Here is a 90,640-nt window from a genome sequence, read left to right as displayed (position 1 = left end):
AACGCAGTTACGAGTCCGACGTGTTGAGCGTGGTCGAGCGGCTGCGTTCGCGCTTTAACGTGCAAGAGTATGGCCGTCTGGAATATGGCCCGGACGTTTATCCGCTGATGGCAATCCGCAGCCGCGACTGGCGTGCCGATCGACCGGTGGTGCTGATTACCGGCGGAGTACATGGCTATGAAACAAGCGGTGTTCACGGTGCGCTGAAGTTCGTTGAGCAGCAGGCAGCGGATTATGCCGGTCGAGTAAACCTGTTGGTCGCGCCTTGCGTCAGCCCCTGGGCTTACGAACGCATCCATCGCTGGAACGCGAACGCGATTGATCCAAACCGCTCGTTTCGTGATGACGGCCAGGCCGGGGAGTCAGCGGCGCTCATGCAACTGGTCGCTTCGACAGAGGAGCCAATACTGCTGCACATCGACCTGCACGAGACCACCGATACCGACGAAACCGAGTTCCGCCCGGCGCTTGCGGCCCGTGATGGCAAACCGTTTGAGCCGGGGAGCATTCCCGACGGCTTCTACCTGGTGGATGACACCGAGAGCCCGCACCCGGAATTCCAGCAGGCGTTGATCAAGGCGGTGGAAAAGATCACCCACATCGCGCCGGCGGATGCCAACGGCGAGATCCTCGGCTCACCGGCGGCCGCCCGGGGCGTTATTCAGTATCCGCTGGCGCAGCTTGGCCTATGCACCAGCATGACCAACGCCCGCTACAGGACCACCACCGAGGTATACCCGGACAGCGACCGAGTGACCCCCGAGCAATGCAACGCCGCGCAGGTTGCCGCGGTGTGTGCGGCGATCGACTATGCGCTGGCAGAAACCGGCTAAACTCGATGAGGAAAACCGGGACAGATCTATTTTTGCGGATAACGGCCGAGTCGGAGGTAGAGTGCGAACGTCTTGTTCAGGTCCGATTCATAAGGAATGCGCATCTCTTAATATTTCGTAACCTATTGAAAGATAAATAAAAGGTAACGGTGGTATCACGTGTATCTCTGATATTCTCGAATGGTTCACAAAACTGACACGTGACTGAGGGGGCGATGGAGTACATCGTCTCCTTCCCGTCATGCTGGTCAGCTCAGACCACCTGAACAATGGGATTTACATCAATGAAAATGAAATCACTGCTCATTTTTTTATCTCTGAGTGCCACCTCATTGGGAGCCGTTGCGGATGACACAGCCGACGCCGCTCTAGGTGGCGGTATTGGCGGAGCGATTGGGGCTGCCATCGGCAACGAGGTAGGTGGCAGAGATGGTGCTATTCTCGGCGGTGCCGTCGGTGCGGCAACCGGAACAGCCATTACCACCAAAGATCATGGAGACGACTATCGCGACCGTGATCGCCGTCGTCATGACTACGACGATCGCCGGTCTTACCGGAAGTCTGGTGGCCATTTCTGCCCACCGGGCCAGGCGAAAAAAGGCAACTGCTGAAACGCGACAAGCCTTGAATCTAGAAACCCGGGACAGATTTTATTTTTGGATCCTATACTGTACATAGGCCGAATGCTGCCAAGTGTGGCCAGTTACTGAATTCTCGTCACCCGGGAGTTGTCGATGGTGGAAAGCTGGCAGGATTTGCTGGTGTCCATACAGGACATAAGCTTGCTGGATGTCATCCCGCAGATCGCGGTTCTGGTGTGTGCCGGGATGGCCGCGTTCTATCTGCATCGTCTCATTGCCCGTCTTACCGCTGCCGATTCCCTGGGCGTGCGACACTTTACGCAACGTACCATCCAGCGCCTTGCCTTTCCCATCTCGATGCTGCTGGTGGTTTTACTGGGGCGCGCGTCACTCGCCGCGCTGAATCAGGGCCACTGGGCGCTGGATCTGGCTGTCCCGCTGCTGATCTCGTTAGCCCTGATTCGCATCCTGGTTTATATGTTGCGCAAGGGGATGCGAAGTGGCCCCTTGGTCAAGGCTTCTGAAAATGTAATCGGTATCCTCATCTGGCTGGTGGTGGGCCTGCATCTCGTGGGCCTGCTACCCGGATTGCTTGTGGCCATGGATAGCCTGGCCTTCTCCGTGGGCGACCTGCGCATATCCCTGTTGGCCGTCATCAAACTACTCCTGCTGATGGGCCTTTTGTTAGTGGTTGCCATATGGCTCTCGGGCATGATCGATCGGCGACTGTCCCGGTTGCCGTATCTAAGCCCCGGTGCGGCCGTGGGCTTTTCCAAAGTCAGCAAGCTGGTGCTGATCGCCGTTGCTGCACTGTCCGTTCTTAATCTGGTGGGTATTGATCTCACGGCGCTTGCGGTGTTCGGCGGTGCCCTGGGTGTTGGTCTTGGCTTCGGCCTGCAGCGTATTGCCAGCAATTTCATCAGTGGTTTTATTCTTGTGTTCGACCGCTCGATTCGCCCCGGTGATGTGGTCAGCGTCGGTGAGAAGTTCGGCTGGGTGGTCGCACTGCATGCCCGCTACGTGGTGGTACGCAATCGCGACGGCGTGGAGACGCTCATTCCCAATGAAAACCTGATTACCACTGAGGTGATTAACTGGTCTTATTCGGACCCCAACGTACGCCTGAAGATTCCGGTTTCGGTAAGCTACAGTGATGACGTGGAGCGTGCCATGGCCATCATGTTGGAGATCGCCCGGGAGCACCCCCGAGTGATTTCGGATCCGGAGCCGGTGTGCCGGTTAACGGAGTTCGGCGACAACGGCATTCATCTGGAAGCGCGGGTCTGGGTCGCAGACCCGCAAGCAGGTTTCGGTAGCGTAAGCTCGGACATCAACCTGGAGATCTGGCGCCGCTTCAAGCAAGAAGGCATCACCATCCCATTCCCGCAACAAGACCTTTACATCAAGGAAGCGCCAGCGAAATAGAAAACCGGGACAGATCTATTCTCGTGAGTCTTTTCACCCCAATGATTGGGAGGATCCATGCCACCGCAAGATAAGCGATATTTTGAAGACTTGGTCGAAGGACAAACATTCGACTGTGGAAGTGTCGCGGTAACAAAGGATGAGATGCTGGAATTTGCCGAGCGTTACGACCCGCAGTCGATTCACCTCAATGAGGAGGCTGCCGGCAACTCAATGTTCGGGGACCTGATTGCCAGCGGCTGGCTGACGTGTGCGCTTACGACCCGTCTTCTGGTGGAAGGGTACATGAATAAGAATGCGACCCTCGGTGGCAGAGGGATGGATGAGATTCGGTGGCACAAACCGGTCTATGCCGGTTCAACACTGTCGGTGACTGTCGAACTTGTCGAAAAGGATTCGGGCAGGAATCCGGCATTTGGCCACACCAAGGTGAAGATTGTAACCACCAACGAACAGGGTGAGACGGTCCTTACGATGTACGGACTCGGACTTGTGGAGAAGCGGAAGGCATCTTCTGAATAAGGTTCGATTTCATATAATTCCGAAGATTCCCAGGTGCGCCGGGCCACGGCGCTTTCAGCTGCAACGACCGTTCAGCTGTCCTACGTAGGCGCTGATAAAAGCCGCTTCCTGAAAGGCCTTCAAACCCGTGTCGGCAAGAGCAATGGGCAGCGGGTTGGATGCCAGGGTGGATTTGATCAATGCCGGGGGCAGCATGGTCACCGTCAATTCAATATCGGTGATCAGCTGAATGGCCGCTTCCATTTTAAAGCTGATGGCACCACCGGCAAATTTGCCTTTGGGCATCCGCTCTTTGATCGCGACACCGGTGACCCCGTACTCGGCCATTAAGGCCGCAAAGGCCGCCTGGAACCGCTTCAGATCTTCACGGCTATGGTTTTTCGGCAGTGACAGTTTGCGCACCTTGCACTCCGGCAGGTTGAACTGCCCCCTGTCCATGTTCAGTAGACACAGCACCGCATCGCTGCCAGTCAGCTCAACTCCGCAAACAACCATAGTCATTGTCCTCTATGCCCCGGCTGACGTCAGCCACAGCACTTCTTGAATTTGAGTCCGCTGCCGCAGTGGCAGACGTCGTTGCGGGAGGGCGATTTTACGGCGGTGACCGTCCCTCCTTTGTTCAGGATAGCGGTGAGCTCGTTGATGGATTCCACGGCGCCCTCGCGGGTATCAATCGAAATAGTCGCGTGCAGCTTCGCCCTGGCCACCTGTGCCTCAACCTCCTGCTTGCGCGCTTCACTGGTCACCACCAGCGTTAGCGGATACTTTCTGCTGCCACTCTTCTGGCTGGCGTTGGTCTGAAAGCCGCCGTAAGCGGTGTGGTGCTGGCGTGCGTCCTGCCGGCCCTTGAAGAAAAATTTATCTGACATGCTGACATCCTGATGGAGAGAATACCCGAGCTACCGCTGGGAGGAACCTTTTAGCACGCTTGCGGAAACGGGGATATAGGCAAATGAGAAAACCGGGACAGAATTATTGGTCGCGGGCGTAGTGGTAAGGCTACAAAATAGTTCTGTCCCGGATTTTGCGGATTTTGATCGAGGCGGATAATGCTTTCGCCAGGACCGGGGCCCTGGCGAGTCGCACTACGGGAATACAAGTCGCGCTTTAATATGTGCCGCGTTCCAGTTGCTTCCGACGGTTGATCTCTACCTCTAACCAATCAACATCCATGTCGCTGCTTTCCTGCGGTCCGGCGGCCGTAGGTGGCAGGTTATTGATATCAAAAGCTGTTTCCTGATAGGTGCCTCGCTCCAGTTGCATCCGACGATTGGCTGTCACTTCTGACCAATCATAGCGGACGGTGCTTGCGGTGCCCGATAGGCTCTGCGCTGCCCCCTCGTAGTTCAGCTGCCGTTCCCACTGATCACCGTATGAAGGAGAAACGGCCAGCAGTAGTGACAGGGATGCGGAATAAATGAACGTATGTTTCATGGTTTGCCCTCCTATGACGTACCCGATGGCTTGCATCGGGGCTATCGCAAGGCGTTAGGCATGTTATTTTTGATCAAGCCCACCACCTTCGCGGTGCATACCCTGACGAGCGACAACCAACAGTTAGAAACCCAAAGCGAGAAAAAGTTACAAGGGATTTGTAAAAAAATCAGGGCTGATTTTTGTGATCGTCACTACAAGCTATTGCGGCGCTTCTCTGCGGGTAGTGCGTTACAAAAAAACATTAGGTGTAAAACGAAAGAGTGATCTATGTTTCGCGTCTTCGTTGTCGAGACCAAAAACATGAAGGGCTGGATCTTTGGTGACCCCCTGTCAGCGCTTCTTGGCCCAGGACATATACCGTTCTAAGGGAGAAGTACATTGAATCAGAAAGGATTACTCACCGCATGGAACGACGCCAAGGGCTTTGGTTTTATTACGCCGGAGGGCGGTGGTGAACGGGTCTTTGCTCATATCAGCAGTTATGCAGGCCGGGGCCGGCCGGCTTCCAATCGCAAGGTGACGTACAGCATCACAAAGGATGCTCAGGGCCGGTTACGGGCAGGGCGATTTCAATATGCTGGCGCGGCAAAGGTTGGCGCCAGCCTTGCTCCGGGAGTCTGGGTGGCGGCTGTTGTCGTGCTGGTGTTTTTCACCCTACTGGCTGGTCTGTTCCATCAAGGTTTTCTGCCGCTCTCGATCCTGGCTACCTACGGCGGGGTGAGTCTGGTGTTGTTCGTAATGTACTGGATCGATAAGCGGGCGGCGCAGCGGGGCGCCCAACGCATCGCTGAGAACACGCTGCACCTTTTCGAGCTTTGTTGTGGCTGGCCCGGTGCGCTGATGGCTCAGCAGGTTTTTCGGCATAAGACGCGGAAGGGGAGCTATCAGTTTGTTTTCTGGCTGGCAGTGCTGGCCAATCTTGGCGCTCTGGGGTGGCTGATTGTGGCTCCGGAGGCGATGAGCTTGCGGAAGCATTTGGGCTTTGATTTGTCGAAGTCATTGCGGCCGCTTGTTTGGTAGGTGACAACTGCATGGAAACGAGGACAGATCTGTTTTCCAGTCTCATAACCGTGCGCCACCTCGGGCGCGGCTCAGATGAATGTCCAGGCCAATACCCTGGTAATCTTGTTTCCCTGCTTCATCTCTATTTCCCGACTATCAACGGCACCGAGCTTGTGAATTAACTTCTTTGCAGGCTTCACATTGTCGGCTTTTGACACCAGGCTGGTAAACCAGCGGCATTGAGTGGAATACACTTGGCTTTCTCTGATCAGCTTTTTCAGAAACAGCTGTTCACCCCCCTTACACCAAAGCTCTGCACCCAGCCCGCCAAAATTCAGGGTGGGGGAGTCGGTTTTTGCTTTCTGTTCACCGCGCTGTTCACCGCGACTGCGAGCAAGGTTATTGCGTTTAAGCTGATTACCTTTAAGTGCGTCATCGAGCGAGGCATGGAAGGGTGGGTTGCATACGCTGACGTCAAAGAACTCCCCAGTTTGGATGATCCCTTCAAAGATGTGGTGTTTATCGGGCTGCGTGCGCAGCGTGAAGCGGCCTTTGAGGGTGGGGTTGTTGGCGATAATCGTGGCTACGTTCTCAAGCGACTGGGCGTTGATGTCGCTGCCGACACACTGCCAGCCGTAAATCTGGCAGGCCAGTAGCGGGTAGATGCCGTTGGCGCCAGTGCCTATATCGAGCAGCTTGACGTTGGGCTGTTCCAGCTCAGGCCCACCAAGCCCAAGCAGGTCTGCCATGTAATGGATATAGTCGGCTCTGCCTGGGATGGGAGGGCAGAGCGCTCCGTCTGGAATATCCCAATCGACAATGTTGTAGTATCGGTTCAATAACGCAGCGTTGAGCGCTTTTACTGCCAATGGATCTGCGAAATCGATGGAAAGGTCGCCATGAGCGTTCGGTTTCACGTGGGGGGCCAGTGCTGGGTGGCTTTTTACGAGCGCTGGGAAGTCATAGCCCTGGTTGTGCAGGTTCCTCGGGTGTAGCCCTTTGCGAACCGGCTTGGTTTGGCTTCTTTTACGTCGATGGAGGGTGCTCACAGAAATAGGCCCGAGGCTGGGTGTTTGAAAGTAGAGTGGGTCTGGCTTGGTCCGTGATTATAATCTTACTGTATGTGATGCATGAAAACATGATGCGCCGTCGTATCGCCCGGAGCCGCAAATGATTAAGCCCAGTTGTTACAGCTGTCGGAAAAAGTTCGAGCCCTCGGCGCTGAGGGTTCATTACTCAAAAAACTACTGTGAGGAGTGCGGCGTTGGGCTGTTCGGTGAGGATTACTTCAGTTTCGCCAGAAAGCCCGCCCCAACCACCCGGAAGAACCTGGCTGTCCATTTTGCAGTGCTTCTCTTGGTAGGCGCTTGCTTGTTGTTATGGTTTTCGACTGGCTAATGGGCGTCCCGGTTTTCCTGCACTGCAGCCAATGCCGCAGCTGGTTATAATGGCCCACTTTTAACCGTCGCAGAGAACCCTATGCCAATCGAAAAGAACCAAGTGGTCTTGTTTCACTACAGCGTTCGTGATGAACAAGACAACGTTGTTGAAAACTCCCATGGCGGCGAGCCCAACGCCTACCTGCATGGCCACGGCGGCATTATCCGGGGCCTGGAAGAAGCCCTGGAAGGTCGCGAGGCGGGTGATACGTTCAGCCTCACCGTCGCGCCGGAAAAAGCCTACGGCCCACGCAAGGCCGACGCGGTACAGCGCGTGCCGATCAAGCATTTGATGGGTGCCAAGCGCTGGAAGCCGGGCATGATTGCCCAGGTGCAAACCGAGCAGGGCCCGCGTCATGTGGTTGTCGCCAAGGTCGGCCACAAGTTTGCCGATGTCGACACCAACCACCCGATGGCCGGTAAAACCCTGACCTTCGATATCGAAGTCATTGAAGTGCGCGATGCTGATGCGGAAGAGATAGCACACGGCCACGCCCATGGGCCGGGTGGGCATCATTGAAGGATTACCTTCATGCTTTACTTCAATCCCGGTAGCGTCCGGCCTTGGGGATTGAACCGGTCATGCTTATCAGGATCTAACGGTGCAGAACGTATGCTCAGGTGGGGGCTGCTTATCGGCTTTCCAATAAAAAAAGGCAGCCTGAGGCTGCCTTTTTTCATCACGTATTGGCTGTTACTTACAGGCCAATAACGTTTTCTGCCTGCGGGCCTTTCTGGCCCTCGGTCACGGAGAACTCAACTTCCTGGCCTTCGGCCAAAGTTTTGAAACCGCTACCCTGAATAGAGCTGTAGTGAACAAAGACGTCTGCGCCGCCTTCACGAGTGATAAAACCGAAACCTTTTGCTTCGTTGAAGAACTTAACGTTGCCGGTAATTGTAGACATAAATAGTTATCCTGAAATTAATCAATAAGGTGCCGTCAAATGATCGTTGTGATCTTTGGTCAGCGATATGCGGGAAACAAAAAAACGTGCAGGATCAAAAACAGGACTAAAGGTGTGGCAACACTAGAGGTCTTATTCGTGAAATGCTTTGCTAAATCTTTCCAACGAGAACGACGGTACGCTAATTAAGAGGCCCTGCATAGGAAAGTTTTGGATATTGGGAAAATAGCTGTGTCTCTTGTCTTCCCGACAATCGGCGCAGATTTATGTTTGGGCTGGCCTGTAACGGCAACACCATACTGCTAGTATGGCCGCCTTTCATCATGAGAATGATCAAGCCCTGTAAAATGAATGTTCCTTTCAAACTCCGGCCTTACCAGCAGGAAGCCGTCGACGCCACGCTAGACCATTTCCGAAGATCGGACGAGTCTGCCGTCATCGTGCTGCCAACCGGTGCGGGTAAAAGCCTGGTCATCGCCGAGTTGGCCCGTCTTGCCCGGCGAAAGATTCTGGTGCTGACCCACGTAAAGGAGCTGGTGGAGCAGAACCACGCCAAATACCAGAGCTATGGATTAACGGGCGGCATTTTCTCCGCCGGGCTGAAGCGCAAGGAAAACCGGCATCAGGTAACCTTTGCCAGTGTGCAGTCGGTGTCGGCGAATCTGGATCAGTTCCGGGATGAATATTCGTTGGTCATCATCGATGAGTGCCATCGGGTCAGTGGTGAGGAAACCAGCCAGTATCAACGGATCATCGAGCTGCTGCGGCAACAGAACGACTCTCTGAAAGTGCTCGGGCTAACCGCCACTCCCTATCGTCTGGCCATGGGCTGGATCTATCGCTACCACTACCGGGGCTTTGTCCGGGGTGATCTGGATAAGCCCTTTCAGCACTGCATTTATGAACTGCCGTTGAGTTACATGATCAATCGGGGGTACCTAACCCGGCCTGAATTGGTGAACGCAGCGGTGGCGCAATACGATTTCTCCGCGCTGTCTCAGGATCGCTTTGGCGAATACGCCGAGAAGGACGTCAACCAGCTGCTGAGCAAACATAAGCGTGTGACTCGCGCCATCACTGAGCAGGTGATGGAGCTGGCAACTGAGCGCAAAGGAGTGATGATCTTTGCGGCAACGGTGGACCATGCGCGGGAGATCACCGGCTATCTGCCGAAACACCAGACCGCCCTGGTGACCGGCGCGACCGAATGGAAGGATCGGGATCTGCTGATCCAGCGCTTCAAACAGCGGCAGTTGAAGTATCTGGTGAATGTTTCCGTGCTCACCACCGGCTTTGATGCGCCACACGTGGACTTAATCGCCATTCTTCGGCCGACCCAGTCGGTCAGCCTGTACCAGCAGATTGTGGGCCGCGGTCTTCGTCTGGACGAGGGCAAGCAGGACTGCCTGGTGATTGATTACGCAGGCAACAGTGTGAATCTGCATCACCCGGAGGTGGGGGAGGCGAAACCGAACCCCGACAGTGAGCCGGTGCAGGTGTTCTGCCCAGGCTGTGGGTTTGCCAATATCTTCTGGGGAAAAACCGACGATGACGGCCGTGTTATCGAGCACTACGGGCGCCGTTGTCAGGGGCTTCTGGAGCCTGCGGAAGAGGCGGAACCCGGGCCCCCTCAGCAGTGCGATTACCGTTTTCGTTTCAAGGAGTGCCCTCACTGTGGCGGCGAGAATGATATTGCGGCCCGCAATTGTCAGCAGTGTCGGAAGGCCATTATCGACCCGGATGATCAGTTGAGGGATGCGCTGAAACTCAAGGATGCCATGGTGATCCGCTGCGCCGGGATCACATTAAGTGTTGGTGAGAGCAAACTGAGGATCACTTACCACGGTGAAGATGGGGAGGAGCTCAGCGAGTCGTTTGATTTCAGCAAGCCGGCACAGCGTACCGTCTTTAACAGGCTGTTCGGGCGTCGTTTCGCCAATAGCCAGGCCCCGAAAACGTTCAGCAGAGCGGATGAGGTGGTGGAGATACAGGCCTTGTTGCCTGCGCCGGATTTTGTCATTGCCCGCAAGCAGAAGCACTATTGGCAGGTGCAGAATCGTATCTTTGATTATCAGGGGCATTACCGGAAAGCGAATGAGGTGTGAGGCGAATTGAATTGATCATTTCAGCCCCGCCGGCGAGCAGGTTGTCCGACAGATTGATCGCTAGTCTCTGAGCCCGATCGGTGTTTTTGGCCAGCGTACCCTTGAGTTCCCTTCGTTATAGCGTATTTCCCAACCGGATCCTTCCTCACTGTAGGGCACCGGCTGCAATGGGCGGCCTGCCCTGGTAGTTGCCAGAGGGTGTTGGTGTTTACATTTTGGTCATAGTGGTATATACATATGTGTACACATATAGTGTGCTCAATGATTCCGGCCCGGCTCCTGTGTGTGTCAGGCTGGTTTTCGGATCAGGAGTTTGAGCAGGATGCGAACCCTTGGTATTGCCGATTGCTGCATTGGTTTGTCATTTCGGCGGCGGAAAAATACCTAAAACCGGTGGAAGCCTGTGCTGGCGGCGAACGCTGTCGTGGCTAGGCTCCAGAAAACAAGAGCAGGTATCTCTATGAGCGACAAAGAAACTGCAACTGCAACTGCCCCGTCCGCTAACCCTTTGTCGACGGTTCGGCTGATCCTTTTCAGTGCCGTCGGTATTTTCTTCTTCTTTATTCCGGTGGAGCTGGCCGGAACGAACACCATCCCGCTGGACCATCTTGTGTCCTGGATTCGTACCAACCAGGCCGATGGCGCTGCTGTCTATGCCTTGCTGGTCATCATCGCCGGCGCGTGCTATCCGTTTGTGCGGGGCACCTGGCGGAAGGACCTGAGTCACCAAATTTTCTCGGTATTGAAGTTGGCGGGTGTCGTGGCCTCCCTGATGGCTTTTTTTGAACTTGGCCCTGCCGCGTTGTTCGAGAAGGACATGCTGCCGTTCCTGTTCAACAAGCTGGTAATTCCGGTTGGCTTGATTGTGCCGCTGGGTGCCATTTTTCTGGCCTTTCTTATCAGCTACGGCCTGCTCGAGCTGATTGGTGTGCTGTTTCAGCCCATCATGCGGCCGCTGTTCAAGACGCCCGGTAAATCGGCGATCGACGCGGTCGCCTCGTTCGTTGGCAGCTATTCCATCGGTTTGTTGATCACCAACCGGGTTTATAAAGCGGGCCAGTATTCGGCAAAAGAGGCGGCGATCATAGCCACCGGTTTCTCGACCGTATCGGCAACGTTCATGGTGATTGTGGCCAAGACATTGGGACTGATGGCGATCTGGAACCTGTTTTTCTGGTCGGCCCTGTTGATCACCTTCACCGTTACCGCGATAACCGTGCGCCTGTTTCCGCTGTCGCGCATGAATGACCAAGCGGAATCGCCAGAGCACGAGGTACTGGAGTATTCCCGTATCAAGCAGGCGCTGATTGAAGGGTTACAGGCCAATGAGCGGGCGGATTCGTTGCTGGTCAACATCCGGCGCAACTTTGTCGACGGACTTCTGATGGCAATGAGTATTCTGCCGTCGATCATGTCCGTAGGCCTGCTCGGGCTGCTGCTGGCCAAGTACACGCCGCTATTCGACTGGATGGGGTATCTGTTTTATCCCTTCACGGCGTTGGCCCAATTGCCGGATCCGCTGGCGGTGGCAAAAGCTTCGGCAACCGGATTGGCTGAGATGTTTCTGCCAGCGCTGCTGATGGCCGAAGGCGCGGTTGCCGCCAAGTTTGTTACCGGCTGTGTGGCAATCTCATCGATCCTGTTCTTCTCGGCCTCGATTCCCTGCATTCTATCCACCGAAATTCCGTTGACGATCCGTCAGATGCTGATCATTTGGTACCAGCGCGTGGCATTGACCATTCTCTTGTCGGCGCCGGTGGCCTTCTATGCCGAGCGCTTGATGGGCTGAACCTGGCCCTGACCTACCCATCATGAACGGAGGCAGCTGTCAGGCTGTCTCCGTTTTTTATTGCCTGCCGGAACCGCTTCAGGGCACTAGGTCTTCCTGGGAGAACAGGTCCCGTATTTCCGCCATCACCGCTGCCGCCACCGGCGTCAGCGCAAAATGATGCGACTGCGCCAGTACTAGATTCTGCACCGGCATCTCGTCCGAGATCGGCCGGCACACGATGCGCTCGCCGTCATAGGTTAGCTCCGAGGCGGGACGCGTGATCAGGATAGACACCCCTAGGCCGTGTGCCACCATGCCCCTGACCATCTCCAGCGAGGTGGTGCGATAAGCGATGCGTGGTTCGAGCTGGTGGTGCCAGAAGGGCGACATCAGGAATTCCCGGCTCATCGGCAGATCGATCTGGATGAAAGGCTCCTGCGCCAGCTCTGCTAGCGAGACCGATTCCTGCCGGGCCAGCGGGTGTTCCAGCGGCAGCGCGGCGTAGAAGCGGCACTTCCGCAGCAACTGGGTTCGCGGCTGGTCACCCATGCCCAGGTCATAGGTGATAGCCAGCTCGACCTGGCCGGTGTCGAGCATGCGGCCGACCGCTCCGAGATCCCCTTCGCGTAGTTGCACCTCTACTTTGGGCATGCGCTCCCGCAGGCGTCGGATCAGGCGCGGCACGTAGAAGGGGCCGAGGGTGGTGAAGTAGCCCAGGGTGAGCTGGCCGCGTAGCTGATTTCCGGCGTCCTGGGGTTCGCCGAACATCTCCGCCTGGGACAGCAGCGTCCGGGCTTCCTCGAGCTTGCCGCGCCCGAACGGCGTGATCGCGAGTCCCCGCGGCGGGTTGCGGATGAAGAGTTCGGCGCCGAGTTCCGATTCCAGGTTGCGGACAATCAAGGAAATCGCAGGCTGCGAGAGGTGTAGTGCGCGAGCGGCGGCGGAGGTGCTGCCACATTCGGCTACCGCGACAAATACCTTGAGCTGGTGGATAGTTATCATTACTAGAAAATTCTATAGTGAGTATATGTAACTAGTATTTTACGCAATATATGGTGGCTGGCAAACTCGTTGTTGAGGTTAAAAAATGAACAAGAGAGTCTCAGCCCATGGAACAAAATAAGAAACGCCTTCCTCTCGAAGGTATTAAGGTCGTCGACCTGACCAGAGTCCTGTCCGGCCCCTTCTGCACAGCGTTGTTGTCGGATCTAGGCGCCGAGATCATTAAGATCGAGCCGCCGGCGGGCGACGAATACCGTCATGTTGGCCCCTTCAAGGCGGGGGAAAGTGCACTCTTTACGCTGGTCAATCGCAACAAAAAGGGTGCCGTGGCGGATCTCAAAAATGAAGTCGACCTGTCCCGGGTGCTGGAGATGGCCCGTGATGCCGATGTGTTCGTCGAAAACTTCAAGCCGGGTGTTGCCGATCGTCTCGGTGTTGGTTACGACGCTGTTCGCGCGATCAACCCCGATATTGTCTATGCCAGTATCTCCGGGTTCGGCCAGACCGGCGAGAGCAGTCAGTTGCCGGCGTATGACCTGGTGGTGCAGGCAATGTCCGGGATGATGGGGATCACCGGCGAGCCCGGTGGCGAGCCAACCATGGTGGGCGAGTCCATTGCCGACCTGGTGGCAGGTCTTTATGGTTCCTGGGCCATTCTTGCCGCACTGTTCGATCGTCACCGTACCGGTCAGGGCGTGTATCTGGATATCGCCATGCTGGATTGCCTGTTCTCGATGATGCCAACGCCGGTGGCGCAGTGGATGTTTAGTGGTAAGGCACCGGGACGTGTCGGCAATCGTCATCCGCTGTCAACGCCGTTCGGTTCCTTCACTGCACCGGATGGCCGGGTGATTATCGCCATCTTGAACAACCGTCAGTTCGGCGCCCTCTGCGATGCCATGGGGCGTCCCGAAATCGCCGCGGACCCCCGTTTCCGCTCCGATGAGGAGCGAACTCGTCACGAGCCGGAACTGCGTGATCTGATCGAATCCTGGCTGGCGGATCATACCGTCGAGTCCGCCATCAAGGCCCTGTCCGATGCCCGGATACCGGCGTCGCCGGTGCTGGAAATGGGCGATGCGCTGATCCGCGCCAGAACCGGTGAGCGCCAGTTACTGCTGACCCAATGTCATCCGCGTCTGGGCGATATTCCGATGATGGTGCAACCCGTGCGCGCCAGTGCCTGGGCGACGTCGGCGCCGAAGATCGCGCCGCAGCTCGGAGAGCACAACGACGAACTGTTCGGTTAGTCCTGTATATCGGCCCCGGTTGCGGGGGCACTCACTTCATGACACCAAGAACGAAATACCCGGTTCCGACCGGTGGAAACCCGTGCGCGCTGAGCGTCGGGGCGTCGCCTCCGGTTGCGTCGAATCGGGACTGAAAGGAGAGAATACGATGAATATCACCATCACCGAAGACGATCGCGGGCTATCCGACGCCCTCAATCGATTTTGTCAGGACGTTATTGCGCCAAAAGCCGCAGACATCGACGAAGGCAGCCTGTCTGCGACCTGTCACCGCCAGGCGCTGTCCGATATCGGCATCATGGGCATGAACCTGCCGGGAGCCTATAGCGGTACTGGAGCCTCGGCCGTTGCTCTTTATCTGGCCGTGGAAAACCTGGCTGGCGCTTGTGGTTCGACGGCATCGATGGTCACCGCCCATTTTCTCGCTACCGACTCCATTCTGCTTGGCGGTACCGAAGAGCAAAAACAGGCCTGGTTGCCGGATGCGGCCTCCGGCCGAACGCTTGGCGCCTTTGCGCTGACCGAGCCTTCTGCCGGCTCCAATCCGGCAGCGATGCGTACCTTCGCCGAGAAGACGGCCGCCGGCTACCGCCTGCGGGGCGTCAAACACTTCATCTCCAATGCCGCCGAGGCGGATTTCCTGATCGTGTATGCCAAGACCGACAAGAGTGCCGGTCATCGCGGCATCAGCGCCTTTATTGTCGATCGCCACTCGGCGGGCGTCACGGTGGCGTCGCCGGAGCGCACCATGGGCCTGAAGGGAGGGCACGTTTTCGAAGTGGCGCTGGATTGCGAAGTACCGGCCGAAAACCTGCTGGGCGGTGTCGAGGGCACCGGTTTCCGTACTGCGATGCAGGTGCTCGACAACGGTCGGGTCGAAATTGCCGCCAGTTGCACTGGTATTGCCCGTGCCGCCTACGAGGCCGCGTTGTTCTGGGCCAATACCCGCGAGGTTAACAATCACCCGATTGGCGAGTTTCAGGGTCTGCAGTGGATGATCGCCGATATGGCCACTGACCTGGAAGCGGCGCGCATGTTTGGCCTCAAAGCGGCGACCAAGCGCGAGGCGGGCGAGCGTTTCTCAGTCGAGTCTGCCATGGCGAAGCTTTATGCCTCCGAAGCGGCCGGTCGTATTACGGACAAGGCACTGCAGATTCATGGGGGCTATGGCTACACCCGCGAAATGCCGCTGGAGCGCTATGTTCGTGACGTGCGCATCATGCGCATCTACGAAGGCTCCTCGGAAGTGCAGCGCAATATCATCGCCCGCACCGCCCTTAACGGCTGAACGCGGAAAGCCGAGGTTGGCAATGAAGGAGGGGAGGTGGAGAACCTGGAGTTAATCAAAGCGTGAAACCTGCAGCGGATTGATCGCTCCGGCCGCCGGCCGGAGGCGTCTATGGGGATTCCGCAGGCTACCGACAATAATCATAATACTGGAGATAAAACGATGCATAACGCTGAAGTGATACCCAAAAGTAGCAATACCGGCGCCTTAAAGGCGCTGACCGGCAGCCTGATCGGCCTGTCGATATTCTTCATTCCCTTTGCTGTCGACGGCGACCAATCGAAGATTCCGCTGGTCAGCATCATTGACGCGATCAAAGGCTTCCTCGGTGGCGGTCTTGAGTACATCACCCTGGGGGTTACGCTGCTGTTATCGGTGACCTGGATTGCATCCAGATTCTCGGCGAACAAGGCACTGAAAGACTATCACCGCAAGGACAACACCGTTGTCGGATTCCTGTTCCTGCTCGGGGCGGTGTTCGCGGCGCTGCTGGTATTCAAGGTCGGGCCCGATTGGTTCCTGCACAAGGATGTCGGAGGTCTGGCGCTCTATCTGGGCGGCAGCGTCTTTCTCACCGTGACCGTGGCCGGCTTCTTCGTGTTGTTTCTTACCGAGTTCGGCTTCCTCGAATTTGTCGGTACCCTGATGGAGCCGTTGATGCGCCCTCTGTATCGGTTGCCGGGCCGGTCGGCGGTTGATGCGGTGGCGTCGTTTGTGGCGGCCCCGGCAGTCGGTATATTCATCACCAACAAGCTGTATAAGAGCGGTAACTATACCCAACGCGAAGCGGCGTCCATCGCCACCAACTTCAGCATCTGCAGTCTGGGCTTTTTCGCGCTGCTGGCATCGATTGGCGGCATAATGGAATACCTGCCGCACATGATCATCTCCTCTTTTATTATCAATTTTCTGTTGGCCGCGGTCGTCACCCGTATTCCTCCGCTGAACAACAAGCCGGATACCTTCTTCGACGGCCGTCCGGTGCAGAATATTGAAGAGGATCGGCCGCAGGCGGGCAACATAGTGATGCGTGCCTGTCATGCCGCATCCCAGCGTGCCTCCCAGACCGGGGGTGATGTCTTCCAGAAATATCTTTGGGAGTCGACCACCTTTGCCCAGAAGATCGTTGCCTACATCCTGTCGATTGCGACCGTCTCGCTGATCATCGGCACCTATACGCCAGTGTTCGATTACCTGGGTGTCGCTATCGAGCCACTGATCAGTCTGCTCAACCTGCCCGATGCCGATAAGATCGCGCCGACGGTGCTGATCTCGATCGCTGAAGTCGCCCTGCCGGCCATCATGATTTCCGGCGGTGAGGTCGCACCAATCAGCGTATTCTTCGTCTGCACGCTGTCGACCGTCCAGATCATCTTCTTCACCGAAAGCGCCAACGCGATGCTGGAATCGGATATTCCGCTGTCAGTGAAAGACCTGGTCGTCATCTTCCTGATTCGCACAGTACTGGCGATCCCACTGGTGGCCGCGGCGGCTCACCTGATCTTCTGATTAACGACCGGCAGCGTTGGCTGTTACCGGGCCACACTGCCATTCGCGGTACCGTTCCTGCGTTGGATCTTTGATCGCAGGAGCGGTGCCTTGGCGTATGGTGCCGTTCCGGAGCTGATGTCGCCCCGACTAACGGTATATACATATGTGCGCGGTGATCGGATTCAGGGCCCCTTGAGAGCACGCTCCAATAAACAATCAGATATGTGTTCTTTTTGCATGGCTTATCGACTGTGCAGCAAAGTCAGGGTCCCCCCCCGCCTGAAAAAAAATACGCCAAAAGCTATTGCTTTCTGAAAATGTTGTGATATACATTGGTATATACAAATGAGTCGGATAGAAAAGGTGGATGCAGTGTTCAAGACCTGTGACCGAATCTGGATCAACGCGAACCTTGCGACCTTCGACAGCCACGTCGAACAGCCTTACGGCGCTTTGTCGAATCAGGCGATTGGCGTGCGTGACGGCCGGATCGTCGCGATTGCGCCGATGGAACGCTTTGCTTCGGACGTCGTTTCCGCGGACGTGATCGATGCCTGTGGCAACTGGATGACGCCGGGTCTGGTCGACGCCCACAGCCACCTGGTGTTCGCCGGAAGTCGGGCGCGCGAGTTCGAGCAGCGCCTGGAAGGTGCGAGCTATGAAGAAATTGCCCGCAACGGCGGCGGCATTATTTCCACCGTCCGAGCCACCCGCGCTGCGAGCGTCGAGGAGCTGGTCGAGTTATCCGAGCCGCGCCTGCAGGCGCTGATGAAGGAGGGGGTCACCTCGGTCGAGATCAAATCCGGGTACGGTCTCAGCCTCGAGGACGAGCTGAAGATGCTGCGCGCCGCGCGCATCCTCGGCGAACGCAATCCGGTGCGGGTGTCCACATCGCTGCTGGCGGCTCACGCGCTACCTCCGGAGTTCGCGGACGACGCCGACGGTTACATCGACCTGATTTGCAACGAGATTATCCCGACCGCGGCCGAGGAGCGACTGGCTGATGCGGTGGACGTCTTCTGCGAAACGATCGCCTTCTCGCCGGCCCAGTGCGAGCGCGTCTTCCGGGCAGCGCAGGCGCACGGGCTTGGTATCCGAGCCCACGTCGAGCAGCTGTCCAATCTACACGGCGCGGCGCTGGCGGCGCGGTACGGTGCCTGGTCCGTCGACCACCTGGAGTGGCTCGACGAAGCCGGTATTGAGGCAATGGCCGAAACGGGCACCGTCGCGACGCTGCTGCCGGGCGCTTTCTATTTCCTGCGCGACACCAAGGTGCCGCCGATCGAGCTGCTGCGCAAGCACCGGGTGCCAATGGCGGTCGCAACCGACCTGAACCCGGGTTCGTCGCCGTTGGCATCGATCCGGCTGGCGCTAAACATGGCCTGCACCCTGTTCCGGCTGACTCCGGAAGAGGCACTGGCCGGCGCGACCCGCAACGGCGCGAAGGCGCTGGGGCTGGCAGACAGTGTCGGTCAGCTGCGCCTTGGCATGCAGGCGGATATGGTGCTCTGGGACATCGAGCAGCCGGCGGAGCTGGCGTACCAGTTCGGCGTCAACCCGATCCGTCAGCGAATCCTGTCAGGGGAGGTTTGCAATGTCTGATTTCGACTTTGCTGGCATTTGGGCAGGCCGTGTAGACGCCGAGGAAGAGGCGGCGCTGGCGACCCGGCTGCACCAGGTGATCAAGCCGCTTTCCGAGGGCGCGGAGGGCGTTGCGCTGGTCGGCTTCTGCTCTGATGAGGGGGTGCGCCGCAACAAGGGGCGCGTTGGTGCCCGCCAGGCACCGGACGTCATCCGCCGCGCGTTGGCGAACCTGCCCTGGGCGCCGCAACGGCCGGCCTGGGACGCCGGTAACGTGGTCTGCGACGGCGAAGCCCTGGAGCAAGCGCAGCAGGCTTTGGCGGACCGGGTCACGGACTGTCTCGACGCCGGCCACTTTCCGGTGATTCTCGGCGGCGGCCACGAAGTCGCTTACGGCAGCTGGCTGGGCCTGGCGCAGCAGCTAGACGCCCAGAGCTGCGCGCCGCGCGTCGGCATCATCAACTTCGACGCCCATTTTGACCTGCGCCTGGATAGCAACGGCCGCAGCAGCGGTACGCCCTTCTACCAGATCGCCCAAGGCTGTCAGGAGAGGGGATGGGATTTCCGCTACTGCTGCCTGGGCGTGAGCGAAGTCTCGAACACCGCGGCGCTGTTCCGCCGCGCCGACGACTTGGCGGTGAGCTACCGAAGGGACAAGGACATGGGGATTGACCGATTGGGCGAGACCCTGCAGCAGCTCGAGCGCTTCATGGCGGACTGCGACCTGCTGTACCTGACCATCGACCTGGACGTACTGCCGGCGGGCGTGGCGCCCGGCGTCAGTGCGCCGGCGCCGCGAGGCGTGGGTCTGGACATCCTCGAGCCGCTGATCGACGCGATCCGGCGGACCGGAAAACTGAAACTTGCCGATATCGCGGAATACAACCCGACCTACGATATCGACTCCTGGACCGCTCGCGTCGCGGCGCGTCTGTTCAATACCATCGTCAACTGAGGCTAATAACAATGACCGATCTTCGTCACGATCCCAGCCGAGTCATCAAAGCGCCGACCGGCTCCGAGAAAACCTGCAAGAGCTGGCTCACCGAAGCCGCGATGCGCATGCTGATGAACAACTTGCACCCGGACGTCGCCGAACGCCCGGAAGACCTTGTGGTGTACGGCGGCATCGGCCGTGCGGCGCGCAACTGGCCCTGCTACGACAAGATCATTGAGGTGCTGCAGCGTCTCGAGGACGACGAATCCCTGCTGATCCAGTCCGGCAAACCGGTCGGCGTCTTCAAGACTCACCCGGACGCGCCGCGCGTGCTGATCGCCAACTCCAACCTGGTACCGCACTGGGCGACCTGGGAGCACTTTAACGAGTTGGATAAGAAAGGCTTGATGATGTACGGCCAGATGACCGCCGGCTCTTGGGTTTACATCGGTTCCCAGGGCATTGTCCAGGGCACCTACGAAACCTTCGCCGCGATGGCCAAACAGCACTTCGGTGGCGACGCCAAGGGACGCTGGGTACTGACCGGCGGTCTTGGTGGCATGGGTGGCGCCCAGCCGCTGGCCGCCACCATGGCAGGCTTCAGCTGCATCACTGTCGAGTGCGATGAAACCCGCATCGACTTCCGTCTGCGTACGCGTTACGTCGACAAGAAGGCCTACAGCCTCAACGAAGCACTGGACATGATCGAGACCGCCAAGGCGAACGGCGAAGCCATCTCCGTCGGCCTGCTTGGCAACTGTGCCGACGTGTTCCCAGAGATTGTCGAGCGCGGCATCGTGCCGGACGTCGTCACCGATCAGACCAGCGCCCACGACCCGTTGAACGGCTATCTGCCGAAGGGCTGGACGATGGAATACGCCGCCGAGATGCGTCAGAAAGACGAGGCGACCGTCGTCGACGCCGCCAAGGAGTCCATGGCGATCCAGGTCCGCGCCATGCTCGAGCTGCAGAAGCGCGGCTCCGCCACCACTGACTATGGCAACAACATCCGCCAGATGGCTAAAGAGAAGGGCGTCGAGAATGCCTTCGACTTCCCGGGCTTCGTACCGGCGTACATCCGTCCGCTGTTCTGCGAAGGCATCGGACCGTTCCGCTGGGTGGCGCTGTCCGGCGATCCGGAGGATATCTACAAGACTGACCAGAAGGTCAAGGAGCTGATCCCGGATGATCCGCACCTGCACAACTGGCTGGATATGGCGCGCGAACGTATCGCCTTCCAGGGGCTGCCGGCGCGTATCTGCTGGGTCGGCCTGAAGGACCGCGTCCGACTGGCGCAGGCGTTCAACGACATGGTCCGTAACGGCGAACTGAAAGCGCCGGTGGTCATCGGTCGTGACCACCTGGACTCCGGTTCCGTCACCAGTCCGAACCGTGAAACCGAAGCGATGAAGGACGGCTCAGACGCCATCTCCGACTGGTCGCTGCTGAACGCGCTGCTCAACACTGCCGGCGGCGCGACTTGGGTATCGCTGCACCACGGCGGTGGCGTGGGCATGGGCTTCAGCCAGCACGCCGGCGTTGTCATCGTCGCCGACGGTACCGATGCTGCAGAGAAGCGCCTTGGCCGCGTGCTCCGCAACGACCCGGGTACCGGTGTCATGCGTCATGCCGATGCCGGTTATGAGATCGCGATCAACTGTGCGGAAGAGCAAGGGCTCGACTTGCCGATGCTGGGGTAGATTCACGTCGAGGCGGAGCCTGTTGAGGGCTCCGTCTTTTTTCACTGTTTAGACGTTTAGTGTGGTAATGGAGCGCAACTTGTAACGTGGCCCCGGATGTGTGAGACAGGCAAAACTGATCAGGCGACCATCCGACCAGGTTCGCCGGCCCACCTGAATACAGGGGGTGCTGGAGTCGATCTCCAGCAGCTTCTGCACCCGCGCATCGGGCAGGACCGCTTCGACGATATGTTCAATGCTGGAGATCGGGCAGTTCTTTGACAGGTATTCATTGGGCGTAGCTTGTGTGAAGTCCTGACCGATATATCCCGGCACCAGTGCCGCCGCCACAAAGCGGTCTTCCAGTTGAATCGGCAGGTTATTCTCCAGATGTACGATCACAGAATGGTACACCCTGGTGCCGATCGGCATCCCCATCTGCATCGCCACCGTCTCATTGGCTGCTGTCTCTTCAAGTTTCATGACGTGGCAACTGTAATCGTGGCCGCGCTGACGCACTTCTTCGGCGATGTTGCGGATTTCGGCCAGCGGCGATTCCGCCTTGGCATCGGTAATAAAGGTGCCCAGGCCGGGGTAGCGTACCAGCAAATGTTCCTGAACCAGATCACGTATCGCCTTGTTGACGGTCATGCGGCTGACCCCGAACTGCTCTGCAAGCTGGTGCTCGGTGGGGATGCGACTGCCCGGTGTGTATTTCTGTTGCTCGATGCCGTCGAGAATGTAGCTCTTTATCTGTTGATAGCGCGGCTTGTTGCTCACCTGATCCCTCGATCCGATAATGTTGAGATAAATGAATTGTATATATCAGCGGCTATCACCTCAATGGCGACGAGTGAAGCTAACATGCCGAAAATACCGGGGGTTAAGACGCGAGAGCTTTTGGAACTGTCGGAATAATGCCAGTTATCAGGGTAAATGTATAAGCATGGCGGGGCACATGTGTGGATGTAACTTGGGTATTACGGCAGCTTTGTTTATCATTGGGTCCGGTGCCAGTGACGGTACCCCTCGACAATACGGATGATTCTTCAAGGACAGAAGGGGCAAAGGAATGAGCAAGAAGGTTGTGCTGTTGGGTGATTTGGGAACTGATCACCAGGGGTTCCCGCCCACGCCGGTGATTGCCGGCTCCCCGGATGTACTGATTGATGGCAAGCCCGTTGCCCGCGTTGGCGATCCTCTCGCGCCACACTCCAAACCCAAGCATCCTCCCCATCCGCGCGCCATAGCAGCCGGATCTTCAACTGTGTTGATCAATGGTATTCCCGCTGCCGTGACCGGTGGAGCGATTTCCTGCGGTGGTGTCACCGTCGGCAGTGGCAGCGTTGTGATTGGTGATACCCACTAACCGGACTCGAAGCATGGTCATCTCAACCATCCGGAGTTTTTCGAGAAACGGCGGGCACTTTTCAAGAAGCTGGATTTTACTCTGGGGAGTTTGGCCCGCAAGGGCATGTCACTGGACGATGGTGCGAAGCTGAAGCGAGCATTGGGGATGTCGTCGAAGAGTATTGTGCATCATTGGAAGACTGTTGGGGGCGGTGGATGCGCGAAGACCGTGTGTAGGTTAAGTCATTGAACTGCCGACGAGGATGACTGTAGTTAGTGTGGTTTCCATTTTGGAAACCCTGTGGTATGGTTTCCAAAAAAGAAACAAGGATGTTTGGTGCACGTAATTTCAAGGAAGCCGTTCAACGATGCAGCCAAAAAGTTTCCCAACGACAGAGAGGCATTGGTCAATACTTATATAACGTTGCGGAATGAACAGTTCGATACGCCGGAAGAACTTCGCCGGGTATTTCCGTCCCTGGACAACTTCAAGTACAGAGACAAATGGTGGGTTATCGACATTGGCGGAAACAACTTGCGGCTGATCGCCTTCATCGAATTTCGTGACAATCGCATGTACGTGAAACATATTTGCAGCCATGCCGAGTATGATCGGCTGACTGAGAAATACCGTCGCAATCGGGAGTAAGGCCTATGGTATCGCCTGCTGTTGTCCAAATCAGAGATGCGTTGGCCCAATTGCCTTTCCTGGCTCATATAGAGACGCCAGATGACTATGAGCAAGCGCTGGAGTTAATGGATCAGTTGGTAGACGACTATGACTCCAATAAACCGCTAATTGAGATTCTGGCCGTCAGCATTGAGCGCTGGGAGGACCACGCTGAAGAGTTCTCCGATTTTAATGCGGTGGTTGCTGGAACAGATCGGGGTATTGCTGTGCTTAAAACCCTGATGGCTCAACATGGTCTTGGAGTTGCTGATCTGCCAGAGCTGGGTTCAAAGGGCAACGTGAGCAAGATTCTCAACGGCGCTGATGGTAAAAAACTGTCCCGCAAACATATTGAAGCCCTCTGCAAGCGGTTTGGCCTTTCTCCGGCGCTGTTTTTCTGAATTACCACACATCAGAATCAGGGGGCCCGCTTCTCTGTAAATTTAGCGGGAAAAAACCGGGACAGTTCTGTCGGGTAGCGACATGAGCTGCCGCTACCCGGAGTTGTGGGGATTAGCTGAACTCAGGCGCAAAAGCCTTGCTGCCAGCAACTCGTTTCATCCAGGCCATATCCAGCGGAACCAGTACGTTCAGGGCGAACAGCACCCAGCCCAGGGGCTGCAGGCTCGCCGCAAACCATACCATCAGGGCAAGGGCCAGCAGGGCCCAGGTCACATCGGCAGCAATCATCACGTTCAAGTACTTCTCCTGCCAACGTTCATTGATGGCCATGGCGACCATATCCACACACCAAAGCAGCATCACAATGCCGGCGACCATGTAGAAGGTTGCGCCGGGGCCGCCCGACCACTGGGCAATCGGCCCAGCGGCCAGGATGAGAGCCAAGGCCAGGGGCGTGGAGAGGAAGACATCGCTCAGGATGATTTGCTTCACGCTGAATCGACGGACCAGGTTTTTCATGGGATCACCTCAATCGGGTTTCGCAATGTGTTTGACTACGCTACAAAGCTTCTACCCGAGTGGTGATAAGCTCAATTACCTGTGAGGTAATGGTGCAGCCGACCCTCGGCTACGATAATGGCTGAACACTCGGAATTGACAGGAAACCCAATGAGCGCCTTCGGTACGCTGTTCAGAGAAATGCGGCAGGGTAAGCGCCTGAGCCAGATGGATTTCGCCCTTGAATGCGAGGTGTCGTCAAAACACATCAGCTTCCTGGAAACCGGCCGCAGCAAGCCCAGTAAGGGCATGGTTCTGCATTTAGCTCAGATGCTGCAAGCGGACCTCGCCGGAACCAACCGCCTCTTGTCGGCGGCGGGTTACAGCCAGGTCTACTCCGATCAGGATTTGAACGCGCCCGGCATGGCCATGATCAAGGAGGCGCTTGAGCATCTGTTGCAGGGGCACCTGCCATACCCGGCGGTGGTGTTCGACCACGAATATTATCTGGTGATGGCCAACCAGGCCATGCAGGAGCTGATGGTAAAAATGGTGGAACTGGGCGCTCAGTTTCCGGCCCGGCCAAACTTTCTGCTGTCGCTGCTGGATGACCAGGGCATGAAACCCTTCGTGGGGGATTGGGAGAATATCGCCTGCCACATGCTGCAACGTGTTTACCATGAGCATCTTGCAGGCCCCTTTCGGGATCAGCCCAACCGATTGCTGGAACAGGCCCTGACTTTGCCCGGCGTCCCGCAAAACTGGAAAAGCCACGTGGTGGAGCACCTGGACTACCCGGCGATTCCTTTTACCCTGAATCTGGGGGATCAGCAGCTCAGAATCTTTTCCACCATCGCAACCATCGGCACGCCGCTGGATGTCACCGCTCAGAATTTGCGGATCGAGCATTTCTTTCCGATGGATGAGTACAGTAAGGCTTTTTGGCGAGGCTAAAGCATGCAAATCGGCGTTATCGCTGACACCCACAGCAAAATGCGTCCGGAAGCCCTGGAGGCATTGAAAGGCTCGGACTTGATCCTTCACGCCGGTGATGTTGGGCGGGACGAAGTTCTGGAAGCGCTGGAGGCGATCGCGCCCGTGGTTGCGATTCGCGGCAATATCGACAAAACAGGCCGTGCAGCGAATCTTCCCGATGTTCAGGATCTGGAATTCCTCGGCCACGCTTTCTACATGCTCCACGACGTCAAAACCCTCGACATCGATCCGCAAGGCCGTTATCGCGTGGTGATCGCCGGCCATTCCCACAAACCCCGTAACGAGTGGGTCGGTGACGTGCTTTACTTCAATCCTGGTGGCGCCGGGCCCCGGCGGTTTACTCTGCCGATTACGGTAGGGCGGCTGGAGGTGAACGAAGACGGTGTGTCGGGTGAAATCATCGAACTGCCGGTTTGATTAATTCGGCCCGCCGTTTCCGAAAACCGGGATAGGTTTAATTTCTCTTAATCTATTCTCTGAAAATTTTCCCGGCTGACACTGCAAGAAGCCGGCGTTACCGGGTGTCAATTGTTTTCTCGGCTATCAGGCTGAAGTCCGGTCGTCTTCCACCGCTTCCAGCTTTACCCGAAAACCGCAGGCTGCGGCATATTTGTTGAGCGTTTCCCAGCTTGGATTGCTGCGGCCACGCTCAAGCCTGGAAATGTTGCTTTTGTTCGTTCCGAGTTTCTTTGCAACGTCTTCCTGGGTGAGGCCTGCTTGTGTCCTCATGGAAATCAGCTGGTCAATCAGGCTGAATTCTTCCTCGAGGGCATCGTATTCCTGACGAACCTCGGGATTTTTCAGTGCCTTCTGCTTAAACTGTTTGAAACTCATGATTTTTTGACCTCCTTCAACCGCTCTTTCGCGAGCTCCAGGTCTTTCTTCGGTATTTTCTGATCCTTCTTTATAAACGCATGCAGAATGATAATTTGCTTGCCCTGCATGTAGCAGAAGATGCTTCTCCATCAATTCCATCAGCCGAATCATTCTCGCCTGAATCTTGGGCGGCATCCTGGCCAGTTCTTCTTCTACCTTCCCGTAGAATTCTATATCCCAATCCATGGGGGCTCCTTTTACTTTGCTTGTTATCATATAAGATAACATGTGGCTATGGGAAGCATATGCTTTTTACACGCGTCTCTAATCTGGGAGCAACCACACTTCCCCGTGTTGCATTACCCGGAAGGCCGCTTCACTTATGCCTTGCCTCTCTAGCGCCAGATCAATGGGCGCAAACAGCTTGCCAATGTCCCGAAAGACCCGACCATAGCCGGTATCACCGCCGAAATAGAACCGAAAGCCATCCATTTCCAGAAGCCAGCTACACCACAGCGAGGTGTTGGTGTCGGTGGCGGTTCGTCCACTGAAGTGCTGGGCCGGCAGGCAGAACACTTCGTTTCCGGCAGCCATGGGCTTCGATTGCCACCAGTCCAGTTCCACCAGATTGTGGATGCCACGCTTTTCAAACCAACGTCGCAGGCCCATGGGAATACAGAAGCACAGGCTGGCCCCAAAACGCCGATGTAACTGGCGCACCGTTGCTTCGTCGAGGTGGTCGTAGTGATTGTGGGAAATCAGTACCTGGTGGATCGGCGGCATATCCGCCACCGTCAGGGCGGGTGGCGTGAACCGCTTCGGCCCGACCAATTGGAAGGGGCTGGCACGCTCCGACAGCACCGGGTCGGTCAGCACGTTCAGGCCCCGGTACTGGAACAGGAAAGACGCATGCCCCAGCCAGCTCAGCTGCGGCTCTGTCGGCGGGTTCATCAGCAAGTGGCCATCCGGGCGCAGCAGCGTGTAGCGTTTACCCTGCGGGAAACGGCGGCCGGGGGCCAGCTGCCAGCGCAGACCTGAGTTCCAGCAGTTTCCGGTGCTAGACTGACAGAAAGCACAAATCTCAGCCAACTGGCGTGGCCGGCTGCCATCGCATTGCTGCCGGCATCATCAGTCGACCGGAGGAGGCCAGAACGCCATGGCACAGCCCAAGGGACTCTGTATCGATATTTCCGGTGTGCTCGACGTAGAGGGTGAGACGGTGACTGGTGCGCGGGAAGCCATTGCGCGGCTCCGCAAGGCCGGCGCGCCCTTTCGTTTTCTCACCAACACGTCCCGCAAGCCTTCCCTGGCTGTGCTGGACGAGCTCCGGGGGTTGGGTTTCGAAGCCGCTGACGAGGAGGTGCTCACGGCTCCGGCCGCTGTTGCACGCTATCTGAAGTTCCGGAATCTGAAACCCTGGCTGTTGGTGCATCCTTCCATCGAAGATGAATTCGAACCGGCCCCGTCCTCGGACGCCGATGCGGTCGTGGTCTGTGACGCGGGTGAACGCTTCGATTATCGCCGGCTGGATCAGGCCTTCCGTCTGCTGATGGAGGGCGCCCCTCTGCTGGCGGTGGGCATGAACCGTTACTTCAAGCAATCCGACGGCCTGCACCTGGATGCCGGCCCCTTCATTCGCGCCCTGGAGTATGCGGCCGGGGTGGAGGCCACTATCATTGGCAAGCCGGGCGAGGCCATGTTCCATGAGGCCTGTGACAGCATGGGGTTGGCGCCGGGGGATTGCCTGATGATCGGTGACGATGTGGAAGCGGATATTGGCGGCGCCCGGAAGGCGGGGCTTGAGGCGGCGCTGGTGAAAACCGGTAAGTATCGGGAATCCGACCGCGACCGGGCCAAGGCGCTCGGCGCCGGGGTTTTCAACGATATCGCCGCCGTGGTGTCGCACTGGTTCTGAAACAGGATAAGGCTTACGCTCATCACACACATTATACATTCGGGAATCGCTTTATGAGTCTGGCTATCGCACTGCATGTTCTCTCTGCCGTGATTTGGGTTGGTGGTATGTTTTTCGCCTATATGGCCATGCGGCCTGCGGTGGTCGAAGTGATTGATGCGTCACAGCGGGGCCTGCTCTGGTGTCACACCCTGTCCCGGTTTTTCCGGTGGGTATGGGCCGCCGTTATCCTGTTGCTGGTGACCGGATACTGGATGATCTTTAGCGTGTTCGGTGGCATGGCGGGTGCCGGCTGGCATATCCACTTCATGCAGGGGCTGGGGATTGTGATGATGCTGATCTATTTTCACGTCTATTTTGCCCCTTTCCGGCGGCTGAAGCAGGCCGTTGCCAACCAGGATCCCCAGGAAGGCGGGCGCCAGGTGGGGCAGATCCGCAAGCTGGTAGGTATCAACCTGATATTTGGGCTGATCGTGGTGGCAGTCGGTGCTGGCGGCCGGTATCTGTAGGCCCATTGGAATCCCGGGAAGTTGAATGTCAGGTAAAGAGGCAGCTTAGATGGCGACAGAAAAACCCGGTGGCCTGGGACTCAAAATGCGTCTGTTTCAGGTCATTTTCGAATCAGATACTCGCCTGGGCAAGGGCTTTGATATTGTTTTGGCGTTGCTGATATTCCTCAGCGTCGGGATTATTCTCCTGGACAGTGTTCCGGAATATCATGCCCGCTTTGGTGAGCTCTTTTATGTACTGGAATGGGGGGTAACGCTGCTGTTCACCCTGGAACTCGGCCTGCGTATTTATTGCCTGGAGAAGCCTAAGCTCTATCTGAAAAGCTTTTACGGGGTTGTTGACGTTTTGGCGGTCATGCCGACCTGGCTGGCACTTCTGTTCCCGGGCGCGCAGACCCTTGTCGTATTGCGCCTGCTGCGTACCTTGCGCCTGTTCCGGGTACTGGAAATGATGACGGTGGTGGGTGAAGGCCGCCTACTGCTGGATGCGTTGCTTCGCAGCCGACACCAGATCCTGCTTTTTCTGTTTGCAGTGCTGATGCTCGTGACCATCTTCTCTTCTTTGCTCTATCTCATCGAGCCGGCCGAGGCGGGCTTTACCAGTATTCCCACAGCTATTTACTGGGGAATCGTGACACTGACGACGGTCGGCTATGGGGACATAACGCCGGTTACACCCTGGGGGCAGTTTATTTCCATGATGATCATGTTGACGGGCTATTCGATTATTGCGCTTCCCGTGGGCGTTTTCTCCGCGGAAGTTATTCGCGCCCTGCGTGCGGAACGTTACTCGGATGAAGCCTGTCCGGGATGCGGTAAACATCGACATGAAATCGACGCTAACTACTGTAAATACTGCGGTACCTGGCTTGATGAGGAGAAGCCCGAGCCGGGCGGCTCCGGGTGAGCCTTGTGAGCCTTACGCTCATCCCTCAGCGTGCGCCTTTTGCTTCAAACAATTATTTCCTGTTTCGGATATGATGGGGGTTTGCAGTTGGTGAATAAACCAATCGTTAACCTGGAGAGCATAATGAGCAAGAAACCCGAGAAAGCGACATTAACGACTGCCATGATTGAGGAGCAGACGGCTGCTTTTTTAAAGTCCGGCGGGACGGTTGAGTATGTGGGCAAGGGTAAAAGTGGGCAATTCGCCTCTTCAGGTTCAAAGCAGGTTACCGTGAAAGCTAGCTGAGAAGATCGGCTAAACAGCTTTTCGGAGCAGATGCCTGCGGCCGTTATCTGCACGCTTGTAAACTACATTAGACCCGTTCTGATCATGTCGAACGTGTCCAGAATCCGTGCCACAAACTGGTCTTTCGGGCGGAAGCTGCTTTGGGTACTGAGTGATACGTCCCTCTGCAGGTGATCCAGTAGCTTGAGCAGGCGCCGGCGGTGCAAGCCGACCGCCGCCTGAACGGGATCGAAGATCACACCGGACAAGGCCGCAAACGCCGCCAATGCGGCCATGACAGCGACCATAACGCTGGCTGTCGTCGCCAGCGAAGGTTCCGGTGGAAATACGCTGTAGTACCACCCGCCGATGGTTTCTCCCAGGATAAAGTCCCTCGCAGCCAGGGCCTTCGCGAGCATGGACGCGAGCACCACTCCGAGCCCGATACCACCCGGGGTAAACTTCTGGAACGCAAACGCGCCCAACACCGTGCAGGAAATGCTGTTGGTGATATCGGCAGAGGCGGTCCGGGTCACCCTGTATTGGCTGAGAGCCTCCGCGACCAGCGGCTCGATCAGTCTGCTAAACCGCTGGTGATCGACCGGCTCACAGGTATGGCGCTCATAAACCGTCTCCAGCGCCTCAATCAGATAACTCTCCAGCAGAGGGCCTTCCTGGCCGTTGTTCAGCAAGTCCACCAGGATCAGGTGCGAGATGTGCTGTTGTACCCGGGTGGTAAAACCGGCGGGTACACGGTTGGCTAATCCGTGCAGCCAGATCAGACCTGCGCGTTTTGGAGCCAGGATCTTCACTAGGCAGGCCAGGGCGTACACCGGTGCCCAGAGTAGATTGAGGGGCGCCCGCAACATGTCCCATCCCAGTGCCATCCGGTTGGTCGCGATGGCACCGGGGTAATGGAAATGACGATCAATAAACGCCGGTACCCGCGCCCGGCAATCGTCAAAGTACCGCTCGATACCGGCCCGGATTGCCTGCTCTATCTCGACGTCGGAGACGTGTTGCCCCGCCGGGAAGAAGACTTCGGGGCCGGCGAGGTAGATCTGTTTTGGCTGTGTCATAGGCTGCTCAGTCGCTCAGGTTCAATCCCATGTCCCAGAAATCGATTTCCAGCCGGGTGGCGTCCCGGAAGATTCGGGTCAGTTGCTCGAAGCGGGCAGGGGACACGTCGGCCAGTCGTTCATCCAGCCAGCGAATCTCCGCCTGCATGGCGTCCTGGAATTCGTCGCTTTCGTACATGGAGATCCAGGCATCGTAGGGGTTAGCTTCGCCCCGAATGGTGTCCGCGCGGTCGTTCAGCCAGTTGGCAATCTCGCCATAGCCCACTATGCAGGGGGACAGGGCGACATGCAGGTCCAGCAGGTCGCCACGGTTGCCGGTGTCGAGCACATAGCGGGTGTAGGCAAGGGTGGCACGGGCTTCCGGCAGGTTGGCCAGTTCATCCTCTGAAATCCCCCACTCGTTGCAGTATTGGATGTGCAGGTCCAACTCGGTGTCCAGAATGGCCTGCAACCCGTCTTTGGCCTGCCGCAGGTCCGACAGGGTCGGGCTTTTGTATGCGGCCAGAGCAAAGGCGCGGGCGAACTGGATCAGGAACAGGTAGTCCTGCTTGAGGTAATGCTGGAATGCCTCCGCTGCCAGTGAGGCATTGCCCAGCTGGCGAACAAAGCTGTGTTCGATGTAGTCACGCCATTCGGTCGGGCAGTGCTTTTTGAGGTCTTCAAACTGATAGGGCATGGAGTTGCTCTTGTGAAGCGTTTAGTCGCATTATTCCAGAAGTCGGGGGCTTTGTTCGAGGGAGAAGTGCCTCGGATCAGAATCGGCCTGCATCGGGAGGCTTATCATGCGTATCACGAGTGTGGAAGTGTATACCGCAGACTTGGAATACGCTGGCAAGGCGTATGCCTTTGCGGGTGGGCGATCGCATAAAAGGTTTACCAGTACCGTGGTCGTGCTGACCACGGATATGGGCGTTACTGGTTATGGCGAGGTTTGTCCCTGTGGTCCCAACTACATGGCCGCGTTCGCCGAGGGGCTCCCCTCGTGCCTGTCATTGCTGGCGCCTGTTGTCATCGGAGAAGATCCACGCCAGACCTCTTTCATCTATGAGCGCATGGATCAGGCGCTGACCGGACACGCTGTTGCCAAGGCTGCCATTGATATCGCCTGCTGGGACATACTGGGCAAAGCGGCCGGATTGCCCGTCTACACTCTACTGGGCGGGCTCCAGATGCCCTCCATGCCTTTGCACCGGATTGTTTCTCTGGGTGAGCCGGATGAGATGGAAGCGTCTTTGCAACGCTATCGTTCTGAAGGGTTCCGGCACATTCAGATCAAGCTGGGGCATCGGGTTGAGGAGGACATCGATCTTATCCGGGCTCTGAGCAAGTTCAAACACTCCGATGAGCTCTGGGTTGGAGACATTAATGCAGCCTGGCGGCGGGATCAGGCTGTGCGCTTTTCACAGGCGATCGGCGGGGTGGACCTTTATCTGGAGCAGCCCTGCCGGGGTTATGAGGAATGCCTGTCGGTCCGGCGTCGGATAGGGCATCCAGTCAAGCTGGATGAGAGCCTCAACTCCCTGGCCGATGTACAGCGGGCTCTCTGCGACGATGCCATGGATGCGATGGCTCTGAAGGTCAGCAAGTTTGGTGGCCTGACCCCCTCCCGAATCATAAGGGATGTGTGCGTGGATGCCGGAATACCCATGACAATCGAAGATGCGTGGGGCAGCGGTATAGCCACGGCAGCCTATGCCCATCTGGCGGCGAGTACACCGGCCAGGGCTTTGCTGAATACAACGGATCTTCACAATTACAACACGGCTCAGCTTGCCACCGGAGCCCCCGAAGTGTCTGGTGGCCGAATGACGTTGAGTGATCGCCCCGGGCTGGGTGTGACTCCGGATTTCAGCATGCTGACCCTGCGCGACGTCTACGAGGCATAAAGAACATCAGGCGCGGGCATCACGGTTATTGGCTGATCATGTCCAGCGCCAGCAGTTCCTGCAACATGCTATAACTCAGCCCCCAGATGCAGTACTCCTGATATCGGCAACAGGGGAATTGCAAGGTGCCGATGGGCGTGCGCCAGGGCAGTCTGCTTTGGTTCTCTTTGGCTGCGAGGTAGTCGAGGGGAACCCACACCACTCGCTCGACTTCATGGTTCAGCGTGACAGGCTGTTTTCCCTGCCATTCGTAAACGTAGGGCGTGACGACCATCGGTCGCCAGCGGCTGTGATGGCGGGTAATCAGGTCAGAGAGCCGGGCGTGGAAACGGCCATGGCGCATCAGGTCGACGCCGGTTTCCTCGAGGGTTTCCCGTTCGGCCGCCGCCCGGGGAGTGGCATCCTCCGGTTGCATGCGCCCGCCGGGAAAGGCCATGTCCCCGGACCAGGGATCGCCTTCCCGACGGGCCCGCTGGATAAACAGCAACTCCACTCCGCCATCCTTCGTGCGCCGATAGATCAAAGCGACGGCGGCCCGGGTCAGACGACGCCGGAAAGGCAGCTTTTGGGGGCGCAGGGTAGACAACAACTCAGGCAAAGTCGTATTTTCCGCCCTTTTCGAGCGCTTTCTGGTAAGCCGGTCTGGCATGCACTTGATCCACCCAGGCGGTGATATGTGGTCGGTTCTTACCAACGATACCCCGAGCGACTGACGCTTCCAACGGAAAGCTCATCTGAATATCCGCCGCGCTGAGGTTATCCCCCAGAAACCAGGTGTTTTTCGCCAGGTGGGATTCGACAAAATCCAGGTGCGTTTTGATCATCGGGCCGATGAACGTTGCCGTGGTTTTGTCGGCAATGCCTTTTGCCACCGGTTTGATAAAGAACGGCATCGGGCTGGTTTTTACCTTTTGAAATACCAGACGCATCACCAGCGGGGGCATCAACGAGCCTTCGGCGTAATGCAGCCAGTAGGTGTAATCAAGCCACGCCTGGCCGCCAGTCTCCGGTAGCAGGGTGTCTTTGCCGTAGGTGTGGGCAAGGTATTCAATAATGGCCCCGGATTCGGCCACCACCAGATCTCCGTCGGTGATCACCGGTGATTTACCCAATGGGTGTATCTTTTTGAGGCCTTCCGGTGCCAGCATGGTTTTTGGATCGCGTTCGTAACGCTGGATCTCATAGGGCACGCCCAGCTCTTCCAGCATCCAGAGAACGCGCTGTGAGCGGGAATTATTGAGGTGGTGAACTGTAATCATGCGGAAGCTCCGTTTGCATTAATAGAATTGGCAGGCTAGCAGAGTACTCCGCAAATGGCCTTTTGGTTCACCACCACTGTGCGCTGATTCACTAACTTCGGTTTCGGACTGCTGCGGCATGACGTTTGAGGTCTGTAATGATCTCGGGGACTTTGAGGGGCAACACTCTGAGGGCCGCTTTTAAAAGGTAAATGAAGAGATTCAACCGCTTGTACCAGAGCACCCGGCGAATCTTTTTCTTCATGGGACGGTAGCCTTCGAGGTAAAGCTCTTCCACACAGTCGGCGTTGTTGGTCAGGCTGTAACGGCTCAGATCCAGCGGTACCGCTATGTCTGCTTTTTTCAGTTGCTTGCGGGTATTGAAGTCAATACCAATGTTAATGGCGTTGCTGATCACATCAAACGTATCTTCCGGTTTCGGATATCGGCCGACATGGCTGAGATCGACGGCGACGATTATGCCCGCGCCCATGCCCGCCAACGGCGAGATCGGGACATTCTCAACCAGCCCGCCGTCGACCAGAATGCGGCCATCCACCTCCACCGGCACAAACAGGCCGGGCACGGCCATGGAGGCACAAACGGCGTCCGCGAGGTTGCCTTCCCTGAATATCAGCTGTTCGCCGGTTTCAATATCCGTTGCGCAAATGGCGAGGGGGATGTCGGCATCTTCAATCCGGCAATCCCCCAGATCCCGATGGATCATCTCCCGAATGGCATTGGTGCTGAACAGACCGCCGCGCTCCAGGGTGAAGTTGAGAATCTTGGACAGGTTCAGGGTTGAACCAATGGAAAGTATGGATTCTGCCCGGCGGCCGAAGGCGTAATAACTCGCGACCAGTGCGCCCACACTGGTGCCCGAAATACAGTGAATCCGGATGTGCTCTTCTTCGAAAGCCTTCAGTGCACCAATGTGCGCAATGCCCTTGGCGGCACCGCCTCCCAGGGCCAGGCCGATACGGGTATTAAAGGGGTTGAGTTTCATGCATTAGTGCCAGTTGGTGTTATGGAGGGAGAGCGTCGAGTAGATGTTAACAGACCTGGCCCAGGCCGCGGTCAAGAAGATCGAGATTGATGAGCGCCGCCCTGACCGAGGATGATCTGGATGGTTTGATTCGCATGTCCATCAGCTCGACCGATGCCCAGGGAATGCAGGATATGGGGCATTTGAGCAGGAAAGTGCGGGCTGCGCTGGCGAACTAAAGCCAGCATTCTCCCCTACATCATCCAATCGATTTACCAGTTGAGCCTTATGCTTCCCAGAACAGCATCGCCCAACCGTAGATCCAGGGTTCCTGCGTCCAGATCCCGATATCGGACGCGGGTATCCACACTCGCGCCAAGTCCCAGAACCACCGCGGGCCACAATGCTTTACCTGAGTTGATCCGGTATGTCAGCTCCGCTCTCCACTCGCGCAGATAAAGCGCGCTTTCGACTTCCCGGGCTTCATCAAGAGTGGCCCAGCGATCCCCCACGCGTTCCAGTCGCAGCTCCCAGCGGTCACCGGGACTTTGCCAACGCAGCATGACAGGCAGGTCCATCAGCCAGTGGCCGTTTGCATTTGCGTGCTCCCAGCGCATCCTGGGAAGCCAGCGGAAAGAACCGAAGCGATGATCGCCGCCGACGCCCAGGCTCAGGGGCGAGCCTTCACCCACTGCTCGGAACATCGCCACACGGCCGTTCAGCACATCACTATGAAAGGTTTGATCCTTGAACATATTGGATGTACCGGCCAAGCCAGCCCGCGCTTCCACGCGGTAAAGCCGGTACTGCCATTGGCCGCCGAAGGTCAATCGGTGCAAATGGCCGTTGTGCGCCGGTTCGCCAGTGCGAATGCGCAGAGGCTGATAATCGTAGTCAATGCCGAAATCGCCCGCAGCACCCCGTCGCCCCCAGCCCAGCCCGCGCTGAGCACGGGGTACATCGGAGGCCGATGACACATCTTCCGGCCAGTCGTAGGCCTGCCACTGGCGGTACAGCAGGTAGAAGTTACTTGAGGCCTGAACGTCGCGCGGCAAGGCCAGGGCGACTGTAAGAAGAACCACCAGAGGAAAAGTACACGATTCCGCGCGAGCACTGGTTTGAGCGTGCCAGAAAGGCAGCCGGGAGTGGTTTCGCATTTCATCTCCAAATCTTTCGGCCAGTTCAACTCCGCTTGGCGAATAACCCCGTCAATGTTTTACAGTATCGCTGATCGCGGGGCTTTTGCTTTTGGGTACCCGATGACTACTCTTGCGCCGGCCAGGTTTTCAAACTAGATAATGGGCAAACAATAAAACTGCGAGGCGCATCTGCACTGGATGCAAGTTGGTGTCCTGTTAGTTAGGTAATGACTCAATTAAACATAGGTAGAGGAAGGATTTCTCATGAAAACGTGTTTATCGATTATTGCCATCGGTAGTCTGATTTTGACGGGGTTGGTGTCTGCCGCTCCCCAGAGTAAACCCAACGGCCCCTCGCTCACCGACGAACAGAATATGTCTTTGGCCGCATTACGCAGTTATGAGCAGCTTTGGCATACGCTTGAGCAACTGGATCGGTCAGCCAAAGGCGAGTTCGTTCTTTCAAGTGCTCCGCGCGTCAGTAACACAGGCCGTGAAATCCCCGTGGTTACCATTGGGAGTGGCCCTCGGCGGATCATGGTCATAGCGCAGCAACACGGCAACGAGTACGTTGTGAGTGAGGCGATGATTGAGTTGGCCAGAGACCTTTCCAGCAACTCGAAAGAATCCAGTGCCATACGGGATGCCCTGACGCTTACCATTGTGCCCAGAGTCAATGTTGACGGATTTGATGCCAGTGTCGAAGACGCTTTCGGAAATACGCCGCCGTGGCGCCAGAACTACGACCCATTCTGTGTTACTGGCCCTTGTCCCGCCTTTTATCAGCGCGGTCGGGGGTATGACATTAACCGGTACCATTCGTTTATTGAGGATAGCCCGGAGGTCGATCCCTATGTCGGAGGGCCCAACCCTGTTCCTGAGTCGGTTGCCATGCGTTTGTTGTTTGACGAGTTTCAGCCTTCGGTGGTTATCGATTTTCACCACCAGGGCTCCTACGTTGATGCCGAGGGCAAACTGATTACCGGATCGACCATGTGGCCCAATGCCACCTCGGCGGCTGAGGCACTTGGAGTGGTCGATCAGTTTGAGGATGGAGTTGAACTGGCAAAAAAAGTGGTCAGTGTTATGGCCACAGAGCTTGATCAGTATGGTTATGCCAATCTCACGCTCTATCCTGGAACAACGACGCCTGGAATCGCCCGTAACGCCTATGGACTGTTGGGGGCCGGCTCGGTGTTATTCGAGATGCGTGGTGGCATTGGAACCAAGGGCAACGGCTACATCACCAAGACCGCGTACAGTGCTGCCAAAGCTGTCGTGGCGGCCATGGCCGACGGAACATTGTTCGACGCCGATATTGCGATTGCCGAGAACCTTCCTCCCAGGGGACCGGGCATTGGCGCTCCTAATGAAGAGGCAGAAGAGGTAGAGTAACAGGGTCACAAGTCCCACCTCCGGACTAGTCGTCCCTGATCCGGAGGTGGACACAATCAGGAGATCCGACATGCATGTGTTTATTGCAGGAGCCAACGGGCAAATCGGGCAACACCTGTTGCGGGAAATGGCTGACAGCGGTCATGAGGCTCGGGCCCTGATCCGCCACCCGGGGCAGGGCCCGGAATTGCAACAGCTGGGCGCCACGGAAACCGTGCTGGGTGACCTGGAGCATGACTGCAGTGAGGCCATGAGAGGCTGCGATGCAGTCATTTTTACCGCTGGCTCTGGCCCCCATACCGGGCCGGATAAAACCATCGATGTGGATCAGGACGGCGCTATCCGACTGGTGGATACAGCCAGGGCCATGGGTATAAAGCGTTTTATCATGGTGAGCAGTATGCGAGCTGAGGAGCCGGAAAAAGGGCCGGAAAAAATCCGCCATTACCTCTGGGCGAAACACAATGCTGATGAGCACCTGAAGAACAGCGGCCTGAATTACACCATTGTTCGTCCGGGGCGGCTGACCGATGATGACGGTTCCGGCAGGGTTGCGGTAAGTGCGAGGCTAGAGGAATTCGGTATGATTCCACGCCAGGATGTTGCCCGTGTGCTGCTGGCGGTGCTGGATGCGGACAATACTGCTAACTGCGTCTTCGATGTGGTGTCCGGCGACACGCCGGTGGGTGAGGCACTGGCAACTCTGTAAGGGCTGCCAGGCCCTGCTGTATTGCTGAGTCGGGCCTGTGAATTGCGCTGTCTTTGCCCTAAGCTTTTAGAGAGATGTTTGGCCAGCCCAGGCGGTTTTCAGGAGCCTATGTCCGACAAAGAACTACGCACCAAATCCGATAAAAAGTCTATCGACGAGTTTATCCACCAGGTCCGCAAACTGCCTGATCAAGGTAGAGGGCAGGGCCGGCTGATTTTCGCACTGGATGCGACCGCGAGCCGGGAGGCGACCTGGGACCAGGCCTGTCATTTGCAGAGTGAGCTGTTCCTGGCGACCCGGGATTTGGGTGGCCTGGCCATTCAGCTTTGTTACTACCGGGGCTTTGGCGAGTTCAAGGCCACGAAATTTGTCACCGAGACCGGTCTGCTGCTGAACCTGATGAACGGCGTCTCCTGCCTGGGTGGCCGCACCCAGATCAGTCGGGTGTTGGCACACGCCGTGAAAGAAACCCGTGCAGAGGCTGTTAAGGCTGTGGTGTTTATCGGGGACTGTTGCGAGGAGTCGGTGGACGATCTCTGCCACACCGCTGGCGAACTGGGTATGCTGCGAACCCCGGTGTTCATGTTCCATGAGGGGGCCGATGCCCATGCCAGGGCGGTATTCCAGCAGGTGAGCAAGTTGTCCGGAGGCGCTTATGCCCCCTTTGATCGCAACAGCCCGCAGGTTCTAAAGGATCTTATGGCCGCTGTTGCGGTCTATGCTTCCGGGGGAGCCAAGGCCCTGCAGGATTTTTCCAGCCGCAGTTCCCCGGAAGTCAGGCGCCTGACCCGGCAGATCCGATAGCGCTTGTTTCCATCCATCTTCCATCCATCGATGGGCCGGTGAGCCCGGGGTATCTGAGTGCCACTAACGCTACTGGTTATTCTGTTGTCGATTGTCGCCTGGCTCTGGCTGCGCAGTCTGCCGCCCAGCCAACGCAATCCGGCCATTCTCAAGCTGGCGTTGATTGTCGGTATCGCGATTGTGGTTGTGCTCGCCGTTACCGGCCGGTTGCACTTTTTGTTTGTGTTGTTAGCGTTTCTTTATCCGTTGCTGCGCCGGTTGTTGCCATCTCTGTTGAAGGGCGGCATGGCAGGGTCGGCAAATGCCAGGGCGGGCAACCAATCCCATGTGTCCAGCGACATTCTCGAGATGAGTCTGGACCATGATTCCGGAGCCATGAGCGGCAAGATCCTGAAGGGCCCCATGGCCGGGCGGGAGCTGGCGGACCTGGGTGAAAGCGAATTTATCGAGTTGCTACAGCACTGCCGGGCGCATGACGAGGACTCTGCCCGGCTGCTGGAAACCTACCTCGACCGCCGGTTCGGAGACTCCTGGCGTGCTGATGATGAGGCTGACGGCAGGCAATCCGGCGACCGTGGCCAGTCCGGCAACACCAGCGGCCCTCTGACCGAAAGCGAAGCCCTGGACATCCTGGGGCTGGAGCCCGGTGCCAGCCGGGAAGAGATCATCCAGGCCCACCGCGGGATGATGCAGAAAGTTCACCCGGACCATGGCGGAAGCAATTATCTGGCCGCTCGTATCAATGAAGCCAAAGAGTGCCTGCTGAGCTGAGTGATTAACGCTGAATAGCCCGGGAATTTTCAGGAGCGGCCCGGGCACTCTTCCGTTCATCAGGATATCAGCATGTCAAACACATTTTTCTATAGCCGAACTGACTGCACTTTTGAACAAAGACGTGACGGTTACCACGGCGCAAATGCCATCCCGTAATGACCCGTGCAGTTGTGGTAGTGGTGTTAAATTCAAGAAGTGCTGTGGCTGAGGGCGATGGCACTAACGACAGGAATGGCAAGATTACTTGCGGTAGTGTGTTTGCCGAAACCGCGGGAATAACCCGCGGCTTATTGGGGAACCGGCTTAGTGGTTCTTGATTTCGAACTGGTCGTCTTCCGGATCAGCGGTGTAACGGCCTTCCACCTGATCCCAATAGTTCGTGTCATCCATCATTTCCAGGACCCGATTGTCGTCGGTAGCGGCACTTGCGGCATCCTTGCCGGTTTCGCTCCGTACGCCTGCCCAGTTGATGGTCACTTCTTCCGGAGGCGCCGAGGCCATCGAGCGGAAGTAGAACGGCACCACGTGATTGTGCTTGTTCACTTCATCGGCCAGGTACCAGAAACGGTTCCACATCTCCGTCACGATTGCGCGCAATGGCAGGTTCTTGTCACCGATCCACAGGTTATTGATATTGCTTGATAGGTAGGTTGTTACCGGGATGTTGTGACGCGCGATCAGATCCTGGACAGTCCAGAACGTCCGCTCGCCATTCCAGTCCAGGTTGCCATCACCATTGGCATCGCCCAGGTATTCCTTGCCATCCTTTGACCAGAAGGGATCCAGCAGTTCCAGACGGTCAACCATGACGTTTATGCCAGCGTCACCGGCATAGATTGCATCGCTGTTTTTGCCGGCGACGATGGTAGCCAATTGGTTGCCCAGTGAATGGCCCGATAGACGCACATAGTGAGACGTATTTTCGGCCAACGCTGCACTTACCTGATCAAAAGCGATCTGGCCCACGGATTTGCTGGGCGAATGCTGAGTGCTGTAGCTGCCGTCACTGAGGCGATAGCGCATGCCGCGGGGACCGTTGACGGTCCACATCTTGGCTTCGGCATCTTTCACTTCACTTTCGTCGGCAAACTGGTCCCAGTAGAAGTAGGCAATGTTCCAGCCATTGTTTTTCCAGGAGCTCGACGTGATGACGTCTTCATTACCCCAGACGAAGCGGAAATCTTCCCGATCGTAGCCGTCACCGCGGGTGGCCGATCCTGGCTGCCAGCCGTGAAAGTGAATGATCGTCGGTTTTGACGGATCGTAGTATTTGCGTGGTACGTTGTTGACGGTCCCGTCAGCTTCAACGGCTTTGACAGAATTGTTGTTGCCGTCAAACCAGTACAGACCGTAGTCGAGCGTATCTTCTACCGCGTGGGCGGACAGTGGGAGAAACAGAATAGATGCCAATAGCATCAGGAAGGTGCATTGGAATGCTCTGAACATAGTTTTATTAAACCTGTTTTGTTGTTGTATATGATCGGGTTGCTAACCCGAATTGAAACGTAGCAGACGCTCAGTGGAATAGAAATGAATGGTGTGTCATTTTTGCGATCAGTGTTTCATTTTGGTGGCATGATTGGGGAATATCGGAACCGGTGTGTCGGGCAGCGGGATCTTCTCGTCTGTTTCCTTCGGTCAGGTTATCGTTTAGACCTGCACCGGTACCTTGATTGATTCACTGCGGCCCCGTGCCGCTGATAGCGCATAGAACGGCGTATTAAGTTTCCACTTCCGGCTGTATAACCAATTCCTTAAGCATGCTAAAACGTCTCCCCCGGCGGACACTATGGAGCGACTGGTTCTCTTCCATTCATCGGGATGTCTGCATGTCGGATAAATTTTTATACAAAGCGCTGTGGCTGAGGGGAATTCTATGATTGTTTGCGGAGTGGAGCTGACCGGCAGTGATGCGGTGGTGTGTTTACTGAACCTGGACCGGGGACAGTTCAGCTTGCCGGAGTGCAAGGTCCGTAAGCTGTCGCTGAACAAGCATCACACCCGGGAAGATCTGAAGCAGTTCCAGGCGGCTTTTGCTGCATTGATGGCTGAGCACCATGTGACCAGCGTTGCGATCAAGGAGCGGATGCCAAAAGGCAAATTTGCCGGAGGCGCCATTAGCTTCAAGCTCGAGGCGGCTATTCAGCTGATTGACGGTAACGATCTGGATGTCAGGTTGCTCTCGCCAGCGCTGATCAAGTCCACGCTGGCAGCCAATCCGCTGCCGATTCCTTTCGCAGAGACCGGTTTGAAGATCTTTCAGGAAACCGCCTTTACTGCCGAGTACGTGGGGCACATGGCGAAATAGCTGCAGATCAACTGATCATGAGTGTGTGGTGTTGGTGGTCAGGCAACTCAGCGACAAGTCCTTTTCCAGCCGGTAGGTATCGAAATCCCGGGCCAGAAACAGCTGGCCTTGGTAGTACTGCAGGGCTTCGGCCGCCAATTGGTTGATGTGGGGTGCGCCGCCCGGTCCGGACTGGTAGCGGGAGCTGAAGTGGGTCAATACCAGGTTGGGCAGGCGGGCCTGTTGGGCAAACCGGGCTACCTGTTCGGCGGAGCTGTGTTGTGGCCAGGGGCCGACCCGATCCGCCACATCCTGAGTGTAGGTGGCCTCGTGGATCAACACATGGCTGCCGTTGCTGGCACCGCTCAGCAGCTCCGGGTTGTCGTTGTCGCCGGCGACGATCAGGCGGCGAGCGGTGCGGGGAATGTGGGTATACTCTTCACTCCTGAGCAGACGACCATCCTCCAGCTGTACGTCCTGTCCTTTCTGCAATTCGCCCCAGCCGGGCCCGGGTTCCACGCCATCGCCCCGGAGCTTGTCCTGCAGCAGCTGTCGCTCCAGGTTGCGCTCAGTGAATACATAGGCGCGGCAGGGCACGCGATGGGACAGCGCCACGTTGGTAACTTTGAAGTGTTGATCCTGCCAGTGGAAGTCCGATGCTTCGGAATCGATGAAGTTCAGGGGATAACTGAGGCTGGAGTCGCTGTTTTCGATTACCGCATTGATGAAACGCTGTACCTGGACCGGCGCGATGATGTCCAGCGGTTCCGTGCGGCCAAGCATGGAGGCACTGGTGAGTAGGCCCGGCAGGCCGAAGGTGTGGTCACCGTGGATATGTGTAATGAATATGGCCCGTAACTGCATGACGGAGTAGCGGGTGCGCAGCAGCTGGTGCTGGGTGCCTTCACCGCAGTCCACCAGGTACCAGGGCTTGGGACCGGAGTGGCACAAGGCCAGGCCGGTCACGTTGCGTGCCCTAGTCGGTGTTCCGGCGGATGTACCGAGAAAAGTGAATTCCATTGTGCCTCAAATTTGTATCTGGAGTGTCATTGGCCCTGCAACCCATAGCGGGCATCATCCCCATGTGGACAATAGCGCCTTCATTCCGGCGGAGTCCACACAGACATGGCAAGAGTAACAGCACACGATGGCGCCAGGCTGAAGGTGCGGGAAATCGGGCGTGGCCCGGTGGTGATCCTGCTTCACGGTTTTGGCATGGACAGCCGCCACTGGTTGCCGATCATCTTGCCCCTGGCCCACCGGTTCCGCTTCGTGCTTCCCGACTTGCGAGGATTTGGTGGGTCTTCCCGTCTGACCTGCAGTGAACCCTGTGTACTGACCAGTCATGCCAGGGATCTTGACGCGGTGATTCGCGAATACAGCGTTGGCGAGCCGGTCGGGTTGGGCGGAATTTCCATGGGCGCGAGCACGTCATTGCGCTATATGGAACTGTTCGGCTCACGCGCGGTCCGTCACTATGTCCACATTGATCAGGCGCCACGGATTGCTCACGGTCCGGGCTGGCCCTGGGGTATTTTTGGCGAGCAGGGACCCCAGCGAATCCGTGGTTGGTGGCCCTTGCTGGAGCAACTGGAGCGGATTGATCCCGAGACGCCATATGCCGCGTTGCCAAAGAACCTGCGAAAGCAATTTCATGACGATCTGGCAGAATTCATGGAAATTGCCCTCAGCCGTCGCTGGATGAAATGGGCCGCCGGGCGTTTGATGCGAATCCCCGGTGTAGCCCAACAGCTGGTGCCGGTCGAGAACTGGTACACCCTGTACCAGCACATGCGGGCCTACGCCGAACGGGAATACGATTTCCGTTCATTCCTGCCTGAGCTGCTCGTGCCCACCACTGTGCTCGCTGGTCGTCGCTCGGAAATGTACCCCTGGCCAGGTCAGGCTGTCATGGCAGACCTGATCCCCGACGTCAGGCTGGTGACGCTTGAAAACAGCGGCCATGTCCCGTTAATCGATCAACCGATGGCCTGTATCCGGGCGCTTGGTCAGGCGTTTCAGTCCGCTTGATCACTTTGCGGGCGTCTGAATGGCGCCTGTCACCCTCCCCATCTTTGACAAAACCCCCCGCCTTGCCAAAGCTTGTAGAGGGCAATTAGCGGGTTCGTGATTGTCTGATTGCCAATCATGGAAGGTCTCCTCATGGACAACGTCGACGATGGCTCTGTTATCACGCGGCAAGGCTTGCAGTGCTTGCTGGATGCATTGGCACAGCGCGGGTATACGGTTGTAGGGCCGACCGTTCGGGACCAGGCCATTGTGTACGAAGAGCTCGCCCGCATCGAAGCGCTTCCCGCAGGCTGGACGGATGAACAGGACGGCGGCCTCTACCGACTGAAACGGCGTTCGGATGACGCATTGTTCGGGTATGCTGTGGGTCCCCACAGCTGGAAACGCTTTCTTCACCCACCCAAAGTGTCCCTATGGCAGGCGACCCGCAACGGGGATGAACTGCGTTTTGTTCCCGCCCGGGATGAGCCGCCCCGATACGCCTTCATCGGAGTGCGTGCCTGCGAACTGGCGGCCATCGGGATTCAGGATCGCGTACTGATGGGGGACGAGTATGCCGACCCCCATTATCGCTCACGTCGTGAGCAGGCTTTCCTCGTGGCGCTCAACTGCTCCGAGGCGGGCGGCACCTGCTTTTGCGATTCCATGAATACCGGGCCCGACGTCAAAGAAGGCTACGACCTGGTCCTCACTGAGCTTCTTGATGGTGACAACCACCTGTTCCTGATTCGGTCAGGCTCAGAGGAGGGGGCGGAAGTTCTGGCCGAATTGCCCCGGGAGCCTGCAACAGAGGCCCATCAGACAGCGGCCACTGCCGTGGTGGAGAAAACCCGCGGCCAGATGGGCCGGAGCATGCCGCAAACCGCCATTCCTGCCTTGCTGATGGATAACCTGGAGCATCCGCGCTGGGATGAGGTTGCCGACCGGTGTCTGAGCTGCTCTAACTGCACCATGGTTTGTCCCACCTGCTTCTGCACCACCGTGGAAGATACCTCAGATCTGGAGGGGGGCACCGCGGAGCGCAGCCGGCGTTGGGACTCCTGCTTTACGTCGGACTTTTCCTATATCCATGGTGGTAGTGTGCGCAATTCAACCCGGTCCCGCTATCGTCAGTGGATGACCCATAAGCTGGCCACCTGGGTGGACCAGTTTGGTACTTCGGGTTGTGTCGGTTGCGGCCGCTGCATTACCTGGTGCCCGGTGGGTATCGATATCACGGAGGAAGTTCATGCCATTCACGATGATGTGTCATCGAGGGACAAAGAATGAAAAACATTGCCCAGATCGTCTGCGAGCATCCGTTCTTTCACGGTTTGGACGGCGAGTTCTGTGATCTGGTCTGCGGCTGCGCCCGCAATGTCCGGTTCAACCCGGGTGAATACCTGTTTCACGAAGGCGGAGACGCCGATTACCTCTATCTGATCCGCTTTGGCCAGGTGGCGCTGGAAATCGCGGTGCCGGGAAAACCGTCGGTGCGTTTTCAGACTCTCCATGACGGTGATCTGGTGGGAGTATCCTGGGTTCTGCCACCCTATCATTGGGCCTACGATGCCCGCGCCATCACGCTGACCCGTGCCATTGCTATGGACGCGCACTGTCTGAGGAAGAAGTGTGATGACGACCCGGTTCTGGGCTACGACGTTATGAAGCGCCTGCTGCCGATTCTGACCAGCCGGCTGCACGCGACACAAATGCAGATTCTGGACGTTTATGGTACGCCGGAGCAGCCCGAGTGATTTCAGATGACTTCATGGTGCCCGAGCCGGTTCGTGTTCTGCGTAAACAGCAAGAACTGGAGACTACCTGGACGTTGGAGCTGGAGCCCGGTGGGGCCGGTCGTCGCCCCTTTTTACCGGGGCAGTTCAACATGCTCTATATGTTCGGTGTGGGGGAAGTGCCCATCAGTCTGAGCGGTGATGCCGGACAGACAGAGACTCTGATCCATACAGTGCGGGCGGTGGGGCCGGTCTCCAACAAGCTGGCGGCTTTGAAACCGATGGATGCGGTTGGCCTGCGTGGTCCATTTGGTGTCGGCTGGCCGATGACGGCAGGCGAGGGCGCGGATCTGCTGATCGTGGCTGGTGGGTTAGGGCTGGCCCCCTTGCGACCGGCTATCTATCACGTGTTGCGCCATCGGGAGAGGTACGGCCGGGTGATCCTGCTATACGGCACACGCAGTCCCGAGGATATCCTCTATGCCGGGCAACTGGAGGAATGGAACAAACGTCCGGACGTTGAAGTTCATATTACGGTGGACCATGCCGGTGGTGACTGGCTGGGCAAGATTGGCGTGGTTCCTTCGCTGGTGCCATCGCTGGATTTTGACCCTGAAGACACCGTGGCCATGGTGTGCGGGCCGGAAGTCATGATGCGTTTCACGGTCAATGCATTGCGGGATGCCGGTGTTGAGGACGAGTCCATTTACCTGTCCATGGAACGAAATATGAAATGCGCGCTCGGACATTGTGGTCATTGCCAGTTCGGATCGACCTTTGTCTGTAAAGACGGTCCGGTGCTGTCGTTTGACCGGCTCCGCGGATTACTGAGCCTCAAGGAGTTTTGATATGGCGCGCTCCGATCACAAGCCACGCCTCGGTGTCTGGAAGTTTGCTTCGTGCGATGGCTGCCAGCTGACGTTGCTGGATTGTGAGGATGAATTGCTTCAGGTCGCCGGGGCGGTCGATATTGCCTATTTCCCGGAAGCCACCCGTGGCAGTGTCCGTGGCACGTACGATCTGTCCCTGGTGGAAGGCTCCATCACCACGCTCCACGACGCCGAGCGTATTCAGGATGTGCGTCGACGCTCGCGAACGCTGGTGACCATCGGGGCCTGTGCCACCGCCGGCGGTATTCAGGCGTTGCGTAATTTCGCCGATATTGACGATTTTATGGCGGCTGTCTATGCGCACCCCGAGTACATTGAGACATTGTCCACCTCCACACCCATTGCCGATCATGTGCCGGTGGATTTCGAACTGCGAGGCTGCCCCATCAGCAAACAGCAGTTACTGGAGGTGGTGTCGGCGTACCTGTGCGGACGGCGACCGGTCACGCCGGCCCATAGCGTCTGTCTGGATTGTAAGCTCAGGGGCAACGTCTGCGTCATGGTGGCTCATGGAACGCCCTGCCTGGGGCCGATGACCCACAGCGGCTGCAACGCCCTGTGTCCGTCCTATAATCGGGGGTGCTACGGTTGTTATGGGCCCAAGGAAAACCCCAACGCGCCTGCTCTGAGTGAGCGCCTGGATCAACTGGGCATGGGCCGGGCGGAACGGTTGCGCTTTTACCGGACGTTCAACGCCTGGGCCGGGCCGTTCCGTGAGGAGAGCGAACGTCATGAGCCGTAAAACCATCAAGGTGGATTACCTGGCGCGGGTCGAGGGCGAGGGCGCCTTAAACGTGACGATCCGGAACGGCCAGGTCAGCAAGGCGGAGTTGCGTATTTTCGAGCCGCCGCGCTTTTTCGAGGCGTTTCTGCGCGGGCGCGACTATGCGGAGGCGCCCGATGTAACTGCCCGCATCTGTGGTATCTGTCCGGTGGCCTACCAGATGAGCGCTGTTCATGCGATGGAGAACGCGCTCGGCATTGAGGTGGAAGGCCAGCTGCGGGCATTGCGGCGATTGTTGTACTGTGGCGAATGGATCGAAAGCCACGCTCTCCACATTTACATGCTGCATGCCCCCGATTTCCTGGGGTACGCCGGGGCGGTGGATATGGCGAGGGATCACCCCGACATCGTCAAACGGGGGCTGTCCCTGAAAAAAGCGGGTAATGCCATCATGAGCCTGTTGGGCGGTCGGGAAATTCATCCCATCAATGTGCGGGTGGGGGGATTCTACCGAACGCCGACCCGCAAGGAACTGGAACCGCTGGCAGAAACCCTGAAACAGGCCCGAGAGGACGCGCTGGCAACTGTGCGCTGGACCGCCGGGCTGTACATGCCGGAAGCCGAGCGGGACTACCATCTGGTTGCGCTGCACCATCCGGATGAGTACGCCATGAATACCGGGCGTATTATTTCCAATCGTGGGCTGGATATCGCTGTCGAGGACTACAATCGCCACTTTGTGGAGTCCCACGTGCTACGCTCCACGGCGCTGCACTCGCACCTGCGCGAGCATGATTGCTATCTGGTCGGCCCCCTGGCGCGCTACAGCCTTAATTACGACCAGCTCTCATACCTGGCCCGGGAGGCGGCCAAAGAAGCCGGTCTGGGTGTGACCTGCACCAACCCGTTTCAGAGCATTGTGGTGCGCAGCGTCGAGGTGGTGTATGCCTGCGATGAGGCCCTGCGCATCATCGACGAATACCAGGAACCGGAACGGCCGTTCGAGACGGCCGAGCCGAAGGCCTCGGAGGGGGGCGGGTGCACCGAGGCCCCGCGGGGACTGCTGTTTCACCGTTACCGGCTCGATGAGAACGGCGGCATCCTTGAGGCGCAGATTGTGCCACCCACGGCGCAGAACCAGCCGAGCATCGAGGCCGACCTGAAAGACCTGGTGGGTGGCTGGCTCGATTTGCCGGCCGACACCCTCCGCGAACGTTGTGAGCAGACCATCCGCAACTACGATCCCTGCATCTCCTGTGCAACGCATTTTCTCAAGCTGGATGTCCGCCATGAGTGATGTCTCTGGTCCCATCAGGGTTATCGGTATCGGCAACCGGGACCGGGGGGACGATGCTCTTGGCCCGCTGGTGGTGGACGCCCTTCGTGATCGATTGCCGGCAACCGTCAGCGCGGTTGAGCACAGTGGCGAAGTGGCCGGGCTCGTGGACCTGATCAGTGGCGCTGACGCGGTGTACCTGGTCGACGCCGCCGTCATGGGGCTTGATCCGGGCAGCTCTCGGGAATTCGACGCCAGCACTTCACCGTTGCCAGCTTTGGGGGGCGCGTTTTCGTCCCATGCGCTGGGGCTATCGGAAGCAATTGAGTTGGCCCGAGCGCTTGATGCGCTGCCTTCGGTATGCCGGGTGTTTGCAGTGGAGGCAACCAGCTTCGAAGCCGGTGAAGGGCTGTCACCACCGGTGGCGGACACGCTGCCCCGGGTGACTCAGGCAGTGATTGACAGGATCAGACAGGAGAGTGGTCATGCATGAAACGGCACTGGTCAAGAATCTGATTCACCGGGTCGAAACGGTGTGCGCGGACGAGAACGCCGAACGGGTCGTGGAAGTGGCAGTATGGCTGGGTGCGCTGTGTCATATGTCCCCGGAGCATTTCACCGATCACTTCCGTCAGGAGGCAGCGGGAACCTGCGCTGAGCAGGCCCATCTCAGGATTGAAACGTCCGACGACATCAACCATCCCCAGGCCCAGGATGTCCTGTTACAGAGTCTGGAGCTGGAGCTGGAGACGGAGGATGAGGCCGGCCCATGACTGACGGCTGCCGGGTCGAAGCCGCGCCAGTGCGTTGGCGTGTCCAGATTCATGGCCTGGTACAGGGTGTGGGATTTCGACCGTTTGTCTATCGACTGGCGACGGGGCTGGGGCTGTCCGGGTGGGTGAGTAACACCCCGGAGGGCGTGGTTGTAGAGGCTGAGGGACACCCGGAGGCGCTGCAGAATCTGGTGTCCGGGCTGAAACAGCAAGCCCCGGTCAATGCTCGCGTGGAGGCAGTGTGCGCGGAACCGATAGCCCGGTCCACGGGGTTGGAAGCGGGTAGAGAGTTCCGCGTGTGCGAGAGTCAGGAGCAGGGCACTGCTGCTACACGGTTACCTGTGGATCTCGCTCCCTGTCGTCAGTGCATCGAGGAACTGCACGATCCCGGCAACCGGCGTTACCGATACCCCTTTATCAATTGCACGGATTGCGGTCCCCGCTACAGTCTGATCGAGGGGTTGCCTTATGACCGTGCCCGAACGGCGATGAGGTATTTTCAAATGTGTTCCCATTGTCTGGCGGAGTATCACGATCCAGCCAGTCGGCGCTTTCATGCCGAGCCCAATGCCTGCCCGGACTGCGGTCCCCGTGTCGCCTTTTGTCAGCCTGATGGCACGGTGCTGGCAGAGGATGAGGCCGCCGTGTCCGAAGCGGTCCGCCGTCTGGCAAAGGGTGACATCATCGCGCTCAAGGGGCTGGGCGGGTTCCAGCTGTTGGCTGATGCTCGCAGCACTCGCGTGGTTCAGACCCTGCGCGAACGAAAGCACCGGCCACGAAAGCCCCTGGCGGTCATGTTCGATTCGTTGGCGTCATTGCAGCAGGTGTGCCCGGTCTCTGCATCGGAAAGCCAGCTGCTCACGGGTCCGGAGCGGCCCATAGTGCTGCTCCGTACGCCTGACTATCATCTGGCCGCCAACCTGGCGCCAGGCAGGGCGGATCTCGGTGTGATGCTACCCTGCACGCCGCTACATGAGCTACTGCTCGGCGATCTGGGGTTTCCGGTGGTCGCGACCAGTGGCAACCTGAGTGGCGAACCGATTGCCATCGATAACCAGGAAGCCTATGCCCGCCTGGGCGCGATTGCCGATGGATTTCTGGTACACGACCGCCCGATTCTGCGACCGCTGGATGATTCCGTCATTCGCGTGTTGGCAGGGCAGCCCCAGATACTCCGGCGGGCCCGCGGCTATTCGCCGAATCTGAGCCTCCCCCGGCCTGTACCAGTCGGGTGGGCGGCGACCGGTGGCCATCTCAAATCCACCGTGGCCCTGAGTACCGGCTCCGGGGTGGTACTGAGCCAGCATCTGGGTGATATGAACAGTGCCCTGGGGCGTGATGGTTTTGTCCTTACGGTGGACGGCCTGCAGACACTGTTCGCAACTGAGCCCCAGTGCTGGGTCCACGATGCCCATCCGGATTACTTCACAACACGCTACGCACAGGACCGAGGTAATGTGCCGTGTGCGGTCCAGCACCATGTTGGGCACATTGCCGCGGTGATGGCTGAACATGGGATCAGTGAGCCGGTGCTTGGAGTGGCGTGGGACGGCAGTGGGCTTGGCGACGATAACACTCTGTGGGGCGGGGAGTTCCTGCGCCTGGACTCACAGGGATACGAGCGCGTGGCACATCTGCGGCAGTTCCGCCTGCCGGGTGGCGAGGCGGCCATGGGAGAACCCCGGCGTTCGGCCCTGGGGCTGTTATACGCGTTACTGGGTGATCAGGTCATGGAATGTGAGGAACTGGCGCCGGTAAGCAGTTTTACCCTGACGGAACGAAAGCTCTTGATCCAGTCGCTCAGTGCCGGCCTGAACGCGCCGGAAACCTCAAGTGTGGGGCGACTGTTTGACGCGGTGGCGGCCTTGTCTGGCATTTGCCAGCAGGCGAGTTACGAGGGGCAGGCGGCGGGCGAGCTGGAGGCGGCCCGTGGTCGCAATTACTGGGCATCGCCCTATCCGTTCGAGCTGTCGGCACCGGAGGCAGGCCGCCCCTGGCAGGTGGATTGGGCGCCGGCGATTCATGCGCTGTTGGACGACGTCCGGCGTGGCCGACCAGTGTCCGGGATATCTGCCGCCTTTCACCAGGGGCTGGTCAACGTCATTGTGGCGGTGGCCAGACAGGCTAAACTGTCGAGAGTTGTGCTGGCTGGCGGGTGTTTCCAGAACGCCTGCCTGCTGGAGTCGACCATAACAGCCCTTGAGGGCGCCGGATTCCAGGTGTTCTGGCCGTGCCGGATACCGCCTAATGATGGCGGGCTGGCGCTGGGTCAGTTGGCCTGGGCAAGCAGAGCGCTTTGGGGCAGGGAGGGGGCATGTGTTTGGCCGTACCGGGACGCCTGATCAGTATTGATGGCGAGGATCCGCTTACCCGTCAGGGGCGCGTCGATTTTGGCGGTGTTATCAAGTCAGTCAATCTGGCCTACGTGCCCGAGGTGCAAGAGCAGGACTATGTGCTGGTGCATGTGGGATTTGCCATTACCATCGTCGACCCGCGCGAGGCCGAGCGTGTATTCGAGTACCTCCGCACCCTGGAACAGGAGGCGGACGAGCCGCAATGAAGTACCGTGACGAATACCGCACTGCAGATGCCGCCCGCGGGTATGCGGATGCCATCGCCCGCATCACCACAAGGCCCTGGACCCTCATGGAAGTCTGTGGGGGGCAGACCCACGCCATCGTGCGCTTCGGGATCGATCAGCTGCTGCCGGACACAATCTCCCTGATCCATGGCCCCGGATGCCCGGTGTGTGTGACCCCCATCGCCTACATTGACAAGGCTTTGGAAATTGCCGGACTCCCCGGGGTCATTCTCTGCACCTTCGGCGATATGCTGCGGGTGCCCGGGACGCATTCGGATCTGTCTGCTGCCCGGGCGCGGGGGGCGGATGTCCGGGTGGTGTATTCGCCTCTGGAAGCACTGACGGTGGCCAGAGAGAACCCTGGCCATGAGGTGGTTTTCTTTGCGGTCGGATTTGAAACCACGGCCCCGGCCAATGCCATGGCGGTGTATCAGGCCGAGCGGGCAGGGCTTGAGAATTTCTCGGTGCTGGTCTCCCAGGTGCTGGTGCCACCGGCCATTCGCGCCTTGCTGGAACGCCCGGGCAATCAGGTTCAGGGATTTCTGGCCGCGGGCCACGTCTGCACCATTACCGGGTATGAAGCTTACGAGCCCATTGCCCTTGAGCACGGTGTTCCCATTGTCGTGACCGGCTTCGAACCCCTGGATATCCTGGAGGGGGTGTACCGCTGCGTGCGCCAGCTGGAGCGAGGTGAGAGCTGTGTTGAAAACCAGTACAGCCGCGCCGTCCGCCGCCCGGGTAATGCCATGGCCCGGCATGTGATGCAGGCAGTCTTCCAGGTGGTGCCCAGGCAATGGCGGGGCATGGGAGGCATCCCGGAGAGTGGGCTGGGGGTGTCGCCGGCCTACAGATCCTTCGATGCAGAAGCCCGTTTCGGCACCGTGAACGGCGAGGCTGAGGCGCAGGGCGAATGCCTCAGTGGGGCCGTGTTGCGGGGCGAAATCCGCCCTGACCAATGCCCCGCCTTCGGCACCCGCTGTACTCCGGAGCGTCCGCTTGGGGTGACGATGGTGTCCGAGGAGGGCGCCTGTGCCGCCTATTACCGTTATCGCCGACCGGTGGGAGATCAAGCGAGTGACTGACAGCTGCAACAATCGATGCCCACCGTTGAACGATGATCATGATGTGGTAAAGATGGCCCACGGTGGTGGCGGTCGGGCGATGGCGCAGTTGCTTGATGATGTTTTTCGCCCGGCATTTGATAACCCCTGGCTGGCAAAACAGCACGACGGCGCGGTGGTGGAGATGCCCGGAGCCATGGCGTTCACGACGGACTCATACGTGGTACGGCCGCTGTTCTTTCCGGGCTCTGATATCGGAACCATGGCGGTACATGGCACAGTCAACGACCTCGCCATGTGCGGAGCCAGGCCGCAATACCTGAGCGCCGGTTTTATTCTCGAAGAAGGTCTTCCTCTGGCCACGTTGCGCCGAGTCGTGGATTCCATGGCGGCCGCAGCTGTCGAAGCAGGCGTGCAGATAGTGACCGGCGATTTGAAGGTAGTGGAACGGGGCAAGGCAGATGGCGTGTACATCAACACCGCTGGGGTCGGGAAAGTGGTAGCCCCTAAACCTGTGGAACCCACCCGGATACAGCCCGGTGACCGGATTCTGCTCAGTGGCGATCTTGGACGTCACGGCGTCGCGGTGATGACGGCACGGGAGAAACTGGAGCTGGAATCAGCGATTGAGAGCGATTGCGCTTCAGTTGTACAGCCGGTCCTGGCATTGCTGGAAGAAGGGATAGACGTTCGCTGTCTCCGTGACCTCACTCGCGGAGGACTCGCCAGTGCACTGGTGGAAGTAGCGGAAAGTGCCGGTCTGGCAGCAGAGATCCGGGAAGTGGATATTCCGGTGCGGGAGGACGTATCGGCGTTTTGCGACCTGCTGGGGCTGGATCCCCTGCATGTGGCCAACGAGGGCCGCTTTATCGCCATCGTGGCCGAGCAGGATGTGGCTAGGGCAACTGACATTCTCAGGCGGTATCCGGTGAGCCAGGGGGCGGTTGAGATCGGCCATTTCGTGCAAGGAGCCGCCGGATTGGTAACAGCATCCAGCATGATCGGTGCCAGCCGGGTGATTGACCGACTTTCCGGAGAGCAACTGCCCCGTATCTGTTAGGCCGACATCCCGTGACACATCGCGCCCCTGGCCGTTGAGGTAGCGAGTAAACAACTTGACGGGAAAGGGGCGTGCTGGGATCTTTGTGCCTATTGCGTTTCCAAACACTCACTTTAATGCCAGCTTTTCAGGAGAACAGGCCTGTGACCGATCTTGTTAGTTATGAACTGAATGACGGAATTGCCACGATTACGATAGCCAATGGTAAGGCCAACGTCTTGAGCCATGAGGTATTCGAGGGCCTGAATAGCGCACTGGATCAGGCGGAACAGGACAAGGCCGTCGTTATCCTGACCGGTCAGCCCGGTATATTTTCCGCTGGCTACGACCTGAAAGAGATGCAAAAGGGTCCCAAGGAAGCCGCCACACTGGTGAAGGTCGGTTCCACATTGACGCGCCGCCTGGCAGCCTTCCCCCTTCCGGTGATTGGCGCCTGCAGTGGTCACGCGATCGCTAAAGGCGCGTTCATCCTGTTGTCTGTGGATCACCGCATCGGGGTTGAAGGGCCGTTCAAGCTGGGCCTGAATGAGGTGGCCATCGGCATGACCATGCACCACGCAGGCATCGAGATTGCCCGTCATCGTCTGGCGCCGGCGCACTTCTACCGCTCCGTGGTGAATGCGGAAATCTACAACCCGGAAGGCGCCGTCGAGGCCGGTTTTCTGGATGAGGTGGTACCCCAGGATGCACTGCTTGAGCGGGCAGGGGCACTGGCCACCCAGTTCAAGCAGCTCAACATGCGTGCGCACCGCGAGACCAAAGTAAAAGCCAAGGCGGACTACCTGGCGTTGCTGGACCGTTGTATCCAGCAGGACGCCGAGAGTCTGGGGTTGAACGGCTGAGAGTCCTGTCCCGGTTGCCGGGTGGCTAGTTACCCGGCTGTTGATTATCCCTTCTGAAAGGCATCGTTCAGAGCCTGCAGGTGGTTCCGCAAGGTTGGCTCGAACGCCATTTTGAAGACCGTCAACGGTGGTTGCTCCATGGCCTTGCGCGCGGCTTCCGGCGGGTGGGTCATATGCCAGCACCCGATCAGCGCCTGCTGGCACTGCATCAGGAACTGAAAGCAGGCGGCCTCATCGCGACCGCTGGCGGACTTGATGGGTTCTGCCAGTAGCCGTGACTGTTCCAGAAGGAACAGTTTGAAATTACGGGCCTCCTGCTCGGTCAGCCCGGTTTCCAGGGCGATGTGCAAGATGGCGTTCAGGCTGCAGAAGAGCGGGTGTGCGATCAACAGATCGGCCAGGTCATCCGGCAGGTTGATGGCTTCCCTGGATTGTGCGTCCTGCACCAGGGCGTTAAAGGCGCGCTGGTATACGGCAATGAACAGCAGCTCCTTGCTTCTGAAATAACGGTACAGCGCAGCCTTGGTCAGTCCGCTGGCCGCAGCAACGTCCGCCAGTGTCAGTTGGTCGTAGCGGCGGCTGACGAATAGCTCTGCCGCCGCATCAAGAATCTGCTGTTCCCGGGTGATCTTTTCCGCTTCCGTGCGTGCTCGTTTTTTACCACCGCAAAGCCTGCTCTTCATAGTGTCTCTATGCCTGTAACCAGCCTGCAATGCGCCGGTTAATGAGTCGGGGAGAAATTTTGCCCAACCATACCATTAACCGGTTACGCAGTCCCGGAATGACAATGGCGCTGCGGCGCTTGGCGAGCGCCTGTTTCACGACGGCTTCAGCCGACATGGCGCCGGCCTTGAACAGCTTGGTGTTGGTCATGTTGGCTTCAGCCGCGAACTCTGATTCGGTCGCTCCGGGGCACAGGGCATTGACTGCCACGCCTGAATCCCGCAACTCCTCATGCAGAGCTTCGGAGAAGGACAGCACAAAAGCCTTGGTGGCGTAGTAGATTGCCATGTTGGGGCCGGCCTGGAACGCGGCGGTAGACGCGACATTGATAATGAAGCTGCCCTGGTTTTTCTTCAGGTTGGGCAAGAGCTTCCAGGTGAGTGATACCAGTGAAGCCACGTTCACCTGGATCATGTTGAGCTGACGTTCCAGAGAAAGCTCTGTAAAGGCACCCCGGTCACCAAAACCGGCGTTGTTTACCAGGCCGCCAAGCTTCCAGCCGGAGGATGCGACCGCTGCGGCAACCTTTTCGGCGCCGTCCGCTGCGGCCAGGTCTGCGGCCAGAACTTCAACGGACACACCATGCTGTACAGACAACTCACTGGCCAGAGCGGTCAGGCGATCTTCACGTCGGGCCACGAGAATCAGGTTCTGTTTTTCCGCAGCAAGTTCGCGGGCAAACACTTCGCCAATGCCGGCGCTGGCGCCAGTGATCAGGACATAGTTCATGGTTTCTGCCTCATTAAGTGAACGATGGTCACTTAATATACGACAGCCTTCATTCGGTGTAAATAACCTCCGGTCACTTATTTCATTGAACCTGGTCGGTGGTGGGTGAGCCCCAGTGCTCGTGATGTGGATAGAAAAGCTACGCAACTGACTGGAAAATATCCAAAAATTGGCGAACTCTCTATATGAGGTCTACCCTAGGGCATAGGCATGCAAGGGAGAATGCTCAGCCATGGAGTCAGAGACGTCCGGTTTACCCCGATTTATGGCACTCGCCCGCCGGTTATTCTTTGCCAGTTCGACGTCAGGCGGAGGCAACGTTGAAGCGGTGCCATCCGATGTTGCACGCAGGATTACTCTGGGTGTACTGGTGTTTGCTGCCCTGTTGTTCGCACTGCTGATTTTCCTGATTATTACCTTTGCCCATCGATCCATAGAGCAGGAGCTGACCAGGAACAATGCCTCAATGGTAGGGCTGGTCCAGCAAGTGGTCGCTGAGTACTTTTCCTCGTTTTCAGACATGGGGGTACTGGTATCAGAGCGTCCAGACCTGATTGATGCCGTTCGTGAGCGCGACGTGGAGCGGGTGCGGGCACACCTGCGGGCCCTGGTAGCAAGCCATCCCGACAACAGTCGGGCATTCATTGCCGATGCTGACGGTGTGTTGCGCTATGACTACCCGGTGGATACCAGCGTCCTGGGACAGGATTTCTCATACCGGGACTGGTACCGGGGAGTGTCTGAGGACCAGCGCCCCTACCTGTCGCTGATCTATCAACGTGTTGCCCTGGATGCCCCCTACGTAGTGGCCCTGGCGACGCCCATCAGTAGCGACGGCGACACCCTTGGTTATCTGGTCTACCAGCGAACGGTTCAGGGCCTCGCCGCCTGGATCGCCCGTTACCGCCCTCGACCAGGGGCCATCCGGATGATTGATCGGCAGGGTACAACGGCACAGATCCACGCAGACGCCCCAAGTCATCTGTGGGCGGAGCATGAACTGGTACACCTTGCACTGGCTGGCGGCACAGGCACGGGCCATGGGGTTGATCCAGAGAATGGAGAGGAAAGCCTGATCAGTTATGGGCCGGTGGAGCCGTTTGGTTGGGCGGTCGTGGTCAGCCGGCCATGGATTGCGATCTTTGCTACCGCCCGCGAGTTGGGCTGGCATATTGTTGGCTTTGCCCTGCTGGCCCTTTTGATCATAGGGGTGATGGGCTATTTCTGGCTGCGTACTCTCATGCAGTACCAGCGTTCACTGGAGGTCAGGAATGAGGTGGTCAACGACTATGCAGAGAAGCTCCAGGCCGCGAATAAGGAACTGGAGTCGTTCACCTATTCAGTGTCCCATGACCTGAGGTCGCCCTTGCGTGCCATGGATGGCTTCTCCCGGATACTTGCCGAGGAATATCGGGCAGAGTTACCTGAAAAAGCCCGCCGCTATGTTGGCCTGGTACGTGAAAATGCCGTCCATATGGGGCAATTGGTGGATGACTTGCTGGCCTTTTCCCGGCTGGGTCGTCACAGCCTTAAGATCCAGTCAGTAGATCCTAATCCGATTGTCAGTGCGGTGCTTGAAGAGATCGTCACTGAGGAGGATCAAAACAGTGAGATCCAGCGCCAGGATCTGGAGGCGTGTCGTGCCGATGCCAGCCTGTTGAGACAGGTATTCAGTAACCTGATCAGCAATGCACTCAAATACAGCCGCAAGAGTGAGCACCCGAAAATCACCATCGGCTGTGAGACCGAAGGTGATGAGGTTGTTTACTACGTCATGGACAATGGCGTGGGCTTTGACATGGCTTATGCGCACAAGCTTTTCGGGGTATTCCAGAGGCTTCATCGCGCGGAGGATTTTCCCGGAACCGGGGTGGGGCTGGCCATTGTTCACCGTATTGTCGACCGGCACGGCGGCCGGATCTGGGCCGAAGCCAGGCCCGATCATGGCGCCACCTTCTACTTTTCTCTGGGGGCCTCACAATGAGCACACAGCCTTTACGTATCCTGTTGGTGGAAGATAACCCGAACGATCTGGAGCTGACCATGCACGCCCTCAGCGCCAGCAAACTCAGCAATCCCGTAGTGGTGGCCCGCGATGGAGCCGAGGCATTGGAGCAGCTGTTTGGCAAGGAGGGTCAGGCAACGCCGCCGGAGCCACCCCAGCTGATTCTGCTGGACCTGAAGCTACCCAAAGTGGATGGGCTGGAGGTGCTTGAGCGTATCAAGGGCGATGCTCGTACGCGGACCATCCCGGTTGTGGTTCTGACCTCGTCCAGTGAGGGACCGGATATTGACCGGGCCTATCGCTTGGGGGTCAACAGTTACATCGTTAAGCCCGTGGATTTCGGGCAGTTTTGCAACACCGTCAAACAACTGGGCATGTACTGGTTGCTACTGAACCAACCCGTTTAAAGGAATAAATCCTCGCAGGAGCACAGAGGGCCTATGACTCGCCCAATTCGAGTATTGATGCTGGAAGATAACACCGGTGACGCGGAGCTTACGATTCATGAGCTTCAGCGGGCCGGTTTTGAGCCGGACTGGGTGCGGGTGGACACGGAACAGGCATTTGTCCAGCGCCTGGATCCGGACCTTGACCTGATAATCGCGGACTTCCAACTGCCCCAGTTTAACGGCCTGGAAGCCCTGCACCATGTGCGGACGCGGAATCTGGACGTGCCGGTTATTATCGTGTCCGGCACCATTGGGGAGGAGATGGCGGTGCGGCTCATCAAGGAAGGGGCTGCTGATTATCTGCTGAAGGATCGCCTGGCCCGCCTGGGCGTGGCTGTCGGTCAGGCGCTGGATGCGCACCGGCAGCGAGTGGAAAAAAGACGGGCCGAGCAGGCTATTCTGCGGATGAACCGTATTCGCGCCGTGCTCAGTGGTATCAATGCCACGATTGTCCGTGTGCGTGACCGCAGCCAGCTCCTGGCCCAGGGCTGCGAGATTGTGCGTACCCGTGGTGAGTTTGAGCATGTGTGGATCGGATTGTGTGAACCTTCGGGGGTTGACCTGTACTGGATCGACCCGGAGGGAAGCGATGTGCCCAATGCCGCTCCCCCGCCGCCCCTTGAGCAGCTGGCAACGCTGGCGCTGGATCGGGGGCGACCGGTGTTCCGCAGCGATCATGAGGACGGGGCGGAGGGGCATGCCGTCGCCGTGCTGCCGATGGAGCACCTGGACAAGTGGATTGGCGTCCTTGGCCTGAGCGCTAATCGCGATCTGGACAACGAGGAGCTGTCGATGCTGGTGGAGGTGGCTGCGGACCTCGCCTTCGCCCTGGACTACATCGACAAGGCCTCTCGTCTTGACTGCCTGGCATATTACGACCCGGTTACCGGACTCCCCAACCGGCGCCTGTTGAGCGAACGTCTGGAGCAGGCCATGCAGATGTCGATCGAAAAGTCGGCGTCCGCGGTGGCCGTGGTCGGATTTGATCAGTTGTCGAGTATGATCGAGACCTTTGGGCAGTCTGTGGTTGATGATCTCTGCCGGTCGATTGCCAAGCGGCTGGAGCACACCCTGGGTACGCGAAAAGTGCTTGCCCATTTCGGGGCCGGTGTGTTTGCGGTGATGTTTCCCGGACAAATAGCGGGTGCGGCACTGGGGCACGCTATCGAGGCCAGTATCATGGACCCGCTGTCGGAGCCGTTCGAGCTACATGGCAAGGAACTGCGGCTGTCCGTTCGCGTCGGGATTGCTGTGGCTCCGGGGGATGGGCTGGAGGCCGAGATCCTGTTGCACAATGCCGAAGCTGCCCTGATCAAGTGCCGTGATTCCCAGGAGCACTATTCGTTTTATTCCCAGGAAATACATCAGCGCATGAGCCGTAAGCTGAACCTGGAAAACCGACTCCGAGTTGCCCTGGAGAAGGATCAGTTCGTCCTGTTCTACCAGCCGAAGGTTGATTCGAAAACCGGAGAGCTGACTGGGGTAGAAGCGCTGTTGCGCTGGGAGGACCCGGAACGGGGGTTGGTAGCGCCCGGCGAGTTCATTCCGTTGCTGGAAGAAACCGGGTTGATCGTTGAGGTAGGCAACTGGGTCATCGGTAGGGCCGTGGCCGATTACCGGGACTGGCGGGCGAGGGGCATTGGTATACCCATGGTGGCGGTGAATGTGTCCCCCAGGCAATTACGGGACAAACATTTCGTCGACCTCATCGGGCACGCCGTGGATGAGGTTGGGGAAGGTCACCTGGAACTGGAAATCACCGAGAGTGTCCTCATGGAGGATACCGAGGGTAGCATCAAGACCCTCGGTATCCTGCGCGAACTTGGTGCCAAAGTTGCGATCGATGACTTTGGTACGGGGTACTCGTCGCTGAGTTACCTTAGCCGAATGCCCGTTACCGCGCTGAAGATCGACCAATCCTTTGTCTTCAGCATGACCAAGGGGCCGAATGACCTGGCGATCGTTACCAGCATCATCTCTTTGGCTCATTCTATGAACCTGATGGTGATTGCCGAAGGTGTGGAAACCGAGGAGCAGGCCCGGCTTCTGCGCCTGTTACGCTGTGACCAGATGCAGGGTTACCTGTACGGCAGGCCAAACCGATCCGTGCCGTTGCCCTCGCGTTGACTCCGATCAACCTTGCGATATCCAGATCAGTGCTACTCTGATAACACATACATAGGAAAGAGGCCTCGTCATGGACAAAGGTTCCCAAAGCATTGTTGTTGCCTGTGATGGTTCGGATCAATCACTAAGCGCGGCAAAAATGGCCGCTGACCTGGCTGATGCCACGGGCCACCCACTGAAACTGTTAGCGGTGTCACCTTATTCACAGACCGAGACACTGGTGATTGCCGGCTACGAGCAAACCAAGGTTGATGCTGCCAAGGAACAATATGGCCGCAAAGTATTCGATGCTACGAAGAAGGCCCTGGGTGGTCGGGCTGACTCTGCGGAAGAGATTCTACTTAGCGGAGATCCGGCGCATGAAATCATCGAGTACATACACAGCAATTCAGGCACTCACCTGGTGCTGGGTCGACGCGGTTACTCGGCGGTGCGCAGTCTTACCCTTGGCAGCGTAAGCGAAAAAATAGTCAGGCACGCCACCGGCCCCGTTACCGTGGTAGGGCCATAGACCCGTCCCGGGCTTTCGCTCTCCATGGGAGAATAGCGGCAAGGGGGAATGAATATGCGGCGCTTTATACGTCACCCCACGGATTTCCCGATCCTTGTGTTCTCAAAGGATGGCTCCCATGGCGACGAGGCCAGCTTGTGTGACATCAGCCAAGGTGGTCTGGCCTGCAGTCTCCAAAGAAAGTTCCGGCTTGGGGAGTCGGTTGCGCTGGGGATTCCATCATTACAACAGGATTACCGGATCTCCGGCCAGATTGTGAGATGCAGACGCTGCAGTAAGGGCTACCGGGTCGGCATCCAGTTCAGCGATGAAACCGAGGCCTTTAAAAGCAAAATGGTAGAGCAGGTGTGTCAGATAGAGCACTTCCGCCGGGAGCTCTGCCGGGATGGCTGTGAAATGGACATTGAGACTGCGGCGCGTGAATGGATTGAGCGCTATGGTAGTCAATTTGCGGATATCTTTTCAGGATAGATAACCGTGGGCTCACGGAGGCGTGTTATTGGAAGTATTTGAGCTCGTGTTCAAAGCATGGTTATGGCCTGGGTTATCGGCAGTTCTTGCCGTGGTCGTTACGTTTGTAATCTACCGGCTGGCTCTGGTACTGGTTCGTCATTTCTCTGAGTCGAGAGCGGTGCCGAGGTTGTTTCTCGATGCTGCGGCCAGGGCCCTTGGGGTGGTGGTCTGTCTCCTGGCACTGACGGGGTCGTTAAAGGCAGCGCCGGACGATTTGCCATGGTTGGCCGGGATTCAGCAAGTCACGACTTTATTGCTCATTCTTGCGTTGACTTGGGCGGCGGTTCGGCTGACCTCCGCCATTGGCGATGTCATTGTTGTACTGAACCCGGCACTGGAGGGCCAGTGGAAGCGGGCCCGCAAAGTGGAAACCCAAACCCGATTCCTGGTCCGGGCACTGAACATCCTCATCGTGATTATTGGTTTGGGCGCGGCCCTGATGACCTTTGAGTCGGTTCAGCATATGGGGGCGAGCCTGCTCGCTTCCGCCGGTGTTGGCGGCCTTATTCTCGGCTTTGCCGCTCGGCCGGTGCTGAGCAACCTGCTGGCCGGGATGCAGATTGCACTCACACAGCCATTTCGTATAGACGATGTGCTGCATGTACAGGGCGAGTGGTGCTGGGTGGAGGAGGTGACTGCCACCTATGTCGTGTTAAGGGTCTGGGACCTGCGCCGGCTGGTTGTCCCGTTACAATGGTTTATTGAGAACCCGTTCCAGAACTGGTCCAGAAACAGTTCGGATTTGCTGGGCACGGTGTTTGTCTGGGTGGATTACACCATGCCGGTAGAGCCACTTCGACAGGAGTTCAACCGTTTATTAGGTGAGTCGAATCTTTGGGACGGTAAATTGGCGACGGTGCAGGTCACGGACACCAGTGACCAGGCCATGCAGGTGCGGTTTCTGATGAGCGCCTCAAGCTCCAGCAATAACTGGGACTTGAGGTGCGCTGTCCGTGAAGGGCTGGTCACCTTTATCCAGGAGCACTATCCCGCTCAGCTGCCGCGCCTGAGGGCTCGGCTGGTGGAAAATGGGTAGAGATTGCAGCGTAGGTTGGGGGGCTGGATGCTGTTCTCCGGGCCCGCTAACCAAGTTCAATCCTATTTCTCCCGTTTTCCTTAGCCCGGTAGAGCGAGCGGTCTGCCTGGTTGATGAAGTGCTCTTTATCCATTTCCATGGTTGGTATCACCGTGGCAACGCCGACGCTGACGGTTAGCCAAGGTTCGGTCGATGACATTTCGTTGGGAATCCTCAGGCTGGCAATCTTTTGGCGCAATCGGTCTGCCAACTCAGTAGCTTGCCTTTCCGGGGTATTGCTCCAAACCAGTGCGAATTCCTCACCACCAATGCGTGCACAACTGTCTCCCGGTCGATTGGTAAATTCCCTGAGTGTCTGCCCGACTCTTTTCAGACATTCGTCGCCTATGGGGTGCCCATAGGTATCGTTAACCAGCTTGAAGTGATCAATATCCACCATGGCTAAAGATAATGGCCGCCTCTCCCGCATCGCCAGTTGCCATTCATTGTGGAGTTTTTGGTCGAAGCTACGACGGTTTTCCAGTCCGGTAACGGTATCGACGCCGGATAACCTGAGGACTTCCTGCTCGGCAAGTTTCCGGTCAGTGATGTCATGATGGGTAATGACATAGAACAGACTGGTTGCGAGGTTAAAGGGCGTGACCCTCATGGTGAACCAGCGTTCTTTCTGCGGACTGTGGCAGGGGTATTCATGATTAAAAAAAGATACACGCTCCTCAATGACCGAGCGAATGCCCTTGGCAGCCTCCTGGGCGGATTCGTCTCCCTGGCGGGCCGCCCGGTCACAATTTTCAAGGTAGTTCTGGTGCAGCCAATCATTATTGATGACACAGCCGTTGTCCTGCCCAAATATTTCCCAGCTTTTGTTGACAAAGAGAATTCGGCCCTGATTATCGATAACAACAATATGTTCGGTGATGGAATCAAGAATCGATTTAAAAAATCCATCATTGTTGCCTAGATCTTCCGACATCGGGCACTCCCGGGGTTAAGGCGCAAAAGCAATCTTCTTATCTTTCAGTTCTCGTGCAGGGAAGATAGCTGCCCAGGTGGCGAAGGGGCAGGGATAAGGATTGCACGCATGGTTAGACATAGCTGCGGACTCTCCGGGGTTCCAGAATCTCCCCAACAGAAAGCATAGTGCATCTGGCCCAGAAAAGTCTGAGCCAGATCAATAAGAGTGGCGGCGGTCAGGGTAGGGTCGAAATCAGAGTGTTAATCGCCCGGGCAAAGGGCACCGGTGAATCTTCCTGGAGGAAGTGGCCGCCTTTGAGAGTGACATGGGGCTGATCCTTTGCCCCGGGAATCCGCTTTTGCATGTACGCATCCCCTCCGCGGGTAATCGGGTCGCCGTTGCTGAAGGTGGTGAGAAAAGGTTTCTCCCAGCATTCCAGAACGTGCCATGCTTTGCGGTTGGCTTCACTCGCCGGGTCATCCGGGCGTACCGGAACCAGGCGCGGAAACGCACGGGCGCCTGCTTTGTATTTCTTGCTGGGGAAGGGCGCGTCATACGCCCGTAATTCATCCGGGCTCAATTTCCGGAATGAACCCACATTGATGATTCGGCCAATCGGAAACCAGGGGCTGTGCAGTGCGAAGTTCTTCCAGAGGTTGAACGCCGGTGGCGTTTTCTGGTCTCCCGTGGGCAGCATCCCGTTGCCTACCACAATGGCCCGGAAGCGGTCAGGGTTTTCGGCGGCGAGCCGCAACCCCAGCAGCGATCCCCAATCCTGGCACACCAAAGTGATGTTGTTCAGTTCGAGCTTATCAATGAACAGCTGCATCCATTCCATATGCCGTTGATAGCTGTAATCACCGATCGACGTGGGTTTGTCGGATTTGCCGAAACCGATCAGGTCCGGAGCAATCACCCGATGGCCAGCCGCAGCACAGACGGGAATCATGTGGCGATAGAGATAGGACCAGGAAGGTTCCCCATGCATCATGAGAACGGGGTTGGCATCGCTCGGCCCTTCATCCACGTAATGCATCCGCAGGCCGTCCAGCTCGACATAATGTGGATCAAAGGGGTAGTCGAGCAGTCGATCAAAGCGTGCATCCGGGGTTCTTACAAAATCCATAACCTGTGCCTTGTTGTTCATTATTGTGTGGGAACGTCCTCGAACAGTCTGCCCAGCCCAGACTGGTGAGTCAGTTTCCCACATAAACGCAGGGCTTCCCAGAAGCTGACCTGATTCGCTGTCAGCACGGGCTTGCCCGTGGCTTTTTCAAGATCGGTCAGCCAGGCGGCAGTGTGCAGAGCGGTGTCAGGAATAAGCAACACATCAGCATCCTTTCGGGTGTTATCCAGTGCAAAGTTGATCACGTCGTGTTTTCCCAGGGTGCCAACTTCGGCCGCCGTTACAATGCCCCGGTTTGCATGGTGTACCACGCTGATATCGAAGTGATTGAGGAACTGGCGGAATCGCTGCGCAACCTCTTCCGGATAGGTGGCAGCAATGGCTACCGTTTCTGCGCCAATGGCTTTGACTGCCCGGGCAAATGCCATGGCTGTTGTGGAGGCGGGTACACAGAGCATTTTCTCCAGCGCATCTATCTGTTTGCTGATGCCATCCAGGCCGAGCACGAAGCTGGCGCTGGTGGAGGTCCACATGACCGATTCAATCTGTGAGCCGGCAAGGGCTTCCGCGCCTTTTGACAGTCGGCCAATACTGCCCATTTCACTGAGTGCTTCAACGGTATGGGCGTCTTCGAAAAAGTCTGTGTGGATAAGCGTGACCTGGGCCGGCGGTTCAACCATGGTCCCCAGCAGAGGGTAGTCATCCTCGGCTGCATGGCCTGGGTACAGGAATCCGAGTCTGGCCGGAGGCAATGTCTGGCTCATGTGTCGCTCCTTGTTATCCACTAATCCACGCGAAATACGGGACCGATTTATCTTCTCCGGACAATGTCTTCCAGCGCGTGCCTGGAGGCGCTTTTCGCGGCGAGGCTTGTGGACGATACACACAGGGCACCACTTGCAGCGGCGAGTTGCAAGCATTCACGTTCCGGCAGGCCCCTCAGGTGGCCATACAGGAAGCCACTGAAAAAGGCATCGCCCGCGCCGTTGCTGTCCTCAATCCGGTCGACCGGGTAAACCGGCTGCTCCAGCCACTCGCCTGCCGCATTTGCCAGGGTGGCGCCCGCCGCCCCATGAGTACAGACCACCAACTGCTTTCCCTGCGGCAGTAATTGCCCCATAACCTGACGATAGTCCGGTAGGTTGTCGCTGGCCAGGAACACAACGTCAGCGGCATCGATAAAGGCCTGATGGTGGGGATTGGCGCCATCATAGTCGTGCAAATCGGTCCAGATCGGCACACCGAGCCTGACTGCTTCATGCAGTATAGGACGGGTATAGTCCAGAATGTTGATAACTGCGATGCTGCAGGTTTTCAGAGCGTGATTGATGGCGAACCAGTCGAGCGTTACCTCGCGAGCTGGCGGCTGGACGAAGATTGAGAGACGCTCACCGTTCGGCGCCATGAGATTGACATGCTGCTCCGTCGGCGCAGCGGTTTCGCTGATGAGAGTCCCGATCCCCGCCTGTTCCAGAGTCTGGCGAATCATCTGTCCCTCCTGGTCGTTTCCCACCACCGCATGAAGGGCAACCGGGACTTCCAGGGCCATGAGGTTCAGGGCCTTGCCAACACCGGTGCTGCCAACGGCCTTGTAGCTTCGGTTTGGCCAAACGGTCTGGGCGACCGCTTCGGGAAACGCATCGACATGCACAATGGTGTCGAGGGAGGCACCACCCACGACAAATACCGGTTTTATTGTTTGTTCCATCTGGCTGATCTCCCTGGCAGGGTTATTCGGTCTGAATACTGAACAGTACGCTTTCCGGGCCGCTGCCAGCTCCCCCTCACCGAGAGTCGGGGGGAATGAGTCCCGGGGTGGAGCGACCAGGATCATGGAGCAGATGGGTGAGTGCTCTCACACAACCTTCCATCTGTTTCTCGCTGGCACTGGCGAATCCCATGACCAGGCCTGTCTGACCCGGTTCTCGCAGGTAGTGGGCGCTGAGCGGTGTGCTGCCAAAACCGTGGGTTTTCAGTTGTTGGTGCAGAACCCGATCATCGAACTTTCCTTCCAGCACCAGGTGCATGCCAGCGCTCTCTGCCACAGGCCGCACCAGGCCGTCGAGGTCTTCGGTTACCCGTCGCTGGAACAGTGTCCATTTATCCCGGTAGAGCTGGCGCATGCGGCGCAGGTGGCGGGTGAACTGACCGCTGTCGATGAACTCGGCGATGGTTGCCTGGGTGAGCAGGGGCGTTTCCCCTCCGCTGAGTTGCTTGGCCCAAAGGACTGCGTCCACGACTTGCTCAGGGACGACCAGGTACCCCACCCGCAGCGATGGCATCAGGGTTTTACTGAAGCTGCCGACGTACAGCACCGGGGCGTTGTCGAACATGCCCTGAATGGCGGCAAAGGGCTTGTTGAAAAAGTGAAACTCGCTGTCGTAGTCATCCTCAATAATCCAACAGTCATTACGCTGGGCCCAGTTCACCAGAGCCATGCGTTCGGATAGGTTGAGGATACCTCCCATCGGATACTGGTGGGTGGGCGTGCAGAACAGCAGTTTGGCCGGACCCAGGTTGGCCAGTGCTTCGATATCCAACACCCGGTTTTTCAGGGGCACAGGCACCAACGGGTTGTTGAAACGCCCCAGGGCGTGGCGTGCACCACGGTAGCCGGGGTTCTCACAGAGGATCCGGTCCTCCGGTTGCAGGAAAACATCGGCAACAAGCGACAGGGCCTGCTGGGCACCGTTGGTGATAATCACCTGATGCTCAGTGCAATGCACCCCGCGGGATGATCGCAAGTAGCTGGCTATGGCCCGTCGCAATGGCTGGTAGCCCTTTATGCTGTCATAACCCCGCAGTGACCAACGGCTTTCCTGATGGTGAAGAATCCGGTTCCAGCTGCGGATGGGAAACGCATCCAGGTCTGGTAGTCCGGGCTGGAAGGGCAGGTTTGTGTCTTCGCCCATCATCAGGTTGTTGTGGGGAGGTACCGGCAATGGTGGCAGGGCATTAACGGTGGGAATGGGGCGTTCAGGTCCGGGGACGACAGGCCTTACAATGGTTGTGATGTCTTCATGAACAAACACGCCTTTACCTGCCTGGCTTTGCAGGAATCCCTCCGCTTTAAGCTGATCGTAGACGGCATTCACCGTATTCCGGCTGACCCCCAGGTCTCTGGCCAGCTGGCGGCTGGAAGGTAGCGGGCTGCCTGGCAGGTATCGCTGCTGAACGATGCGCTGAGCCAGTTGCTGATACAACTGATACTGCAGTGATGCGGTGCCATCGAGCCGGATATCGTTAATCATGCAAACTGGTCCTACAAAAGTTCATAATCTGGATCTTTTGATGGTATCAGATATGCCCTTCAATAGACGCGTACGTTTTATGGATTCACTGTTTATTGAAGGAGTACCCGATGGCAATCACGGACAGGACTTCGAGCATCACATCCCCTCTGGCCTGCTGCCCGCGCAGTCAGGTGAAGCGGACAGCCAAGCGCGCCAGTTATGAACGGGCACCGGTTTACGCTCTTATCGATCGTTTGAAAACTGGCCATGTAGCGTTTGTGGAGGACGGAGAGCCCCGTATTGTCCCGCTGACGGTCTGGCGTCTGGGCGACGACCTTTACCTCCATGCCCTCAACGGTGGCCGGATGTCACAGCGCCTGTCATCAGGAACATTGCTGTGCATTTCCTTTGCGGTTACGAACGAGTGGGTATTGACCAAGTCCGCCTTCAATCACAGTGCCAACTATGAGTCCGCCGTCCTGTTTGGCCGGCCTTTGCGAGTGACGGATGATCGGGAATTCGACGCAGCATTTCGGGCGATTATTGATCAGCTGGAGCCAGGCCGCTGGGATCAGGTGCGTTCACCCAACGCGAAAGAACGGAAGGCCACGGCGCTTTTCCGGGTGGCCATTGAGGAGGGCGCTTTCAAGAGCCGTACCGGAGGTCCCAGTGAAGAACCTGAAGATATGACGTTGCCAGTCTGGCACGGAACTGTTCCGGCCTGACAGCGTGTTGCGTCACTGCTGATCGTCACGAAGAGACACTGGTTAATGGATGGTCTGCATTGTCTTGAAGTCTGTCCATCAGGGGCATCATCCCGATGAAAGGCTCATTTTGTCTTATCGGGCCTTTCTCGCGACGAAACGGAACACAATGTGATGTTTCGTCGTTGTTCTCGTTGAGCGCCCTAATTACAAAAACAAGGACAACTAATCATGTCTTATTCCTTACGCCGCTGTGTGCGTCTGACACCCTTTGTTCCACTATTGCTGACCCTGACCGTTGCCGGTTGCGGCGGATCTGGATCTGATGATGCCGCTTCGGAACAACCCCCTGCTGTTGCCGGGGAATCGGAGCAACGGGCCTGTGACAATCCGGGGAACGGCACCGCTCCCCAGTGCGAATTGCCTGATGTGGTCCCCGTGACCTGTTCTGAGGACACGCCGACCGAGGGAGGGCGTAGTTACCCGGTCATGCTGGATTCAGCCAGCGGTGAAACCATTGCCTTCCAGGTACTCGAGCCGATTGGTGGTATCGACTGCGAGGTAGGACACCCATTGGTGCTGCATGGTCATGGTTTCGGCGGCTCACGCACTACCGAAGGTTTCGAGAACTATCGCGAAGCCGGCTTTACCGTCATCTCTATCGACCAGCGGGGCTTCGGTGAAAGCACCGGTACCGTCCGGGTGATGGACCCCGAGTTCGAAGGCCGTGACCTGATACAGATTCTGGATTGGGCCGAAGACAATCTGGACTATCTGCAACGCCGGAATGAGCCGGATCTGCCAGAGGAGTTGAACCCCAATCTGGTGGCCGGTGCGATAGGCGGCAGTTATGGTGGTGGCTTTCAGCTCTTATTGCATGGCCAGGATCCGCGCCAGCGGCTCGATGCCCTTGTGCCGGACATCACCTGGTACGATCTGCGTTATAGCCTGAATCCCGGCAATGTGATCAAGACCGGATGGGATCTTGTGCTGGTGGCAGGGGGCGAAGCTGGTTCTACTGCCATCGGGAATGGCGGTCTGGACCCGATCATCCGCGAGATTCTTGTTCAGGGGGCAACCTTGAACCGCTTCCCGGAAGCCGGTCTCGATTTCTTTTACTACCACAGCCCGGCCTATCGTTGCACGGGCGAGCCGGTGTCGGTATCTGACACTCCTGATTTGCTGAACTACCAGATCAATCCGCCCGCCTTTGATGTTGCCCCCACACCTTATCCGAAGGTGGACGTGCTGCTGACTCAGGGCATGAAAGACACGCTGTTCAACTTCAATGACGCCTGGCGTAATTTTGAATGCCTGCAGTCTCTGGGTGGTGATGTTCGTTTGCTGACCCATCAGACCGGTCACATCCTGCCGGTGGAAGCGCCGGACGAGGCGCAACCAGCTGAATACGTGGATCCGACGGCAGGATTGCTGGAAATTCCCGGGTTTCAGGGTGCGGCGGGGCAGTTTGCCTGTGGCGATATCTCAATATCAGACGCAACGTTGAACTGGCTTGAGCACCATTTGCAGGGTAAACCGCTGGCCGGCTATTTTGATGGCACCGATTCGGAGGTCTGCCTTTCCCTGGGTGATGGCCAATCCATCTCAGTGCCCATGGACTCATTCCCTGCGCCTGCCCTTGAGGGTGGAGAGCTCCAGGGGGAGTCGGTGGTCGAGCGGACCGTAGTGACAGACATGCCGGTCGCCTCCGGATACGAAGCCGTGGCAACCGCCCCCCAACCGCCTGCGGCACTCTTGCTGGGGCAGGCGGGTGAGAACGGCGCGACACTGGGCGGCATTGCTACGGCCAGGCTCACGGTCTCGGATCTGACTGGTCGCTCATCCTGTGAAGTAGAGCTCGACCCCTATGCAGCTGGTTGTGATCCCATTGTGTTTGTCGGCCTCGGCAAGCGTGTTGCGGGTGAGAGTCGCTGGCAGCTGATTGACGATCAGATCAAGCCGGTGAGAGGCCTGAAGGACCAGGAGGTCATCGAGCTGGTCGGCGTGGCAGAGGCGCTGGCACCCGGTGATGAGCTTGCTCTGCTGGTTTACGGATTCCATCCACAGTACCCGGCTAGCTGGTCAAGGGATGCACTGGTGCCTTACGTTAACCTTGAGGGCACGGTACAGGTGCCGGTGTTGCAGGGTAAGTTGTCAGGCAGTATGTGATCCTATGCTGAAACGCCCGGCTCGGTCAGGAAAGGCCGCGCCGGGCGCACCGTCTGGACTGTCAGTCTGGAGTGCACAGGGTTGTTGGTTTTTTCGCAAGCGCCTTCCATGCGTCGTAAGTGCTGAGAAAGATCTGGCCGGTTAGCTCTTCACAAAAAGGTGTCCGTCTAAGGCGATCCATGACCGGGCCCTTCACTTCTGCCAGATGCAGGCGGATACCGGCATCGTCCAGTCGGCGGTTGATTGCTTCGAGGCTTTCCAGGGCGGAGGCGTCTATGTCATTGGTCGCCTGGCAGGCCAAAACCAGATTTTTCATCTTCGGATGATCGGAGACCAGCGCCATAACGGTGTCTTCAAGGTAGCGGGCGTTGGCGAAATACAGGCTCTCATCCACGCGGACAATGACTGTATTCTCATCGGTCTCCACCTTGTGGCGCAGTACGTTACGGAAGTGCTCAGTGCCGGGGATCCGACCGACGATGGCGCTGTGAGGACGACTCGTGCGGTAAAGATGCAGACCGATCGAAAGAGCGACGCCAACGGTTATGCCGGCCTCAACGCCGTGCACAAGGGGCAGGATGATCGTTGCCAGCATGGCTGCACCGTCCGCCTTCGAGTAGGCCAGAGTCCTTCCGATAGCAGGCAGGTCAATCAGAGTGCTGACGGCAATAATGATGGTCGCTGCCAGGGTTGCTTTGGGCAGAAAGGCCAGAAGACCGGTAAGAGTCAGAGTAGCAACCGCAATTCCCACGGCCGTCAGAATGCCGGCAATGGGCGTCTGGGCTCCTGCCTCGAAGTTGACCACGGACCTTGAAAAGCCGCCGGATACCGGGGAGCCGCCACTGACACCTGAGGCCATGTTGGCCAGGCCAAGGGCAATCAGTTCGGAGTCCGGCTCAATTCTCTGGCGCCTTTTTGCTGCAAGGGTCTGTGCTACGGAAACGGACTCCACAAAGCCCACCAGACTGATCAGGATGGCTGCAGGTGCCAGAGTGGCCCAGATGTCAGGATCCATTGACGGAAGGCTGATATCGGGAAGGCCGCTGGGCACCTCACCCACGAGGTTGACGCCTGCCGCGCCAAGATTGAAATACCAGGCCAGTGCCGTGGTGACTATTACCGCAGTGACCGGAGCAGCCTTGGTGGAAAGATCTGCCAGCCGTTCCGGAAGTCCGGCGGCAATGAGTGCACGCTTCAAGAATTTGCGGCAGATATAGAGGAAGAGCAGGGCGCCAACTCCGATCTGCAGGGTCACCGGATTAAGCTCACCCAACTGATTCCAGAGTCTGTGAATCATCTCCAGAAGGTTATGGCCACCACCCTGGATGCCCAGAATATGGCCAAGCTGGCTTCCGGCAATAAGGATGCCGGATGCAGTGATAAACCCCGAGATGACAGGGTGGCTGAGGAAATTGGCGAGAAAGCCCAGGCGCAGAAGGCCCATGGCAAAAAGCACCAGGCCCGAGAGTGTGGCCAGGACCAGGGCGGCACCGACGTATTCCGGTGTGCCTGAGTCTGCAATTCCGCCCAGCGCAGAGGCTGTCATCAGCGATGCTACGGCCACCGGGCCAACCGCTAACGTGGCACTGGTCCCAAACATCGCATAGGCCACCAGAGGGATCATGCTGGCGTACAGGCCAACTTCCGGGGGCAGGCCAGCGAGCAATGCATATGCCAGAGCCTGGGGGACCAGCATGAGGGTGACGATGACCGCTGCCAGCGCGTCGCTGACAAACGTGTCACCCCTGTAGTCCTTGAGCCAGCTCAGAATGGGCAGGAACCGGATAAGACGATTCGCCATACATTACTTCCCCTGTCAGAAAAGGTTGATGGGGACTTTCAGGTATACCTGCCCGTTATCCTCAGTCGGGGGCATATGGCCCGCTCTCATGTTGACCTGTACCGATGGCAGGATCAGCCGCGGCATGTCGAGTGTTGCGTCCCGCTCAGTCCTGAGTTTGATGAACTCGGCTTCGCTCATGCCTTCGCGAACATGGACATTGTTGGCGCGTTGTTCGGCCACCGTTGTTTGATATTGAAATTCATCCCGGCCGGGCGCCTTGTAGTCGTGACATAAGAAGATCCGGGTTTCCCCGGGAAGTGCCAGCACCTTCTGAACGGAAAGGTAAAGTGTATGGGCATCACCGCCGGGGAAGTCGCAGCGCGCGGTTCCGGCATCCGGGGCAAACAGGGTGTCTCCCACAAACGCCGCATCACCAATGACGTAAGTCAGGCAGGCCGGGGTATGTCCGGGCGTATGCAGGACGCGGCCTTCCAGATTGCCGATACGGAAGGTATCCCCTTCCTCAAACAACCGATCGAACTGACTACCGTCTCGGGCAAACTCAGTGCCGGCATTGAAGGCTTTGCCAAAAATTTCCTGAACGTCAACGATCTTTTTGCCAATGGCGGTCTTACCGCCCAGCGTTTCATGTAGGTACGGCGCTGCGGACAGATGATCGGCATGAACGTGGGTTTCGAGGATCCATTCGACCGTCAAGTCGCCATCTTCGATATAGCGGATGATCTCGTTCGCCGAACGAACGTCCGTCCGGCCGGCCGCATAGTCGAAGTCCAGTACCGAATCGATAATTGCGCAGGCATGACTGTCGGGGTCTTTTACGACGTAACTGAAGGTGTTGGTCGGTTCATCAAAGAATTGTCTGACTACTGGTTTTTGCATAGTCGTTCCTCCGTGTGGAGCATCGGTCATTAATAGCAGACACTAAACCACACTTTTGGTTCTATGCATAGATCTCAATTGAATATGCTGTTTAATAAAGCTGATAGTCAAACTCGATGGAAGGTCGGATGGTTTGCGCTTTCCGTGAGCCCGGCCCGGTGCTAGTCTGCGTCTCCGGCTATCTCCATAACGCAGGCAATGAATCCAGTGCAGTTTTTCTCGACCGACCAGGCCGCCATACGTTGGCTTCAGCTGTTTGCACTACTGTTGTGTGTGGTGATCTCGCTGTCGACTGAGGCGGCTCCACTCGAGCGTAGTAAGCAGCAGATTATTGTGGGCGGAGACCACTACCATCCTCCCTACGAGTTTATCGACGAGAATGGCGAACCCGCAGGCTACAACGTTGAGCTGACCCGGGCGATTGCCGAAGTTATGGGGATCAACGTCAGGATCGAGCTGGGCGAGTGGTCCGAGATGCGCAAAAGGTTTGTCGATGGCCAGATCGATGTGCTTCAGGGGATGTCGTATTCTGACGAGCGCGCCAAGGTCTTCGATTTCTCGCCACCCCATGCGATTGTGCATCAATCAATCTTTGCCCGGCGCGGCGATCCGACAGTTGATGTGAGCGGCCTGAAGGACAAGGAAGTCATCGTCCAGAGTGGTGACATCATGGAGGATTACCTGATTGAGCATCAGGTCGGTGCCAGGCTGATGCCCGTCGATACCCATGCCGACGCGCTGCGCTTGCTGGCTTCCGGAAAGGGAGACTATGCGCTGGTAGCCAACCTGCCGGCGCTCTACCTGACCCGGCAGTTGGGGTTGACCAACATTGTGCCGGTGGCGAGACCCTTCTCGCTGTCGTACAGCTATGCTGTCAGGAACGGCCAGTCGGACCTGCTGGCCCAGTTTTCCGAGGGCTTGGCGATTCTCAAGAATACAGGCCGTTATCAGGAGATTTACGATGAGTGGCTGGGGCCGCTCAAAGAGGATGGCGGCATTGCGTGGAAGCTGATCGGGCAGGTCGGCGCCGCGGTGTCCGGTACGCTGCTGTTGGTGTTGGGCAGTATTGTGATCTGGAACCGGACGTTGCAGCGGGAAGTGGACAGCCGTTCCAAGGCTCTGCGTGAACATCAGCAGCAGTTGATTCAGGCCGACAAGATGGCGTCACTGGGTGTCCTGGTCTCCGGCGTGGCCCATGAGATCAACAATCCCAGCAGCCTCCTGCTGCTGAACCTGCCGGTGTTGCAGGAGGCCTACGCGGATTGCCTGGATATACTTGATGCTCACTATCGCGAGCATGGAGATTTCATGCTCGGCGGGCTCGAGTACTCGCGTATGCGGGATGAGATTCCCCTGATGCTGGATGAAATGCTGGAAGGCAGTCACCGCATCAAACGAATTGTTGGCGACCTCAAGGACTTTTCCCGCCACGGCAGTACGGATCTGACCGAGATTCCGGATTTCAACGCCGTCGTTGTGACGGCAATTCGTTTGGTAGACAACTCAATTCGCAATGCGACCTGGCATTTTGAGGTTGACTACGGTGCCGACCTTCCAGCCCTCAGGGGCAACGCCCAGCGGATCGAGCAGGTGGTGATCAACCTTATTGTGAATGCCTGCCAGGCACTGGAAAATCAACAGCAGGGTATATTTCTCCGGACCTATTCCGACACTGATAAAATGGGTCAGCCTCAGGTAATTCTGGAGGTCAGGGATCAGGGCTGTGGTATGGATCCTGACGTCATGGGCCGTCTGACCGATCCGTTTTTTACCACCAAACGCGAGAGTGGCGGTACCGGTCTCGGGTTGTCGGTGTCGGCCGGTATCGTGCATGAACACCAGGGGCAGCTGACCTTTGATTCCAGGGTGGGAGAGGGAACCACGGTCCGACTGGCCCTGCCAGCACTAAAGCCTGCACGACAGACTGATTGAGAGTGCCGACAAAACCCCGATGAATATGCGCAGATGAGACTGGAGCCACGTTCAATGACGAAGAGTCTGTACCCCACGTTTGGCGTGTTGCTGGTGGACGACGAGCCCTCGTTTCTGCGAAGTCTGGGGATCGCACTGGAACGCAGTGGCGGTATCACTCATATCCGCCGCTGTCAGGATAGCCGCGACGTGATGGGTATATTGGCGCGGGAGAATATCGGGCTGGTCACGCTTGATCTGACCATGCCGCACATTGGTGGTGAGACGCTGCTGCATCAGATTGTAGAGGAGCACCCGGATGTGGGGGTGATCGTCATCAGCGGGTTGAATCAGGTAGAAACAGCCGTCAACTGTATCAAGATTGGCGCTTTCGATTATTTCGTCAAAACTGACGAGCAGGACCGATTGATCGAAGGTATCAAGCGGGCTATCCGGCTGCAGGAGTTACGGCAGGAAAACCAGGCGCTGCGCCGACATGTCCTCAACGATACGCTGGACCACCCCGAGGCTTTCGCGCCTATCGTCACTGCCGATAAGGGCATGCGATCAGTGTTCCAGTACCTGGAATCGGTCGCGGTGAGTCGCGAGCCAATCCTGGTCTGCGGCGAAAGCGGGACTGGCAAGGAGCTCATCGCCCGCGCTACACACACCCTGAGCAAACGCCCGGGATCGTTGGTTTGTGTCAATGTCGCCGGGCTGGATGACAACATGTTTGCCGATACGCTGTTCGGCCACCAGCGTGGTGCATTTACCGGGGCCGATACGGCGCGGGCCGGCATGATCGAGCAGGCAGCGGAAGGGACTCTGTTCCTCGACGAGATCGGTGACCTTAGCATGGCATCCCAGGTCAAGCTGCTGCGGTTGCTGCAGGAGGGAGAATACTACCCCCTCGGTAGTGACCGGCCGAAAAAGCTGCGGGCCAGGGTGCTGGTCGCGACCCATCAGGACCTGGCAAAGAAGCAGGCGGAGGGGGAATTCCGCAAGGATCTCTACTACCGCCTGCGTACCCACCATGTGCAGATTCCTGCGTTAAGGCATCGCAAACAGGATATACCGTTGCTGCTGGAACATTTTCTCGCCAGGGCCGCCGAGGAGATGGGAAAAGCCAAACCGGTCGCGCCTGCGGAGCTGCCGGTGCTCTTGTCCAACTACGATTTTCCCGGGAACGTGCGGGAGTTGCGGGCGATGGTGTATGACGCCGTGGGCGTCCATCGTTCCCGCATGTTGTCGATGGCTGTGTTCAAGCGAGCCATCGAGTTCAATGATTCAGAGGCCACTCGCGCCCCTGTCGAGCAGCGCTCTGTTTTCGTCGCCGACGAGCCGTTACCGGCGCTGCGTGATGTGGCGGATTTGCTGGTGCAGGAGGCGATGAGGCGTGCCGAGGGCAATCAGTCCATTGCATCGCGGCTGTTGGATATCTCCCAGCCGGCGTTGAGTAAGCGAATGAAAAAGCTGCAGTCCTGATCGCCTGAGCGAAGGTCGAACCCCTATAACCTTCCGATCTGCTATAACCTCGCCGATTGTCGGTAACATGCTGATATTTAGCTGTTAATTTCCATCTCGACCGAATTGTAATGTTTCAGGTTATACCCCTTCCTGATGTGTGGCTCCCCCTTTTGAATCTTAATATATCTATTTAAAACATAGATTTAAGAAAGTTTTTCAAGGTTGGCTCAGTGCTTGCCTTATCCCCGGTGGCACTGTCGTTAGATGGGCGCCATACACTCACAACAACAAACGTGGAGGTTCCTGATGCTGGAACTGTTCAACGACATCCTCTGGGGGTATGTCCTCATCGCAATGCTGATCGCGGTCGGTATCGGTTTTACCGCCGCATCGCGCTTTGTGCAGTTTCGTTACTTCGGTCGAATGTTCCGTATTTTTGGCGCAGGCCAGATGTTCCGTCGTGATAAACACGGCCACCTGAGTTCGTTCCAGGCGCTGCTGCTGTCTGTCGCCGGTCGCGTCGGTGGTGGCAATATCGCCGGCGTTGCGGTTGCCATCACCCTGGGTGGGCCTGGAGCCATATTCTGGATGTGGGTCGTCGGCCTGATGGGCATGGCGACCAGTTTCCTGGAGTGCACGCTCTCTCAGGCCTACAAAAGGGCCGAACCCGATGGCACCTACCGTGGCGGCCCTGCCTATTACATCTCACGCGGGCTGGGACAGAAGTGGAACTGGCTGGCGGTTGTCTATTCAATCCTGCTGCTGGTGACCTTTGGCTTCGGCTTCACGGCCTTGCAGTCCTACTCCGTCGCTACATCGTTCGAGGATGCCTTTGACATCCCCGTGCTATACACCGGCATCGCATTGGCGATCATCGTCGGGGTCATCATCTTCGGCGGTGTCAAGCGTATCGCCAGAACGGCTGAGGTGCTGGTGCCAGTTATGGCATTTGGTTATCTGGCAATTGCGGTGGTGGTACTGGCGATGAATGTCGAACAGGTACCAACGATGCTGGCGCTGATCGTCAAGAGTGCGTTCGGCCTGGAGCCTGCTGTTGGTGGTGGTATTGGCGCCGCCATACTGATGGGCGTGAAGCGGGGCCTGTTCTCTAACGAAGCCGGGCTTGGCAGCGCACCAAATGTCGCCGCCGTAGCCTATGTGCCGCACCCGGTAAACCAGGGTGGCGTGCAGGCGCTCTCGGTGTTCATTGATACCCTTGTGCTGTGCACCTGCACCGCACTGATTATCCTGCTGGGCACCGCCTATGACCCGGCGCTGGGTACCGATATCGGCGGGGTGGCCCTTACCCAGGCATCGCTGGCCACTCATATCGGTGAATGGGGCCGAGAATTCGTCAGCGTTGCGCTGATGCTTTTTGGTTTCAGCACCATTCTTTACAACTACTACCTGGGGGAGAACAGCCTCAACTTCTTTAGCGAAGGGAATCATATGCTGTTCAACGCCTTCCGCATTGCGGTCATCGTGCTGTGTGGCTGGGGTGCGACGACCGATCTCAGTACTGTCTTCGGATTTGCAGACGTGACGATGGGCTTGCTGGCGCTGGCGAACCTGCTTGCGTTGATTATGTTGATGAGACCCGGGTTGAGGATCCTGCGCGACTTTGATGACCAGGTCGAAGCCGGTATCCAGCGGCCAGTGTTCGATGCCGCCAACTTTGCCGATCTCAATATCGACGCGACCGCCTGGAAAATCGAACCTGAAGACCGTCAAAGGACTGACCGATTTGTCGCAGAAAGCGTCGCAACCACACGATGAATCTGTTAGCGCAATCCCCGGGCGTGAGGATGTCCTCGCGCCCGGGTACTTCATCGCTGACTGACGGAACTGAAGATATACAGGCGTGGCTGGAGGATATCCATCAACAGGCACGTACCCGGCTCGGCCAGGGGCATGTTGCGAGCTACATTCCGGCGCTGTCAACGCAGGATGCAAATCGCTTCGGTATCGCGATTTGCACCAACGACGGCCGCGTATACACCGCTGGCGATGCCCGGGAGCCGTTCTCGGTCCAGAGTATATCGAAGGTATTCCTGCTGACACTGTCGCTGCGAGCCTTTGGTAACGCACTCTGGGAGCGGGTCGGGCTCAACCCTTCCGGCATGCCGTTCAATTCTCTGGCACAGCTTGAGGCGGAACGCGGCAAACCGCGCAATCCTTTCATCAATGCCGGAGCGATTGTTGTCGCGGACTCTCTGGTCAGCGCTTTCGCGACACCGGTACAAGTCATCCAGGATGCGGCGCGGCGTCTGTCTGGTAATGCATCCATACTGATTGATCGTGACGTTCTGGCGTCGGAATGGAAGCACCGTTCGCGGAATGCGGCGATGGCTTATTTAACGAAGGCGTTTGGCAACATCAATAACGAGGTCGATGATGTGCTCTACGCCTATTTCGCCTGTTGTTCGTTGAGTATGAATTGTGTCGATCTGGCGGTGGCACTGAACTATCTTGCCGCAGAGGGGTATTCCCGCAAGACGGACGAGCAGTTCGTGGAAGCGGAGTTGGCACGCAGAATCAACTCGCTACTGTTCACTTCCGGCATGTATGACGCGGCTGGCGAGTTCGCCTACCGCGTCGGTCTGCCGGCCAAGAGTGGGGTTGGTGGTGGCATTGTGGCGATAGTGCCGGGCCAGTTCTCTGTCTGTGCCTGGTCGCCGGCGCTCGACGATAATGGCAACTCTGTGGTGGCCCAGTATGCGCTGGAGCTGATGTCGGACAGGCTTTAAAAGCTAGCGTGGTTCGGCGACAGTGATAGAAAAACATGGCTTCCATTGGCTGTGAACTTCAGGCAATCCTTCGCACTGACGCAGACCGGAACAGGCGCTATAGTTGGATGATGCTTAGAACGTGCCGCCCCCTGCTGGTTTCCTGGATATCACTTTTCAGTTTGTGTGCCTGGGCCCAGCCCCATGCAGAAGACTGCGTCGCCAGCGAGATTCAGCCGGAGGCAATTGATCTTGATCAGCCCCGGGAGCTGCTTGCACGCCAGAGCGATTTGGTCATTCCGGAGGGTGCCCGCATCGGCCGGATTCGTATTGTTCGGCGGCCGATTTTTGATATCAGTGATCCTGAACAGGACAATGTTCTTTATCGGATGCTGAACACTCTCAATATTCCCACCTGGGAATCGGCTCTGCGTGCCCAGTTGGTATTCGAAGAGGGGGATCTGTACGAACCGGGGTTGATCTCTGAATCTGAACGTCTCCTCCGTCAGCGAGAATACCTGACCGCTGCCTGGATCGGCGTGACTCATGTCTGTGGGAGCGAGGTAGAGGTGAGCGTTCTGGCCCGGGATACCTGGACGCTGTTTCCTACTGTTGGGGCTTCGCGGGCTGGCGGTGAGAGTACCACCAACACCGGACTGTCGGACCCGAATTTCCTGGGCTCTGGCAAGAGTGTGGGTGTGTCCTACACAAGGAATCCCGATCGCACAGAGACCGGTGTGTATTTCGATGATCCGAATGTCCTCGGTTCCCACTGGCAGAGTGGCTTTTCCTACGATAGGCGCAGCGATGGTCGAGGTCGCAGCGTTTACCTGGAACGCCCGTTCTACAGCGAGCAGGCAGACTGGCGTTTCGGGATCAGCGGTGTGGACGATATTCGCGAGGAGTCCCGTTTCGTGGGGGCGGTAGACATCGCCGAATACCGCCGTAGTCGTGAATTCGCTAGTGTCGACGTAGGTTGGCGGCTGGCGGAACGTAATGATCGGCAACTGCGGTTGCTGGCCGGTTATCGCTACGATGCTTTTGAGTTTGAACGCCTACCGGATGAGCCTGGACTGGACGTGCTGCCGACAGACCGGACGTTGAGTTATCCGTGGATTGGTTTTGATTACCGCGAAAACCGGTTCCGGGAGATGACAAATCTGACCCAGTTGCAGCGGGTGGAGGACGTGCGGGATGGGTTCGTGTGGCGCACGGAACTGGGCTACTCCTCCCCCGGCCTCGGCGCCACTGAGGACCGTGTTGTGTTGAACATGGATTTTCAGGACGCACTGTTGGCCACTGAGACCAATTTCGCCCGCTACGGGATCATCCAGAGCGGAACCTGGCGGTTCGATGAGAACCGTGTCGAGAATCTGTTGGGAACGCTCAGCGTGGAGTATTTCCACGGCGGTTCGGTACGCTGGAATAGCTGGTATACCAATCTGTCCTTCACTGCGGCCCACAATCTGACTGTAGATCAGCAGCTCCTGATCGGCGGTGACAATGGCCTGCGGGGCTACCCAAGCGAGTATCAGCAGGGCAACCGGCGGGCGCTGTGGACACTGGAACGACGCTACTTCCCTGACTGGCACCCCTTCAAGCTGTTCCGCTTGGGCGGAGTGCTGTTCACGGACGTGGGACGGGCCTGGTTCAGTGACGGCCGGAACAACGGTCCGGATCAGGGCGTGCTGAAAGATGTTGGCTTCGGGCTGAGGCTGGCATCCAGCCGGATCGAGGTACAGCGAATGCTACACCTGGATTTTGCTTTCCCGCTGGATGGTGATGACAGCATTGACGAGATGCAGGTGCTGTTGCGGGGAAGGACCCGCTTCTAGCAGAATACCCGGCTCTTGTTGCAAGTCTTTAAGTCAAAGGAGAGTCACGGCTAATGTCTGAAGATCCCCTCAAAGCTCTGTCCGACATGGCCAGCGATGCACACGCCCGCATCCAGGCTGCCCATCAGCACATAAATCCTGTGGTGGAAGTACGCCGTGGCATGCGCGATGCCGGTATACCAGCCGATGTCATGACCATTGACTGCCTGCGCACCCGCCGACGCATCACGCTTATCCTGCATGACGGACAACCGGGTATGATGCTCTACCAGTTCGTGACCATGGATGTTGAAGTGGGTAACGACTTTAAACAGATGCCCTTGTCCGATGTGGCTGTGGATACGCTGTTTGACTGGATGCAGGATTACTTCGGCTGAGCTGAGGTGCTCAGATCTTGATTCTTGTCTGGCTTACTCCAACACCTTCGGCCAGTTCGCATCCGCTTGACGTATAAAGGCCTCGGTATCTTTCAGCCAGCGGTTTTGCACCGATTCGTCGTAGTTCAGGAACAGGCGCCCATACCTGATGGCCCAGTGTTGTGGATCGCCTTTAGCCAGATACCCCTGACTGACCGCCCAGGCACAATAGCCGCCATAAGCCGGGGCGTAGCGCTCGGGGGTTTCCTCGAAAAGGGCCAGGTTTTCCGCCGTTGAGAAACGCCAGGTGGCGCCCATGTATTCCGTTATATATTTCGTGGAGCCTCTGATTGGTTCCCCTGCCTGGAAATAACTAACGGTGTCGTAGCCGCCGGCACCAGTATTGCTCAGAAAGCCGGTGTAGACGGGATCCTTGTCAGCCAGGGCATTGCCCGCTGAAAGCAGGCCTATAGTCAGGAGAATGAGAATTTTAATCATGCGGTTGCCCTCCAGATGGGATCTACTTATTAGGACAGCGACGGCCGTGATTTGTTACAGGCAAACGCCGCTGGAGCCCTGTTGGGGGCGAAGCTATACTCAGTGGAGTAATAACCAAGTGGTAGATGTATGCGTGAGATTGATGCTCTGGAATTCTGGCAGGCGCAGGGTTCCGCTTATTTTCGTGAGCTTTCGACCTTTGGTGCTCTCACGGATGATGTGATACTGAGTCTGTTGCAGGGAGGGCGAGTGCTTAGAATCGATGCGGGGGAGGGGCTTTATACTGTTGGTGAACGTAGCACCGCCTTCTATATCGTTCTCATCGGCACTGTTAATACCTATATGCCGCGGAGTGACGGTGGTTGCACGCTCGCACGTTGCCATCAGCCGGGTGACGATATGGGATTCGTGCCGATGATTGCTCTCCAGGACCACCCTGCAAGCACGGAGGCAGCAATCGACTCAGTGGTCCTCGAGATCACCTGTGGCCAGTTTCTCGAGCTGCATCAGCAGGATCCGGACGCTTTCGGGGTGATCCTGTTGAACCTGGTTCGCGGTATGGCCAGGGCGATCATCCGTATTGCTACTGTCCTGGCAGACCAGGACAGTGAGCTGCACAAATTATATAAATAGTTGGTTCTCTATCGACCTGTCCAGAATCGTTCTATCTGGGACTGTGCATTGCTCGATACTCCCCTGGAGAGCAGCCCATCCAGCGTCGAAACGCACGGGTAAAACTGGCGGTATCTGTGTATCCGAGATGGATGGCCAGTTCTTCCTGTTTCATGTCGCTGCCTTCGAGAAACTGCAGGGCAATTTGCCGGCGCTCTTCCTCAACCAGGGTGCGAAAGCTGGTGCCTTCCTGATCCAGTTTCCGGCGCAGGCTGCGTGGTGACAGAGCCAGTGCCTGGGCAATTTCGTCAAGTGAGGCGACCAGGCCCAATGGGCCGTGCAGTTTCTGACGCACCTGACCCGCCAGGCCGCTGGTCTGCAAACGCTCCAGGCGTCGGCGACACTGGTCGTCCAACATGCGGACAAGGTGCGAGTCGTAAGTGGACAGCGGCTGATCGGCAATATCGCTATGGACCACAATGGCGTTTCTTGCACTGTGGTATGTCGGCGTGATGCCACACAACTGCCCGAGGCACTGAGCATGCTCCGGCGGAGCTCCCTGAAACTCCAGGGCAACAATATCGACACTGGACAGGCTGAGTTCCTTGAGGAGATTGAGCCCCGTGGCAAGATCACGCTCCAGGAGAAACGGGCGCAGGTGATGAGGGATTGGTTGCGCGTCCATCGCGACGCCGAAACAGTTGCCCTCATCAATTCTCGATATTCTGCAATAGGCGGTGCTCAGCGGCAGGTATCGCATGGCCCTGGCGATCGCCTCGCGCAGGGTCCGGCTGGTACGCATGGCAAACCCCCAGATCCCGAAGGTCGCAAGACTGTATTGAAGGCCAAGCTGGAAGCCCAGTGCTGGCGTTTCAGGCAGGGCAAGTATCAGGTTCTCGATCAGGCGCATTTCCTGACCCCGGGTAATCAGCGCCTCGCCATCCAACAAGTCCTGGTCGCTAATGCCGGTTCCCAGCAAGCAAGTATCCCGGTCCACCCCGTGGCTGGCGGAAAAGTTGATCATGACCTGGCTGATCGCGACGGGATGCAATGTGTTTTCAAAGTTCGACATGGTGGAAAGTCTACCCCGGCACCGTCATCTTGGACAGTAGTCTGACGCCCTGGCCATAAATGCCTTCCGAATGGCCATTGCGGTCCTGTCTGGCTGTTCTGGCCCTGATTAGACTGGCATTCGTACCCACGTCCAATTCGGAGGTTGTTCAATGTCACAGGATCTTGCTGTACTCAATAAACAGGCGATTGCATCCGCCAAACGCTACATGGGGCATGTGTCCTGGCCCACTGTCGTTCTGGTGGCTGCGGTGTCTGTCGGATTCGTGCTGAATCTGGCGCTGTTCGCTCTCGGGGTGATATCAGCCTGGGTGGCTTTGCCTGTCCTGGGAGCCCTGACCTACATGTCCTACACCCCCCTGCATGAAGCAGTGCATGGTAATATTCATGGCGGGCAGGAGTCGTTGAAGTGGCTGAACGATCTCTGCGGCTACCTGGTCGCGCCGATGATTGCGATACCCTACGCATCACACCGGGTTGAACACTTTACCCATCACCGCTACACCAATCAGCCGGACAAGGACCCGGATTATATGGTCAGCGGCATGGGAAAGGGGCTGGTTTCTGCGGTGGTCACGGTGATCAGATTCCTCTGGGTTCAGAACAGCTTTTTCGTCAAACAGCACTGGGGTACGGCATCGTTTAAAGATCGCGCCATCTATTGCCTGGAAGTGCTGGCGTCTGTGGGCTGGCGAGTGGCTTTTGTTGTGGCGGTGGATCAGCCCGGGACCCTCAGCGTTATCCTGTTGGGCTACCTGCTGGGCGGCTTCTTCACGGCTTACTGGTTTGCCTATCGCCCACACATTCCCTACCAGGACGCGAAACGGTATCGCAACACAAACAGCCTGATTATGCCGAAGTGGATGAAGCCGCTGGAGTGGTTCTGGCTCGGCCAGAACCTGCACTCGATTCATCACCTGTTCCCGCGTGTGCCGTTTTACCGATATCATGCCTTGCATCGTGATATTGAACCCATTTTGCGTGCCCATGGCACACCGATCGTGGGCATCTTCAGCCGCCAACCGTTGGAAGCAGGCGCTGAACGCCACTGATGGAGAATGTGGAGTCCCGGGCACACTGACTTGGCTCGACGGTGGAAGACCTTTATGATCCGGGGCTCATATCACCACAGTGGAAACCTTTCTATGCAGTTCCCCAAAGCGACCGTCATACTGGTTTCAGCCGCGTTGGTTTTCGTCGTATGGGAACAGTTCCGTGACCGGCCAGCTCCCGTTAACTCCGCCCGTTTCACCGATCTGTCATCCAACCCGGCAGAGCGTAGTGACGTGGTTGACTGGGTGGTCGCTCAGATCCCCGCTCTTTGCGAACAGTCCTCTGGCGGGGAAAAGGAGAGCACAGCCTATTCTGAATGCGTTAAGCGTGGTGAGTCCCGAACCTCTACATGTCGGCGCGAGATCTACGACGCGTTTCCGGGGGTTATCGCTTCCGAGTCGCTTTTTCGGGATGTGTCGATCACGATGATGAATTGTCTGGTACCGCAATCCGGGTTAATAAACCCGTAACAATAACAATCTGAGAGGAATACTCATGCCGACTCAAACCATCTGGATTACTGGGGCATCCTCGGGTATTGGTGAAGCATTGGCTGTCCGCTTTTCCCGGGATGGGGCCCGTCTCGTGCTCTCCGCCCGGCGGGAAAGTGAACTGGAGCGGGTTGCGGAGCGATGCCGGGAAGCCGGCCTTGAGGCTGACCAGGTACTGGTGCTGCCGCTGGATGTGACGGACTGGGAAGGCTTGTCGGGGTCGGTTCAGCGCGTGCTTGATACCTTTGGGGGCATTGATCTGCTGGTCAATAATGCCGGCGTGTCCCAGCGTTCGTTATGCAAAGATACCGATATGTCGGTCTATCAGAAGTTGATGGATGTCGACGTGATGGGCCAGATCGCGCTCACCAAAGCGGTACTGCCACACATGCTTGAGCGTGGTACCGGCCACCTGGCAGTGACGGCCAGCGTGGCTGGCAAGGTGGGCGTGCCTCACCGCACGGGGTATTGTGCCGCCAAGCACGCCGTCATGGGCTTCTTTGATGCCTTGCGGGCGGAAGTGGAAGATCAGGGCATTCACGTTTCAACGATCACGCCGGGCTTCATCCGGACGGATATTTCGCGCAATGCGCTGGCCGGTGATGGCAAGGCCTTTGGGCAGGAGGATGACGATATCGCCGGTGGTATGGATGTGAACGAATGCGCCGAAGTGATCTTCAAGGGTCTTCAAGCAAAGAAGCGGGAGATCCCGGTAGGCAAGGGCAAAGAAATGGCTGCGCTCTGGATCAAGCGGATTTCCCCGAATGCGCTGTTCCGGATTATAAGGATGCAGAACCGGAAAAGCTGATGAGCGAATACACCGATCACCTCCACGAAATCTTCCAGCACTTCGGCCTTGTCACCATTGATTGAGGAAATCATGTTGATTGACTAAAATTTAATCATCGCTCTGCTTGGAGTACGAATCTCATGATCTCCTCAGGCGCTTGTTTTGAATCTTCCATAAGCCTGCGTGCAGTTCGTACGTTTTCCCTGTGGTTGTCTGCTGCCTTCCTCTGTTTGATGATAACCTCGACAGCTGGAGGCGAAGAGGTCCTGGTGCAGCCAGCGGACAATGCGCCCATGTCGGTTCTGGATGGTAAGACCTTTAAGGCCACGCTGGGGAGGGGGGATGATGCGCCGATCGACGATTTTCTGGTCTTCAAGGATGGTCTGTTTGTGTCTAAAGAGTGCGAGGCGCGTTGCGGTTACGCGGAGGCCGAATACTGGGTGCGGGCTGAGGGAGACACCATTGAGATGTTCGCGGAGTCGCCCTGCTTGAGATCCGACGCAATTATTATCTGGGAGGGGACGGTCAAGGGCGAAGAGATAGAAGGGACATATACCTGGATTAATAAACGTTGGTACTGGACGTTCGAGAAGGAATTCGAGTTCAAAGGTCGGTTGGTGGATGTCTCTACTGCAACCAATAACTGATCTTTACAGCAACAGGCTGATTCATGGACACGCAGGCTAAAAGAAGACTGGCTGGCATCCTGAAGCTCCTCATTCTGATCGCGCTGATCGTCGTTGGTAATCTTTTCACCCGGGGTGTCCTGGAGGGCATGGAGGTTTCGATTCGGCCCTCTAACGAGCCAATGCTGCACCGAATCATCGTTACCTCGATGATTGCTTACGTTTTCCTGATGGCGATTCCGTTTGTTCCTGGCGTAGAAATCGGGCTGGCCTTGATGATGCTTCTGGGGCCCAAGATTGTTCCGCTGGTCTACGGCTGTACTCTGGTTTCTCTGTGTCTGGGGTTTATGGTAGGGCGCTTCCTTCCGGAGGCTATGATCAGCCGGTTCCTGATGGATTTGCATCTTTTCAGGGCAGGGCGATTCATTGAAAGACTGCAGGGGCTGGACAGCCAACAGAGGCTGAGTTTAATGCTTGAAAAATCGCCTCGCAGGCTGGTGCCCCTGCTTTTGCGGCATCGTTTTCTCACCTTGATGGTTGTGATCAACTTTCCGGGAAATATGATAATCGGTGGCGGCGGCGGTCTGGCGATGGTTGCGGGAATAAGCCGTTTGTTCTCCATCCCTCAATTCATCCTTTCAATTGCGGTGGCCATCTCCCCCTTGCCGATTTTGCTACTGCTTTTTGGAGACATGGTGGGAGGCTGGCCGGTTTAGTACAGTGAATGCCTCGAACCTGATGGAAAGTCCCAGCAATGCGCTGTCCCGGCCTGTCAGGATACACAACCGGAAAAATTGATGAGCGAATACACGGATCACCTCCACGAAGTCTTTCAGCACTTCGGGCCCATCACCATCCGCAGGATGTTCGGTGGCTACGGCATCTACCATGACGGCCTGATGTTCGCGCTGGTGGCCGATGAGGCCCTTTACCTGAAAACCGACAGGGTGAACGTGGGCGACTTCGAGCGCGAGGGCCTGGGGCCATTCGAGTACGACAAGGGCGGCAAGGTGGTCAAAATGTCCTACTACCTGGCCCCGGACGATGTCCTGGAAGATCCCGAGCAGGCGGCCATCTGGGCCCGTCGCTCATATGAGGCTGCCTTGCGGGCACGTGGTAAAAAAAACCTAAAGCCTCTAGGGGCGGAAATGTACAAGTGAGCAAGTTAATGAACAAAAATGAATTACAAAGTGTTCTTGAATCAGACGGCGAAGAACGGTACGACTACTTCCTGAGCCAGGTGCTCGAAGAGCGTGAGATCTGGATTCTGGTGAACGCAGAGAATCGCTTCCTGAAAATCGTGTCTGAAGACGGCGATGTGGAGCACTTGCCAGTCTGGCCCAGTGAGGCCTTCGCGGCAGCGTATGGCAAGGGGGCTGATGATCTCACCCCGAAAAGCATTTCCCTGCCGGATTTCTTCCGGAAATGGGTGCCGGGATTGACGAAAGATGGTCTGGATATCGGGGTGTTTCCCGGGCTGGATGAAACCCTGTGGATAACAGAGCCAGAAGAACTGAAGCGTGACCTGCAGGATGAAATGTCGAGTTTCTGATGGCTGAGAAAAGCGATAACGGCATTTTTCTGCTGATGACCTACCAGGCGATGAGCCGGGCCGGGCTGGATTGTGCCGCTATTTTCGCCAGTGTTGGCATGCCTGACGAGCCACCTGACCAGCAGTTGCGTCGGAAAAACTCGCCCCAGCATCAGTTCTGGTCCGCCGCGGAGAAGATCAGTGGTGACCCGGACATTGGTCTTCGCATTGGCGACTTGATGCCGCCGTTTCGAGGACAAGTGATTGAATACCTGTTCCTGAGCAGTCCTACCTTTGGCGATGGCCTTGAACGCTGCATTCGCTATCACCGTTTGCTGACAGATGCCTTGCAGTTCAGCCTGCGGATGGAGGACGATGTGGCCGTGCTCGCTGGTCTGGAGCACCCGGTGCGTCACTATCTGGAGTGTGCTACCAGCGTGGTTCTTCGTTTTCTGCGGCACGTGTCGGAGGGCCATTTCCAGCCCCGGGAAATCTGGTTCACCCATCAGGATGGCGCTGTGGCGGAAACCTATGAACGGGTTTACCAGTGTCCGGTGCGACTCGGCATGCCAGAGGGCGTGATTCGCTTTGAGCCCGACGTGCTGTCCAGAAGTTCCCTGACGGCCGAACCGGAACTGTTGGCGATTCATGAGGATCTGGCGAACGCCAAAATGGCGGACCTTTCCCGACGGGACTTTTTCTTTCGGATGGAGAACGAACTCGGTAACTTGCTGGAGCGGGGCACGGTCTCCCTGGATACTCTCGCGCAGCAGATGGGCATGTCCCCCAGGAGCCTGCGTTCGGAGCTCAGTAAAGCGGGCACCAGTTACAAGGCGGTGCTGGCGGGATTCCGGGAGAAGCTTACCCGACGGCTGCTGGCCCGAACACAGGAACCCATTGATCAGATTATCTACCTGACCGGGTTTTCCGAACCCGCTGCCTTTTCCCGGGCGTTCAAGCGCTGGACTGGGGAAACGCCAACGGCTTACCGATCGCGCAAGCAACAACAGAATCCCGATATTTGATCGAGGTGACGCGTCGCAGACTACCCAGGATCAAAGAAACTGGGGCAGCCTGCGGCATGATTGATCCAACGAAGCAACAAATGAGGATTGATCATGCTGGGGTTTCCGATTGCGATTCTGGGCGCCAACGCCTTTGAGTGGTACGCACACAAGGTCTGGTTGCATGAGTACCCGTCAAAGCATCGTAATGCGCCATTTTTTACCCATATCCGCCACCACAAGCGGGCACGACTGAACCAGTTTGAGGATGAGGGCTATCGCGAGTCCATGTGGCGGGATCAGGAGATGTTCAACGAGAAAGTTGCACTGATAGGTTTGTGTGTTGTCTCTACCTCCGTGTTGCCCGTAGCGCCGTTTTTTACTCTGGGTGCCTATTACAGTGCCTGGCAGTACTGGAACAAGCACAGTAAGGCCCACCTGGATCCCGAGTGGGCAAAGCAGAACCTGCCGTGGCATTACGACCACCACATGAATTCCAATCAGAACGTCAATTGGTGCGTCACCCGACCCTGGTTCGACTACATTATGGGAACGCGTATTATTGGAGATCCTGAAATCGCTGAGTCGAATCCTTTGGGAATGAACCTGCCAGGCTGGCTGGAGCGCCCGGTGAATCATGTCGCCCGGCGGGTGTTACCCAGGGCATTCCAACGCCTGGATGAGAATCGGCGAGAGGAAAGCCAGCGTCAGGCAAAAGGACAAATGACTGATATAGTGGCGGCTTGAGGATTGTTTATGGTGGAGAGACAGGGAGAAGGACTTGGAAGCATTATTCATTGTTCTGGTTGCCGGCATTGTTTTGCTCATTCCTGTCGGCTCGCTCCTTGGATTTCTGGCCTATAGGCAGCGCGGTGATCAGTC

Annotated in this window: 98 protein-coding genes and 1 pseudogene; 70 read left to right on the top strand and 29 right to left on the bottom strand. The window is 57.5% G+C overall.

What is annotated here, in order from left to right:
• From MARLIPOL_RS03185 to MARLIPOL_RS03170, 4 genes are all read left to right on the top strand, one after another.
• On the top strand, positions 1–833 hold an 833-nt coding region (locus tag MARLIPOL_RS03185; RefSeq protein WP_036190639.1), incomplete at its 5' end, for a M14 family metallopeptidase.
• A gap of 284 nt (positions 834–1,117) precedes the next feature.
• Entirely contained in the window at positions 1,118–1,444 is a 327-nt protein-coding gene (locus MARLIPOL_RS03180) for a hypothetical protein (RefSeq protein WP_012136636.1), read from the top strand.
• Positions 1,445–1,567: 123 nt separating this feature from the next.
• Positions 1,568–2,839, top strand: a complete 1,272-nt coding sequence (locus tag MARLIPOL_RS03175; protein ID WP_012136635.1) for a mechanosensitive ion channel family protein — start codon at positions 1,568–1,570, stop codon at positions 2,837–2,839.
• A 57-nt stretch (positions 2,840–2,896) separates the two neighbouring features.
• Positions 2,897–3,361, top strand: a complete 465-nt coding sequence (locus MARLIPOL_RS03170) for a MaoC family dehydratase (RefSeq protein WP_012136634.1) — start codon at positions 2,897–2,899, stop codon at positions 3,359–3,361.
• A 54-nt stretch (positions 3,362–3,415) separates the two neighbouring features.
• On the opposite strand, the gene MARLIPOL_RS03165 is transcribed toward MARLIPOL_RS03170, so the two are convergent.
• The 3 genes from MARLIPOL_RS03165 to MARLIPOL_RS03155 all read right to left on the bottom strand — a co-directional run bounded on the left by MARLIPOL_RS03165 (position 3,416) and on the right by MARLIPOL_RS03155 (position 4,795).
• A complete protein-coding gene (locus tag MARLIPOL_RS03165) occupies positions 3,416–3,856 on the bottom strand; it encodes a DUF3010 family protein (RefSeq protein WP_012136633.1) in 441 nt (146 codons plus the stop codon).
• 29 nt (positions 3,857–3,885) lie between these two features.
• Positions 3,886–4,230, bottom strand: a complete 345-nt coding sequence (locus MARLIPOL_RS03160) for a PBPRA1643 family SWIM/SEC-C metal-binding motif protein (RefSeq protein ID WP_012136632.1) — start codon at positions 4,228–4,230, stop codon at positions 3,886–3,888.
• A gap of 238 nt (positions 4,231–4,468) precedes the next feature.
• Complete coding sequence (locus MARLIPOL_RS03155; protein WP_012136631.1) at positions 4,469–4,795, bottom strand: hypothetical protein; 327 nt, start codon at positions 4,793–4,795, stop codon at positions 4,469–4,471.
• On the opposite strand from MARLIPOL_RS03155, the gene MARLIPOL_RS03150 reads away from it, so the two are divergent.
• The 3 genes from MARLIPOL_RS03150 to MARLIPOL_RS03145 are packed head-to-tail and all read left to right on the top strand — an operon-like array spanning position 4,787 to position 5,818.
• A complete protein-coding gene (locus tag MARLIPOL_RS03150; RefSeq protein ID WP_012136630.1) occupies positions 4,787–5,062 on the top strand; it encodes a hypothetical protein in 276 nt (91 codons plus the stop codon). The genes MARLIPOL_RS03155 and MARLIPOL_RS03150 overlap by 9 nt on opposite strands.
• 3 nt (positions 5,063–5,065) lie before the next feature.
• Positions 5,066–5,164, top strand: a complete 99-nt coding sequence (locus MARLIPOL_RS18955; RefSeq protein ID WP_407638015.1) for a nuclease-related domain-containing protein — start codon at positions 5,066–5,068, stop codon at positions 5,162–5,164.
• 12 nt (positions 5,165–5,176) lie between these two features.
• Complete coding sequence (locus tag MARLIPOL_RS03145; protein WP_012136629.1) at positions 5,177–5,818, top strand: DUF1294 domain-containing protein; 642 nt, start codon at positions 5,177–5,179, stop codon at positions 5,816–5,818.
• A gap of 71 nt (positions 5,819–5,889) precedes the next feature.
• Here the strand turns inward: MARLIPOL_RS03145 and rlmF are convergent, their stop codons facing one another.
• Positions 5,890–6,849 carry a 23S rRNA (adenine(1618)-N(6))-methyltransferase RlmF gene (gene rlmF / locus MARLIPOL_RS03140; RefSeq protein ID WP_036190312.1) on the bottom strand — a complete coding sequence of 320 codons (960 nt, stop codon included), beginning with the start codon at positions 6,847–6,849 and terminating at the stop codon, positions 5,890–5,892.
• Positions 6,850–7,279: 430 nt separating this feature from the next.
• On the opposite strand from rlmF, the gene MARLIPOL_RS03130 reads away from it, so the two are divergent.
• A complete protein-coding gene (locus MARLIPOL_RS03130; protein WP_012136626.1) occupies positions 7,280–7,759 on the top strand; it encodes an FKBP-type peptidyl-prolyl cis-trans isomerase in 480 nt (159 codons plus the stop codon).
• A gap of 178 nt (positions 7,760–7,937) precedes the next feature.
• Here the strand turns inward: MARLIPOL_RS03130 and MARLIPOL_RS03125 are convergent, their stop codons facing one another.
• Positions 7,938–8,144, bottom strand: a complete 207-nt coding sequence (locus MARLIPOL_RS03125; RefSeq protein WP_012136625.1) for a cold-shock protein — start codon at positions 8,142–8,144, stop codon at positions 7,938–7,940.
• Positions 8,145–8,491: 347 nt separating this feature from the next.
• On the opposite strand from MARLIPOL_RS03125, the gene MARLIPOL_RS03120 reads away from it, so the two are divergent.
• Together MARLIPOL_RS03120 and MARLIPOL_RS03115 are read left to right on the top strand one after the other, a co-directional pair.
• Positions 8,492–10,249, top strand: coding sequence for a DEAD/DEAH box helicase (locus tag MARLIPOL_RS03120; protein ID WP_036190636.1), 1,758 nt, complete (start codon positions 8,492–8,494; stop codon positions 10,247–10,249).
• Positions 10,250–10,709: 460 nt separating this feature from the next.
• Positions 10,710–12,038: a YjiH family protein gene (locus tag MARLIPOL_RS03115; protein WP_012136623.1), complete on the top strand. Its 1,329-nt coding sequence runs from the start codon at positions 10,710–10,712 to the stop codon at positions 12,036–12,038.
• Between the two features lie 78 nt (positions 12,039–12,116).
• On the opposite strand, the gene MARLIPOL_RS03110 is transcribed toward MARLIPOL_RS03115, so the two are convergent.
• Positions 12,117–13,022: a LysR family transcriptional regulator gene (locus MARLIPOL_RS03110; RefSeq protein ID WP_012136622.1), complete on the bottom strand. Its 906-nt coding sequence runs from the start codon at positions 13,020–13,022 to the stop codon at positions 12,117–12,119.
• A 107-nt stretch (positions 13,023–13,129) separates the two neighbouring features.
• Here MARLIPOL_RS03110 and MARLIPOL_RS03105 point away from each other — a divergent pair, with 107 nt between their 5' ends.
• The 6 genes from MARLIPOL_RS03105 (at position 13,130) to hutU (ending at position 21,269) form a co-directional block, all read left to right on the top strand.
• The gene (locus MARLIPOL_RS03105; protein WP_012136621.1) at positions 13,130–14,272 is read left to right on the top strand and encodes a CaiB/BaiF CoA transferase family protein; all 1,143 of its coding nucleotides are present in this window, start codon (positions 13,130–13,132) and stop codon (positions 14,270–14,272) included.
• Between the two features lie 148 nt (positions 14,273–14,420).
• Entirely contained in the window at positions 14,421–15,560 is a 1,140-nt protein-coding gene (locus MARLIPOL_RS03100; RefSeq protein ID WP_012136620.1) for an acyl-CoA dehydrogenase family protein, read from the top strand.
• A gap of 111 nt (positions 15,561–15,671) precedes the next feature.
• Positions 15,672–17,069 (top strand): YjiH family protein, encoded by a 1,398-nt coding sequence (locus tag MARLIPOL_RS03095; RefSeq protein WP_082446031.1) that lies wholly within the window; start codon positions 15,672–15,674, stop codon positions 17,067–17,069.
• A 327-nt stretch (positions 17,070–17,396) separates the two neighbouring features.
• A complete protein-coding gene (gene hutI, locus MARLIPOL_RS03090; RefSeq protein WP_012136618.1) occupies positions 17,397–18,653 on the top strand; it encodes an imidazolonepropionase in 1,257 nt (418 codons plus the stop codon).
• Complete coding sequence (hutG, locus tag MARLIPOL_RS03085) at positions 18,646–19,587, top strand: formimidoylglutamase (protein WP_012136617.1); 942 nt, start codon at positions 18,646–18,648, stop codon at positions 19,585–19,587. The genes hutI and hutG overlap by 8 nt, the downstream gene beginning before the upstream one ends.
• Before the next feature lie 11 nt (positions 19,588–19,598).
• Complete coding sequence (gene hutU / locus MARLIPOL_RS03080; RefSeq protein ID WP_012136616.1) at positions 19,599–21,269, top strand: urocanate hydratase; 1,671 nt, start codon at positions 19,599–19,601, stop codon at positions 21,267–21,269.
• 48 nt (positions 21,270–21,317) lie between these two features.
• On the opposite strand, the gene hutC is transcribed toward hutU, so the two are convergent.
• On the bottom strand, positions 21,318–22,028 hold the full coding sequence (gene hutC, locus MARLIPOL_RS03075) for a histidine utilization repressor (RefSeq protein ID WP_012136615.1): 711 nt from the start codon (positions 22,026–22,028) through the stop codon (positions 21,318–21,320).
• Positions 22,029–22,320: 292 nt separating this feature from the next.
• On the opposite strand from hutC, the gene MARLIPOL_RS03070 reads away from it, so the two are divergent.
• From MARLIPOL_RS03070 to MARLIPOL_RS03060, 3 genes are all read left to right on the top strand, one after another.
• Positions 22,321–22,617: a type VI secretion system PAAR protein gene (locus MARLIPOL_RS03070; RefSeq protein ID WP_012136614.1), complete on the top strand. Its 297-nt coding sequence runs from the start codon at positions 22,321–22,323 to the stop codon at positions 22,615–22,617.
• 318 nt (positions 22,618–22,935) lie between these two features.
• On the top strand, positions 22,936–23,247 hold the full coding sequence (locus MARLIPOL_RS03065) for a type II toxin-antitoxin system HigB family toxin (protein WP_012136613.1): 312 nt from the start codon (positions 22,936–22,938) through the stop codon (positions 23,245–23,247).
• Between the two features lie 5 nt (positions 23,248–23,252).
• Positions 23,253–23,669, top strand: a complete 417-nt coding sequence (locus MARLIPOL_RS03060) for a helix-turn-helix domain-containing protein (protein ID WP_012136612.1) — start codon at positions 23,253–23,255, stop codon at positions 23,667–23,669.
• A gap of 112 nt (positions 23,670–23,781) precedes the next feature.
• Here MARLIPOL_RS03060 and MARLIPOL_RS03055 read toward each other — a convergent pair whose 3' ends face one another.
• Positions 23,782–24,189: a hypothetical protein gene (locus MARLIPOL_RS03055; protein ID WP_012136611.1), complete on the bottom strand. Its 408-nt coding sequence runs from the start codon at positions 24,187–24,189 to the stop codon at positions 23,782–23,784.
• 150 nt (positions 24,190–24,339) lie between these two features.
• On the opposite strand from MARLIPOL_RS03055, the gene MARLIPOL_RS03050 reads away from it, so the two are divergent.
• The gene (locus tag MARLIPOL_RS03050; RefSeq protein WP_012136610.1) at positions 24,340–25,122 is read left to right on the top strand and encodes a helix-turn-helix domain-containing protein; all 783 of its coding nucleotides are present in this window, start codon (positions 24,340–24,342) and stop codon (positions 25,120–25,122) included.
• Between the two features lie 3 nt (positions 25,123–25,125).
• Complete coding sequence (locus MARLIPOL_RS03045) at positions 25,126–25,581, top strand: metallophosphoesterase family protein (protein ID WP_012136609.1); 456 nt, start codon at positions 25,126–25,128, stop codon at positions 25,579–25,581.
• 126 nt (positions 25,582–25,707) lie between these two features.
• Here MARLIPOL_RS03045 and MARLIPOL_RS19015 read toward each other — a convergent pair whose 3' ends face one another.
• Entirely contained in the window at positions 25,708–26,226 is a 519-nt protein-coding gene (locus MARLIPOL_RS19015; RefSeq protein WP_456085426.1) for a helix-turn-helix domain-containing protein, read from the bottom strand.
• Positions 26,227–26,304: 78 nt separating this feature from the next.
• Entirely contained in the window at positions 26,305–27,069 is a 765-nt protein-coding gene (locus MARLIPOL_RS03035; RefSeq protein ID WP_012136606.1) for an MBL fold metallo-hydrolase, read from the bottom strand.
• Between the two features lie 67 nt (positions 27,070–27,136).
• On the opposite strand from MARLIPOL_RS03035, the gene MARLIPOL_RS03030 reads away from it, so the two are divergent.
• From MARLIPOL_RS03030 to MARLIPOL_RS18615, 4 genes are all read left to right on the top strand, one after another.
• Entirely contained in the window at positions 27,137–27,895 is a 759-nt protein-coding gene (locus tag MARLIPOL_RS03030; RefSeq protein ID WP_012136605.1) for a TIGR01458 family HAD-type hydrolase, read from the top strand.
• 53 nt (positions 27,896–27,948) lie between these two features.
• Complete coding sequence (locus MARLIPOL_RS03025) at positions 27,949–28,404, top strand: CopD family protein (RefSeq protein WP_012136604.1); 456 nt, start codon at positions 27,949–27,951, stop codon at positions 28,402–28,404.
• Between the two features lie 49 nt (positions 28,405–28,453).
• Positions 28,454–29,311 (top strand): ion transporter, encoded by an 858-nt coding sequence (locus tag MARLIPOL_RS03020; RefSeq protein ID WP_012136603.1) that lies wholly within the window; start codon positions 28,454–28,456, stop codon positions 29,309–29,311.
• Between the two features lie 123 nt (positions 29,312–29,434).
• A complete protein-coding gene (locus tag MARLIPOL_RS18615; protein WP_012136602.1) occupies positions 29,435–29,596 on the top strand; it encodes a hypothetical protein in 162 nt (53 codons plus the stop codon).
• Positions 29,597–29,658: 62 nt separating this feature from the next.
• On the opposite strand, the gene MARLIPOL_RS03015 is transcribed toward MARLIPOL_RS18615, so the two are convergent.
• Together MARLIPOL_RS03015 and tenA are read right to left on the bottom strand one after the other, a co-directional pair.
• A complete protein-coding gene (locus MARLIPOL_RS03015; protein WP_012136601.1) occupies positions 29,659–30,654 on the bottom strand; it encodes a DUF6635 family protein in 996 nt (331 codons plus the stop codon).
• Positions 30,655–30,661: 7 nt separating this feature from the next.
• Positions 30,662–31,330: a thiaminase II gene (tenA, locus tag MARLIPOL_RS03010; RefSeq protein WP_012136600.1), complete on the bottom strand. Its 669-nt coding sequence runs from the start codon at positions 31,328–31,330 to the stop codon at positions 30,662–30,664.
• 106 nt (positions 31,331–31,436) lie between these two features.
• On the opposite strand from tenA, the gene MARLIPOL_RS03005 reads away from it, so the two are divergent.
• On the top strand, positions 31,437–32,540 hold the full coding sequence (locus tag MARLIPOL_RS03005; RefSeq protein ID WP_012136599.1) for a mandelate racemase/muconate lactonizing enzyme family protein: 1,104 nt from the start codon (positions 31,437–31,439) through the stop codon (positions 32,538–32,540).
• A gap of 25 nt (positions 32,541–32,565) precedes the next feature.
• Here the strand turns inward: MARLIPOL_RS03005 and MARLIPOL_RS03000 are convergent, their stop codons facing one another.
• The 3 genes from MARLIPOL_RS03000 to MARLIPOL_RS02990 all read right to left on the bottom strand — a co-directional run bounded on the left by MARLIPOL_RS03000 (position 32,566) and on the right by MARLIPOL_RS02990 (position 34,784).
• The gene (locus MARLIPOL_RS03000) at positions 32,566–33,138 is read right to left on the bottom strand and encodes an NUDIX hydrolase (RefSeq protein WP_012136598.1); all 573 of its coding nucleotides are present in this window, start codon (positions 33,136–33,138) and stop codon (positions 32,566–32,568) included.
• Positions 33,131–33,799, bottom strand: a complete 669-nt coding sequence (locus tag MARLIPOL_RS02995; RefSeq protein WP_012136597.1) for a glutathione S-transferase family protein — start codon at positions 33,797–33,799, stop codon at positions 33,131–33,133. The genes MARLIPOL_RS03000 and MARLIPOL_RS02995 overlap by 8 nt, the downstream gene beginning before the upstream one ends.
• 91 nt (positions 33,800–33,890) lie before the next feature.
• The gene (locus MARLIPOL_RS02990) at positions 33,891–34,784 is read right to left on the bottom strand and encodes a patatin-like phospholipase family protein (protein ID WP_012136596.1); all 894 of its coding nucleotides are present in this window, start codon (positions 34,782–34,784) and stop codon (positions 33,891–33,893) included.
• A gap of 89 nt (positions 34,785–34,873) precedes the next feature.
• Between MARLIPOL_RS02990 and MARLIPOL_RS18870 the strand changes: the two are divergent.
• Positions 34,874–35,002: pseudogene (locus MARLIPOL_RS18870) on the top strand (GatB/YqeY domain-containing protein); the annotation flags it as partial.
• Positions 35,003–35,035: 33 nt separating this feature from the next.
• Here MARLIPOL_RS18870 and MARLIPOL_RS02985 read toward each other — a convergent pair.
• Positions 35,036–35,920: a hypothetical protein gene (locus MARLIPOL_RS02985; RefSeq protein WP_012136594.1), complete on the bottom strand. Its 885-nt coding sequence runs from the start codon at positions 35,918–35,920 to the stop codon at positions 35,036–35,038.
• Positions 35,921–36,166: 246 nt separating this feature from the next.
• Here MARLIPOL_RS02985 and MARLIPOL_RS02980 point away from each other — a divergent pair, with 246 nt between their 5' ends.
• The 5 genes from MARLIPOL_RS02980 (at position 36,167) to MARLIPOL_RS18745 (ending at position 39,792) form a co-directional block, all read left to right on the top strand.
• On the top strand, positions 36,167–37,297 hold the full coding sequence (locus tag MARLIPOL_RS02980; protein WP_012136593.1) for a M14 family zinc carboxypeptidase: 1,131 nt from the start codon (positions 36,167–36,169) through the stop codon (positions 37,295–37,297).
• Between the two features lie 70 nt (positions 37,298–37,367).
• Positions 37,368–38,006: an SDR family oxidoreductase gene (locus MARLIPOL_RS02975; RefSeq protein WP_012136592.1), complete on the top strand. Its 639-nt coding sequence runs from the start codon at positions 37,368–37,370 to the stop codon at positions 38,004–38,006.
• A gap of 108 nt (positions 38,007–38,114) precedes the next feature.
• Positions 38,115–38,810 carry a hypothetical protein gene (locus MARLIPOL_RS02970; RefSeq protein WP_012136591.1) on the top strand — a complete coding sequence of 232 codons (696 nt, stop codon included), beginning with the start codon at positions 38,115–38,117 and terminating at the stop codon, positions 38,808–38,810.
• Positions 38,811–38,867: 57 nt separating this feature from the next.
• Positions 38,868–39,581, top strand: coding sequence for a J domain-containing protein (locus MARLIPOL_RS02965; RefSeq protein ID WP_012136590.1), 714 nt, complete (start codon positions 38,868–38,870; stop codon positions 39,579–39,581).
• Positions 39,582–39,726: 145 nt separating this feature from the next.
• Positions 39,727–39,792, top strand: a complete 66-nt coding sequence (locus MARLIPOL_RS18745) for an SEC-C metal-binding domain-containing protein (protein ID WP_228677580.1) — start codon at positions 39,727–39,729, stop codon at positions 39,790–39,792.
• 95 nt (positions 39,793–39,887) lie between these two features.
• Here MARLIPOL_RS18745 and MARLIPOL_RS02960 read toward each other — a convergent pair whose 3' ends face one another.
• Positions 39,888–41,030: a hypothetical protein gene (locus MARLIPOL_RS02960; RefSeq protein ID WP_012136589.1), complete on the bottom strand. Its 1,143-nt coding sequence runs from the start codon at positions 41,028–41,030 to the stop codon at positions 39,888–39,890.
• A 430-nt stretch (positions 41,031–41,460) separates the two neighbouring features.
• Between MARLIPOL_RS02960 and MARLIPOL_RS02955 the strand changes: the two genes are divergently transcribed.
• Positions 41,461–41,892 carry a DUF3010 family protein gene (locus MARLIPOL_RS02955; RefSeq protein WP_012136588.1) on the top strand — a complete coding sequence of 144 codons (432 nt, stop codon included), beginning with the start codon at positions 41,461–41,463 and terminating at the stop codon, positions 41,890–41,892.
• A 15-nt stretch (positions 41,893–41,907) separates the two neighbouring features.
• Here the strand turns inward: MARLIPOL_RS02955 and MARLIPOL_RS02950 are convergent, their stop codons facing one another.
• Positions 41,908–42,891: a ribonuclease Z gene (locus MARLIPOL_RS02950; RefSeq protein ID WP_036190309.1), complete on the bottom strand. Its 984-nt coding sequence runs from the start codon at positions 42,889–42,891 to the stop codon at positions 41,908–41,910.
• A 105-nt stretch (positions 42,892–42,996) separates the two neighbouring features.
• Here MARLIPOL_RS02950 and MARLIPOL_RS02945 point away from each other — a divergent pair, with 105 nt between their 5' ends.
• The 13 genes from MARLIPOL_RS02945 to MARLIPOL_RS02885 all read left to right on the top strand — a co-directional run bounded on the left by MARLIPOL_RS02945 (position 42,997) and on the right by MARLIPOL_RS02885 (position 54,824).
• Positions 42,997–43,902 (top strand): alpha/beta fold hydrolase, encoded by a 906-nt coding sequence (locus MARLIPOL_RS02945; RefSeq protein ID WP_012136586.1) that lies wholly within the window; start codon positions 42,997–42,999, stop codon positions 43,900–43,902.
• A gap of 132 nt (positions 43,903–44,034) precedes the next feature.
• Positions 44,035–45,171 carry a 4Fe-4S dicluster domain-containing protein gene (locus tag MARLIPOL_RS02940; RefSeq protein ID WP_012136585.1) on the top strand — a complete coding sequence of 379 codons (1,137 nt, stop codon included), beginning with the start codon at positions 44,035–44,037 and terminating at the stop codon, positions 45,169–45,171.
• Entirely contained in the window at positions 45,168–45,638 is a 471-nt protein-coding gene (locus tag MARLIPOL_RS02935; protein WP_012136584.1) for a cyclic nucleotide-binding domain-containing protein, read from the top strand. The genes MARLIPOL_RS02940 and MARLIPOL_RS02935 overlap by 4 nt, the downstream gene beginning before the upstream one ends.
• Positions 45,635–46,465 carry an FAD/NAD(P)-binding protein gene (locus tag MARLIPOL_RS02930; protein WP_012136582.1) on the top strand — a complete coding sequence of 277 codons (831 nt, stop codon included), beginning with the start codon at positions 45,635–45,637 and terminating at the stop codon, positions 46,463–46,465. The genes MARLIPOL_RS02935 and MARLIPOL_RS02930 overlap by 4 nt, the downstream gene beginning before the upstream one ends.
• Position 46,466: 1 nt before the next feature.
• Positions 46,467–47,249: an NADH-quinone oxidoreductase subunit B family protein gene (locus tag MARLIPOL_RS02925; protein WP_012136581.1), complete on the top strand. Its 783-nt coding sequence runs from the start codon at positions 46,467–46,469 to the stop codon at positions 47,247–47,249.
• Positions 47,239–48,528 (top strand): Ni/Fe hydrogenase subunit alpha, encoded by a 1,290-nt coding sequence (locus MARLIPOL_RS02920; protein ID WP_012136580.1) that lies wholly within the window; start codon positions 47,239–47,241, stop codon positions 48,526–48,528. Before MARLIPOL_RS02925 ends, MARLIPOL_RS02920 begins: the two co-directional genes overlap by 11 nt.
• Entirely contained in the window at positions 48,521–49,000 is a 480-nt protein-coding gene (locus tag MARLIPOL_RS02915) for a hydrogenase maturation protease (RefSeq protein WP_012136579.1), read from the top strand. The genes MARLIPOL_RS02920 and MARLIPOL_RS02915 overlap by 8 nt, the downstream gene beginning before the upstream one ends.
• A complete protein-coding gene (locus MARLIPOL_RS02910) occupies positions 48,993–49,280 on the top strand; it encodes a hydrogenase/urease maturation nickel metallochaperone HypA (RefSeq protein ID WP_012136578.1) in 288 nt (95 codons plus the stop codon). The genes MARLIPOL_RS02915 and MARLIPOL_RS02910 overlap by 8 nt, the downstream gene beginning before the upstream one ends.
• Positions 49,277–51,622, top strand: coding sequence for a carbamoyltransferase HypF (gene hypF / locus MARLIPOL_RS02905; protein ID WP_012136577.1), 2,346 nt, complete (start codon positions 49,277–49,279; stop codon positions 51,620–51,622). Before MARLIPOL_RS02910 ends, hypF begins: the two co-directional genes overlap by 4 nt.
• Positions 51,595–51,840, top strand: a complete 246-nt coding sequence (locus tag MARLIPOL_RS02900) for a HypC/HybG/HupF family hydrogenase formation chaperone (protein WP_012136576.1) — start codon at positions 51,595–51,597, stop codon at positions 51,838–51,840. Before hypF ends, MARLIPOL_RS02900 begins: the two co-directional genes overlap by 28 nt.
• Entirely contained in the window at positions 51,837–52,943 is a 1,107-nt protein-coding gene (gene hypD, locus MARLIPOL_RS02895) for a hydrogenase formation protein HypD (RefSeq protein ID WP_012136575.1), read from the top strand. Before MARLIPOL_RS02900 ends, hypD begins: the two co-directional genes overlap by 4 nt.
• A 52-nt stretch (positions 52,944–52,995) precedes the next feature.
• Complete coding sequence (gene hypE / locus MARLIPOL_RS02890) at positions 52,996–53,982, top strand: hydrogenase expression/formation protein HypE (RefSeq protein ID WP_082446051.1); 987 nt, start codon at positions 52,996–52,998, stop codon at positions 53,980–53,982.
• A gap of 143 nt (positions 53,983–54,125) precedes the next feature.
• A complete protein-coding gene (locus MARLIPOL_RS02885) occupies positions 54,126–54,824 on the top strand; it encodes a crotonase/enoyl-CoA hydratase family protein (RefSeq protein WP_012136573.1) in 699 nt (232 codons plus the stop codon).
• A gap of 44 nt (positions 54,825–54,868) precedes the next feature.
• Here MARLIPOL_RS02885 and MARLIPOL_RS02880 read toward each other — a convergent pair whose 3' ends face one another.
• Both MARLIPOL_RS02880 and MARLIPOL_RS02875 read right to left on the bottom strand, forming a co-directional pair.
• Positions 54,869–55,507, bottom strand: coding sequence for a TetR family transcriptional regulator (locus MARLIPOL_RS02880; protein ID WP_012136572.1), 639 nt, complete (start codon positions 55,505–55,507; stop codon positions 54,869–54,871).
• A 7-nt stretch (positions 55,508–55,514) separates the two neighbouring features.
• Positions 55,515–56,276 carry an SDR family NAD(P)-dependent oxidoreductase gene (locus MARLIPOL_RS02875; RefSeq protein WP_012136571.1) on the bottom strand — a complete coding sequence of 254 codons (762 nt, stop codon included), beginning with the start codon at positions 56,274–56,276 and terminating at the stop codon, positions 55,515–55,517.
• 232 nt (positions 56,277–56,508) lie between these two features.
• Between MARLIPOL_RS02875 and MARLIPOL_RS02870 the strand changes: the two genes are divergently transcribed.
• The 6 genes from MARLIPOL_RS02870 (at position 56,509) to MARLIPOL_RS02845 (ending at position 62,917) form a co-directional block, all read left to right on the top strand.
• On the top strand, positions 56,509–58,260 hold the full coding sequence (locus tag MARLIPOL_RS02870; RefSeq protein WP_012136570.1) for a sensor histidine kinase: 1,752 nt from the start codon (positions 56,509–56,511) through the stop codon (positions 58,258–58,260).
• Entirely contained in the window at positions 58,257–58,688 is a 432-nt protein-coding gene (locus MARLIPOL_RS02865; protein ID WP_012136569.1) for a response regulator, read from the top strand. Before MARLIPOL_RS02870 ends, MARLIPOL_RS02865 begins: the two co-directional genes overlap by 4 nt.
• Before the next feature lie 33 nt (positions 58,689–58,721).
• Positions 58,722–60,857, top strand: a complete 2,136-nt coding sequence (locus MARLIPOL_RS02860) for a putative bifunctional diguanylate cyclase/phosphodiesterase (RefSeq protein ID WP_012136568.1) — start codon at positions 58,722–58,724, stop codon at positions 60,855–60,857.
• A 70-nt stretch (positions 60,858–60,927) separates the two neighbouring features.
• Positions 60,928–61,368, top strand: a complete 441-nt coding sequence (locus MARLIPOL_RS02855; RefSeq protein WP_012136567.1) for a universal stress protein — start codon at positions 60,928–60,930, stop codon at positions 61,366–61,368.
• 48 nt (positions 61,369–61,416) lie between these two features.
• Positions 61,417–61,839, top strand: a complete 423-nt coding sequence (locus MARLIPOL_RS02850) for a PilZ domain-containing protein (RefSeq protein ID WP_082446023.1) — start codon at positions 61,417–61,419, stop codon at positions 61,837–61,839.
• Between the two features lie 22 nt (positions 61,840–61,861).
• On the top strand, positions 61,862–62,917 hold the full coding sequence (locus MARLIPOL_RS02845; RefSeq protein WP_036190305.1) for a mechanosensitive ion channel family protein: 1,056 nt from the start codon (positions 61,862–61,864) through the stop codon (positions 62,915–62,917).
• Positions 62,918–62,963: 46 nt separating this feature from the next.
• Here the strand turns inward: MARLIPOL_RS02845 and MARLIPOL_RS02840 are convergent, their stop codons facing one another.
• The 5 genes from MARLIPOL_RS02840 to pdxR all read right to left on the bottom strand — a co-directional run bounded on the left by MARLIPOL_RS02840 (position 62,964) and on the right by pdxR (position 68,249).
• Positions 62,964–63,890: a sensor domain-containing diguanylate cyclase gene (locus tag MARLIPOL_RS02840; protein ID WP_012136564.1), complete on the bottom strand. Its 927-nt coding sequence runs from the start codon at positions 63,888–63,890 to the stop codon at positions 62,964–62,966.
• 217 nt (positions 63,891–64,107) lie between these two features.
• Positions 64,108–64,998, bottom strand: coding sequence for a haloalkane dehalogenase (locus MARLIPOL_RS02835; RefSeq protein WP_036190613.1), 891 nt, complete (start codon positions 64,996–64,998; stop codon positions 64,108–64,110).
• 20 nt (positions 64,999–65,018) lie between these two features.
• The gene (locus MARLIPOL_RS02830) at positions 65,019–65,762 is read right to left on the bottom strand and encodes a maleate cis-trans isomerase family protein (RefSeq protein WP_012136562.1); all 744 of its coding nucleotides are present in this window, start codon (positions 65,760–65,762) and stop codon (positions 65,019–65,021) included.
• Positions 65,763–65,809: 47 nt separating this feature from the next.
• Positions 65,810–66,706, bottom strand: coding sequence for a carbohydrate kinase family protein (locus tag MARLIPOL_RS02825; protein WP_012136561.1), 897 nt, complete (start codon positions 66,704–66,706; stop codon positions 65,810–65,812).
• A 76-nt stretch (positions 66,707–66,782) separates the two neighbouring features.
• Complete coding sequence (gene pdxR / locus MARLIPOL_RS02820) at positions 66,783–68,249, bottom strand: MocR-like pyridoxine biosynthesis transcription factor PdxR (protein ID WP_012136560.1); 1,467 nt, start codon at positions 68,247–68,249, stop codon at positions 66,783–66,785.
• A 110-nt stretch (positions 68,250–68,359) separates the two neighbouring features.
• Here pdxR and MARLIPOL_RS02815 point away from each other — a divergent pair, with 110 nt between their 5' ends.
• Both MARLIPOL_RS02815 and MARLIPOL_RS02810 read left to right on the top strand, forming a co-directional pair.
• Complete coding sequence (locus MARLIPOL_RS02815) at positions 68,360–68,956, top strand: pyridoxamine 5'-phosphate oxidase family protein (RefSeq protein ID WP_012136559.1); 597 nt, start codon at positions 68,360–68,362, stop codon at positions 68,954–68,956.
• 210 nt (positions 68,957–69,166) lie between these two features.
• On the top strand, positions 69,167–71,104 hold the full coding sequence (locus MARLIPOL_RS02810; RefSeq protein ID WP_012136558.1) for an alpha/beta fold hydrolase: 1,938 nt from the start codon (positions 69,167–69,169) through the stop codon (positions 71,102–71,104).
• A gap of 61 nt (positions 71,105–71,165) precedes the next feature.
• Here the strand turns inward: MARLIPOL_RS02810 and MARLIPOL_RS02805 are convergent, their stop codons facing one another.
• Complete coding sequence (locus MARLIPOL_RS02805) at positions 71,166–72,905, bottom strand: SulP family inorganic anion transporter (RefSeq protein WP_012136557.1); 1,740 nt, start codon at positions 72,903–72,905, stop codon at positions 71,166–71,168.
• 15 nt (positions 72,906–72,920) lie between these two features.
• The gene (locus MARLIPOL_RS02800) at positions 72,921–73,787 is read right to left on the bottom strand and encodes an MBL fold metallo-hydrolase (RefSeq protein WP_012136556.1); all 867 of its coding nucleotides are present in this window, start codon (positions 73,785–73,787) and stop codon (positions 72,921–72,923) included.
• A gap of 207 nt (positions 73,788–73,994) precedes the next feature.
• Here MARLIPOL_RS02800 and MARLIPOL_RS02795 point away from each other — a divergent pair, with 207 nt between their 5' ends.
• The 6 genes from MARLIPOL_RS02795 to MARLIPOL_RS02770 all read left to right on the top strand — a co-directional run bounded on the left by MARLIPOL_RS02795 (position 73,995) and on the right by MARLIPOL_RS02770 (position 82,103).
• Positions 73,995–75,719, top strand: coding sequence for a transporter substrate-binding domain-containing protein (locus tag MARLIPOL_RS02795; RefSeq protein WP_012136555.1), 1,725 nt, complete (start codon positions 73,995–73,997; stop codon positions 75,717–75,719).
• A gap of 54 nt (positions 75,720–75,773) precedes the next feature.
• Positions 75,774–77,183 (top strand): sigma-54-dependent transcriptional regulator, encoded by a 1,410-nt coding sequence (locus MARLIPOL_RS02790; protein ID WP_012136554.1) that lies wholly within the window; start codon positions 75,774–75,776, stop codon positions 77,181–77,183.
• Positions 77,184–77,471: 288 nt separating this feature from the next.
• Positions 77,472–78,941, top strand: coding sequence for an alanine/glycine:cation symporter family protein (locus tag MARLIPOL_RS02785; RefSeq protein WP_012136553.1), 1,470 nt, complete (start codon positions 77,472–77,474; stop codon positions 78,939–78,941).
• Positions 78,942–79,018: 77 nt separating this feature from the next.
• On the top strand, positions 79,019–79,912 hold the full coding sequence (gene glsB, locus MARLIPOL_RS02780; protein WP_036190603.1) for a glutaminase B: 894 nt from the start codon (positions 79,019–79,021) through the stop codon (positions 79,910–79,912).
• A 107-nt stretch (positions 79,913–80,019) separates the two neighbouring features.
• Complete coding sequence (locus MARLIPOL_RS02775) at positions 80,020–81,726, top strand: BamA/TamA family outer membrane protein (RefSeq protein WP_012136551.1); 1,707 nt, start codon at positions 80,020–80,022, stop codon at positions 81,724–81,726.
• A gap of 53 nt (positions 81,727–81,779) precedes the next feature.
• Complete coding sequence (locus tag MARLIPOL_RS02770; protein ID WP_012136550.1) at positions 81,780–82,103, top strand: hypothetical protein; 324 nt, start codon at positions 81,780–81,782, stop codon at positions 82,101–82,103.
• 33 nt (positions 82,104–82,136) lie between these two features.
• On the opposite strand, the gene MARLIPOL_RS02765 is transcribed toward MARLIPOL_RS02770, so the two are convergent.
• Positions 82,137–82,580, bottom strand: coding sequence for a YHS domain-containing (seleno)protein (locus MARLIPOL_RS02765; RefSeq protein WP_012136549.1), 444 nt, complete (start codon positions 82,578–82,580; stop codon positions 82,137–82,139).
• A 129-nt stretch (positions 82,581–82,709) separates the two neighbouring features.
• Here MARLIPOL_RS02765 and MARLIPOL_RS02760 point away from each other — a divergent pair, with 129 nt between their 5' ends.
• A complete protein-coding gene (locus MARLIPOL_RS02760) occupies positions 82,710–83,213 on the top strand; it encodes a cyclic nucleotide-binding domain-containing protein (protein ID WP_012136548.1) in 504 nt (167 codons plus the stop codon).
• Between the two features lie 31 nt (positions 83,214–83,244).
• On the opposite strand, the gene MARLIPOL_RS02755 is transcribed toward MARLIPOL_RS02760, so the two are convergent.
• Positions 83,245–84,264, bottom strand: a complete 1,020-nt coding sequence (locus MARLIPOL_RS02755) for an AraC family transcriptional regulator (protein WP_012136547.1) — start codon at positions 84,262–84,264, stop codon at positions 83,245–83,247.
• Between the two features lie 151 nt (positions 84,265–84,415).
• On the opposite strand from MARLIPOL_RS02755, the gene MARLIPOL_RS02750 reads away from it, so the two are divergent.
• The 9 genes from MARLIPOL_RS02750 to MARLIPOL_RS02710 all read left to right on the top strand — a co-directional run bounded on the left by MARLIPOL_RS02750 (position 84,416) and on the right by MARLIPOL_RS02710 (position 90,505).
• Positions 84,416–85,315, top strand: a complete 900-nt coding sequence (locus tag MARLIPOL_RS02750; RefSeq protein ID WP_012136546.1) for a fatty acid desaturase family protein — start codon at positions 84,416–84,418, stop codon at positions 85,313–85,315.
• Between the two features lie 93 nt (positions 85,316–85,408).
• Complete coding sequence (locus MARLIPOL_RS02745) at positions 85,409–85,786, top strand: hypothetical protein (protein WP_012136545.1); 378 nt, start codon at positions 85,409–85,411, stop codon at positions 85,784–85,786.
• 25 nt (positions 85,787–85,811) lie between these two features.
• Positions 85,812–86,615, top strand: coding sequence for an SDR family oxidoreductase (locus tag MARLIPOL_RS02740; protein ID WP_012136544.1), 804 nt, complete (start codon positions 85,812–85,814; stop codon positions 86,613–86,615).
• Positions 86,616–86,737: 122 nt separating this feature from the next.
• Positions 86,738–87,244, top strand: coding sequence for a hypothetical protein (locus MARLIPOL_RS02735; protein WP_012136543.1), 507 nt, complete (start codon positions 86,738–86,740; stop codon positions 87,242–87,244).
• A gap of 23 nt (positions 87,245–87,267) precedes the next feature.
• A complete protein-coding gene (locus MARLIPOL_RS02730) occupies positions 87,268–87,939 on the top strand; it encodes a hypothetical protein (protein ID WP_012136542.1) in 672 nt (223 codons plus the stop codon).
• 81 nt (positions 87,940–88,020) lie between these two features.
• Positions 88,021–88,383, top strand: coding sequence for a TfoX/Sxy family protein (locus MARLIPOL_RS02725; RefSeq protein WP_012136541.1), 363 nt, complete (start codon positions 88,021–88,023; stop codon positions 88,381–88,383).
• A gap of 8 nt (positions 88,384–88,391) precedes the next feature.
• A complete protein-coding gene (locus MARLIPOL_RS02720; RefSeq protein ID WP_036190601.1) occupies positions 88,392–88,775 on the top strand; it encodes a DUF2750 domain-containing protein in 384 nt (127 codons plus the stop codon).
• The gene (locus MARLIPOL_RS02715; RefSeq protein WP_012136539.1) at positions 88,775–89,779 is read left to right on the top strand and encodes an AraC family transcriptional regulator; all 1,005 of its coding nucleotides are present in this window, start codon (positions 88,775–88,777) and stop codon (positions 89,777–89,779) included. Before MARLIPOL_RS02720 ends, MARLIPOL_RS02715 begins: the two co-directional genes overlap by 1 nt.
• Before the next feature lie 93 nt (positions 89,780–89,872).
• Positions 89,873–90,505: a sterol desaturase family protein gene (locus tag MARLIPOL_RS02710; protein ID WP_012136538.1), complete on the top strand. Its 633-nt coding sequence runs from the start codon at positions 89,873–89,875 to the stop codon at positions 90,503–90,505.
• Positions 90,506–90,640 lie beyond the last annotated feature (135 nt).

Origin of the sequence: Marinobacter lipolyticus SM19 (assembly GCF_000397065.2) — a bacterium.
Taxonomy (GTDB): Bacteria; Pseudomonadota; Gammaproteobacteria; order Pseudomonadales; family Oleiphilaceae; genus Marinobacter; species Marinobacter lipolyticus.
The sequence above is the reverse complement of the archived record's forward strand: the minus strand, read 5'-3'. Positions and strand labels throughout refer to the sequence as shown.

Excerpts from the sequence above, each read along its gene's own strand:
- MARLIPOL_RS02740 (WP_012136544.1), top strand. The coding sequence starts at position 85,812 with ATGCCGACTCAAACCATCTGGATTACTGGGGCATCCTCGGGTATTGGT.
- MARLIPOL_RS02875 (WP_012136571.1), bottom strand. The coding sequence starts at position 56,276 with ATGAACTATGTCCTGATCACTGGCGCCAGCGCCGGCATTGGCGAAGTG.
- MARLIPOL_RS02770 (WP_012136550.1), top strand. The coding sequence starts at position 81,780 with ATGTCTGAAGATCCCCTCAAAGCTCTGTCCGACATGGCCAGCGATGCA.
- MARLIPOL_RS18615 (WP_012136602.1), top strand. The coding sequence starts at position 29,435 with ATGAGCAAGAAACCCGAGAAAGCGACATTAACGACTGCCATGATTGAG.
- MARLIPOL_RS02935 (WP_012136584.1), top strand. The coding sequence starts at position 45,168 with ATGAAAAACATTGCCCAGATCGTCTGCGAGCATCCGTTCTTTCACGGT.
- MARLIPOL_RS03005 (WP_012136599.1), top strand. The coding sequence starts at position 31,437 with ATGCGTATCACGAGTGTGGAAGTGTATACCGCAGACTTGGAATACGCT.
- MARLIPOL_RS02950 (WP_036190309.1), bottom strand. The coding sequence starts at position 42,891 with ATGGAATTCACTTTTCTCGGTACATCCGCCGGAACACCGACTAGGGCA.
- MARLIPOL_RS03020 (WP_012136603.1), top strand. The coding sequence starts at position 28,454 with ATGGCGACAGAAAAACCCGGTGGCCTGGGACTCAAAATGCGTCTGTTT.
- tenA (WP_012136600.1), bottom strand. The coding sequence starts at position 31,330 with ATGCCCTATCAGTTTGAAGACCTCAAAAAGCACTGCCCGACCGAATGG.
- MARLIPOL_RS02900 (WP_012136576.1), top strand. The coding sequence starts at position 51,595 with ATGTGTTTGGCCGTACCGGGACGCCTGATCAGTATTGATGGCGAGGAT.
- MARLIPOL_RS02920 (WP_012136580.1), top strand. The coding sequence starts at position 47,239 with ATGAGCCGTAAAACCATCAAGGTGGATTACCTGGCGCGGGTCGAGGGC.
- MARLIPOL_RS03055 (WP_012136611.1), bottom strand. The coding sequence starts at position 24,189 with ATGAAAAACCTGGTCCGTCGATTCAGCGTGAAGCAAATCATCCTGAGC.
- MARLIPOL_RS02835 (WP_036190613.1), bottom strand. The coding sequence starts at position 64,998 with ATGGATTTTGTAAGAACCCCGGATGCACGCTTTGATCGACTGCTCGAC.
- MARLIPOL_RS02955 (WP_012136588.1), top strand. The coding sequence starts at position 41,461 with ATGATTGTTTGCGGAGTGGAGCTGACCGGCAGTGATGCGGTGGTGTGT.
- MARLIPOL_RS02710 (WP_012136538.1), top strand. The coding sequence starts at position 89,873 with ATGCTGGGGTTTCCGATTGCGATTCTGGGCGCCAACGCCTTTGAGTGG.
- MARLIPOL_RS02880 (WP_012136572.1), bottom strand. The coding sequence starts at position 55,507 with ATGAAGAGCAGGCTTTGCGGTGGTAAAAAACGAGCACGCACGGAAGCG.
- MARLIPOL_RS03105 (WP_012136621.1), top strand. The coding sequence starts at position 13,130 with ATGGAACAAAATAAGAAACGCCTTCCTCTCGAAGGTATTAAGGTCGTC.
- MARLIPOL_RS02720 (WP_036190601.1), top strand. The coding sequence starts at position 88,392 with ATGAACAAAAATGAATTACAAAGTGTTCTTGAATCAGACGGCGAAGAA.
- MARLIPOL_RS02805 (WP_012136557.1), bottom strand. The coding sequence starts at position 72,905 with ATGGCGAATCGTCTTATCCGGTTCCTGCCCATTCTGAGCTGGCTCAAG.
- MARLIPOL_RS03100 (WP_012136620.1), top strand. The coding sequence starts at position 14,421 with ATGAATATCACCATCACCGAAGACGATCGCGGGCTATCCGACGCCCTC.
- MARLIPOL_RS02850 (WP_082446023.1), top strand. The coding sequence starts at position 61,417 with ATGAATATGCGGCGCTTTATACGTCACCCCACGGATTTCCCGATCCTT.
- MARLIPOL_RS03125 (WP_012136625.1), bottom strand. The coding sequence starts at position 8,144 with ATGTCTACAATTACCGGCAACGTTAAGTTCTTCAACGAAGCAAAAGGT.
- MARLIPOL_RS03155 (WP_012136631.1), bottom strand. The coding sequence starts at position 4,795 with ATGAAACATACGTTCATTTATTCCGCATCCCTGTCACTACTGCTGGCC.
- MARLIPOL_RS02745 (WP_012136545.1), top strand. The coding sequence starts at position 85,409 with ATGCAGTTCCCCAAAGCGACCGTCATACTGGTTTCAGCCGCGTTGGTT.
- MARLIPOL_RS03025 (WP_012136604.1), top strand. The coding sequence starts at position 27,949 with ATGAGTCTGGCTATCGCACTGCATGTTCTCTCTGCCGTGATTTGGGTT.
- MARLIPOL_RS02825 (WP_012136561.1), bottom strand. The coding sequence starts at position 66,706 with ATGGAACAAACAATAAAACCGGTATTTGTCGTGGGTGGTGCCTCCCTC.
- MARLIPOL_RS02960 (WP_012136589.1), bottom strand. The coding sequence starts at position 41,030 with ATGTTCAGAGCATTCCAATGCACCTTCCTGATGCTATTGGCATCTATT.
- MARLIPOL_RS02800 (WP_012136556.1), bottom strand. The coding sequence starts at position 73,787 with ATGCAAAAACCAGTAGTCAGACAATTCTTTGATGAACCGACCAACACC.
- MARLIPOL_RS02810 (WP_012136558.1), top strand. The coding sequence starts at position 69,167 with ATGTCTTATTCCTTACGCCGCTGTGTGCGTCTGACACCCTTTGTTCCA.
- MARLIPOL_RS18955 (WP_407638015.1), top strand. The coding sequence starts at position 5,066 with ATGTTTCGCGTCTTCGTTGTCGAGACCAAAAACATGAAGGGCTGGATC.
- MARLIPOL_RS03060 (WP_012136612.1), top strand. The coding sequence starts at position 23,253 with ATGGTATCGCCTGCTGTTGTCCAAATCAGAGATGCGTTGGCCCAATTG.
- MARLIPOL_RS02925 (WP_012136581.1), top strand. The coding sequence starts at position 46,467 with ATGGCGCGCTCCGATCACAAGCCACGCCTCGGTGTCTGGAAGTTTGCT.
- MARLIPOL_RS03095 (WP_082446031.1), top strand. The coding sequence starts at position 15,672 with ATGGGGATTCCGCAGGCTACCGACAATAATCATAATACTGGAGATAAA.
- MARLIPOL_RS03130 (WP_012136626.1), top strand. The coding sequence starts at position 7,280 with ATGCCAATCGAAAAGAACCAAGTGGTCTTGTTTCACTACAGCGTTCGT.
- hutG (WP_012136617.1), top strand. The coding sequence starts at position 18,646 with ATGTCTGATTTCGACTTTGCTGGCATTTGGGCAGGCCGTGTAGACGCC.
- MARLIPOL_RS02915 (WP_012136579.1), top strand. The coding sequence starts at position 48,521 with ATGAGTGATGTCTCTGGTCCCATCAGGGTTATCGGTATCGGCAACCGG.
- MARLIPOL_RS02970 (WP_012136591.1), top strand. The coding sequence starts at position 38,115 with ATGTCCGACAAAGAACTACGCACCAAATCCGATAAAAAGTCTATCGAC.
- MARLIPOL_RS03180 (WP_012136636.1), top strand. The coding sequence starts at position 1,118 with ATGAAAATGAAATCACTGCTCATTTTTTTATCTCTGAGTGCCACCTCA.
- MARLIPOL_RS02730 (WP_012136542.1), top strand. The coding sequence starts at position 87,268 with ATGGACACGCAGGCTAAAAGAAGACTGGCTGGCATCCTGAAGCTCCTC.
- MARLIPOL_RS02765 (WP_012136549.1), bottom strand. The coding sequence starts at position 82,580 with ATGATTAAAATTCTCATTCTCCTGACTATAGGCCTGCTTTCAGCGGGC.
- MARLIPOL_RS02755 (WP_012136547.1), bottom strand. The coding sequence starts at position 84,264 with ATGTCGAACTTTGAAAACACATTGCATCCCGTCGCGATCAGCCAGGTC.
- MARLIPOL_RS03030 (WP_012136605.1), top strand. The coding sequence starts at position 27,137 with ATGGCACAGCCCAAGGGACTCTGTATCGATATTTCCGGTGTGCTCGAC.
- MARLIPOL_RS02830 (WP_012136562.1), bottom strand. The coding sequence starts at position 65,762 with ATGAGCCAGACATTGCCTCCGGCCAGACTCGGATTCCTGTACCCAGGC.
- MARLIPOL_RS02750 (WP_012136546.1), top strand. The coding sequence starts at position 84,416 with ATGTCACAGGATCTTGCTGTACTCAATAAACAGGCGATTGCATCCGCC.
- MARLIPOL_RS03120 (WP_036190636.1), top strand. The coding sequence starts at position 8,492 with ATGAATGTTCCTTTCAAACTCCGGCCTTACCAGCAGGAAGCCGTCGAC.
- MARLIPOL_RS02910 (WP_012136578.1), top strand. The coding sequence starts at position 48,993 with ATGCATGAAACGGCACTGGTCAAGAATCTGATTCACCGGGTCGAAACG.
- hypE (WP_082446051.1), top strand. The coding sequence starts at position 52,996 with ATGGCCCACGGTGGTGGCGGTCGGGCGATGGCGCAGTTGCTTGATGAT.
- MARLIPOL_RS02975 (WP_012136592.1), top strand. The coding sequence starts at position 37,368 with ATGCATGTGTTTATTGCAGGAGCCAACGGGCAAATCGGGCAACACCTG.
- MARLIPOL_RS19015 (WP_456085426.1), bottom strand. The coding sequence starts at position 26,226 with ATGGATTGGGATATAGAATTCTACGGGAAGGTAGAAGAAGAACTGGCC.
- MARLIPOL_RS03050 (WP_012136610.1), top strand. The coding sequence starts at position 24,340 with ATGAGCGCCTTCGGTACGCTGTTCAGAGAAATGCGGCAGGGTAAGCGC.
- MARLIPOL_RS03015 (WP_012136601.1), bottom strand. The coding sequence starts at position 30,654 with ATGACACAGCCAAAACAGATCTACCTCGCCGGCCCCGAAGTCTTCTTC.
- hutU (WP_012136616.1), top strand. The coding sequence starts at position 19,599 with ATGACCGATCTTCGTCACGATCCCAGCCGAGTCATCAAAGCGCCGACC.
- MARLIPOL_RS02760 (WP_012136548.1), top strand. The coding sequence starts at position 82,710 with ATGCGTGAGATTGATGCTCTGGAATTCTGGCAGGCGCAGGGTTCCGCT.
- hypF (WP_012136577.1), top strand. The coding sequence starts at position 49,277 with ATGACTGACGGCTGCCGGGTCGAAGCCGCGCCAGTGCGTTGGCGTGTC.
- MARLIPOL_RS02840 (WP_012136564.1), bottom strand. The coding sequence starts at position 63,890 with ATGTCGGAAGATCTAGGCAACAATGATGGATTTTTTAAATCGATTCTT.
- MARLIPOL_RS03170 (WP_012136634.1), top strand. The coding sequence starts at position 2,897 with ATGCCACCGCAAGATAAGCGATATTTTGAAGACTTGGTCGAAGGACAA.
- MARLIPOL_RS02725 (WP_012136541.1), top strand. The coding sequence starts at position 88,021 with ATGAGCGAATACACGGATCACCTCCACGAAGTCTTTCAGCACTTCGGG.
- MARLIPOL_RS02715 (WP_012136539.1), top strand. The coding sequence starts at position 88,775 with ATGGCTGAGAAAAGCGATAACGGCATTTTTCTGCTGATGACCTACCAG.
- MARLIPOL_RS02735 (WP_012136543.1), top strand. The coding sequence starts at position 86,738 with ATGATCTCCTCAGGCGCTTGTTTTGAATCTTCCATAAGCCTGCGTGCA.
- MARLIPOL_RS02985 (WP_012136594.1), bottom strand. The coding sequence starts at position 35,920 with ATGCGAAACCACTCCCGGCTGCCTTTCTGGCACGCTCAAACCAGTGCT.
- MARLIPOL_RS03070 (WP_012136614.1), top strand. The coding sequence starts at position 22,321 with ATGAGCAAGAAGGTTGTGCTGTTGGGTGATTTGGGAACTGATCACCAG.
- MARLIPOL_RS02995 (WP_012136597.1), bottom strand. The coding sequence starts at position 33,799 with ATGATTACAGTTCACCACCTCAATAATTCCCGCTCACAGCGCGTTCTC.
- MARLIPOL_RS02865 (WP_012136569.1), top strand. The coding sequence starts at position 58,257 with ATGAGCACACAGCCTTTACGTATCCTGTTGGTGGAAGATAACCCGAAC.
- MARLIPOL_RS02870 (WP_012136570.1), top strand. The coding sequence starts at position 56,509 with ATGGAGTCAGAGACGTCCGGTTTACCCCGATTTATGGCACTCGCCCGC.
- MARLIPOL_RS02860 (WP_012136568.1), top strand. The coding sequence starts at position 58,722 with ATGACTCGCCCAATTCGAGTATTGATGCTGGAAGATAACACCGGTGAC.
- MARLIPOL_RS03165 (WP_012136633.1), bottom strand. The coding sequence starts at position 3,856 with ATGGTTGTTTGCGGAGTTGAGCTGACTGGCAGCGATGCGGTGCTGTGT.
- MARLIPOL_RS02980 (WP_012136593.1), top strand. The coding sequence starts at position 36,167 with ATGAAAACGTGTTTATCGATTATTGCCATCGGTAGTCTGATTTTGACG.
- MARLIPOL_RS03160 (WP_012136632.1), bottom strand. The coding sequence starts at position 4,230 with ATGTCAGATAAATTTTTCTTCAAGGGCCGGCAGGACGCACGCCAGCAC.
- MARLIPOL_RS03175 (WP_012136635.1), top strand. The coding sequence starts at position 1,568 with ATGGTGGAAAGCTGGCAGGATTTGCTGGTGTCCATACAGGACATAAGC.
- MARLIPOL_RS02785 (WP_012136553.1), top strand. The coding sequence starts at position 77,472 with ATGCTGGAACTGTTCAACGACATCCTCTGGGGGTATGTCCTCATCGCA.
- hutI (WP_012136618.1), top strand. The coding sequence starts at position 17,397 with ATGAGTCGGATAGAAAAGGTGGATGCAGTGTTCAAGACCTGTGACCGA.
- hypD (WP_012136575.1), top strand. The coding sequence starts at position 51,837 with ATGAAGTACCGTGACGAATACCGCACTGCAGATGCCGCCCGCGGGTAT.
- MARLIPOL_RS02940 (WP_012136585.1), top strand. The coding sequence starts at position 44,035 with ATGGACAACGTCGACGATGGCTCTGTTATCACGCGGCAAGGCTTGCAG.
- MARLIPOL_RS02945 (WP_012136586.1), top strand. The coding sequence starts at position 42,997 with ATGGCAAGAGTAACAGCACACGATGGCGCCAGGCTGAAGGTGCGGGAA.
- pdxR (WP_012136560.1), bottom strand. The coding sequence starts at position 68,249 with ATGATTAACGATATCCGGCTCGATGGCACCGCATCACTGCAGTATCAG.
- MARLIPOL_RS02775 (WP_012136551.1), top strand. The coding sequence starts at position 80,020 with ATGATGCTTAGAACGTGCCGCCCCCTGCTGGTTTCCTGGATATCACTT.
- MARLIPOL_RS03150 (WP_012136630.1), top strand. The coding sequence starts at position 4,787 with ATGTTTCATGGTTTGCCCTCCTATGACGTACCCGATGGCTTGCATCGG.
- MARLIPOL_RS02815 (WP_012136559.1), top strand. The coding sequence starts at position 68,360 with ATGGCAATCACGGACAGGACTTCGAGCATCACATCCCCTCTGGCCTGC.
- MARLIPOL_RS03115 (WP_012136623.1), top strand. The coding sequence starts at position 10,710 with ATGAGCGACAAAGAAACTGCAACTGCAACTGCCCCGTCCGCTAACCCT.
- MARLIPOL_RS03110 (WP_012136622.1), bottom strand. The coding sequence starts at position 13,022 with ATGATAACTATCCACCAGCTCAAGGTATTTGTCGCGGTAGCCGAATGT.
- MARLIPOL_RS02790 (WP_012136554.1), top strand. The coding sequence starts at position 75,774 with ATGACGAAGAGTCTGTACCCCACGTTTGGCGTGTTGCTGGTGGACGAC.
- MARLIPOL_RS03045 (WP_012136609.1), top strand. The coding sequence starts at position 25,126 with ATGCAAATCGGCGTTATCGCTGACACCCACAGCAAAATGCGTCCGGAA.
- MARLIPOL_RS02855 (WP_012136567.1), top strand. The coding sequence starts at position 60,928 with ATGGACAAAGGTTCCCAAAGCATTGTTGTTGCCTGTGATGGTTCGGAT.
- MARLIPOL_RS02990 (WP_012136596.1), bottom strand. The coding sequence starts at position 34,784 with ATGAAACTCAACCCCTTTAATACCCGTATCGGCCTGGCCCTGGGAGGC.